The 115,343-nt window shown below is 72.1% G+C and carries 93 protein-coding genes and 3 pseudogenes (1 of these 96 running past the window's edge); 44 read left to right on the forward strand and 52 right to left on the reverse strand.

From position 1 onward, the window contains the following. On the reverse strand, positions 1 to 493 hold a 493-nt coding region (locus tag ACWCPW_RS35530; RefSeq protein WP_449765696.1), incomplete at its 3' end, for an asparaginase. A gap of 156 nt (positions 494 to 649) precedes the next feature. Between ACWCPW_RS35530 and ACWCPW_RS35535 the strand changes: the two genes are divergently transcribed. The 4 genes from ACWCPW_RS35535 to ACWCPW_RS35550 all read left to right on the forward strand — a co-directional run bounded on the left by ACWCPW_RS35535 (position 650) and on the right by ACWCPW_RS35550 (position 6,666). Next, positions 650 to 1,117: a hypothetical protein gene (locus ACWCPW_RS35535; protein ID WP_406298907.1), complete on the forward strand. Its 468-nt coding sequence runs from the start codon at positions 650 to 652 to the stop codon at positions 1,115 to 1,117. Positions 1,118 to 1,543: 426 nt separating this feature from the next. Beyond that, the gene (locus ACWCPW_RS35540) at positions 1,544 to 2,674 is read left to right on the forward strand and encodes an ROK family transcriptional regulator (protein ID WP_449765787.1); all 1,131 of its coding nucleotides are present in this window, start codon (positions 1,544 to 1,546) and stop codon (positions 2,672 to 2,674) included. Positions 2,675 to 2,810: 136 nt separating this feature from the next. Then, the gene (dxs, locus tag ACWCPW_RS35545) at positions 2,811 to 4,745 is read left to right on the forward strand and encodes a 1-deoxy-D-xylulose-5-phosphate synthase (RefSeq protein ID WP_449765788.1); all 1,935 of its coding nucleotides are present in this window, start codon (positions 2,811 to 2,813) and stop codon (positions 4,743 to 4,745) included. A 451-nt stretch (positions 4,746 to 5,196) separates the two neighbouring features. Then, entirely contained in the window at positions 5,197 to 6,666 is a 1,470-nt protein-coding gene (locus ACWCPW_RS35550; RefSeq protein WP_449765697.1) for an amino acid permease, read from the forward strand. 116 nt (positions 6,667 to 6,782) lie between these two features. Here ACWCPW_RS35550 and ACWCPW_RS35555 read toward each other — a convergent pair whose 3' ends face one another. The 3 genes from ACWCPW_RS35555 to ACWCPW_RS35565 form a co-directional block, all read right to left on the reverse strand. Then, the gene (locus tag ACWCPW_RS35555) at positions 6,783 to 7,577 is read right to left on the reverse strand and encodes a hypothetical protein (RefSeq protein WP_395859796.1); all 795 of its coding nucleotides are present in this window, start codon (positions 7,575 to 7,577) and stop codon (positions 6,783 to 6,785) included. Positions 7,578 to 7,654: 77 nt separating this feature from the next. After that, positions 7,655 to 8,773: an LLM class flavin-dependent oxidoreductase gene (locus tag ACWCPW_RS35560; protein WP_406298909.1), complete on the reverse strand. Its 1,119-nt coding sequence runs from the start codon at positions 8,771 to 8,773 to the stop codon at positions 7,655 to 7,657. 167 nt (positions 8,774 to 8,940) lie between these two features. Then, the gene (locus ACWCPW_RS35565) at positions 8,941 to 9,750 is read right to left on the reverse strand and encodes an SDR family NAD(P)-dependent oxidoreductase (protein ID WP_449765698.1); all 810 of its coding nucleotides are present in this window, start codon (positions 9,748 to 9,750) and stop codon (positions 8,941 to 8,943) included. Positions 9,751 to 10,237: 487 nt separating this feature from the next. Between ACWCPW_RS35565 and ACWCPW_RS35570 the strand changes: the two genes are divergently transcribed. Continuing rightward, complete coding sequence (locus ACWCPW_RS35570; RefSeq protein ID WP_449765699.1) at positions 10,238 to 13,228, forward strand: hypothetical protein; 2,991 nt, start codon at positions 10,238 to 10,240, stop codon at positions 13,226 to 13,228. A gap of 4 nt (positions 13,229 to 13,232) precedes the next feature. Here the strand turns inward: ACWCPW_RS35570 and ACWCPW_RS35575 are convergent, their stop codons facing one another. Next, positions 13,233 to 14,285, reverse strand: a complete 1,053-nt coding sequence (locus ACWCPW_RS35575) for an LCP family protein (protein ID WP_449765700.1) — start codon at positions 14,283 to 14,285, stop codon at positions 13,233 to 13,235. A 179-nt stretch (positions 14,286 to 14,464) separates the two neighbouring features. Between ACWCPW_RS35575 and ACWCPW_RS35580 the strand changes: the two genes are divergently transcribed. Continuing rightward, positions 14,465 to 14,971 (forward strand): GNAT family N-acetyltransferase, encoded by a 507-nt coding sequence (locus ACWCPW_RS35580; RefSeq protein WP_449765701.1) that lies wholly within the window; start codon positions 14,465 to 14,467, stop codon positions 14,969 to 14,971. Positions 14,972 to 15,332: 361 nt separating this feature from the next. On the opposite strand, the gene ACWCPW_RS35585 is transcribed toward ACWCPW_RS35580, so the two are convergent. Beyond that, a complete protein-coding gene (locus ACWCPW_RS35585) occupies positions 15,333 to 17,468 on the reverse strand; it encodes a 3-hydroxyacyl-CoA dehydrogenase NAD-binding domain-containing protein (RefSeq protein ID WP_449765702.1) in 2,136 nt (711 codons plus the stop codon). Further along, positions 17,465 to 18,691, reverse strand: a complete 1,227-nt coding sequence (locus ACWCPW_RS35590) for a thiolase family protein (RefSeq protein WP_449765703.1) — start codon at positions 18,689 to 18,691, stop codon at positions 17,465 to 17,467. Before ACWCPW_RS35590 ends, ACWCPW_RS35585 begins: the two co-directional genes overlap by 4 nt. A 464-nt stretch (positions 18,692 to 19,155) precedes the next feature. Between ACWCPW_RS35590 and efeO the strand changes: the two genes are divergently transcribed. Beyond that, positions 19,156 to 20,292, forward strand: a complete 1,137-nt coding sequence (gene efeO, locus ACWCPW_RS35595) for an iron uptake system protein EfeO (RefSeq protein ID WP_449765704.1) — start codon at positions 19,156 to 19,158, stop codon at positions 20,290 to 20,292. Between the two features lie 166 nt (positions 20,293 to 20,458). Next, a complete protein-coding gene (gene efeB / locus ACWCPW_RS35600; protein WP_449765705.1) occupies positions 20,459 to 21,736 on the forward strand; it encodes an iron uptake transporter deferrochelatase/peroxidase subunit in 1,278 nt (425 codons plus the stop codon). Between the two features lie 129 nt (positions 21,737 to 21,865). On the opposite strand, the gene efeU is transcribed toward efeB, so the two are convergent. The 4 genes from efeU to ACWCPW_RS35620 form a co-directional block, all read right to left on the reverse strand. Continuing rightward, the gene (gene efeU, locus ACWCPW_RS35605; RefSeq protein WP_449765706.1) at positions 21,866 to 22,717 is read right to left on the reverse strand and encodes an iron uptake transporter permease EfeU; all 852 of its coding nucleotides are present in this window, start codon (positions 22,715 to 22,717) and stop codon (positions 21,866 to 21,868) included. A 204-nt stretch (positions 22,718 to 22,921) separates the two neighbouring features. Then, positions 22,922 to 24,199, reverse strand: coding sequence for an HRDC domain-containing protein (locus ACWCPW_RS35610; protein WP_449765707.1), 1,278 nt, complete (start codon positions 24,197 to 24,199; stop codon positions 22,922 to 22,924). A gap of 350 nt (positions 24,200 to 24,549) precedes the next feature. Next, positions 24,550 to 25,218, reverse strand: coding sequence for a response regulator transcription factor (locus tag ACWCPW_RS35615; RefSeq protein ID WP_078974877.1), 669 nt, complete (start codon positions 25,216 to 25,218; stop codon positions 24,550 to 24,552). 179 nt (positions 25,219 to 25,397) lie between these two features. Next, the gene (locus ACWCPW_RS35620; RefSeq protein ID WP_395859780.1) at positions 25,398 to 25,994 is read right to left on the reverse strand and encodes a DUF3000 domain-containing protein; all 597 of its coding nucleotides are present in this window, start codon (positions 25,992 to 25,994) and stop codon (positions 25,398 to 25,400) included. 93 nt (positions 25,995 to 26,087) lie between these two features. Here ACWCPW_RS35620 and hemE point away from each other — a divergent pair, with 93 nt between their 5' ends. After that, on the forward strand, positions 26,088 to 27,152 hold the full coding sequence (gene hemE / locus ACWCPW_RS35625; RefSeq protein ID WP_449765708.1) for a uroporphyrinogen decarboxylase: 1,065 nt from the start codon (positions 26,088 to 26,090) through the stop codon (positions 27,150 to 27,152). Between the two features lie 60 nt (positions 27,153 to 27,212). Here hemE and ACWCPW_RS35630 read toward each other — a convergent pair whose 3' ends face one another. Beyond that, complete coding sequence (locus ACWCPW_RS35630; RefSeq protein ID WP_449765709.1) at positions 27,213 to 28,277, reverse strand: DUF4349 domain-containing protein; 1,065 nt, start codon at positions 28,275 to 28,277, stop codon at positions 27,213 to 27,215. Positions 28,278 to 28,301: 24 nt separating this feature from the next. On the opposite strand from ACWCPW_RS35630, the gene hemG reads away from it, so the two are divergent. Both hemG and hemQ read left to right on the forward strand, forming a co-directional pair. Beyond that, a complete protein-coding gene (gene hemG / locus ACWCPW_RS35635) occupies positions 28,302 to 29,816 on the forward strand; it encodes a protoporphyrinogen oxidase (protein WP_449765710.1) in 1,515 nt (504 codons plus the stop codon). A gap of 30 nt (positions 29,817 to 29,846) precedes the next feature. Beyond that, positions 29,847 to 30,644, forward strand: a complete 798-nt coding sequence (gene hemQ, locus ACWCPW_RS35640) for a hydrogen peroxide-dependent heme synthase (protein ID WP_449765711.1) — start codon at positions 29,847 to 29,849, stop codon at positions 30,642 to 30,644. 548 nt (positions 30,645 to 31,192) lie between these two features. Here the strand turns inward: hemQ and ACWCPW_RS35645 are convergent. From ACWCPW_RS35645 to ACWCPW_RS35670, 6 genes and pseudogenes are all read right to left on the reverse strand, one after another. After that, positions 31,193 to 32,397 (reverse strand): annotated as a pseudogene (locus tag ACWCPW_RS35645) (DUF692 domain-containing protein). A 96-nt stretch (positions 32,398 to 32,493) separates the two neighbouring features. After that, positions 32,494 to 33,369 carry a TIGR04222 domain-containing membrane protein gene (locus tag ACWCPW_RS35650; protein ID WP_449765712.1) on the reverse strand — a complete coding sequence of 292 codons (876 nt, stop codon included), beginning with the start codon at positions 33,367 to 33,369 and terminating at the stop codon, positions 32,494 to 32,496. A 157-nt stretch (positions 33,370 to 33,526) separates the two neighbouring features. After that, positions 33,527 to 33,937, reverse strand: a complete 411-nt coding sequence (msrB, locus tag ACWCPW_RS35655; protein WP_449765713.1) for a peptide-methionine (R)-S-oxide reductase MsrB — start codon at positions 33,935 to 33,937, stop codon at positions 33,527 to 33,529. An 87-nt stretch (positions 33,938 to 34,024) separates the two neighbouring features. Continuing rightward, positions 34,025 to 35,449, reverse strand: coding sequence for a UDP-N-acetylmuramate--L-alanine ligase (gene murC / locus ACWCPW_RS35660; RefSeq protein WP_449765714.1), 1,425 nt, complete (start codon positions 35,447 to 35,449; stop codon positions 34,025 to 34,027). Positions 35,450 to 35,510: 61 nt separating this feature from the next. Beyond that, complete coding sequence (locus tag ACWCPW_RS35665) at positions 35,511 to 35,987, reverse strand: indole-3-glycerol phosphate synthase (protein ID WP_449765715.1); 477 nt, start codon at positions 35,985 to 35,987, stop codon at positions 35,511 to 35,513. A 174-nt stretch (positions 35,988 to 36,161) separates the two neighbouring features. Beyond that, positions 36,162 to 36,902, reverse strand: coding sequence for a pyrimidine reductase family protein (locus ACWCPW_RS35670; protein WP_449765716.1), 741 nt, complete (start codon positions 36,900 to 36,902; stop codon positions 36,162 to 36,164). 31 nt (positions 36,903 to 36,933) lie between these two features. Here ACWCPW_RS35670 and zapE point away from each other — a divergent pair, with 31 nt between their 5' ends. Continuing rightward, on the forward strand, positions 36,934 to 37,980 hold the full coding sequence (gene zapE / locus ACWCPW_RS35675; RefSeq protein WP_449765789.1) for a cell division protein ZapE: 1,047 nt from the start codon (positions 36,934 to 36,936) through the stop codon (positions 37,978 to 37,980). A gap of 766 nt (positions 37,981 to 38,746) precedes the next feature. Next, on the forward strand, positions 38,747 to 39,586 hold the full coding sequence (locus ACWCPW_RS35680) for a PPK2 family polyphosphate kinase (RefSeq protein ID WP_449765790.1): 840 nt from the start codon (positions 38,747 to 38,749) through the stop codon (positions 39,584 to 39,586). Between the two features lie 58 nt (positions 39,587 to 39,644). Here ACWCPW_RS35680 and treZ read toward each other — a convergent pair whose 3' ends face one another. From treZ to ACWCPW_RS35700, 4 genes are all read right to left on the reverse strand, one after another. Further along, positions 39,645 to 41,405 carry a malto-oligosyltrehalose trehalohydrolase gene (gene treZ / locus ACWCPW_RS35685; RefSeq protein WP_449765717.1) on the reverse strand — a complete coding sequence of 587 codons (1,761 nt, stop codon included), beginning with the start codon at positions 41,403 to 41,405 and terminating at the stop codon, positions 39,645 to 39,647. Positions 41,406 to 41,493: 88 nt separating this feature from the next. Next, positions 41,494 to 43,785, reverse strand: a complete 2,292-nt coding sequence (treY, locus tag ACWCPW_RS35690; protein ID WP_449765718.1) for a malto-oligosyltrehalose synthase — start codon at positions 43,783 to 43,785, stop codon at positions 41,494 to 41,496. A 163-nt stretch (positions 43,786 to 43,948) separates the two neighbouring features. Next, positions 43,949 to 46,063, reverse strand: a complete 2,115-nt coding sequence (gene glgX / locus ACWCPW_RS35695) for a glycogen debranching protein GlgX (RefSeq protein WP_449765719.1) — start codon at positions 46,061 to 46,063, stop codon at positions 43,949 to 43,951. Positions 46,064 to 46,228: 165 nt separating this feature from the next. Next, positions 46,229 to 46,432 (reverse strand): hypothetical protein, encoded by a 204-nt coding sequence (locus ACWCPW_RS35700; protein ID WP_449765720.1) that lies wholly within the window; start codon positions 46,430 to 46,432, stop codon positions 46,229 to 46,231. A 588-nt stretch (positions 46,433 to 47,020) separates the two neighbouring features. Between ACWCPW_RS35700 and ACWCPW_RS35705 the strand changes: the two genes are divergently transcribed. Continuing rightward, complete coding sequence (locus ACWCPW_RS35705; protein ID WP_449765791.1) at positions 47,021 to 48,145, forward strand: SAV2148 family HEPN domain-containing protein; 1,125 nt, start codon at positions 47,021 to 47,023, stop codon at positions 48,143 to 48,145. Between the two features lie 12 nt (positions 48,146 to 48,157). On the opposite strand, the gene ACWCPW_RS35710 is transcribed toward ACWCPW_RS35705, so the two are convergent. From ACWCPW_RS35710 to ACWCPW_RS35760, 11 genes are all read right to left on the reverse strand, one after another. After that, the gene (locus ACWCPW_RS35710) at positions 48,158 to 49,045 is read right to left on the reverse strand and encodes a phosphotransferase enzyme family protein (RefSeq protein ID WP_449765721.1); all 888 of its coding nucleotides are present in this window, start codon (positions 49,043 to 49,045) and stop codon (positions 48,158 to 48,160) included. A 24-nt stretch (positions 49,046 to 49,069) separates the two neighbouring features. Further along, positions 49,070 to 49,807, reverse strand: coding sequence for a sirohydrochlorin chelatase (locus ACWCPW_RS35715; RefSeq protein WP_449765722.1), 738 nt, complete (start codon positions 49,805 to 49,807; stop codon positions 49,070 to 49,072). Between the two features lie 2 nt (positions 49,808 to 49,809). Beyond that, entirely contained in the window at positions 49,810 to 50,733 is a 924-nt protein-coding gene (locus ACWCPW_RS35720; protein WP_449765723.1) for an ABC transporter permease, read from the reverse strand. Continuing rightward, positions 50,720 to 51,517 (reverse strand): ABC transporter ATP-binding protein, encoded by a 798-nt coding sequence (locus tag ACWCPW_RS35725; RefSeq protein WP_449765724.1) that lies wholly within the window; start codon positions 51,515 to 51,517, stop codon positions 50,720 to 50,722. Before ACWCPW_RS35725 ends, ACWCPW_RS35720 begins: the two co-directional genes overlap by 14 nt. 84 nt (positions 51,518 to 51,601) lie before the next feature. After that, positions 51,602 to 52,741, reverse strand: a complete 1,140-nt coding sequence (locus tag ACWCPW_RS35730; RefSeq protein WP_449765725.1) for an ABC transporter substrate-binding protein — start codon at positions 52,739 to 52,741, stop codon at positions 51,602 to 51,604. Between the two features lie 129 nt (positions 52,742 to 52,870). Beyond that, complete coding sequence (locus ACWCPW_RS35735; protein WP_449765726.1) at positions 52,871 to 54,217, reverse strand: sulfate adenylyltransferase subunit 1; 1,347 nt, start codon at positions 54,215 to 54,217, stop codon at positions 52,871 to 52,873. 2 nt (positions 54,218 to 54,219) lie between these two features. Beyond that, on the reverse strand, positions 54,220 to 55,146 hold the full coding sequence (cysD, locus tag ACWCPW_RS35740; protein ID WP_449765727.1) for a sulfate adenylyltransferase subunit CysD: 927 nt from the start codon (positions 55,144 to 55,146) through the stop codon (positions 54,220 to 54,222). A gap of 55 nt (positions 55,147 to 55,201) precedes the next feature. Beyond that, entirely contained in the window at positions 55,202 to 55,900 is a 699-nt protein-coding gene (locus ACWCPW_RS35745) for a phosphoadenylyl-sulfate reductase (RefSeq protein ID WP_449765728.1), read from the reverse strand. Next, positions 55,897 to 56,118 (reverse strand): hypothetical protein, encoded by a 222-nt coding sequence (locus ACWCPW_RS35750; protein WP_449765729.1) that lies wholly within the window; start codon positions 56,116 to 56,118, stop codon positions 55,897 to 55,899. The genes ACWCPW_RS35745 and ACWCPW_RS35750 overlap by 4 nt, the downstream gene beginning before the upstream one ends. Then, the gene (locus ACWCPW_RS35755) at positions 56,115 to 57,812 is read right to left on the reverse strand and encodes a nitrite/sulfite reductase (protein ID WP_449765730.1); all 1,698 of its coding nucleotides are present in this window, start codon (positions 57,810 to 57,812) and stop codon (positions 56,115 to 56,117) included. The genes ACWCPW_RS35750 and ACWCPW_RS35755 overlap by 4 nt, the downstream gene beginning before the upstream one ends. 133 nt (positions 57,813 to 57,945) lie before the next feature. Beyond that, the gene (locus ACWCPW_RS35760; RefSeq protein ID WP_355541009.1) at positions 57,946 to 58,029 is read right to left on the reverse strand and encodes a putative leader peptide; all 84 of its coding nucleotides are present in this window, start codon (positions 58,027 to 58,029) and stop codon (positions 57,946 to 57,948) included. A 225-nt stretch (positions 58,030 to 58,254) separates the two neighbouring features. Here ACWCPW_RS35760 and ACWCPW_RS35765 point away from each other — a divergent pair, with 225 nt between their 5' ends. The 3 genes from ACWCPW_RS35765 to rsgA all read left to right on the forward strand — a co-directional run bounded on the left by ACWCPW_RS35765 (position 58,255) and on the right by rsgA (position 61,608). Beyond that, positions 58,255 to 58,800 carry a MarR family winged helix-turn-helix transcriptional regulator gene (locus ACWCPW_RS35765; RefSeq protein ID WP_449765731.1) on the forward strand — a complete coding sequence of 182 codons (546 nt, stop codon included), beginning with the start codon at positions 58,255 to 58,257 and terminating at the stop codon, positions 58,798 to 58,800. A 111-nt stretch (positions 58,801 to 58,911) separates the two neighbouring features. Next, on the forward strand, positions 58,912 to 60,282 hold the full coding sequence (locus ACWCPW_RS35770; protein WP_449765732.1) for a YihY/virulence factor BrkB family protein: 1,371 nt from the start codon (positions 58,912 to 58,914) through the stop codon (positions 60,280 to 60,282). A gap of 237 nt (positions 60,283 to 60,519) precedes the next feature. Beyond that, complete coding sequence (rsgA, locus tag ACWCPW_RS35775; RefSeq protein ID WP_449765733.1) at positions 60,520 to 61,608, forward strand: ribosome small subunit-dependent GTPase A; 1,089 nt, start codon at positions 60,520 to 60,522, stop codon at positions 61,606 to 61,608. Between the two features lie 43 nt (positions 61,609 to 61,651). Here rsgA and yidD read toward each other — a convergent pair whose 3' ends face one another. Next, a complete protein-coding gene (gene yidD / locus ACWCPW_RS35780; RefSeq protein WP_449765734.1) occupies positions 61,652 to 62,389 on the reverse strand; it encodes a membrane protein insertion efficiency factor YidD in 738 nt (245 codons plus the stop codon). 101 nt (positions 62,390 to 62,490) lie between these two features. Between yidD and ACWCPW_RS35785 the strand changes: the two genes are divergently transcribed. Both ACWCPW_RS35785 and ACWCPW_RS35790 read left to right on the forward strand, forming a co-directional pair. Beyond that, on the forward strand, positions 62,491 to 63,672 hold the full coding sequence (locus tag ACWCPW_RS35785) for an acyl-CoA dehydrogenase family protein (RefSeq protein ID WP_449765735.1): 1,182 nt from the start codon (positions 62,491 to 62,493) through the stop codon (positions 63,670 to 63,672). Positions 63,673 to 63,871: 199 nt separating this feature from the next. After that, on the forward strand, positions 63,872 to 64,720 hold the full coding sequence (locus ACWCPW_RS35790) for a DUF1206 domain-containing protein (RefSeq protein WP_449765736.1): 849 nt from the start codon (positions 63,872 to 63,874) through the stop codon (positions 64,718 to 64,720). 6 nt (positions 64,721 to 64,726) lie between these two features. Here ACWCPW_RS35790 and ACWCPW_RS35795 read toward each other — a convergent pair whose 3' ends face one another. Further along, positions 64,727 to 65,230 carry an ATP-binding protein gene (locus ACWCPW_RS35795; RefSeq protein ID WP_449765737.1) on the reverse strand — a complete coding sequence of 168 codons (504 nt, stop codon included), beginning with the start codon at positions 65,228 to 65,230 and terminating at the stop codon, positions 64,727 to 64,729. A 250-nt stretch (positions 65,231 to 65,480) separates the two neighbouring features. Continuing rightward, positions 65,481 to 65,903 carry an alternative ribosome rescue aminoacyl-tRNA hydrolase ArfB gene (arfB, locus tag ACWCPW_RS35800; RefSeq protein ID WP_449765738.1) on the reverse strand — a complete coding sequence of 141 codons (423 nt, stop codon included), beginning with the start codon at positions 65,901 to 65,903 and terminating at the stop codon, positions 65,481 to 65,483. Positions 65,904 to 65,998: 95 nt separating this feature from the next. Here arfB and ACWCPW_RS35805 point away from each other — a divergent pair, with 95 nt between their 5' ends. From ACWCPW_RS35805 to ACWCPW_RS35840, 8 genes and pseudogenes are all read left to right on the forward strand, one after another. Next, the gene (locus ACWCPW_RS35805; protein ID WP_449765739.1) at positions 65,999 to 68,005 is read left to right on the forward strand and encodes a prolyl oligopeptidase family serine peptidase; all 2,007 of its coding nucleotides are present in this window, start codon (positions 65,999 to 66,001) and stop codon (positions 68,003 to 68,005) included. 259 nt (positions 68,006 to 68,264) lie between these two features. After that, a complete protein-coding gene (locus ACWCPW_RS35810; protein WP_449765740.1) occupies positions 68,265 to 69,503 on the forward strand; it encodes an acyltransferase family protein in 1,239 nt (412 codons plus the stop codon). Positions 69,504 to 69,585: 82 nt separating this feature from the next. Beyond that, positions 69,586 to 69,888, forward strand: coding sequence for an urease subunit gamma (locus ACWCPW_RS35815; protein ID WP_449765741.1), 303 nt, complete (start codon positions 69,586 to 69,588; stop codon positions 69,886 to 69,888). 23 nt (positions 69,889 to 69,911) lie between these two features. Then, positions 69,912 to 70,220, forward strand: a pseudogene (locus ACWCPW_RS35820) (urease subunit beta); the annotation flags it as partial. An 86-nt stretch (positions 70,221 to 70,306) separates the two neighbouring features. Then, positions 70,307 to 72,028 carry an urease subunit alpha gene (locus ACWCPW_RS35825; RefSeq protein WP_449765742.1) on the forward strand — a complete coding sequence of 574 codons (1,722 nt, stop codon included), beginning with the start codon at positions 70,307 to 70,309 and terminating at the stop codon, positions 72,026 to 72,028. A 126-nt stretch (positions 72,029 to 72,154) separates the two neighbouring features. After that, positions 72,155 to 72,844 carry an urease accessory protein UreF gene (locus ACWCPW_RS35830; protein ID WP_449765743.1) on the forward strand — a complete coding sequence of 230 codons (690 nt, stop codon included), beginning with the start codon at positions 72,155 to 72,157 and terminating at the stop codon, positions 72,842 to 72,844. Beyond that, on the forward strand, positions 72,834 to 73,583 hold the full coding sequence (gene ureG, locus ACWCPW_RS35835) for an urease accessory protein UreG (RefSeq protein WP_449765744.1): 750 nt from the start codon (positions 72,834 to 72,836) through the stop codon (positions 73,581 to 73,583). The genes ACWCPW_RS35830 and ureG overlap by 11 nt, the downstream gene beginning before the upstream one ends. Next, on the forward strand, positions 73,580 to 74,419 hold the full coding sequence (locus ACWCPW_RS35840; RefSeq protein WP_449765745.1) for an urease accessory protein UreD: 840 nt from the start codon (positions 73,580 to 73,582) through the stop codon (positions 74,417 to 74,419). The genes ureG and ACWCPW_RS35840 overlap by 4 nt, the downstream gene beginning before the upstream one ends. On the opposite strand, the gene ACWCPW_RS35845 is transcribed toward ACWCPW_RS35840, so the two are convergent. Continuing rightward, a complete protein-coding gene (locus ACWCPW_RS35845) occupies positions 74,335 to 75,867 on the reverse strand; it encodes an outer membrane protein assembly factor BamB family protein (RefSeq protein ID WP_449765746.1) in 1,533 nt (510 codons plus the stop codon). The genes ACWCPW_RS35840 and ACWCPW_RS35845 overlap by 85 nt on opposite strands. Before the next feature lie 477 nt (positions 75,868 to 76,344). Beyond that, the gene (locus ACWCPW_RS35850; RefSeq protein WP_449765747.1) at positions 76,345 to 77,511 is read right to left on the reverse strand and encodes an aromatic ring-hydroxylating oxygenase subunit alpha; all 1,167 of its coding nucleotides are present in this window, start codon (positions 77,509 to 77,511) and stop codon (positions 76,345 to 76,347) included. A 149-nt stretch (positions 77,512 to 77,660) separates the two neighbouring features. Here ACWCPW_RS35850 and ACWCPW_RS35855 point away from each other — a divergent pair, with 149 nt between their 5' ends. Continuing rightward, positions 77,661 to 78,608 carry an alpha/beta fold hydrolase gene (locus tag ACWCPW_RS35855; RefSeq protein WP_449765748.1) on the forward strand — a complete coding sequence of 316 codons (948 nt, stop codon included), beginning with the start codon at positions 77,661 to 77,663 and terminating at the stop codon, positions 78,606 to 78,608. A gap of 85 nt (positions 78,609 to 78,693) precedes the next feature. Here ACWCPW_RS35855 and ACWCPW_RS35860 read toward each other — a convergent pair whose 3' ends face one another. Next, entirely contained in the window at positions 78,694 to 79,095 is a 402-nt protein-coding gene (locus ACWCPW_RS35860) for an ATP-binding protein (protein WP_395859738.1), read from the reverse strand. A 259-nt stretch (positions 79,096 to 79,354) separates the two neighbouring features. Between ACWCPW_RS35860 and ACWCPW_RS35865 the strand changes: the two genes are divergently transcribed. From ACWCPW_RS35865 to ACWCPW_RS35875, 3 genes are all read left to right on the forward strand, one after another. Beyond that, a complete protein-coding gene (locus ACWCPW_RS35865) occupies positions 79,355 to 80,224 on the forward strand; it encodes a helix-turn-helix domain-containing protein (protein WP_402229602.1) in 870 nt (289 codons plus the stop codon). After that, positions 80,221 to 80,490 (forward strand): DUF397 domain-containing protein, encoded by a 270-nt coding sequence (locus ACWCPW_RS35870; protein WP_449765749.1) that lies wholly within the window; start codon positions 80,221 to 80,223, stop codon positions 80,488 to 80,490. The genes ACWCPW_RS35865 and ACWCPW_RS35870 overlap by 4 nt, the downstream gene beginning before the upstream one ends. Positions 80,491 to 80,711: 221 nt before the next feature. After that, entirely contained in the window at positions 80,712 to 83,960 is a 3,249-nt protein-coding gene (locus ACWCPW_RS35875) for a BTAD domain-containing putative transcriptional regulator (protein ID WP_449765750.1), read from the forward strand. A 142-nt stretch (positions 83,961 to 84,102) separates the two neighbouring features. Here the strand turns inward: ACWCPW_RS35875 and ACWCPW_RS35880 are convergent, their stop codons facing one another. Both ACWCPW_RS35880 and ACWCPW_RS35885 read right to left on the reverse strand, forming a co-directional pair. Continuing rightward, positions 84,103 to 84,948: an ABC transporter permease gene (locus ACWCPW_RS35880; protein WP_449765751.1), complete on the reverse strand. Its 846-nt coding sequence runs from the start codon at positions 84,946 to 84,948 to the stop codon at positions 84,103 to 84,105. A gap of 97 nt (positions 84,949 to 85,045) precedes the next feature. Continuing rightward, positions 85,046 to 86,035, reverse strand: a complete 990-nt coding sequence (locus ACWCPW_RS35885; protein ID WP_449765752.1) for an ATP-binding cassette domain-containing protein — start codon at positions 86,033 to 86,035, stop codon at positions 85,046 to 85,048. Positions 86,036 to 86,474: 439 nt separating this feature from the next. Between ACWCPW_RS35885 and ACWCPW_RS35890 the strand changes: the two genes are divergently transcribed. From ACWCPW_RS35890 to ACWCPW_RS35920, 7 genes are read left to right on the forward strand one after another with little or no spacing between them, the layout of a single operon-like run. After that, a complete protein-coding gene (locus tag ACWCPW_RS35890; RefSeq protein WP_449765753.1) occupies positions 86,475 to 87,785 on the forward strand; it encodes a hypothetical protein in 1,311 nt (436 codons plus the stop codon). Then, entirely contained in the window at positions 87,782 to 88,789 is a 1,008-nt protein-coding gene (locus tag ACWCPW_RS35895; RefSeq protein WP_449765754.1) for a glutamate ABC transporter substrate-binding protein, read from the forward strand. The genes ACWCPW_RS35890 and ACWCPW_RS35895 overlap by 4 nt, the downstream gene beginning before the upstream one ends. Further along, positions 88,786 to 90,060, forward strand: a complete 1,275-nt coding sequence (locus ACWCPW_RS35900; protein WP_449765755.1) for a hypothetical protein — start codon at positions 88,786 to 88,788, stop codon at positions 90,058 to 90,060. Before ACWCPW_RS35895 ends, ACWCPW_RS35900 begins: the two co-directional genes overlap by 4 nt. Continuing rightward, positions 90,057 to 92,342, forward strand: a complete 2,286-nt coding sequence (locus ACWCPW_RS35905) for a tetratricopeptide repeat protein (protein ID WP_449765756.1) — start codon at positions 90,057 to 90,059, stop codon at positions 92,340 to 92,342. The genes ACWCPW_RS35900 and ACWCPW_RS35905 overlap by 4 nt, the downstream gene beginning before the upstream one ends. Further along, positions 92,339 to 93,592 (forward strand): protein phosphatase 2C domain-containing protein, encoded by a 1,254-nt coding sequence (locus ACWCPW_RS35910; RefSeq protein ID WP_449765757.1) that lies wholly within the window; start codon positions 92,339 to 92,341, stop codon positions 93,590 to 93,592. Before ACWCPW_RS35905 ends, ACWCPW_RS35910 begins: the two co-directional genes overlap by 4 nt. Before the next feature lie 24 nt (positions 93,593 to 93,616). Beyond that, complete coding sequence (locus ACWCPW_RS35915) at positions 93,617 to 94,918, forward strand: VWA domain-containing protein (RefSeq protein ID WP_449765758.1); 1,302 nt, start codon at positions 93,617 to 93,619, stop codon at positions 94,916 to 94,918. 55 nt (positions 94,919 to 94,973) lie between these two features. Further along, positions 94,974 to 95,759 carry an FHA domain-containing protein gene (locus tag ACWCPW_RS35920; RefSeq protein WP_449765759.1) on the forward strand — a complete coding sequence of 262 codons (786 nt, stop codon included), beginning with the start codon at positions 94,974 to 94,976 and terminating at the stop codon, positions 95,757 to 95,759. 67 nt (positions 95,760 to 95,826) lie between these two features. On the opposite strand, the gene ACWCPW_RS35925 is transcribed toward ACWCPW_RS35920, so the two are convergent. From ACWCPW_RS35925 to ACWCPW_RS35950, 6 genes and pseudogenes are all read right to left on the reverse strand, one after another. Further along, positions 95,827 to 96,534 carry an ABC transporter ATP-binding protein gene (locus ACWCPW_RS35925; protein ID WP_449765760.1) on the reverse strand — a complete coding sequence of 236 codons (708 nt, stop codon included), beginning with the start codon at positions 96,532 to 96,534 and terminating at the stop codon, positions 95,827 to 95,829. Positions 96,535 to 96,537: 3 nt separating this feature from the next. Continuing rightward, entirely contained in the window at positions 96,538 to 97,245 is a 708-nt protein-coding gene (locus ACWCPW_RS35930; RefSeq protein WP_449765792.1) for an ABC transporter ATP-binding protein, read from the reverse strand. A 138-nt stretch (positions 97,246 to 97,383) separates the two neighbouring features. Next, a pseudogene (locus ACWCPW_RS35935) lies at positions 97,384 to 99,266 on the reverse strand (ABC transporter permease); the annotation flags it as partial. A gap of 30 nt (positions 99,267 to 99,296) precedes the next feature. Beyond that, complete coding sequence (locus ACWCPW_RS35940) at positions 99,297 to 100,511, reverse strand: ABC transporter substrate-binding protein (protein ID WP_449765761.1); 1,215 nt, start codon at positions 100,509 to 100,511, stop codon at positions 99,297 to 99,299. A gap of 80 nt (positions 100,512 to 100,591) precedes the next feature. After that, positions 100,592 to 101,017, reverse strand: coding sequence for a roadblock/LC7 domain-containing protein (locus tag ACWCPW_RS35945; protein WP_360314312.1), 426 nt, complete (start codon positions 101,015 to 101,017; stop codon positions 100,592 to 100,594). After that, positions 101,014 to 103,533 (reverse strand): sensor histidine kinase, encoded by a 2,520-nt coding sequence (locus tag ACWCPW_RS35950; protein ID WP_449765762.1) that lies wholly within the window; start codon positions 103,531 to 103,533, stop codon positions 101,014 to 101,016. Before ACWCPW_RS35950 ends, ACWCPW_RS35945 begins: the two co-directional genes overlap by 4 nt. A gap of 497 nt (positions 103,534 to 104,030) precedes the next feature. Here ACWCPW_RS35950 and ACWCPW_RS35955 point away from each other — a divergent pair, with 497 nt between their 5' ends. Continuing rightward, on the forward strand, positions 104,031 to 105,686 hold the full coding sequence (locus ACWCPW_RS35955) for a family 20 glycosylhydrolase (RefSeq protein WP_449765763.1): 1,656 nt from the start codon (positions 104,031 to 104,033) through the stop codon (positions 105,684 to 105,686). 190 nt (positions 105,687 to 105,876) lie between these two features. Here the strand turns inward: ACWCPW_RS35955 and ACWCPW_RS35960 are convergent, their stop codons facing one another. Both ACWCPW_RS35960 and ACWCPW_RS35965 read right to left on the reverse strand, forming a co-directional pair. Continuing rightward, a complete protein-coding gene (locus tag ACWCPW_RS35960; protein WP_449765764.1) occupies positions 105,877 to 107,100 on the reverse strand; it encodes an MFS transporter in 1,224 nt (407 codons plus the stop codon). Next, positions 107,097 to 107,792, reverse strand: a complete 696-nt coding sequence (locus ACWCPW_RS35965; protein WP_449765765.1) for a DsbA family oxidoreductase — start codon at positions 107,790 to 107,792, stop codon at positions 107,097 to 107,099. Before ACWCPW_RS35965 ends, ACWCPW_RS35960 begins: the two co-directional genes overlap by 4 nt. 285 nt (positions 107,793 to 108,077) lie before the next feature. On the opposite strand from ACWCPW_RS35965, the gene ACWCPW_RS35970 reads away from it, so the two are divergent. The 5 genes from ACWCPW_RS35970 to ACWCPW_RS35990 all read left to right on the forward strand — a co-directional run bounded on the left by ACWCPW_RS35970 (position 108,078) and on the right by ACWCPW_RS35990 (position 112,520). Further along, positions 108,078 to 108,617, forward strand: a complete 540-nt coding sequence (locus ACWCPW_RS35970; protein ID WP_449765766.1) for a TIGR03086 family metal-binding protein — start codon at positions 108,078 to 108,080, stop codon at positions 108,615 to 108,617. 139 nt (positions 108,618 to 108,756) lie between these two features. Beyond that, complete coding sequence (locus ACWCPW_RS35975; RefSeq protein ID WP_406298984.1) at positions 108,757 to 109,692, forward strand: MBL fold metallo-hydrolase; 936 nt, start codon at positions 108,757 to 108,759, stop codon at positions 109,690 to 109,692. Positions 109,693 to 109,991: 299 nt separating this feature from the next. After that, complete coding sequence (locus tag ACWCPW_RS35980) at positions 109,992 to 110,774, forward strand: CoA transferase subunit A (RefSeq protein WP_449765767.1); 783 nt, start codon at positions 109,992 to 109,994, stop codon at positions 110,772 to 110,774. Further along, positions 110,774 to 111,403 carry a 3-oxoacid CoA-transferase subunit B gene (locus ACWCPW_RS35985; protein ID WP_449765768.1) on the forward strand — a complete coding sequence of 210 codons (630 nt, stop codon included), beginning with the start codon at positions 110,774 to 110,776 and terminating at the stop codon, positions 111,401 to 111,403. The genes ACWCPW_RS35980 and ACWCPW_RS35985 overlap by 1 nt, the downstream gene beginning before the upstream one ends. 136 nt (positions 111,404 to 111,539) lie before the next feature. Beyond that, complete coding sequence (locus ACWCPW_RS35990) at positions 111,540 to 112,520, forward strand: fumarylacetoacetate hydrolase family protein (protein WP_449765769.1); 981 nt, start codon at positions 111,540 to 111,542, stop codon at positions 112,518 to 112,520. Positions 112,521 to 112,571: 51 nt separating this feature from the next. Here ACWCPW_RS35990 and ACWCPW_RS35995 read toward each other — a convergent pair whose 3' ends face one another. The 3 genes from ACWCPW_RS35995 to ACWCPW_RS36005 form a co-directional block, all read right to left on the reverse strand. Next, positions 112,572 to 113,216 (reverse strand): response regulator, encoded by a 645-nt coding sequence (locus ACWCPW_RS35995; RefSeq protein ID WP_449765770.1) that lies wholly within the window; start codon positions 113,214 to 113,216, stop codon positions 112,572 to 112,574. Next, a complete protein-coding gene (locus ACWCPW_RS36000; RefSeq protein WP_449765771.1) occupies positions 113,204 to 114,517 on the reverse strand; it encodes a sensor histidine kinase in 1,314 nt (437 codons plus the stop codon). The genes ACWCPW_RS35995 and ACWCPW_RS36000 overlap by 13 nt, the downstream gene beginning before the upstream one ends. A 301-nt stretch (positions 114,518 to 114,818) precedes the next feature. Then, positions 114,819 to 115,343: the 3' end of an MFS transporter gene (locus tag ACWCPW_RS36005; protein WP_449765772.1), read on the reverse strand. Its footprint extends 909 nt past the window's final position; the window shows 525 of its 1,434 coding nt (coding positions 910–1,434); its start codon lies off the right edge, out of view — the gene reads right to left on this strand; the stop codon is at positions 114,819 to 114,821.

Below are 115,343 nucleotides of genomic sequence, written 5' to 3' on the forward strand. Positions count from 1 at the left end.
CCAGGTAGTCCTCGGTCGACCAGCCGTTGCGCACGCAGGTGAGCAGCATCGCGGCGTGCTTGCCCGAGCAGTTCATCGCGATCCGCTCCGGGCCCTTGCCGGCCGCCAGCCACGCGTCGCGCTGCGCCGTACCCAGGGGCAGGTCCGCCACGCACCGCAGCGCGCTCTCCGGCAGGCCCGCCCGGGCCAGGATCCGTCGGGTGCCCTCCAGATGGAACGTCTCGCCGGAGTGGCTCGCGCAGGCGAGCGCGAGCAGCTCGCCGTCCAGGTCGAGCCCGTTGCGCGCCATCGCCAGGCCCTGGAACGGCTTGTTGGTCGAGCGGGGGAACATCGGCGCGTTCACGGCGCCGTGTCCCTCGACCACCGAGCCGTCGGTGCCGGTGAGTACGGCGCTGCCGTGGTGGATCGATTCCAGGAAGCCGTTCCGCCACACGCCGACCAGCGGTATGTGGGCGAATGCGGCCTCGTCGCCGGAGCGGTCGGCCTGGATCACGGGTCCTCCTGGAGGGTCGTACGAGAGTCGAACGGGGGCGGAGCGGGGGTGGAGCGGGGCGGCCACGACGACCCGGAGGTCGAACGCGGGTACGGGATGTCCCCCTCCATGATCCACACGTGCATTCTCGGCCAACCACCGCGCATAATCGAACATATGTACGGCAATGGCGATCGCGACACCCCGGCTTGGGAGCAGCCGGGGCGCTTCAGGCGTGCCGAGGCCGGGAACGGGGCCGAATCCAAGCCCCGCGGGAGGGACGGGATCGCGCCGGCGGGTTGGCCGCGAGGCGTTCGGCCACCCGGTGTACCGGGCTGGGAGCACACGGCGGTCGCCTGGCTGTACGACCTGTGCCCGCCCGGCTATCGAAGCCACGACGTGCTGCGCAAATACCCGTTGATCCTGGCCCGGATGGCCCGCCAGCACGTCGCCGCCGCGCTCGCCGCCGCCCGGCACGGCTACGGCACGGCGCGCGTCGAACTCGCGGGCAGGGTGCCCGTGGCCGCGATGGAGGCGGCGCTGCGCATGTACGAGTACGAGGGCTCGCGGGCGGCGGCCACCGAGCGGGCGGTCCGGCTGGTCGAGGAGGCCCTCGCGGGCGAACGTTGGGAACCTCGGCTGTGACCGCGCCGCGTTCCGCGTCGCGGAGCGGGTGAGCGAGCGAGTGGGCGGGTCCGGCGGCGCCCGACGCCCGACGCCCGTTGCCCGACGCCCGACGCCCGACGTGCACGGGACACCGGACACCGGGCGCCGGCGCGAAAGGGGTGTTTGTAACGTTCCATGCGTTCACCGTGTGCGGAGCTGTGAATAGAGGCCCGATCGTGACGCCTGCGTTCAGGTTTGACTCTTCTACCCGAACGAAGGGCGCAATAGAGTTCAGGACTTGCACACATGAAGTGCGTTCGATGCACCGGGGCGAGGGGATCGCAGATGTCCGACGGCATGACGGGGGCCCGCTTCCAGGAGGCCCAGCCGCCGGGGTCGCACTCGTCCGGGTCCCAGTCCTCGCTGCACCGGGCCAACCTCGATCGGGTCCTGCACGCGGTGCGCATGGCGGGTGCGCTCACCCAGGCCGAGATCGCCAGGAGCACCGGGCTGTCCGCTGCGACGGTGTCGAACATCGTACGGGAGTTGAAGGCCCTCGACATGGTCGAGGTGACCCCCACGTCCTCCGGCGGCCGGCGGGCCCGCAACGTCTCGCTCAGTCGGGCGTCGGGCGTCGTCGTCGGCATCGATTTCGGCCACCGTCACCTGCGCGTGGCGATCGGTGACTTCGCGCACCGCGTGCTCGCCGAGGAGCACGTGCCGATCGATGTCGACTCCTCCGCCGACGAGGGCTTCGCGCTCGCGGACCGCCTGCTCGGCGTGCTGCTGGAGCGCGCAGGCGCGGTCCGGGGCGAGGTCACCGGTGTCGGGCTCGGCGTGCCCGGCCCGATCGACATCGACACCGGCGCGCTCGGCTCGACCACGATCCTGCCGGGCTGGGTGGGCTGCCACCCGCGCGAGGCGATGCAGGCACGCCTGGGCCTGCCGGTCCTGGTCGACAACGACGCCAACCTCGGCGCGCTGGGCGAACTCGTGTGGGGCGCGGGCGTGGGTTGTACCGAGATGGCCTACCTCAAGGTGTCCGGCGGTGTCGGCGCGGGCCTGGTGATCGGCGGCCGGCTGTACCGGGGCCCGGGCGGCACCGCGGGCGAGATCGGTCACATAACGCTGGACGAGTCCGGACCGGTGTGCCGGTGCGGCAACCGGGGCTGCCTGGAGACCTTCACCAACGCCTCCTACCTGCTCGACCTGCTCCGCGGCAGTCACGGCACCGACCTGACCATCCAGCGCATGATCGAGCTCGCCAAGGACGGCGACGCCGGCTGCCGGCGGGTGGTCGCGGACGCCGGCAGGCACGTGGGAGTGGGCGTGGCGAGCCTGACGAACCTGCTCAATCCGCAACGGATCGTCCTCGGCGGGGACCTCGCCGGAGCCGGCGACCTGTTGATCGCGCCGATCGTCGAGTCGGTCGGGCGGTACGCCATTCCCAGCGCCTCACGCCGACTGTCCGTGGTCACCGGGTCGCTCGGCGAGCGCGCCGAGGTGCTCGGCGCGATGGCGATGGTGATGAGCGAGATGTCTCCCTTCGCCGTCGAACGCACACCCGAGGCGCAGATCGCCGGCGTGTCGATGTGAGCCGTTCCGCACGGATGGCCCATCGCGGTACCCCGATGCGAACCATCCGGGTGCACCGCCGCGTCTAGACTCGATGGACGCCTCTCCTGCACGCAGACCCGTGGGGGCGGTGACGGATCTGACGAAGGAGGAACGGGTGGCCCTGCTGGACAGCATTCGAGGACCCCGTGATCTCAAGGCCCTCTCGCCCGAGCAGCTCGCGCAGCTCGCGGACGAGATCCGCACCTTCCTGGTGGAGTCCGTCTCCAAGACCGGTGGTCACCTGGGTCCCAACCTCGGTGTGGTCGAGCTGACGATCGCGATGCACCGGGTGTTCGAGTCGCCGCGCGACAAGATCCTGTTCGACACCGGCCACCAGAGCTACGTGCACAAGATCGTGACCGGCCGCAAGGACGGTTTCGGCGGGCTCCGCCAGGCCGGCGGCCTGTCCGGCTACCCCAGTCGTGCCGAGTCCGAGCACGACGTGATCGAGAACTCGCACGCCTCGACGGTGCTCTCCTGGGCCGACGGCCTCGCCAAGGCGTACCAGGTGCGCGGGCAGACCGATCGGCACGTGGTCGCGGTGATCGGTGACGGCGCGCTGACCGGCGGTATGGCCTGGGAGGCACTGAACAACATCGCGGCGGCCAAGGACCGCCCGGTGATCATCGTGGTCAACGACAACGAGCGCTCGTACGGTCCGACCCAGGGCGGCCTCGCCGACCACCTCGCGACGCTGCGCACCACGCGCGGCTACGAGCGCTTCCTGGAGTGGGGCAAGGGCGTACTCGGCCGCACGCCGGTGGTCGGCGGCCCCGTCTACGACATGCTGCACGGCGCCAAGAAGGGTCTCAAGGACGCGGTCGCGCCGCAGGGGCTGTTCGAGGACCTCGGCCTGAAGTACGTGGGCCCGATCGACGGGCACGACGTCGAGGCCGTGGAGAACGCGCTGCGCCGGGCCCGGGGCTTCGGCGGACCGGTGATCGTGCACGCGATCACCCAGAAGGGCAAGGGCTACGCGCACGCGGTCAACGACGCGGCCGACCAGTTCCACGCGGTCGGGGTGATCAACCCCGAGACCGGCCTGCCGGTGAAGAAGTCGGGCGCGTCGTGGACGTCGGTGTTCGCCGACGAGATGGTCGCCATCGCCGACGAGCGCGAGGACGTCGTCGGCATCACCGCCGCGATGCTGATCCCGGTCGGGCTGCACAAGTTCGCCGCCAAGCACCCGGACCGGGTGTTCGACGTCGGGATCGCCGAGCAGCACGCGGTGACCTCGGCGGCGGGCCTGGCCACCGGCGGCCTGCACCCGGTCGTCGCGGTGTACGCGACCTTCCTCAACCGGGCGTTCGACCAGGTGCTGATGGACGTCGCGCTGCACAAGTGCGGCGTGACCTTCGTGCTCGACCGGGCCGGTGTGACCGGGCCGGACGGGGCCAGCCACAACGGCATGTGGGACATGTCCATCCTCCAGGTCGTGCCGGGCCTGCGGCTCGCCGCACCCCGGGACGCGACGCAGGTGCGCGCCCAACTGCGCGAGGCGATGGAGGTCGACGACGCGCCGACCGTGGTGCGGTTCGGCAAGGGCGCGGTGGGTCCCGACATCGAGGCGATCGGGCGGATCGACGGGATGGACGTGCTGCGCCGTACCGGCCCCGAGCGCAACGGTGGTGGTGAGCGCGGCGACGTGCTGATCGTGACCGTCGGGCAGATGGCCGAGATCGGGGTCGAGGTCGCCGACCGGCTCGCCGACCAGGGCATCGCCGCGACGGTGGTCGACCCGCGCTGGATCAAGCCGGTCCCGGCCGGGCTCGCGCCGCTGGCGGCCCGGCACCGGCTCGTGGTCACGATCGAGGACAACGGCCGTGCCGGTGGCGTCGGTTCGATGATCGCGCAGTCGCTGCGGGACGCGCGGGTGGACGTACCGCTGCGCGACTTCGGCATCCCGCAGGAGTTCCTGGACCACGCGGAGCGTCCGGAGGTGCTGGTCCGGATCGGGCTGAACGCCCAGGACATCTCGCGCCAGGTGGTCGAGGAGATCGCGTCCAAGACGGCGGACGCCGATGCCGAGCAGCACGAGACGACCGCCTGACCCGAGGGCGGCGCGCGCGACGTGACGGCCTCGGGGTCGGGGGTGGGAGCCATGGCTTCCGCTCCCGGCCCCGGGGCCGTTTCGCTTTTCCCGGCTCCCCGCTCCCCGCTCCCCGCTCCCCGCTCCCCGCTCCCCGCTCCCCGCTCCCCGCCTTTCCGCCCTTCCGGCTCCCCGCCTTTCCGCCCTTCCGGCTCCCGGCTCCCGGTCTGCGGGGTGCCCGGCCTTCCCAGGCCGTCCGTCCGGTCCTGCGGTTCGTGGGCCGAACCCGCCCGTCGGTGCCCGGATTCGCGGACTCCCGCGCTTCGAGGAGCGCCGGTCTCGGGCCGGTTTCCGCTTCGATGAGTCGGGATCGAGTTCGAAGATCACCCTGACGCGCCGAAGGACGGTCACCCGAAAACAGGAGTGAAACCCTCGATCATGGCAACGGTCTCCGCCACCAGGAGGTGTTGCCATGGCCAACGCTTTGTTTCGCACCAAGAACATCGAGCAGTCCATCCAGGACACCGATGTCTCCGAAGGGCACGGCCTGCGCCGGGAGTTGTCCGCACTCGACCTGATGGTCTTCGGCGTCGGTGTGGTGGTCGGCACGGGTATCTTCGTGCTGACCGGTACCGCCGCCAAGGACTACGCCGGCCCGGCCGTCGCGTTGTCGTTCGTGCTGGCGGGGTTCGTCTGTGGGCTCGCCGCGCTGTGCTACGCCGAATTCGCGTCCACGGTCCCGGTGGCGGGATCCGCGTACACGTTCTCGTACACCACGCTCGGCGAGTTGCCCGCGTGGATCATCGGCTGGGACCTGATCCTCGAACTCGCGCTCGGCGTCGGGGTGGTCTCGATCGGCTGGTCGGGTTATCTGACCTCGCTGCTCTCGCAGGCGGACATCGAACTGCCGCAGGCGATCACGGCCGCGCCGGGTGACGGCGGGACGGTCAACCTGCCGGCGCTGGTGCTGGTGCTGGGAGTCGCGGCGATCCTGGTGTTCGGCGTCAAGCTCTCGGCGCGGTTCAACCTCGTCATGGTCACCATCAAGATCGCGATCGTGTTGTTGGTGATCTTCGCCGGCCTGTTCTTCATCAAGACCGGCAACTACAACCCCTTCGTGCCCGACTCGCAGCCGTCGGGCTCGGGCAAGGACGGGCTCAAGGCGCCGCTCGTGCAGACTCTGTTCGGGTTCGACCCGCAGATCTACGGGGTGATGGGGATCTTCTCCGGCGCGGCCCTGGTGTTCTTCGCGTACATCGGGTTCGACGTGGTCGCCACCGCCGCCGAGGAGACCCGAAAGCCGCAGCGCGACATGCCGATCGGGATCCTCGGCTCGTTGCTGATCTGCACGATCCTGTACGTCGCGGTGTCGCTGGTGGTGGTCGGGATGCAGCGCTACGACATGCTCTCGTCGTCCGCGCCGTTGGCGGAGGCGTTCCGGTCGGTCGGCAAGGGCTGGATCGCGACCATCATCAGCATCGGCGCGGTGGCCGGTCTGACCACCGTGTGCATGATCCTGATGATGGGTCAGAGCCGGGTCTTCTTCGCGATGAGCCGGGACGGGCTGCTGCCGCCGCTGTTCGCGAAGGTGCACCCCAAGTACGGCACGCCGCACGTGAGCACGATGCTGATCGCGGTGGTGGTCGCGGCGATCGCCGGATTCACCCCGATCCACGAGATCGACGTCATGGTCAACATCGGTACGCTGTTCGCGTTCTTGGTGGTCGCGGCGAGTGTGCTGATCCTGCGCCGGACCAGGCCCGAGTTGCCGCGCGCGTTCCGGGTGCCGTTCGTGCCGTGGCTGCCGATCCTGTCGATGATGGCCACGCTGTGGTTGATGATCAACCTCAGCAGCGAGACGTGGCTGCGGTTCGTGGTGTGGATGGTGGCCGGCTTCGCCGTCTACTTCTTCTACGGGAAGCGGCACAGCCGACTGCGGTGACCGTGGCGGCTTGTGGTCGCGGCCGTTCCTCGACGGTTGTTTCGGTGACGTACGCGGGCCCGGGTCGAATTCGCCCTTCGATCCGGGCCCGCGTACGTCTCATGTGACGGTCGGGATCATCCCCAGAGCTCGTCCGTGTACTTGTCGGTTCCGACCACGGTGGGGATCCACGGGGCGCAGTAGGTGACCCGGCCGATGCCCGAGGCGTCGATCCGCTCGGCCCACTCCTTGAAGGCGTCCCAGCTCTCGCGCGGGTCGCCCTCGAGGAAGTACAGCTGCATGCTGCGGGTCGCCGCGTTCGGGTCGCGCGGTACGAACGCGGGGGCGTCGTCCTTGAGCGGGACGGCGGTCCACGCGGCCACCGACGCGATCGGCGAGCCCTTGAGGAAGTCCGGCAACTGCGCGGTGAACCATGCCTCCAGGTCCTCCTGCGTGGTGCCCTCGGCGCGCTGTACGGCGAGCGAGACCAGGCCCTGGTAGTTGCGGTCCAGGGCGAGTTCCAGCGGGACCGGGTCCTGGTCGCGGTACCAGCGGCTGTCGTGCAGGTACATGCCGGTGTGCGCGTGGATCCGGTGCTGGAAGCCGCGGTCGTTGCCGTAGAGCCAGTTGACCTGGTCGACCGCCCACGCGTTCCACTCGTCGAACTGGCCGTCGTTGATCCAGTAGATCGCGACGTAGGAGCCCGCCTCGATGGCCGGGACGACGTCGGTGTCGGCCGGGAATCGCAACGCCTTGAGGTCGGCGGTGGCCACCCAGCGGCTGCCCGCGAGCATGCCGGGGCCGATCATGCAGCCCGCGTAGTAGTGGTCGCGCTCGTACCAGCGGTTGTAGCTCACCTCGTGGCCGCGCTCGGGGTCCACGGCGGTGAACAGCATGCTGCCCACCCGGATCGGGTATTCCTTGAAGCTCATGGCTGCCTTTCGGGTCGTGCGGTGACACGTGTCGGGCGGGACGGACCCGGCCGGGGACGCCGACCGGGTGGGGATGGTCAGGCCTGCCGGCGGAACCGGGTGGTGCGGTGTTCCGGCTCGGTGTCGAGCTTGGGAATGATGTGCTTCCCGAACAGCTCGATGGTCTTGAGCGTGTTCTCGCGGTTGTCGCAGCCCAGGCCGAGGACGAGTTGGTCCACGCCGACCGCCTCGTAGGCCTTGACCGCGTCCAGTACACCGTCCGGCGCACCGCAGATCAGCGCGCCGGCGTCGGCGGCGAACTCGACCAGTTCGGGAGTCAGGTCGGGCATCAACTCGGGCCAGTACGGGATGCCCTCCGGGTGCGGGAACGTGTCGTGGTAGCGGAAGACGTTGCTGGTCAGGTACATCGGCCGGGCCGCGACCGCGTTGGCGACCGCCTGTTCGCGGGTCTCGGCGACGAAGCCGGTACTGACCGCGAGTACGTTGTCGTTGACGAAGTCGGCGATCGGTTCGGCGTTGCCGATCTCGCGCTTGTAGCCGGCCACGAGCTTCTCGGCGCTCGCCGGGTCGCCGATCGAAAAGCCCAGTACGCCCAGGCCCATTCGGGCGGCCATCGCGTACGAGGGCGGGCTGCCGGCGGCGTACCACATGGCCGGGTGCGACTTGCCGTACGGCTTGGGCAGGATCTTGCGCGGCGGGAGTTGCCAGTAGGCGCCGTCGTAGCCCTCGTAGGTGTCCTGGAGGAACATCTTCGGGAACTCGCGGATCACGTCCTCCCAGATCGCCTTCGTCTCGGACATGTCCTCGATGCCGGGCAGGAAGCCGAGGATCTCGTGGCTGCCGGCGCCGCGGCCGGTGCCGAACTCGAAGCGGCCCTTGGTGAGGTGGTCGAGCATCGTGACCCGTTCGGCGACCTTGGCCGGGTGGTTGACCTGGGGGAGCGGGTTGAAGATGCCGGAGCCGATGTGGATCCGCTCGGTCGCGTGCGCGAGGTAGCCGCACATGACGTCGTTGGCGGACAGGTGCGAGTACTCGTCGAGGAAGTGGTGCTCGCTCAGCCAGACGTACTTGAAGCCGGCCCGGTCGGCGGCGATCGCGAAGTCCATGTCGTTCATCAGGGCTTCGTGTTCGGCGTCGGGGTTTCCCTCCCGCCGGAACGAGGGGTTGTAGCCCTGAAGAAAGATGCCGAATTCCATTGCACTCCCAATTCCGCGGTCGGGTCGGGTCGGGCGGGATGGTCGGTCGGGTCCGGTGGGCGGTCGGTCTGACGGGCGGTGCGTACGCGCGGGCGCTTCGGGGTGGTCGCGAGCGGGGTCGGCGGGTGCGGGTGCGGGCCGGGTCCGGGCCGGCGGGCGCGGGTGGGTCAGGGGGTGAAGGTGCCGTCCGGGCGGCGGACCCAGCCGGAGGCGGCCATGGTGCCGCCGTCGACGTGCAGGGTGGTGCCGGTGACGAAGCGGGCCAGGTCGCCGGCGAGGAAGACGATCGGGGCGGCGCAGTCGTCGGGGGTGCCGAGGCCGAGGGGGACCTTGGCGGCGTAGTCGTAGGCGCCCTCGTCGGTCTCGAAGGTCTCCGCGAGGCCGGCGTCGCCGGGGGTGGGGATCGCGTCGGGGGCGACGCAGTTGACCCGGATGCGGCGGTGCGAGAGTTCGAGGGCGAGCGATTTGGTGAGCTGCTCGACCGCGGCCTTCATCGCGGCGTACACCGCGAAGCCGGGCGCGGCGCGGAACGCCTCGATGCTGGTGACGTTGACGATCGAGCCGCCCTCGCGCATGAGTGGGGTGCCGTGCCGGATCACGTGCGTGACGGAGGTGAAGTTCTCGTCGACGAGTGCGGTCTGGCCCTTGGGGCGGACCTCCAGGAACGGCGACCAGAACCCGCCGCCGGCGTTGTTGACGAGGATGTCCAGCGGGCCGAGCGTGGTGTGCGCCTCGCGGAGGAAGTGCTCGACGCCGTCGCCGTCGCGGACGTCGAGTTCGGCCGCGAACGCGCGGCGCCCGGTGGCCTCGATCGCCTTCGCGGTCTCCTGGAGGCCGACAGGCTCGCGGTCGCAGATGGCGACGTCGGCGCCGAACCTGGCGAGCGCGACGGCCGTCGCCGCGCCGATTCCCCGGGCGGCACCGGTGACCACGGCGACGCGATCGGTGAGCAGGGCGGCGGAAGGGTCGAGCAGCACGAGGGCACCTCACTGTGGATCGCGTACGTTGTCGCCTCGGCGCGGGGCCGCCGTTGCGGGCGTGCTCTGCGCTGGGGTCACCATGCCACCTGACGACCCGTCACCTGAAGGGAGACGGCTGTCTTTTTCCGGCTCGACGCGCCGGTGTCCACGCAGGTCCGCAGGAGATCTGACGCTCTGTCAGTAAAAGTGGCGGACATCACCGATCGGGGACGGGCGTGGAACGGCGTGGCGTGCGGGGCGCGCGGGCGCGGGAGGAGTATCCGGACGCCGGGTGCGAGCGGATTGCCTGTGTGCGTGTGCGTGCGGATGCGGGTGCGGTGTCGGGTTGGGTGGTGCGGGTGCGGGTGCGGGTGCGGGTGCGGGTGCGGGTGACGGTGCGCTCGGTGGCCCCGTTCGGGGGTGGGTGTTCCCGGCGATTTGGGGGTTCGCATGGATTGTCCGAAATCCATGCGAAGGGGCTGCGGCGCTCACTACGCTCTGCGACGTGGCGCTATCTCCCGATTCCTGCGGCATCGTGGCCGACTTCGGCACGTGGCTCGCGCGAGCGGGCCGACCGGCCCGGGACGCGGAGCGGATGATCGACGTCCTGGGCACGCTGCTCGACCTGCGGGTGGCCTGTCTGCGGCTCGACGACCACACCCGCTGGCGCGCCGGCGACCTGAACGCGTTGCTGGAGACCCTGGTGCCCGCGCACGTCGCGCTGCCCCGTGACGACACCGTCGGACTCGTCGTGCCCGCGTTACGGCTGTTTCTGGAGTTCCTGCGCGAGCGCGGGCCCCTGCATCCGGACAGCGACCGGCTCGACCCGATGTTCGCGGTGTTGGATCGGCACGAGGGCGAACTCCCGGCCCGGATGGCCGATTCGACCTGCTGGGGATCGGCGAAGAAGTTGTTCGTGGCGGGCTATGCGACCGGCCCGGGCCGAGGCAGGGCGTTGCCGGCGGTGCGGTTGCCGGACGAGCGCGAGCTGGCTCGGGCCGCGTCGACGGCGCCCTCGTTCGCCGCCGCGCTCACCCTCGCCCGCTGGGTCGGTCGCGGCCGGCCGGTCACCGCGACCGGGGTCCTGCGCCTGGCCCCCGCGGCCGAGGCCGCGCTGCTGCTGGGCATCGACGAACCGGTCGCGGGCGTCCGCAGCGCGCGTGACGTGGAGCCGTTGCACCACGTCTGGTCGATCGCGTGCGCTGCGGGCCTGATCGAGGTCGGCCGTACGGTCGCGACCGCCGGCGCGCTCGCCCGGGCGCTTGCGGTCGGTCGCCCCCGCGACGTACTGGGCGTGTGGTCGAGCCTGTGGGAGGGCGTCGCGGTCGGCGAGGCCACCGGGCGACCGGCGGTGCGCCGCGCCGGGCACGTGCTGCGCGGGGGTGACGTGATCCGCGAGTTGTTGCGGGAGCTGTACGACCACGCGGGCCGATGGGTGCCGATGGGCGGGCTGTTCGAACTGCTCTCGTATACGCCCGACGGCCGGCCGCGGTCGCCATCGGTGGCCGATCCGGCGCTGTTCACCGGTCTGACGCTGGCTCATCAGATGGACGACCTGCGCGCGTTCGGCGTCCTGGAGATCCGTGAGCTCGTCGGCGGTGGGGCGCCGTTCATGGCGGTGCGGCTGACTCCGCTGGGGCTGTACGGGCTGCGCACCCGCTTCCTGGAGCTGGGTGTGCCCGCGCCGCTCACCGGCCCGGGTGGCGGTCCGACCGAGCCCGCGCTGCCGCCGCTGTACGTGCCACCCACCTCCGAGTGCGCGCTGGCCGCGCGGATGTCGCCGCTGCTCGCGCAGGCCGCCGCGCTCGCGGAGTACGTGGCGGAGCACGGGCCGTTGCCGGTCACCCACGAGGAGGTACTCGCGGACGGGGTCGCGCGCCGGGCCATGGCCGAACTCGGCATCCGCGCGCAGCCGCCCCGCCCCGCCGCCGCCCCGCCCCGTACCGCGCGGGGCGAGCACGCCCTGCACCGGCGTTGGACGCTCGCCCTGGGCACCGGCCTGCTGGTCCTGGCCGACGGCGCGGTGCACGTCGCGGACGGCCTGCGGGTGTGGCGCGAGGGCGGCGACCGCGAGCTGATCGCGCTCGCGGCGCGCGCGATGGTGGTGGTGGCCGAGGACAACGCGACGTTCGGCGAGGCCCACGAGCGGCGCTGGGACGTCCCCGAGGGGCTCGCCGCGTCGCTGTTCACCGGCCTGGTCCAGCTCGGCGGTCCGCTGCCGGTGTCGCTGTTCGTCGGTCTGGCGGTGCGCCGCGACCTCGACCACGTGGTGCGCACGTTGCCCGCCGAGCCGCCGGCCGACGACGAGGCGTTCGCGCTCGGCAGGATCCTGGACGCGCCCGACCTGGTCCGGGAACTGGGGCGGCTGTGTGGTGCGGGTGCGGGCGCGGGCGCGACCGACCCGAGTTCGCGGGCACCTGCGGCCGACGGGTATCCGCCGGCGACCGACTCGCGCACGCCTGCGCCTGCGCCCGCGCCCGCGAGCGACTCGTCCTCGCCTGCGACCGACCCGTCTGCGCTTGCGCCCGCGACCGAGTCGTGCGCATCCGCGATCGACGCGCCTGCGACCGACCCGCGCGCGCCCGCGATCGACGCGCCTGCGCCCGCGAGTGACGCGCCTGCGACCGACCCGCCTGCGCCCGCGATCGACGCGCCTGCGACCGACCCGCCTGCGCTTGCGCCCGCGACCGACCCGCGCGCACCCGCGACCGACCCGCACGTGCCCGGGCCCGTGCCCGCGACCCCACCCCCGATCGCGGATCGCACGTCCGCCGAGTTGCTCGGTCGGGTTCGGGCCGGTGTGATCCTGCTCGCCGATCGGCTGGCGGCGCTCGGCATCGTTCGGCGGACCGCCGAGGGCATCACGTTGACCGGCCTCGGTGGCACGCTCGTGCACCGGATGTTCCGCGAGCAGGGGCTGCCGGTCGCCACCGTCGACGACTACACCGCGGCGTCGGGCGGCCGGCTGCTCGGTGCGATGGGGGCGTGGCCGCGGCCGGTGGCCACGCGTACGTTCGCGAGCTGGATCGCGTGCCGGCCGGTCGACGCCGCGCTGTCCGAACTGTGCGCGGTCGCGGGCGCGGCCGGCCCCACCGAGCGGCTCATGCTCTTCGCCCACGTGGGTGACGCAAACCTCCCCGAGGCCGCCGTCGAACGCGCCCTCGCCGAGGCCGCCGCCGACCCCACCCTCGCCCCGCACGTATGGAACTGGCGCCTGACCCACGACCGCGACGTGCCGCCCGCGACGCTGCGCACCCTGGCCTGGCTCACCGCGGACAACGCCGCCGCGGCGCTGCTCGGCCGGCACGAGGCCGCCGTACTGGGCCTGCTCACCGAGGTGACCGGCAGTCAGGGCCCGGGCGCCGACGTGGTGTTCGGCGAACTCGCGACGATGGGCCACCCGTGCGCCGAGGACGTGCTGCGCTTCGCCGAGGCCGCCCACCCCGACCCCGACGTGGCCAAGGCCGCCCGCCGGGCCCTGCACCGACTGCGCTGAGCGCTCACGGCCGCCACAGTTCGCCGGGGGCCGGCTCCGGCCACGGGATGTCGGCGCGGACCGCGGCGAACAGTTCCTTGCAGCGTTTGTCGTCGAGCAGGACCACGCTCTGGCCACCGCCGCGTTCGCCGAATCCGGCGACCGGCGCGGTGCGGAACGCCAGGTCGGACTCGCTGATGCCCTTGAGGTCGGTGGCCAGGTCGAGCAGCGCCTTGAAGTTCAGGTCGTCGTCGACGGTCAGCGACCTGGTCAGCGACTGCAGCAGGTTCTCGGTCCGCAGCGGGCTGGCGAGTACGCCCTCCGCGGTGACCTTCTCCGCGATCGCGCCCAGGAGTTGCTGCTGGCGCGCGACGCGGTCGAGGTCGCCCCGTTCGAGCCCGTACCGCTGCCGCACGAACTTGAGCGCCTCGTTGCCGTCCAGCTTGGCCTCGCCCTTGTCGGCGTCCACCGTCACCCCGCCGAGCGCGTCGACCATGCCCTTGAAGCCGCCGAAGTCCACCGCCGCGTAGTGGTCGATGCGGACCCCCGTCAGGTTCTCGACGGTGGCCACGAGCAGCGCCGGCCCGCCCCACGAGAACGCCGCGTTCAGCTTGGCCTCGCCGCGCCCGGGGATCGACACCCACGAGTCGCGTGGCAGCGAGATCGCCGAGATCGACGCCCGACCGGCGGGCAGGTGCAGGAGCATCATGGTGTCGCTGCGCCGGCCCTCCAGCGCCTCGGGATCGGCACCGGCCGCCGCCGCGTCCATCCCGACGAGCAGGATGTTCAGCGCCCGCCCGGCGGCGGGATCGGCCGCCGGCCGCGGCCCCGCGGCGGGGATGCTCGACCGATCGAAGACCCCGTCGATGCGCTTGATGTTGGAGTTCAGCGAGTAGAGCAGCCAGGCCGTACAGCCACCGATCACGAACAGTGACAGGGTGAGCAGCGTGACCAGTCCCACGACTGCCTTGCGGCGGCGTGACCAAGGCTTGCGCTCGGGTGTCGGGTCCGGTTCGACTTCCTCGTCCGTCCCGCTGACCTCGGCCGACTCGTCCGTCGCACCCAGCGCATCCGTCATGCGCAGAAGCTAGTCGAACGACTGTGGGCAACGGCGGTCGAATCCGAAAATCAGTGCGAAGACGAGATCGACTTCGGTACGTGGTCGAGGGCGGTCCGTCGGTGGGCCTTGGGCTCCGAGCACGGCCGCACCGCCCCGATCGGGTCGGGTGGTGTGGCGGCGTCGGCACAATGGCGGGCATGAACGATGTGATGCGGGCCGTCTCGGCGAGCGAGTTGGAGCGGCTTCGGGAGATCGAGGTGGCGGCCGGGGTGGGCTTCGCGGCGGTGGGGATGCCGGAGATCGCGGCGGACGAACCGCCTTCCGTCGAGGAGTTGCACGCGTATCGGGTCGCCGGCCGGTGTCTGGTGGTCGGCGAACCGGCGCTGGCCTACGTGATCTGGGATCTCGTGGACGGCGCCGCGCACATCGAGCAGGTGTCGGTGCATCCCGACGGGGCGCGGCGCGGGCTGGGGCGGGCACTGATCGATCGGGTGCAGGCGGACACCGGGCTCGCGTCGACCCTGACCACGTTCCGGGACGTGCCGTGGAACGCGCCGTATTACGCGCGGATCGGATTCCGGGTGCTCGACCAGGGCGAGGTGACACCGGGCCTGGCCGCGATCCGGGCACACGAGGCGGCCATGGGGCTGGACCGGTGGCCTCGGGTGTGCATGCGACGGCCCCTCACGGAGTCGCGACCCTAGGACCGCGATCCGCCCCGACCCGGACTCGGCCGCCGGGCCCACAGGCCGCCCGTTCACCAGGCAGCCCATCCGTCCATCGCCCATCCACCGACCACCCGACCACCCGACCACCCGACCACCGGGCATGCGAAAGGGGGCGACTCGCACACCGGAGCCGCCCCCTTCCCACGTCGCGAAGCGTTACCGCTCACTCGGCGCGAAGCACCACCGCTCGCACGCCGCGAACCACTATCGCTCGCTCAACGCGAAGCACGACCGCGAATACGACCGCGACGCACGACCCGACGACCGCGACGCACCACCCGAAGGCGACCGCCACGCACCACCGCGACGCACCACCGCTCCTCCCGCACCACGAGTACTACCGCGGCACCGAAGCCACGCCCGCCGGGAGGAAGCGCTTGCCGAGGGTTTTCTCGCTGACGCCGGCGCGGTCCAGGTACGGCGTGATGCCGCCCAGGTGGAAGGGCCAACCGGCGCCGGTGATCATGCACAGGTCGATGTCCTGCGGGGCGGCGACGACGCCCTCTTCGAGCATGCGGTTGATCTCGTCGGCCAGGGCCGCCAACGCGCGGTCGCGGACCTGCTCCTCCGTGGAGGGGGAGTCGCCCACCTGCAGCAGCGCGGCGACCTCGGGGTCGACCTCCTGGGCGCCCGAGGCCCAGGTCAGGAAGGAGCGCTTCCCGGCCTTGACCACCCGCTCGAGGTTGGGCGAGACGCCGAAGCGGTCCGGGAAGGCCGTGTGCAGGGTCTCGCCGACGTGCGCGGCGATCGCCGGGCCGACGAGTTCGAGCAGGACCATCGGGGACATCGGCAGGCCCAGCGGGGCCAGCGCGTTGTCGGCGATCTCGATCGGGGTGCCCTCGTCCACCGCGGCCAGCACCTCGCCCAGGAAGCGGGTGAGGATGCGGTTGACCACGAACGCCGGGGCGTCCTTGACCAGGACCGAGGTCTTCTTGAGCTGCTTGGAGACGGCGAAGGCGGTGGCGAGCGCACCGTCGTCGGTCTGCTCCGCGCGCACGATCTCCAGGAGCGGCAGGACCGCGACCGGGTTGAAGAAGTGGAAGCCCACGACCCGCTCGGGGTGCGCCAGCTTCGAGGCCATCTCGGTGATCGACAACGACGAGGTGTTGGTGGCCAGGATGCAGGTCGGCGAGACCACGGCCTCGACCTCGGCGAACACCTGCTGCTTGACCGACATCTCCTCGAACACGGCCTCGATCACGAAGTCGGCGTCCGCGAACGCGTCCTTGGTCAGCGAGCCGGTCACCAGCGCCTTGAGCCGGTTCGCGGCGTCCGCCGAGATCCGCTTCTTGAGCAGCAGCTTGTCGACCTCGGCGTGCACGTAGCCGACGCCCTTGTCCACCCGCTCCTGATCGATGTCGGTCAGCACGACCGGCACCCGCAGGCGACGCGCGAACAGCAGCGCGAGCTGCGAGGCCATCAGCCCGGCGCCGACCACGCCGACCTTGGTGACCGGGCGCGCGAGCTGCCGGTCGGGGGCGCCGGCCGGGCGCTTGGCGCGCTTTTGGATCAGGTTGAACGAGTACAGCCCCGCGCGCAGTTCGTCGCCCATGATCAGGTCGGCGAGCGCGTCGTCCTCGGCGTCGAAGCCGGCCTGGAGGGAGGCGACGTCGCCGAACCGGGCCGAACGCGCGGCGTCGATGATCTCCAGCGCGCGATACGGCGCGGGGGAGGCTCCGTGCACCTTCGAGTCGGCGATCTCGCGACCTCGGGCGACCGCCGCGTCCCAACCGGCGCCGCGGTCGATCTCCGGCCGCTCGACCACGATCTCGCCGGAGACGACCTTGCCCGCCCACACCAGCGACTGGGCCAGGAAGTCGGCCGAGTCCACCAGCGCGTCCGCGATCCCGAGCTTGAACGCCTTGGGGCCGTTGAGCTGCCGGTTCTGGTTCAGCGCGTTCTCGATGATCACGGTGACCGCGTTGTCCGGGCCGACCAGGTTCGGCAGCAGTACGCAGCCGCCCCAGCCGGGGACCAGACCCAGGAAGCACTCGGGCAGCGAGAAGGCCGGCACCGCGGTGGAGATGGTGCGGTACGTGCAGGCCAGACCGATCTCGACGCCGCCGCCCATCGCCGCGCCGTTGTAGAACGCGAACGTGGGCACCGACAGCGTGGTCAGCCGCTTGAAGGTGTCGTGGCCGGCCTTGCCGATGGCGTGCGCGTGCTCGCGCAGGCCGACCTTCTCGACGCCCTTGAGGTCGGCGCCGACCGCGAAGATGAACGGCTTGCCGGTCACGCCCGCCGCGACGATCTCGCCCGCCGCCGCCAATGCCTCGACCTTGTCGATCGCACCGTTCAACTCGCCCAGACCGGCCGGGCCGAACGTGTTCGGCTTGGTGTGGTCGAAGCCGTTGTCGATCGTGATCAGCGCGAACCTGCCCGCGCCGCCCGGGAGATCGAGCACGCGTACGGGGAAGTGCGAGACCAGCTCGTCCGGGAAGACCTCGGCGGCCAGTCGGGTCAGGTCGCTCACTTGTCGTTCCCCTCGGAGTTCGCGGTGTTCGCGGTCCAGTTCGGGTTCTCCCAGATGACGGTGCCGCCCATGCCGAGCCCGATGCACATCGAGGTCAGGCCGTAGCGGACCTCGGGGTGCTCCTCGAACTGGCGCGCGAGCTGCGTCATCAGGCGCACGCCGGACGAGGCGAGCGGGTGGCCGAAGGCGATCGCGCCGCCGTACTTGTTCACGCGCGGGTCGTCGTCGGCGATCTTGTAGTGGTCCAGGAAGGACAACACCTGGACCGCGAACGCCTCGTTCAGCTCGAACAGGCCGATGTCCTCGATGGTGAGGCCGGCGCGCTCCAGCGCCTTCTCGGTGGCCGGGACCGGGCCGATGCCCATCACCTCGGGCTCGACGCCGGCGAAGGCGAACTGCACGAGCCGCATCTTGATCGGCAGGCCCAGCTCGCGCGCGGCGTCCTCGGAGGCGAGCAGACACGCGGTCGCGCCGTCGTTGAGGCCGGCCGCGTTGCCCGCGGTGACCCGGCCGTGCGGACGGAACGGGGTCTTCAGCGCGCCGAGGCCCTCGAGCGTGGTGCGCGGGCGCATCGGCTCGTCCACGCTCGACAGGCCCCAGCCCTGCTCGACCGAGCGGGCCGCGACCGGCACCAGGTCCGGCTGGATCTTGTTGTCGGCGTACGCCTTGGCGGCCTTCTCCTGGCTGCCGACGGCGAACTTGTCCGCGCGCTCCTTGGTGAGCTGCGGGAAGCGGTCGTGGATGTTCTCCGCGGTGTTGCCCATGACCAGCGCGGACGGGTCCACGAGCTGCTCGGAGATGATCCGCGGGTTCGGGTCGGCGCCCTCGCCCATGGGGTGGCGGCCCATGTGCTCGACACCGCCCGCGACCACGACGTCGTAGGCGCCGAACGCGATGCCGCCGGCGGCCGTGGTGACCGCGGTCATCGCGCCCGCGCACATGCGGTCGATCGAGTAGCCGGGCACCTCACGCGGCAGACCCGCGAGCAGCGCCGCGGTGCGGCCGATGGTCAGGCCCTGGTCGCCGATCTGCGTGGTGGCCGCGATGGCGACCTCGTCCACGCGGGCCGGCGGCAGCGACGGGTTGCGGCGCATCAGCTCACGGATACACGCGATGACGAGGTCGTCGGCTCGCGTCTCGTGGTAGATGCCCTTGGGGCCGGCCTTGCCGAAGGGGGTACGGACGCCGTCTACGAACACGACGTCCCGGACGTTACGAGGCACGAGCGCACACTCCTCCTGCGATGGGTACGGGCCCCATGCTACTCATGAGTAACCAATGGTCCTAGCCCTCGGCTCCATTCCGGTCACCGACGTGTCACGCCGGCCGTCCCGTCCGGGGCGTCGCGGGCCGTCGCGGGCCGCGCCGCGAGCGGGATCCGGCCGTGTGGCCAGGGGTGGGGGTCGGGCCGAGCGGCAGTCGCGCGGGCGACGTGACGTGATCCACTTTCGCCGGCGCGGGCCTTTACCCCGACTTGACTGTGTGGGTGCATTCGGCTGACAAAATAAGCCAAGCCTAGGCTTGGTTAGCCTTGCCTAATAACTGCCTTCCATCAGTATTTGAACGTCCGTTTTGTGTATGCGTGTTCGGCTCGGTGGTCCCGCCGCGGCCGGTCCGACGCATTCCCACGCAGTCCCTGTGCCGGGCCTCGACCCGTCTTCGCTCTGTCTCGTCCCCGGGAGAGTCCATGTCTGTCGTCCGTCGCCGCCCCGCCGCCCGCGTGCTGGGTACCGGACTGTTGCTCGCGCTCCCGCTCGCACTCACCGCGTGCGGCGGTGACGACTCCTCCTCCGGCGACGCGGTCAAGGTCACCGCGAAGGACAAGTCGTGCGACGTCGCGAAGAAGGACTGGCCGGCGGGCAAGAACAGCATCAAGGTGACCAACAAGGGCAGCCAGGTCACCGAGCTCTACGTCTACGCGCAGGGCGACCGGATCGTCACCGAGCGGGAGAACATCGGCCCCGGCACGTCGGCGACGCTGACCTTCGAGATCAAGGCCGGCAAGTACGAGGTCGCCTGCAAGCCGGGCATGAAGGGCGACGGAATCCGGCAGACGATCACGGTCGCCGGTACCCCCGCCGACAAGCCGGTCGATCCGCGACTCGCCACGGCCGTCGCGCACTACCGCGCGTTCACCACCGAGACGGTGGACCGGATGTTGCCGATCGCCACCGAGTTCGTGAACGCGGTCAAGGCCGGCGACGTGGCCAAGGCCAAGGACCTCTACCCGAAGTCGCGCCTGGGCTGGGAGACCATCGAGCCGGTGGCGGAGAGCTTCGGTGACCTCGACCCGCAGATGGACGCCCGCGAGGCGGACCTGGAGCCGGGGCAGGAGTGGTCCGGCTGGCACCGGATCGAGAAGACGTTGTGGACGACCGGGCAGATCACCGACCAGGACAAGGGCTACGCCGACCGTCTGCTGGCCGACCTCAAGACGCTGCAGTCGAAGGTCGGTACGGCCGAGATCACCCCGACCTCGATCGCCAACGGTGCCAAGGAACTGCTCGACGAGGTGGCGACCGGCAAGGTCACCGGTGAGGAAGAGGCGTTCAGCCACACCGACCTGTGGGACTTCGTGGGCAACGTGGACGGCGCGAAGAAGGCGTTCGACCTGCTCAAGCCGTTCGTGGCGGAGAAGGACGCGGCGCTGGCCGGCACCCTCGACGGCGAGTTCGCCAAGATCCAGGGCCTGCTCTTCAAGTACAAGCAGGGCGAGGGCTACGTCTCCTACGACACCGTCGACGAGGCCAAGCGCAAGGAACTGTCGGACGCGGTCAACGCGCTCGGCGAGCCGCTGTCGAAGCTGGCCGGCGTCGTCGCCTAGCCCGAACCGGCCGGCCGTACGAAGCCGGCCGGCCGTACCCGAAGCGGCCGGCCGCGCCGAAACGGCGGGCGTAGCGAAACGTATGGCCGTACCGAAAACGTCCGCTCGCAACACGTCCGGCCGCGGCACGACGTCCGGTCGCAACAAACGTCCATAGGGAGGGCCCATGACCGAGATCGAGCACGGTACCGAGACGGTCGAGCCGTCGGGTGACGGTTTCAGTCGACGGGCCCTGCTGGGCTGGACCGGCGGCGCGCTCGTGGTCGGTGCCGCGACGGCCGGCGGGGTGGCCACCGCGGTCACCGGGATCGACGACACGTCGGCCGCCGAACCGCTGGGCGCGGTGGACTTCCACGGCGTCAACCAGGCGGGCATCGCCACCCCGGTCCAGGACCGTCTGCACTTCTGCGTGTTCGACGTGATCACCGACGACCGCGCCAAGCTGGTCCGGATGCTCCGGCAGTGGACCGCCGCCGCGGCCGCGATGACCGCCGGGAAGGCGATCGGGACCGGCGCGGACAGCGGCGTCCCCGAGTCGCCGCCGGACGACACCGGCGAGGCGGTCGGGTTGCCGCCGAACAACCTCACGCTCACCGTCGGGTTCGGGCCCTCGCTGTTCACCAAGGACGGCAAGGACCGGTTCGGGATCGCCGCGAGGAAGCCCGAGGCACTCGCCGAACTGCCCGTGTTCCCCGGCGACAAGCTCGACCCGCAGCGCTCCGGCGGCGACATCGCCGTGCAGGCCTGCTCGGACGATCCGCAGGTGGCGGTGCACGCGATCCGCAACCTGGCCAGGATCGGCTTCGGCGTGGTGTCGGTGCGCTGGTCCCAGTTGGGCTTCGGCAAGACCTCCTCGACCACGCCCGAGGCGATGACGCCGCGCAACCTGTTCGGCTTCAAGGACGGCACCCGCAACATCGCCGGCACCGAGACCGACCGACTGCGCGAGCACGTGTGGGTGCCGGCCGGCGAGGGTCCGGACTGGATGAGCGGCGGGTCCTACCTGGTCGCCCGCCGGATCCGGATGCACATCGAGACCTGGGACCGGACCTCGCTCCAGGAGCAGCAGGACATCATCGGCCGGTCCAAGGGCGTCGGCGCGCCGCACGGCGCGACCGGCGAACACGACGTGGTCCCGCTCAAGGCGCTGCCGGAGAACTCGCACGTACGGCTGTCGCACCCCGACTCCAACAACGGCGCGACCATCCTGCGCCGCGGCTACTCGTTCGTGGACGGCTCGGACGGGCTCGGCCGGCTCGAGGCGGGCCTGTTCTTCCTGGCCTACCAGCGCGACCCGCGTAAGGGCTTCATCCCACTCCAGCAGCACCTCGCGGCCAACGACACGATGAACGAGTACATCCAGCACGTGGGTTCGGCCCTGTTCGCGTGTCCCGGCGGGGTGCGCGGCGCGGGCGACCACTGGGGGAAGGCGCTGTTCGGCTGACGCGCGGCGGCCGTGCCACGCCACCGCGCGCGGTACGTGTCCCGGCTTGCCACGCCGTCCTGTGGGCGTTGGCGCGAAGGGCCCGATCCGAGGTGCGGATCGGGCCCTTCGCGGTGGTGCGGCCGATGCTCAGGCGGTGGCCGGGGTCTCCCGGGCGGCCGCCGGTGTCCTGCTCCTGCCGTCGCCCTTGGGGAGGAAGAGGAACAGGGCCATCACGGGGACCAGATACGCGAGCCAGACGGTGATCTGCAGGACGGTGGGGTCGGGCTGGAAGTTGAGGATGCCCTTGAGGAGGGTGCCGTACCAGCTGTCCGGGGGGACGGTGTCGGTGATGTCGAAGGCGCGGTTGTTGAGGCCGGGGACGAAGTCGGCCTCCTGGAGGTCGTGGACGCCGTAGGCGAGGACGCCGGCGGCGACGACGACGAGGCCGGCGCCGGTCCAGAGGAAGAATTTCGCGAGGTTGATCCGGACGGCGCCGGCGTAGAAGAGGTAGCCCAGGACGACGGCGGTGGCCAGACCGAGGGCGACGCCGATCATCGGGTCGGTGTTCTCGCCGGTGGAGCGCGCGGTGCCCCACACGATCACCGCGGTCTCCAGGCCCTCGCGGCCCACGGACAGGAACGCGGTGGTCACCAGTGCGCCGGTGCCCATCGCGAGCGCCTGGTCGAGCCGACCCTGCAACTGCGCCTTGAGCGCGTGCGAGGTGCGCCGCATCCAGAAGATCATCCAGGTGACCAGCAGCACCGCGAGGATCGACAACGACCCGCCGAACAACTCCTGCTGCTTGAACGTCATCTCGGCCGAGGTCAGCTCCAGCGTGGCCTCGAGCCCGACGCTCAGCGCCACGGCGGCGCCGACCCCGAGCCAGACCGCGGGCAGCGCGTCCCGGCGTTCGCTCTTGACGAGATAGGCGATCAGGATGCTGACCACGAGAGCCGCCTCCAGGCCCTCGCGCAGGCCAATCAGATAGTTGGCGAACACAGGCCACTCCACCGGCTCGAACAAATGTTGAAATTTAGGCGAGGCTAACCAAACCACCAGGCGGATCCGGCGTCAATGCGGGCAAAGCAAAGCCCCGGTAAGGGTGTCGAAACACACCCGGGCGGCGGGCCGACGCCGGGCGAGGCTCGACGCCGGGCGCGCACCGGGCGGGGCGCGCCCGGTGCGGCCGTACAGCGGCAGCCGTCAGGCGCTCGTGCCGTTGGCGGCGTGCGCGGCCAGTCGCAGGAACGCGCCGGACAGCGCGTGCGCGGTCAGGCCGATCTGCCAGGACCGGGCACCGAACGCGCGCAGTGCGTCGCCGACCGCGTCGGCGGTGGGGGCCGCGGGCGGGGCCCAGGCGAGCCGGCGCACGTAGTCCGGCGCGAGCAGGTTCTCGGTGGGCAGCGTGTGCTCGTCCGCGATGGCCGCCACGGCCGTCTTGGCGGCGGTCAGGCGCTCCGCGGCGGCCGGGTCCTTGTCCGTCCACGCCCGGGCCGGCGGCGGGCCCTCGTGCGGCAACGTGGACATCGGCAGTTCGATCTCGGGCAGCGCCCGGGCCTGCTCGATCGCGGCCAGCCACACCCCGGCCTGACGCCGGCTGTCGCGACCGGTGAAGCCGGGCAGCGCGAGCAGCGCGGCCACCGAGGCGGGTCCGGCGAGCGCGGCCTCGACGATCGCGCCGTCCGGGATGACCCGACCCGGCGAGACGTCCTTCTGGCGTGCGATGGCGTCCCGCGCCAGCCACAGCGAGCGCACGATCGCGAGCTGTCGGCGCCGCCGCACGCGGTGCAGCCCGGACGTGCGCCGCCACGGGTCCACCCGAGGCGCCGGCGGCGGCGCGGCGGCGATCGCGGCGAACTCCTGCAGGGCCCAGTCCAGCTTGCCCTGCTCGGTCAGGACGGCCTCGAGCTCGTCGCGCAGCTCGATCAGCACCTCGACGTCCAGCGCCGCGTAACGCAGCCACGGCTCGGGCAGCGGGCGGGTGGACCAGTCCACCGCCGAGTGCCCCTTCTCCAGCGAGAAGCCGAGCACGGTCTCGACCATCGCGCCCAGTCCCACCCGGGGGAAGGCGGCCAACCGGCCGGCCAGCTCGGTGTCGAAGATCCGTCGCGGCACCATGCCGACCTCGGCCAGGCACGGCAGATCCTGGGAGGCCGCGTGCAGGACCCATTCGGCGTCGACGATGGCCGCGCCCAACTCGGACAGGTCCGGACACGCCGCGGGGTCGACCAGGGCGCTGCCCGCGCCGGCTCGACGCAGTTGGATCAGATACGCGCGTTGTCCGTAGCGATAGCCCGACGCCCGTTCGGCGTCGACGGCGACCGGTCCCGCTCCGGCGGCGAAGGCGGCGACGGTCTCGGCGAGCGCCCGCGGATCCGCCACGACCGGCGGCACGCCCTCACGAGGTGCCAGTAGAGGGACCGGCGCCGGGGGGACCGGCGCCGGAAGTTCGGATGAGGTTTCGAAGGAGGCGTCGGTCACCCCACCAAAATAACCCGCCCGTCCACCCGATCGGGCAGGTCCCCGCCAAGGTGGGCGCGCCACGGGGGGTGTACGGCGGGTGGAAACCGCACAAAATCAGCCGGCGCGAAATATCCGGGACGTGCCGGGGCGCCGGAATCGGCCCGCCGACCCGGAGGCGGCACCGCACGCCTCGGGAGCGGCGCCACATCTCTCGGGGGCGGGACGGCGGCCTCGGGAGCGGCGCCACATCTCTCGGAGGCGGGACGGCGGCCTCGGGGGCGGCACCACATGCCGAATCCCGGCGGGTGGGTCCACCCGCCGGGATTGGCCTGTACCTGATGAGGTGTCCTGATGCTCGCCGACCTGCGTCAGCTGATGATGCCCGCCCGCAACGCGAGGGCCACCATGCCGGCACGGTCGCCCGTGCCCATCTTGCGGGCGATGCGGGCGAGATGGCTCTTGACCGTCAGCGCCGACAGGCCCATCGCCTGGCCGATCGCCTTGTTGGACCGGCCCTCCGCGACGAGGCGCAGGACCTCGATCTCGCGCGCCGAAAGCTCCCGGACGCCGGAGCCGGGCTCCGTCCCGCGCTGTTCCGACGGACGCATGCGGTTTGCCTGGGGCATCCCGTGGTGCATTCCCGCTTGCCGTGCGTGTCCAGGGTTCAGTCCCGCTCGCGCGCCGGTCACGACGTAGCCCCGAACGCCCGCGGCAAGCGCGGAACGGACGGCACCGATGTCGTCGGCTGCGGAGAGTGCCAAGCCGTTCGGCCAACCGGACGCGCGCATCTCGGTGAGAAGCGTGAGTCCGGAGCCGTCCGGCAGGTGCACGTCGGCGACACACAGGTCGCGCGGCGTGCCGGCACGGGATCGAGCCTCGGCGATGGTCGACGCCCCGACGACGTCGCGTACACCGAGGGCCCACAGGTGGCGGATGACCGCGTCACGAACCCGGGGGTCCGCGACGACAACCATTGCCGTGGGCTTGGAAGGACGGTAGGCAAGCAGGTTTGCAGGGTGATCGAGAAGTACCGACACCGGGCCTCCTGCGCAGTGATCGCGATTCCCGAAGAAGCGGCCCGACCAGCTACTCCTTCGGGGTGGTCACCCTGTCCTTCGGCACATATGGCGCTCGCCTTTAGAGGAAGATCCAAATCCGTTATGCGACGTTGACCCGGGTGTGTGACCGCGAGGTCTCGTGGTGCGGACCCGGCGTGTCAGGAACCGGGCCGCGAGGGCCGGCGCGGTATGGCCACGACCCCCTCGCCGGAAACCACCGGCGGCAAACCCGCGCACGTGCACATGAGTTCGGTCCACGCCAGCAGGTGCGGCAACAGCTCGTCGTCGGCCGGCGTCCAGGACGCCCGTACCTCGATCTCGGTGCGGGCGATCTGCCCGGAGAGCCCGCCGAAGCCCTGCGACGTACTGCGGCTGACGGTGCCGCTGGGGGCCCGATAGGCGGCGCCGACGGCGTGCAGCGACTCGGTCAGCCAGGTCCAGCCGACCTCGGGCAGCAGCGGGTCCATGGCCAGCTCGGGTTCGAGTTCGGCGCGCGTCATGGTGACCACGCGGAACGTTCCCTCCCATGCCTCGTGGCCCGCCGGGTCGTGCAGCAGCACGATCCGCCCGCCCGCCAGTTCGTCCTCGTCCTCGCCCAGGGCCACCTCGGCCGCGAACGCCGCGGAGAAGGGGGCCAGGCCGCGCGGCCGGGACATCTCCTCCAGGACGATCTCCGGGCGCAGGATCGCGGTCCGCCAGCCGGCCAGCGCCTGCCGGAACTCCTCGGGCTCCTCGGTCTCGCCGACTGCTGCCATGCCTGGCAGCCTAGGCCGCGCCGGGGTCGCCAGGCCCGGGCGACGCGCCGGGCGGGGGTGCTCGGTCTGGGCCGTCCGGGTGCGTCTGGGACGATGGCGGATGTGACCGAAACGAGCCTTCCGCACGCCACCGTCCGAGACTCGGCCTTCCTGCGGGCCTGCCGACGTGAACCCGTCCCGCACACCCCGGTGTGGTTCATGCGCCAGGCGGGTCGTTCGCTGCCCGAGTACCGCAAGCTGCGCGAGGGCACCGCGATGCTCGAATCGTGCATGCTGCCGGACATGGTCACCGAGATCACCCTGCAACCGGTGCGCCGGCACGGCGTGGACGCGGCGATCTTCTTCAGCGACATCGTCGTTCCGCTCAAGGCGATCGGCGTCGACCTCGACATCAAGCCCGGCGTCGGCCCCGTGGTCGCGAACCCGATCCGCTCGCGCGCCGACCTCGCGCAGTTGCGCGACCTGACGCCGGAGGACGTCCCCTACATCACCGAGGCGGTCGGCCAACTCGTCGGCGAGCTCGGCGGCACACCGCTGATCGGCTTCGCCGGCGCGCCGTTCACCCTGGCGAGCTACCTCGTCGAGGGCGGTCCGTCGAAGAACCACGAGCGCACCAAGGCGCTGATGTACGGCGACCCGCAGCTTTGGGCCGACCTGGTGGACCGGCTCGCGCAGATCACCTCGGCGTTCCTGAAGGTGCAGATCGAGGCGGGCGCGTCGGCGATCCAACTGTTCGACTCGTGGGCCGGCGCGCTGTCCGCCGCCGACTACCGGGCGTCGGTGCTGCCGGCCAGCACGAAGGTGTTGGCCTCGGTGGAGCACTACGGCGTGCCGCGGATCCACTTCGGCGTCGGCACCGGGGAACTGCTGCGCATGTTCGGCGAGGCCGGGGCCGACGTGGTCGGCGTCGACTGGCGCATTCCGCTGGACGAGGCGGCGGTCCGGGTGGGGCCGGGCAAGGCGCTGCAGGGCAACCTGGACTCGGCGGTGGTGTTCGCGCCGTGGGAGGCGGTGCGCACCAAGACCGACGAGGTGCTCGCCGCCGGCCGCGCGGCCGAGGGGCACATCTTCAACCTCGGGCACGGCGTCCTGCCGAACACCGACCCCGAGGTGCTCACGCGCATCGTGGCGCACGTGCACGAGGTCAGCGCGCGGTAGGGGCGCTCGCGTCGAGCGCCGGCGGGGTCGAGGCGACCTCGGCCGGCGCTCGCGAGGCGGCTACGGTCGCGGCTCGGGCGGCTCCTGCGGGGTGGTGGGGGTCGGCGGCTCGGGGTCGGCGGACGCGATCGGCGCAGTCGATGGATTCGGCGGAGTCGGCGGGGTCGGCGCGGACGGGCCGAGCCAGGCCGGTGCCGGGTTGCGGGTGCGGTGCCGGGGGCGCAGCCGGCGCAGTCGTCGGCCCGTGAAGCGGTCGAGCAGCCACACCGCGACCAGGATCAGCGCGAACGGGAAGACCGCGGCCAGCACGATCGCGATCACCCGGCCGGTGCCGGCGAGGCCGTGCCAGCCCGCCGACCACGCGTCGCCGATCGCGCCGGTGAAGCCGTCGTCGTCCTCGGGTTCGGCCGCCGCCTGTTTCGGGTCGCTGCCGATCGTGATCGTGATCGTCGACAGGTCGGTCTGCGCGGTGAGCGCCTGCTGCCGCTTGAGCAGCGACTCCAGGTCCGCCTCGCGGCGGGTCAGCTCGCTCTCCAGGGTCACGATGTCGGCGATCGTGGCGGCCCTGTCCATCAGTTGTCTGGTGCGCTCCACGCTGCGGCGCTGCGATTCGATCCGACTGTTCACGTCCACGACCTCGTCGGTGACGTCCTTGGCGGTGCGCTGCCGATTGAGCACCTTGCCGATCCGACTCAGCTCGTCCAACGCCCGGTCGAACTCGGCCGGCGGGACCTTGAGGGTGAGCGTGGTGGTCGCGGTGTCCGTCCTGCTCGCGTCCCGATCGCTCGAGCGGGTGGTGCGTTCGTCGGTGACCAGGCCGCCGCGTGCCCGGGCGACGGCCTGTGCCTCGGCGGTGGCGCGATCGAGGTCGGGCACCCGTACCCGCAGGTCGCCGGTCAGCACCACCTTGCGCTGCCCGGCGGCCGGGTCGACGGCCGGGCTCGGGGCGGTCTTGCCGCCGGGCGCCGCGGGTGCCGCCTCCGCTGCGCCCGCCGCCGGCTTGGATCCGGATCCGGAGCGGTCCTTGTCGCCCGAACCGTCGCCGCTGCATCCGCCCACCGCCAGCACCGCGGCCACCGCGGTCGCGAGCACCGGTCCTGTGCGTCTCGCGTGTCGTGCGCTCATCCGGGTCCCCCCTCGAGGTCGGTGATGGGACGGTGTCGACCCGCGACCGGTTCCGTGCCCGGGACAACGCTCGTGAGAAGGTGCGGTGTGGACAGTTCGCCGGTGGAAAACGGTCGTCATGTCGTCGTCGTGGGTGGCGGAATCGCCGGTCTCACGGCCGCCTGGGTTCTGCTCCGGGACGGCGGTCCGGGGCTGACCGTCACGGTGCTCGAGGGCTCCGCCCGGGTCGGCGGCAAGCTGCGCGTCGGTACGATCGCCGGCGTCGCGGTGGACGAGGGCGCCGAGTCGATGCTGGCCCGGCGCACCGAGTCGATCGACCTCGCGCGCGAGGTCGGTCTGGCCGCGGACCTGCGCCCGCCGAGCACCGCGACCGCGTCGCTTTGGACGCGCGGCGCGTTGCGGCCGATGCCGCGCGGGCACGTGATGGGCGTGCCCGGCGACCTGGAACCACTGGCCGCGAGCGGGGTGTTGTCGCCCGCGGGCCTGGCCCGGATCCCGCTGGACCACGCGCTGGCGCCGCACCGCTACGAGGACGACGTCTCGGTGGGCCGCTACGTCGCCGAGCGGGTCGGCCACGAGGTGGTGGACCGGCTGGTCGAGCCGCTGCTGGGCGGGGTGTACGCGGGCAACTCCTACGACATCTCGCTGGCCGCGGCGGTCCCGCAACTGCTCCCGTTCGCGCGCGGCGGCGGGTCGCTGGTCGCGGGTGTGCGCGGGCTGCTGGAGCAGGCCGCGCAGCGACCGGGCGGCCCGGTGTTCATGGGCATCCGAGGTGGCGTCGGGCGCTTGCCGGTCGCGGTCGCGGGCGCGGTGGTGGCGACCGGGCGCGGCGAGATCCGGACCCGGACCACGGTGCGCGAGCTGGAGCGCACGCCGACCGGCTGGCGGCTGGTCACCGGACCGACCGACGCGCCGGTGCCGGTCGAGGCGGACGCCGTGGTGCTCGCGGTGCCGGCCGCGCCCGCCGCCCGGCTGCTGCGCCCGCACTCGACGGTCGCGGCGGTCGAACTGTCCTCCATCGAGTACGCCGGAATGGCCCTGGTCACCCTCGCGTTCCGGCGCGCCGACCTGGCCGCGGTGCCCGAGGGCAGCGGGTTCCTGGTCCCGCCGATCGACGGCCGGCGGATCAAGGCGAGCACCTTCGCGTCCAACAAGTGGGGCTGGATCGCCGACGCGGACCCGGAGACGTTCGTGCTGCGCACCTCGCTCGGGCGGGCCGGCGAGGAGGCCGTGCTGCAACGCGAGGACGCGGACCTGGTCGCCGACTCGCTCGCCGACCTGCGCGACGCGATCGGGCCGATGGCCGAGCCGATCGACGCGTCGGTCACCCGCTGGGGCGGGGGGCTGCCGCAGTATGCGGTGGGCCATCTCGGTCGGATCGCGTGCGTACGCGACGCGGTGGAGCGGCTGCCCCGGCTCGCGGTGTGCGGCGCGGTGTACGAGGGCGTGGGCATTCCGGCGTGTGTGGCGAGCGCGACGTCGGCCGCGGCCGACGTGCTGGCGCAGCTCGGGAAGCCGCTCGCGCGCCCCGTGCGCTGAGCCCGGACACCGGGGAGGGAGAATCGAACCATGACGCAAAGCACCGCGGAGAACACCCCGGAACCGGTCGACGCCGCCGCAGCCGTGATCGAGGCCGCGCTCACCGACGACGTCCTGGAGGCCGAGGGCGCCCCCACGCCGGCGCGCCGCAAGGCCCGCGACCTCAACCAGGTGATCAGGTACACGATGTGGTCGGTCTTCCGGCTCCGTGAGCCGTTGCCCGGCGGCCGGGCCGGCCTGGCCGGCGAGGTCGAGCAACTGTTCGAGCAACTGCTGGACAAGGACGTCGTGGTGCGCGGTACCTACGACGTCTCCGGCCTGCGCGCCGACGCGGACATCATGATCTGGTGGCACGCCGAGGACTCGGACTCGCTCCAGGAGGCGTACAACCGCTTCCGTCGCACCGGGCTGGGGCGGCTGCTGGAGCCGGTGTGGTCGAACATGGCGCTGCACCGCCCGGCCGAGTTCAACAAGAGCCACATCCCGGCCTTCCTGGCCGACGAGACCCCGCGCGACTACGTCGCGGTGTACCCGTTCGTGCGCTCGTACGAGTGGTACCTGCTGGAGGACGACGAGCGTCGTCGGCTGCTCGCGGAGCACGGGAAGATGGCGCGCGGCTTCCCGGACGTGCGGGCCAACACGGTGCCCTCGTTCGCGCTCGGCGACTACGAGTGGATCCTGGCCTTCGAGGCCGACGACCTGCACCGCATCGTCGACCTGATGCGACACCTGCGCGGTTCGGAGACCCGTCGGCACGTGCGCGAGGAGGTGCCGTTCTACACCGGTCGCCGGCACCCGGTCGGCGAGCTGCTCGCCGGTCTGGCCTGAGCCACCCCCGTGCGGCGGTCGGGCGGCACGATCGGCCCGACCGCCCCGGGGAGCCCGTACCTAGGACGAGCTACTCGAACACGAGGACCCGCTCGAACACGAGGACCCGCCGGAGCACGAGGATCCGCTCGAACAGGACGAGCCGCTCGAACACGAGGAGCCCCCGCTCCCGCCGCACGAGGAGTTCCCGCCGCACGAGGCGTGGTGGCCGTGCGTGTGGTGGCCCTGCCAGTCGGGGCCGTGCTGGTGGTGCCCGTGCGGGTGGTGCGGGCCGTATCCGTCGAACGGGGGCGTGCCCGGCAACCACTGGCCGGGAGGCGGGCCGGAACCAGGGCCGGGGCCGAACGGCGAGCCGCCGGGCGGCCACCCGCCGCCGGGCCCGTACGGCCGGCCGAATGTGCGGCGCATCCGCAGCCGGGTCGCTCGCCGGATCAGCACGGCGACCGCGATCCAGAGCGCGACGACGAAGATCACCGGTAGCGCGAAGAGCCAAGCCACGATGCCCACCCCCTGTGCGTGATGCCTGCCCGTATGTGCCCGTCCGTCAGCTATCCGTCGCGCGTCCACGGGCGACGTCCCAGCCGCGCGCGCACCCGGCCCCACCGGGACGGCTCGCGCGCGATGAACACCCCGGCCAGCGCGGCCGGCAGCGCGTCCCGCTCCCACAGGTGGGCCGCGAAGGCGTGCACGTCCGCGCGGGTGCCGCCGTCCGCCGGCTTCGGGTGCACCAAGGCCCACGTGATGAACTCGCCCGGCCAGCGCGGGCCCAGGGCCGTCGCCAATTCGGGCACCGCGCGCAGCGCCGAGTCGCGCCGCTTGGCGGCCAGCGCGCGGGCCTGTGCGCGCACCCGGTCCGGATCGAAGCCGGCCGGCGTGGGCCCGCCCGCGACCAGCGCCGCGAGCAACTCGCTCTGCTGCCGGGCCAGCCGCTCGCGCGCGCTCACGAGCGCACCGCCGCACGCTCGACCACCGCGCGGATCGCGGCCAGTTCGGCGGCCATCTCGCCGGCCGGCGGGAAGTCGGAATCGCGCTCCAGCAACACGCGCGGCGGCGGGCGCAGCGCGCACAACATCTCCAGCACTTCGAGGATCGGCGCGGTCACCGGGTGCGCGTGCGTGTCGTGCCACAGGCCACCGCGCTCGACGCCACCGGCGACGTGCACGTACTCGACCGCCTCCAGCGGCAGTTCGGCCAGCGCGGCGGCCGGGTCCAGGTCGTGATTGACCCGCTCGGTGTGCAGGTTGGCGACGTCGATCAGCAGGCGCACGCCGGTGCGCTCGACCAGTTCGGTCAGGAACCGCGCCTCGCTCATCTCGTTGCCGGGCCAGCACAGCAGCGTCGCCGGGTTCTCCAGGGCGAGTGGGACCGGCAGCGACTCCTGGGCGATCCGCACGTTCTCCACGACCACTTCGAGTGCGTCCCGGGTCATCGGCGCGGGCAGCAGGTGGCCGGCCTCCATGCCGCCCGCGCGCACGAACGCCAGGTGTTCGCTGACCAGCGGCGAACCCAGCGCGTCGGCGACCTCCGCCAGACGGGCCAGTCGCGCCGGGTCGGGCCGGTCCGCGCCCGCGAGTCCGAGGCCGACCCCGTGCGGGATCACCTCCACGCCCCGCGCGCGCAACACCCGCAACGACTCCGGCAGGTGCCCCGCACACACGTTCTCGGCGACCACCTCGACGAAGTCGACGCCGGCCAGGCGCTCGACGGTCAGGTCGATCTCCGGCCGCCATCCGATTCCCACCGCTGTCCGCATACGCCCAGCATGACGGGCCCGTCCCGGTCCGAAACAGGCGGAGTTCCCTCGGTTCGCCCGGTGCCGCGATCCCCGGGCGGGAACCCCGGTCGGGCGCTACCCGCCGCAGCCGTCCGCGGTGCCGCCGCAGGAGCCCGCCCGGGCGCCCTGCGGGGACGCGCAGGACGTGCTGCCGCACCACGCCGAGTCCGGGTCCCGGTTGCCGGGGGCGGGCGCGTTGCGGCGGAAGATCTGCTTGACCACCGGGTCGGGGAAGCGGTCCAGGCCCCACAGCGCGACCGCGCCGATCCCGTCGGCGCCCAGCGCCGCCACCGCCGCCTCGTCCCGGCGCACCCGGATCAGCCGGCGCGCGGTCGGCGCGGTGGGCACCACCCGCTCACCGAACACGCCGAGCAGCAGCAGGCCCGCGACGCAGGCCTGGACACCGATCACCGCGAGCAGCAGGCCCACCCACGGCAGCGCGCTCGCCGTCCCGTCGTCGGCGCCCACGAAGCCCGCCACGGCGGTGGCCACGCCCAGCGGGATGGTCGCGAACAGCGCCCAGCGGGGCAGTCGGCGCGCCCGCGCGTCCGGCGGCGCGACCAGGCCGTCCGCGAACAGCGAGGCGCCGATCGCCTGGATCTCCGCCGACGCGGCCACCCGCGCGCGCAGTTCGCGCAGCGGCAGGCCGCCGTACTCCTCGTCCAGCACCCGCAGCGGCGCGTCCGGCGCCGCGCCCGGCTCGGGTGTGCGGGCGGCGACCACCTGCCCGTCCCGGCTCACGTGCAGGCCCTCGGTGCCGAGCAGGAGCAGGATCGACACGTCGGCCGCGCGGGCCGCGCCGCCGGACAGGAACGCGTACTCGGTCGGACCCAGTTCGGCCAGGCGCCGTTTGTTCGCCCGCCGGCCGCCGCGCCGGGCGGACCCGATGGCGACGCCGAGCACGAGCGCCGTCCAGACCGAGTACGCGAGGGGTGGCAACCACGGATTCATGGTCCCCAGGCTTAGCGGACGAACACGGTCCGTGTGGGGCGATGTGACCTTTGCCGCACCGCCCGAAAGCACGTTTGACGCGCGCCGCGCGCGACCCCCGCCGACGAGGACGAGGACGAGGACGGTGCCGCGGCCGGGAAGGCCGCGGCGGCGCGGGTCAGACCGCCGGGTCGGGTTCCAGGGTCAGCGAGATGGAGTTGATGCAGTAGCGCTGGTCGGTCGGCGTCCCGTAGCCCTCGCCCTCGAAGACGTGTCCCAGATGCGAGCCGCAGCTCTTGCAGCGCACCTCGACACGGGTCATGCCCATCGAGGAGTCCTCGATGTACTCGACCCGGTCCTCGGCCAGCGGCGCGTAGAAGGACGGCCACCCGCAGTGGCTGTCGAACTTGGTGTCGGAGCGGAACAGCTCGGCCCGGCACGCCCGACAGCGGTAGACGCCGGTCGTCTTGGTCTCGGTGTACTCGCCCGTCCAGGCGCGCTCGGTGCCCGCCCGGCGCAGCACCCGGAACTCCTCGGGGGACAGCTCGGCCCGCCACTGGTCGTCGGTCTTCTCGATTTCGTAGGCCATGTTCACATCCAACACGCAACGGTGCCGCGACGTTCCCCTCGGGGACGTCGCGGCACCGCGGGATGCCCGACCCGGGCAGGCCGGGGCTCAGCGCGGGGCGTTGGCGCGGTCGCGGATCGCGTCCAGGATCTCCGGGCCGAGCAGCGTGACGTCGCCCGCGCCCATGGTCAGGATCAGGTCGCCGGGCCGGGCCAGGCCGGCCACCGAACCCGCGACGTCGGACCAACTGTGCTCGGTGCGCACCAAGCCGCCGTTGTCCAGCGCGGCGTGCGCGATGATGTTGCTGGTCACGCCGGGCTGCGGGTCCTCGCGGGCGGCGTAGATGTCCATCACCACCGCGATGTCGGCGGCGGCCAGCGCGCGGCCCATCTCGACGCCGAGCTGCTGTGTGCGGCTGAACAGGTGCGGCTGGTAGACCGCGATCACCCGGCCGGCGCCCACCGCGCCGCGCGCGGTGGCCAGGTCGGCGGCGATCTCGGTGGGGTGGTGCGCGTACGAGTCGATCACCCGGATGCCGCTCTCCTCGCCCTTGAGCTGGAAGCGGCGGCGCACGCCCTGGTAGTTGCCCAGACCCTCGGCCATCCGCTGCGGCTCGACGCCCAGCGCCAGGCCGACCGCGAGCGCCATCACCGCGTTGGAGGCGTTGTGCCGGCCGGGCACCGCGACGGTGAAGCCCAGCTCGCCGCCGGCGGCCTTGCCGCGCACGGTGACCCGGCTGCTCAGACCGAGCGACTCGATCTCCACCAGGCGCAGGTCCGCGTTCTCGCGCTCGCCGACGGTGACCACGTTCAGCGCCGGCAGGGACACCGCGAGCCGCTCGCGCAGGGTGAGCGCGCCGGCGTCGTCGGCGGACAGCACCAGGGTGCCGCCGGGCACGATCCGGGCGGCGAAGATCTCGAACGCCTCCAGGACGTCCTCCAGCGAGCCGTAGTTGGCGTGGTGGTCCAACTCGACGTTGAGGACGACGGCTACCTCGGGCGCGTACTTGTGAAAGCTGCGATCGCTCTCGTCCGCCTCGGCCACGAAGATGTTGCCGGAGCCGTGATGCGCGTTGCTGCCCGCCTCGTTGAGGTCGGCGCCGATCGCGAAGGACGGGTCCAGACCCAGCGAGGTCAGGCCGACCGCGAGCATGCTGGTCGTGGTGGTCTTGCCGTGCGTGCCGGCGACGGCCACCGAGCGGCGCCCGTCCATCAGCCGCGCGAGCGCGTCCGCGCGGTGCACGATCGGGATGCCGCGCTCGCGGGCGACCACCAGTTCGGGGTTGCTCTCGCGGATCGCGGACGACACGACCACACAGGTCACGTCGTCGGCGACGTTGGCCGCGTCGTGCCCCACGTGCACCGCGCAGCCGAGCTGGCGCAGCGCGAGCACCTGCGTGGAGTCCTTGGCGTCGCTGCCGGACACCCGTGCCCCGCGGATCGCGAGGATCTTGGCGAGCCCGGACATGCCGGCGCCACCGATGCCGACGAAGAACGGGCTGCCGAGGTCGACGGGCTCGGCGGGGGGTGCCATGAAGCGGGCTCCTTCGGGTCGTGGGACCCGAGCGGTTCGGCGCGGGCTCCCCGCGATTGTGTCAGCCCAGATCGTGTGCGAAGAGCTTGAGCACCGGGACACCCACGTTCTGCCGGGCGCGCGAGGCCCAATCGCGGTGGAAGACCTCTTCGATGAAGTGCGGGTCGGTGAGCACGATCACCTCGTCGGCGTCGTGCCGCTCGACGATCTGCTTGAGCGTGTCCAGCGGGTCGCGCCCGGGGGTGGTCTCGCCGACCGCGTTCGCGCCGATCGCGCGCAGCGCCGCCACGCTCGCCTCCAGGGTGCGCCGGGCCGCGTTCGCGCCGTCGTCCGGGCCGGGCCGGTCCTCGATGTCCTCGGCGGCCTCGTCCAGCCGGACCAGCGCCACGTCGTCCAGCGCCTGGAGCAGCTTGCGATGGTCGGCCTTGCCGGGCAGGACCACCACGAAGGAGGTCTCGACGCCCTCGTGCAGGCTGGTCACGAACTTGACGTCCGCCTCGTTCAGGACCTTTTCGACGAGCAGCACGATCGTGTACACGCAACACTCCCTTGATCCACGTGAGCCGGCCGCCGGGCCGGTGTCTGAGCCCCGTCTGCCCGGGAGACCACCCTCCCACTCTCCCGATGGGCGACCGCCCCGCGACCGCCCGGTGACCGCTCCGCTACCGCCTGCGACCACTCGGGAGTGCCCGGGGACGCCCGGGACGATCACTCAGGGGCGGACGTAGCGGGCGAACAGCGACCCGTCCTCCTCCAGCAGCGAGATCGGGCGCATCGACAACCCGCCGGTCAGTCCGGGGCCCGCCAGGATGCGATCGGAGGGGCCCGCGGTCAGCAGCGGGCTCACGGTCAGGCACAGCTCGTCCAGCCGACCGCACGCGGCGATCTGGGCCAGTACGTGCGGACCGCCCTCGGTGAGCTGGCGGGTCAGCCCGCGCGCGGCCAGCGCGTCCAGGGCGCTCGCGAAGTCCACTCCGTCCCGTCCGGCCCGGAGCACGTCGCCGTACTCGGCCGCCGCCGCCAGGCCCTCCGGCCGGGCGTTCTCGCAGGTGATCACGATGGTCGGGGTGATCGCCTCGGTGAACAGCGGGCTGGTGAAGTCGATGGCCAGGCTGCGCGAGACGACCGCGATCACCGGTGCCGGGAGCTGCCCGGCGGCGGCCCGCGCGGCGGCGTAGGCGGGCTTGGGCCGCGGCGGCCGATAGCCCTCGTTGCGCACCGTGGACGCGCCCACCACGATCACGTCGGCCAGTCCGCGCAGCACGCCGAACACGCGCTTGTCCGCCGGTGAGGACAGGCCCGCCGACAGGCCGTCGGGGGCCTGTGCGGCGCCGTCCAGGCTGGCCACCATGTTCGCCCGCAGCCAGGTCCGACCGGGCGGATAGGCGTACGCCTCGACGAGGTCGACGTCGGGCTCGGCGGGGGCGCTGGGCACAGGAAGGAGACGGCGCATGCGACCGAGTTTTGCACGCGTCGTAGGCTTGATGATCGTGTCCGTGCCCCACGTCGTGTCGCTCACCCGGCGTCAGCCCAGCGTCCCCGCCGACCGTCTCGTCGCCGAGATGGTTCCGCCGCCGCGCTTCGGCGACGTGCGCTTCGATACCTACATCCCCGATCCGAACCAGCCCGGGCAGGCCGCGGCCGTGGTGCGCCTGGAGCGGTTCGCCGCCGAGCTCAACGGCGACGGCGGGAACGGGAAGCGACGCTGGTTCCGCCGCGAGCGGGTGACCGGCCCGAGCGGGATCTACCTCGACGGCGGTTACGGCGTCGGCAAGACGCACCTGCTCGCGTCCCTGTGGCACGCCGCCCCCGGGCCCAAGTCGCTGTGCACGTTCGTCGAGCTGACCAACCTGGTCGGTGCGCTGGGCTTCCGCCACACCGTCGAGGCGCTGTCCGGGCACCGGTTGTTGTGCATCGACGAGTTCGAGCTGGACGACCCGGGCGACACCGTCCTGGTCTCCACGCTGCTCGGCAAGCTGGCCGACGCGGGCGTCAAGCTGGCCGCGACCTCGAACACGCTGCCGGACAAGCTCGGCGAGGGGCGATTCGCCGCGCAGGACTTCATGCGCGAGATACAGGGACTGTCCGCGCGCTTCGAGGCGCTGCGCATCGACGGCGAGGACTACCGGCACCGCGGCCTGCCCGCCGCGCCCACGCCGGTCGAGGACGACATGGTCGGCGCTGCTGCCGAGGTTGCGCCCGACGGCGCCGCGCTCGACGACTTCCCCGATCTGCTCGCCCACCTGGCCGGCGTGCACCCCAGCCGCTACGGCGCGATGCTCGACGGCGTCACCGGGATCTTCTGGCGTGGTGTGCGCCCGGTCGGGGACCAGGCGACCGCGCTGCGCCTGGTGGTGCTCGCGGACCGGATGTACGACCGGGAACTGCCGATCGTCGCCTCGGGTGTGCCGTTCGACGAGTTGTTCACCGAGGAGATGCTGGCCGGCGGCTATCGCAAGAAGTACCTGCGCGCGGTATCGCGCCTGGTGGCGATGGCGCGCGACGGCGCGGGGCGCGTCCCGACGCACTGACCGAAGCCGCCGCGTGAGGCCCGGGATCGGCCGTGCGCCGCGCGGGTGTTGTCCGTGGGCGACCGGTATGCGGGTGAGGCATCATCGGAGCCGGGTCCCGACGACGCGGAGGCAACGCATGGCGAAGAAGGCCGAACGCAAGAGTGCCGGCAGGGCCGACCGGGACTCGAAGGGGCAAGCCCCGGTGGGCTTGGGCGAGACACCGGAGGGCAGGACCGCCGCGAAGGCGGCCAAGGCTGCCGCCAAGGGCGCCAAGGGTGCCAAGGTGCCGAAGGCCGAGAAGACGCAGAAGGCCGGTAAGCCTGCCGAAGCCACAAAGGCCCCGAAGGCCCCGAAGGCCACGAAGGCCGAGAAGGCGCTGAAGGCCGAGCGTGAGCGCCTTGCCGAGCAGGCCAAGGCGGCCCGCAAGGCGGACAAGAAGGCCGCCAAGGCCCGGGAGGCCGCGGCCGAGCGCGAAGCGGCCGAGGCGGCCGAGGCCGCGAAGGCGGCCGGGAAGCGCGCGAAGAAGGCCGCCAAGCAGGCGGCCGAGCGGGCCGAGGCCGAGCGCGCCGCCGCCGAGGCACTCGGCTTCCCCACGGGTGGGCTCGAATCCGGTGGGCTCGAAGCGGGCGGCCCGGCGGCGGTCGGGCTCGAAGCGGTCGAACTCGAGACGCTCGTCGAGGAGCGGGCCGAGGCCCCGAACGCCGTCGAGCCCGCGGCCGGGCCGCCCCGGCTTCGGGTCGTCGCCGAGCGGCCCGTCCACGTCCCCGATCGTCCCCGGACCGACATACCGTCCGTCCGGGCCGCGCTGCGCCCGACCGGCGGCCCCGTCGACCTGAGCACGATCGACCCGCGCGCGACCCCGGCCTTCACCGGCGACAAGGCGGACGCGCTGGCCGACATCGCCGCGATGGGCCCGCGACTGGCCGAACTCCAGGAGAAGTTGTACGCGCAGGCAGTGGCCGGCGGTGCGCGGCGCCGGGTGTTGCTGGTGGTCCAGGGCATGGACACCTCCGGCAAGGGCGGCACGGTCAAGCACGTGATCGGCCAGTTCAACCCGTCCGGCTGCCACATCCACGCGTTCAAGGCGCCGACCGAGGAAGAGCTCGGGCACCCGTTCCTGTGGCGGATCCGCAACCACCTGCCGGGACCCGGTCTGATCGGTGTGTTCGACCGCTCGCACTACGAGGACGTGCTGATCGCGCGCGTGCGCAACCTGGTCCCGCGGCAGGTGTGGGCGCGCCGCTACGGCGCGATCAACCGGTTCGAGCAGGGGCTGGCCAAGGACGAGGTGACCGTGGTCAAGGTCTTTCTGCACATCTCGCCCGAGGAGCAGAAGGTGCGCCTGCTCGCGCGGCTGGACAACCCGGACAAGCACTGGAAGTTCAACCCGGCGGACATCGACGAGCGCGCGGTGTGGCCGCAGTACCGAGCGGCCTACGAAGCGGCGTTGGAGAAGTGCGACCTCGACGCGGCTCCCTGGTACGTGGTCCCCTCGGATCGCAAGTGGTACCGCAACTGGGCGATCAGCCGGCTGCTGCTGGAGCACCTCACCGAGGTGGACCCGCGGTACCCGCCGGGCACCTTCGACGTCGAGGCGGAGCGCAAGCGGCTGCTCGACACGTGAGCACGATCGCGCGCGGGTCGGATCGGATCCGGGACGACCCGCGCGCACGCCGACGGTTCTAGCGTGACCCCACGCGTACCACCGCGACCGAGGTCGCGGGCAGGCGCAGCGTGGTGCCGACCAGGCCCCGGCGGATCTCCGCGCGGTCGTCCCAGGCCGCGACGATCTCGGCCGCTCCGGTGCCCATCGGCAGCGTCGCGGGCTGCTCGGCGAGGTTGACCGCCGTACGGAACGCGCCCCGGTGCACCATCAGCCAGCCGGCGGTCTCCTCGAAGCTGACCTGCACCCGGGTCAGGTCCGGATCGGTCAGGTTCTCCCACTCCCGGCGCAGCGCGATCAGCCGCTTGTACCAGGCCAGCAGTGCCGCGTGCGGGGCGCGCTCGCGCTCGTCCCAGTCCAGGCACGAGTCGCGCACGGTCTGTGGCGACTGCGGGTCCGGGATCTGCGCGGCGTCCCAGCCGTGCGAGGCGAACTCGGCGCGGCGCCCGCCCCGCACCGCCTCCGCCAGCGCGGGATCGGTGTGGTCGGTGAAGTACTGCCACGGCGTGGACGCGCCCCACTCCTCGCCCATGAACAACATCGGGGTGAACGGCGAGGTCAGCACCAGCGCCGCGCCCGCGGCCAGCAGCGCCGGCGGCAGCGTGGCCGAGATCCGGTCGCCGGTGGCCCGGTTGCCGACCTGGTCGTGGGTTTGCAGGTAGCCCAGGAAGCGGTACGCGGGCATCCGCGAGGTCGGCACCGGGCGGCCGTGCGTGCGCTCGCGGAACGAGGACCACGTGCCGTCGTGCAGCCAGACCCGGGTGAGCGTCTTGGCGAGCGTGCCCATGGACCCGAAGTCGCCGTAGTAGCCCTGCCGTTCGCCGGTGAGCAGGGAGTGCAGCGCGTGGTGGAAGTCGTCGCTCCACTGGGCCTGGACGCCCATCCCGCCGCTCTCGCGCGGGGTGACCACGCGCGGGTCGTTCAGGTCCGACTCGGCGATCAGGAACAGCGGCCGGCCGGTCGAGGCGGCGAGCTTGTCCACCGCCTCGGACAACTCCTCGAGGAAGGGCACCGCGCGGTTGTCCGCGAGCGCGTGCACCGCGTCCAGCCGCAGCCCGTCCACGTGATAGTCGCGCAGCCACATCAGCGCGCTGGCGACCAGGTAGGCGCGCACCTCGTCGGAGCCGGGGCCGTCCAGGTTGACCGCCCAGCCCCACGGCGTCTTGTAGCGGTCGGTGAAGTAGGGCCCGAAGCGCGGCAGGTGGTTCCCGGACGGCCCCAGGTGGTTGTGCACCACGTCCAGGATCACGCCCAGGCCGTGGTTGTGGCAGGCGTCCACGAAGCGCTTGAGGCCCTCCGGGCCGCCGTAGGGCTCGTGCACCGCCCAGGGGCACACGCCGTCGTAGCCCCACCCGTGTTTGCCCGGGAAGGCGGACACGGGCATCACCTCGACGTGCGTGACGCCCAGGTCGACCAGGTGCCCGAGCCGCTCGATCGCCGCCGCGAAGGTGCCCTCGACGGTGAAGGTGCCGATGTGCAGCTCGTAGACCACCGCGCCGGGCAGCGGCCGGCCGGTCCAGGCCTGGTCGGCCCACGCGTACGCGGCGTGGTCCACCACCCGGCTCGGGCCGTCCGGACCCTGGGGTTGCCACGGCGAGCGCGGATCGGGCAGCGGTGTGCTGCCGTCGATCACGAACGCGTAGTCGCTCCCGTGCACCGCGGCCGGCACGTCCGCCTGCCACCACCCGGGCCGGTTCGCGTCCCGCATCGGCTTGCGCCGGCCGTCGACGACGACGTCGAGGGACGACGCTTTCGGAGCCCAGACCTCGAACCTGACCACGATGGTTGTGTCCTTTCCGGGAACGTGCGGGCGAACGTGGCGACGGGTGGCGGCGGATGCGAGGCGCCGCGAGCGCGGTGCGGCCGGTTCAGCCGCGGGTGAGCAGGGCCACCGGCAGGTTCTCCAGGATGTGCCGCAGCCGGGCCTGGCCGGTGTAGGTGTCGCCGGTGAGCGCGTCGACCCAGCGGCCCGGCGGCAGCGGGAGCAGTGCGCCGCCCCAGCCGCCCTTGGCCGCGAGACCGGCCGGCAGTCGGGTCGCCACGGTGATCGCCTCGCCGCCGCGCACGAACGCGATCGCGTAGTCGGCCTCCTTGCCGCGCGCGAGCAGCGGCTCGTAGGCGCCGGCGAACCAGGTCGGGTGCTCGCGCCGCAGCCGCAGCGCGGCCGAGGTGACCTTGAACTTGAGCGCGTCCAGCGGGCCGTGCTCGCGGCCGAAGTCGACCGGGGCCCGGTTGTCCGGGTCGACCAGGGTGTACAGCGCCAGTTCGCCGCCCTGGTAGACGTCCGGCACGCCCGGCATGGTGAGCTGGACCAGCTTGGCACCGAGCGAGACGGCGCGTGCGGGGCGGTCCAGGTCGGTGACGAATTCGGCGATGTCGGCGGTGAGTTCCTCGTCCGCCAGGACGGCGCGCACGAACGCCTCGCTCGCCTGTTCGTAGTCGGGGTTCGGGTCGGTCCAGGTGGTGGCCCGGGCCGCCTCGCGCATCGCCTTGCGCAGGTAGGCGACCGCCCGGTCGGGGCTCAGCGGCCACGCGCCGACCAGGGTCTGCCACAGCAGGTAGGTGTCGTAGCCGTCCGGCCCGAAGCGGAACTCGGAGCGGTGCGGCCGGGACCAGTCGTTCCACGTGTGCACCCGCTCGGCCCAGTCCTCGGGGACCTCGGCCAGCACCGCGAGCCGGGCCCGCACGTCCTCGCTGCGCTTGGTGTCGTGGGTGCTCAGCGTGGTCATCGTGGTCGGCGACATCCGCGCGCACGCGGCGTGGAAGCCGGCGATGTCCAGGCCGATCGCGTCCGGCGCGCCGCCGACCTCGTTCAGCGAAGTCAGGCCGTACCAACGGTAGAACGCGCGGTCCTCGACTCCCTTGGCCGCGAGCGCCGCCGCCACCTGGCCGAAGCGGGTGCCGAACTCGCCGTCGGCCAGCGCGAGTTCGGCGATCTCCCGGGCCGCTTCGGAGACCTGGCCGGGGACGCCGGTGAGGGCGCGGGCCATCGCCGCGATCGATGCGGGGCCGCCGCCGGGGTAGGGGCGGTAGGTGGGGAACGCGGCCAGCAGCGGCGGCAGCGCGCGGCCGATGTCGCCGGCGCCGGCGATCGGTTCGAGTCGGTCCAGGGCTCGTCGCAGCCGGGCGAACTCGGTGGCCAGCCCACCGTCGAGCACCTCGGCCCTGGCCTCCTGCGCGAGATAGTCGAAGCCCTCCCGGACGCCGGTCTGCTCGCGGTGCAGCGCGCGCAGCGGCTCGGCGCCCTCGGGGTCGGTGAACAAGGAGTCCACCCGGCGCAGCGCGTCGTATCCGGTGGTGCCGTCGCAGGCCCAGTCGTCGGCGAGCCGCTCGTCGTCGGCGAGGATCTTCTCCACCACGATCCACGCGTTCGGCGCGGCGGCGCGCAGCCGGTCCAGGTACGCGCGCGGGTCGGCGAGCCCGTCCGGGTGGTCGATCCGCAGCCCGTGCACCAGGCCCTCGTTGAGCAGCCGCAGGATGGTCTCGTGGGTGGCCGAGAAGACCTCGTCGTCCTCCTGGCGCAGCCCGATCAGGCCCGCGATGGTGAAGAACCGGCGGTAGTTGAGCTCGGTGTCCGCGCGTCGCCAATGCGCGAGTTCGAAGTGTTGCGCGGCGAGCAGTTCCCCGAGCGCGAGCTTGTCGGTGCCGGCCCGGAGCGGGAACTCGTGGTCGTGGTAGCGCAGCACGTCGCCGTCCACGACCAGCTCGTCGGCGACCTCCTCGACGGGTCCGCCGAGCACGGGCAGCAGTACCCGGCCGTCGTGCCGCGTCCAGTCGATGTCGAACCAGCGGGCGTAGGGCGAGTCCGGCCCGTCCCGCAGGGTCTCCCACAGCGGCCTGTTGAGCGACTCGGGGGTGGGCACCGCCATGTGGTTGGGCACGATGTCCACCACGATGCCCAGGCCGTGCGCGGCGGCCGAGGCGGCGAGCTCGCGCAGGCCGTCCTCGCCGCCCAGGTCGGCGGACACGCGCGAGTGGTCGATCACGTCGTAGCCGTGGGTGGACCCGGGTACCGCCTGCAGGATGGGCGACAGGTGCAGGTGGCTCACCCCGAGCGAGGCGATGTAGGGCACGGCGGCGGCGGCGTCGGCGAACCCGAAGGCGGGTTGCAGTTGCAGCCGGTAGGTGCCGCTGGGGACACGCGAAGGCGACGAGGTCATGCGGACAAGCTTCCCCGGAGGACCACGCGCTACCACCCGCCGGGGTGGTGAAACCTGATCGGACGCGCGTCGGCGGGTTCGACGGGCGAGGGCGAGGGGCCGGCTCGACGGGCCGCGCCCCCGGTCGAGCGCCGGGGGCACCGACGCGTACGCGCGGGCCCGGTCAGGGCCGTTGCAGCACCACCAGCGAGCGGGCCTGGACCGGTTGGCACGAGCCGCCTTCGACGGTCGCGCGGGTCTTGGGCTCGTGCATCGTGGTCTTGTCGTCGGCGGTGTCGACCACGACCGTCCAGGTCTTGCCCAGACCGTCGGGGATGGTGAACTCCTCGGCCTCGTGCGAGGCGTTGAACAGGAGCAGGAACGAGTCGTCGGTGATCTTCTGGCCGCGCGGGTCGGGCTCGGAGATGGCGTTGCCGTTGAGGAAGACCGCGACCGACTTGGCCGCCGCCGCCCACCAGTCGCTGTCGGACATCTCCTCGCCGGTGGGCGTGAACCAGGCGATGTCGGTGAGTTCGTCGTGGGTGCCCTGGACCGACCTGCCGTGGAAGAAGCGCCGGCGCCGGAACACCGGGTGCTCGGCCCGCAGCCGGGTCATCATCCGCATGAACTCCAGTTGGTCGGGCTCCTCGCCTTCCGGCCACTTCACCCACGCGAGTTCGTTGTCCTGGCAGTAGACGTTGTTGTTGCCCCGCTGGGTGCGGCCGAACTCGTCGCCGTGCGCGATCATCGGCACGCCCTGGGACAGCAGCACGGTGGCGATGAAGTTGCGCTGCTGGCGGGCCCGCAGCGCGAGTACGTCCGGATCGTCCGTCTCGCCCTCGACGCCGTGGTTCCAGGACCGGTTGTGGCTCTCGCCGTCCCGGTTGTCCTCGTGGTTGGCCGCGTTGTGCTTGTCGTTGTAGGACACCAGGTCGTGCAGCGTGAAGCCGTCGTGGCAGGTGACGAAGTTGATCGAGGCGATCGGCCGCCGGCCGTCGTCCTGGTACAGGTCGGAGGAGCCGGTCAGCCGCGAGCCGAACTCGGCCAGCGTGCGTTCCTCGCCGCGCCAGAAGTCGCGCACGGTGTCACGGTACTTGCCGTTCCACTCGGTCCACAGCGGTGGGAAGTTGCCCACCTGGTAGCCGCCCTCGCCCACGTCCCACGGTTCGGCGATCAGCTTGACCTGGGACACCACCGGGTCCTGCTGGACCAGGTCGAAGAACGAGGACAGCCGGTCCACCTCGTGGAACTGCCGGGCCAGGGTGGCCGCGAGATCGAAGCGGAAGCCGTCCACGTGCATGTCGGTGACCCAGTAGCGCAGCGAGTCCATGATCAACTGGAGCACGTGCGGGCTGCGCATCAACAGGCTGTTGCCGGTTCCGGTGGTGTCCAGGTAGTAGCGCTTGTCGTCGGCGAGCCGGTAGTAGGAGGCGTTGTCCAGGCCGCGGAAGGACAGCGTGGGACCGAGGTGGTTGCCCTCGGCAGTGTGGTTGTAGACCACGTCCAGGATCACCTCGATGCCCGCCGCGTGCAGCGCCTTGACCATCGAGCGGAATTCCTGGACCTGCTGACCGCGTTCGCCCGTGGACGAGTAGGCCGCGTGCGGCGCGAAGAAGCCGATCGTGTTGTAGCCCCAGTAGTTGCGCATGCCCAGGTCGGACAGTCGGTGGTCTTGGACGAACTGGTGCACCGGCATCAGTTCGATCGCGGTCACGCCCAGGCTCACCAGGTGCTCGATCACCGCCGGGTGCGCCATGCCCGCGTAGGTGCCGCGGATCTCCTCGGGCAGCCCGGGATGGGTGCGGGTCAGCCCGCGCACGTGCGCCTCGTAGATCACCGTGTCGTGGTACTCGGTGCGCGGCGGCCGGTCGTCGCCCCAGTCGAAGTACGGGTTGATCACCACCGAGGCCATCGTGTGCGGCCCGGAGTCGGTGGTGCTCATCAGATCCGGGTGCTCGAACGAGTAGCCGTACATCGACTCGTGCCAGTGCACCTCGCCGCACATCGCCTTCGCGTACGGGTCGAGCAGCAGCTTGTTCGGGTTGCACCGGGCGCCCGAGGCCGGGTCGAACGGGCCCTGGACGCGGTAGCCGTACCGCTGCCCGGGCTGGATCCCGGGCAGGTAGGCGTGCCGGACGAACGCGTCGGCCTCGCGCAGCTCGACACGTCGCTCGGCGCCGTCCTCGTCGAGGAGGCACAACCAGACGCGTTCGGCGGCCTCCGAGAAGACCGCGAAGTTGGTGCCGGCGCCGTCGTACGTGGCGCCGAGCGGATACGGATGACCGGGCCAGACCTGCATGAGCAACCTGCTTTGTCGCGGATCGTGCTTCGGCAGCTTGCAGTCTCCCGTACCGAACCGCATCCATGTGCGAGATCCGCTTCGGCGTCCCCCGGTCGGGTGGAATTCCGGCCCGGGGCGGTGGTCGTGCGCGCCGTCGACCCCGATCGGTTTCGATCGGAACGATCAGATCCAGTCGAGCAGTTCGGCCGCGAGCATCTCGTCCCGGCACGGCCACGGGCCGCCGCACGAGCATCCGGCCTCGTCCGTGTCCGCGACGGTGGTCCGTCGGTGGTGGGCGAAGATGTCCGCGACCACGTCGCGGTACTTGGCGAAATCGTCCTCGGCGCCGTTTCGTCCCGCCGGGATCCTGCTGTTCGTGGCCAACATGACGACCTCCTGGGTGCCACGGTTCCTGCCGCATGAGACGGATCGTCGATCCTTCCCGGTTGCGTCGCGGAACAGGTGGAGGGAAGACCCTCTCCCATCCGGCAATTGTTCCGGGACGCCGTCGTGCCGCTGGGCAGAAGTTGCCAGAGCACGTCGAGTCCCCCCAATCGCCTTACGCCATCCGGGTAATCCGGGCGGCTTCATCACTCGAACGGGGTATCCGACCCGGCCCGCGCGGGCCCCCCGAGGCTCCCGGGTTTCGCTATACGCTCGTTCGGTTCCGGCTCGACGACGAACGGATGGGACGCGATGGCCGATCGGGAGTCCAGCTCGCCACCCTCGACGACCGAGGATCCTGCGGAGGGGACGAGTACGACCGGCTTCGGTGACCTGGGCGGCCCGATGCCGGGCGGCGGCGGTGACACCTTCCCGGATCCGTACGCCCCCTACCCCGACGGCGAGTCCTCGGCCGGGACGGCCGGGCTCACCGACACCGGCTCGTTCGCGATCGACCCGGGAGCGCTGCCCGGTCCCCGGCACGCGGCCGTCGACACCGCCGTCCTGGACGGCTCCGGCCCGCCCGACCCGATGCCCGGGATAGACCCCGCGACGCTCACCTGGACCGAGGAGGACTGGGCCGGCGCGCTGCTGCGGGCCCGCCGGGCGGGCCGGGCGTACGTGTACCTGAACCTGATCGAACAGCGGCTTCGCGCGGTGATCGGCGCGGTGCTGATCCCGGTCTACGGCCCCGGCGAACACCCGCACGACGACGGCGCCTGGGTGCTGGCCGCGGCCGGCAACACGCAGAACGAATGGGTGGAGCGCGCCGAGGCCGTACGGGAGATGAGCCGCCGGCGCGGATACATCGTGGACCCGGCCGACGACGAACTGATCGCGTTCCTGACCCTGCCGCAACTGCGCGAGCTGATGGTGCGCAACTGGTGGTGCTTCGAACCGTTCCTGCCGGACCGGCGCAAGCTGGAACGCGCCCTGGAAGAGGTCGAGATCGGCCGGCACATCGTGGCCCGCAACCGGGTGTTGTCGCCGGACGTGCTGGCCCAGGTCGAACGCGCGTGCCTGCGGGTGCTGGCGATGCTGGACGGTCCGCTCGCCGATCGGGGCGACCGCAGGCTGGCACTGGACGCGGTGGAGGAGCTGTTCGCCGGGCGCTACGCGGACGTGGTCGGGGTCTTCCAGGACCGCTCGGCGCTGCAACGCCGGTTGCCGTTCGCCGACCTGGTGGACGGCGCGCGCGGGATCGACGCGATGGGCGTGTCGCTGAACCTGCTGTGCCAGAACTACTCCGGGCGCGATCTCGCCCGGCTGGGCGCGAGCGGCTGCGAGATGCGGCTGTTGTTCCTGAACCCGGCCGGCGACGCGATGAAGCAGCGCGAGCGGGACGAGGGCATCAAGAAGGGGCTGTTGTCCCGGATGACCACGCTCAACATCCTGCACATGCGCCGGATCCGCTCGAAGCTGCGCGAGCCCAGGCGGATCGAGATCCGGCTGTACGACGAGGCGCCTCGATTCGGCGCCTACCTGGTGGACGGCGACGTCGGCCTGGTCCAGCCGTATCTGCGGCACGCGCGCGGGATCGAGTCGCCCGCCTTCGTGCTGCGCGCCGACGCGGCGGGCGACGCGGTGCGCGGGCTCTACCCGTTGTTCCAGGAGGAGTTCGAGCAGCAGTGGGCGGACAGCAAGCGCACCTCGTGAGCGCCGCGGCGCTCAGAACGCGTGCCAGCGGGCGTCCAGGTCGCCGGTGCGCAGCGTGCGGACCCGGTGGTGGAACTCCTCCTCCGCCGCCGGGTTCCCGGGCACGTGCTGGGCGACCCAGGCGGTGGCGGCCAGTTCGCGGGTGTCGCGCAGCACCGGGTAGCCGGGCCAGTCGGTGATGTCGAAGCCGTACTTCTTCGCGAACCGCCGCTCGGCGCCGTCGGGCAGGCCGTAGCGCACCGCGGACAACGGGGTGGGCACCAGGTCGAACTCGCGCAGGTCGTGGGCGACCGTCTCCCAGTCCAACAGCAGTGCCCGGCCGCCGTGCACGCCGACGTTGCGCAGCAGCGCGTCGCCGTGGATCAGGCCGCGCGGCAGCATCGGGGTCAGCTCGTCGCAGGCCGCCCGCAGCGCGTCGCGACGGGCCAGCAGATAGCGGCGATCCTCCAACCCCACCGCGGCGTCCGCCGAGTCCAGCCAGGTCTCCACGAGCGCGAGCGGCTCCCGGGCGGGCAGCGCGAACGGCGGCGCGGGCAGCGCGTGCAGCTTCTTGAGCAGTTTGGCCAGGTCGCCGACGTCCGGCTCGCGCTCGGCCGGCGAGAGCAACTCCCAGAAGGTGACCGGACGGCCGTCGATCGTCACCGGCTGCGGGTCGACGCCGGCCGCCGGTCGCACCGCGGGGAAGTCCTGTTCGGCGAGCCAGCACGCGACCGCGATCTCGCGGCGGGCCCGCTCGGCCATGTGCGCCCCGCGCGCGACCCGGACCACCAGGCCCGGGCCGGGCAGCGCGAACACCGCGTTCTCGCCGAAGGCGAGCAACGTGGCGTCGGCGGACGGCACCCCGACCTTCGCGCACGCGCGTACGAGTACCGAACGTTCGCCGGCCACCGAGTCGATCACGCCGGTGATGGTACCGGTCTGGGGTCAGGCGGAGAGCCGGGATCGCGCGGGCCGCGCCGCGTCGTAGCGGTCGAGCACCAAACGGGCGATCTCGTCGGTGTCCGCGACCGGCTCGGTGATCAGGTCGGCGCCCGCCGCCGAGGCCTGCTCGCGAATGCGGTCCGGCAGGATGCCCGGTGCCAGCATGCAGGAGGCGACGACGATCCGCTCGGCGCCCAGCGCGCGCAGGTCGGCGACCGCGGCGCCGACCGTCGAGCCCTGGTGGACGGAGGCGAACGCGGGGACCACGGCGCACCAACCGGTGCGCCGCCACTCCCGCGCGACGATGGTGGTCACCGCGTTCGCCTCCGGGTCGGTGGAACCTGCGGTGGCCAGGACGACGCCGTAGCGGCCGTCGCCCGGCCGTACCCCGGCCTCGCGCATGCGCAGGTCCAGGGCGGCCAGCAGGAGCGGAGAGGGGGCCAGCGTGGCCGCCTGACGCACGGTCGGGCGCGAGCGTCGCAGCACGTCGGGCACGTCCTGCTTGGCGTGGAACGCCGGGGTGAACAGCAGCGGCACCGCGACCACCGCGTCCGCGCCGGCGTCGGCCAGCTCGTCCAGGCGCTCGGGTACGCGCGGGCCGCAGTGGTCCAGGTAGCCGATCTCCACCCGCAACCCCGGCCGCAGCGCGCGAACGCGCCCGGCCAGGGCGGCCATCGCCGCGGCGTGCCGAGGGTCGCGGCTGCCGTGCGCGACGGCCAGGAGCGGGGGAGAGGGGTGCATGGCTACTTCCCCGGGACCAGGCCGCGCTGGCGCAGCACGAGGCGTTCGATGGGCGTGAAGACCAGCATCTCGATGCCGATGCCCACGATCAGGATCATGAACACCGCCGTCAACATCATCGGCATGTCGCCCAGGTCCCGTCCCTGGTCCATCAATTGGCCCAGTCCCGAGCCCAGTTCCGGCCCCGCGGCGATCAGCTCCGCGGCCATCAGCGAGCGCCAGGAGAAGGCCCAGCCCTGCTTGAGGCCGGCCACGTAGCCGGGCAGCGACGCGGGCAGCATGACGTGCCACACGCTGTTGAGGCCGCGCGCGCCGAGCACCCGGCCCGCGCGCAGGTACAGCGGCGGGATCTGATCGATCCCGGCCACCAGGCCGTTCGCGATCGAGGGCACCGCGCCGAGCAGCACGACCGCGTAGATGGCGCTGTTGTTCAGTCCGAACCAGATCACCGCCGGCGGCACCCACGCCACCGAGGGCAGTGACTGGAGACCGGAGAGGATCGGGCCGATCGCGGCCCGGATCCAGCTCACCCGGGCCACGATCAGGCCCAGCGGGGTGCCGATGGCGACCGCGATCAGGAAGCCCAGGATGCCCCGGGACAGGCTCGTCCACAGGATCTCGAAGACGGTGCCCTTCCTCCACTGCACCATGAACGCGTCCCACACGTCCTGCGGACTGGGCAGCGCGTAGCGGGGCTTGATCTCCATCGAGTAGGCGATCTGCCAGGCGGCCAGCACCAGCAGGATCGCCAGGATCGGCGGGAGCACCTTCTCCAGCAGGACCCGGGAGAAGGGCTTGCGTTCCTTCTCGTAGGTCTCCAGCGCGTCCAGGCCGGCTTCGAGCCCGGCCAGGTCCTCCTCCGCGTGCGCCTGTTCGGCGTCGGCCCCGATCGCGGGGGCGGTCCTGGTCGATTCAGGCGCGGCCATGGCGGCGGATCTCCCCTCGCAGCTCGTCGGTGATCTCCACGGACAGTTCGGACACGCCGGTGGACTCGATCCGGCGCGGCTGTGGAATGTCGATCTTCCACTCCCGGGCGATCCGACCCGGGCGCGAGGACATCAGCACGACCCGCTGGGCGAGTCGCACCGCCTCGCGGACGTTGTGCGTCACGAACACCACCGAGCGGCCGGTCTCCGCCCAGATCCGGGTCAGCTCGTCGTGCAGCACGTCGCGGGTGATCGCGTCCAGCGCGGCGAACGGCTCGTCCATCAGCAGCAGGTCACCGGCCTGCGCGAGCGCGCGGGCCAGCGCCACCCGCTGGCGCATGCCGCCGGACAACTCGTGCACGCGCTTGTTGTGCGCGCCGCCGAGCCGGACCAGCTCCAGCAGCGCGTCCGCTTCGGCGCGCCGCCGGTCGCGGGGCACCCCGCGCAGCTTCAGGGCCAGTTCGATGTTCTTGCCCGCGGTCAGCCACGGGAACAGCGCGTGGTCCTGGAACATCAGCGCGGGGCGGTCGCCGGACACCTCGATGGTGCCCGAGGTGGGCCGGTCCAGGTCCGCGATCAGGTTGAGCAGAGTGGACTTCCCGCAGCCCGACGCGCCCAGGAGGCAGACGAACTCGCCCGGGGCGACGGTCAGGTCGATGCCGTCCAGGACGGGCGTGCCGCCGCCTCGGCCGAAGATCTTGGTGACCTGGTCAAGGCGGACCGCGAAGCCGGTCTCGACAGGGGTCGTGGCCTTGGTCGTGGCCTCGCTGATGGTCTGGGTCATGTCCGGATCACCTCTCTCGGTGGGCGCGTCGGGTGGGGAAGGGCTCGGTCGGGCATGGTCGCCCGGGCCGAAGCGGCGCGAACGCTACTTCTTCGGGCCCAGGCCTCCGTCGGAGACCGCGGGCTTGCCGCCGGCGGCCAGGACCTTGTTCAACAGGGTGAGGTCGTAGATGCCGTGGATGTCGAGCTTCTTGGTCACGCCGACCGCGACGCCGTCGTCGGAGAGCTTTTGCAGCGAGGCCGCCAACGGGTCGTTGGTGATCGCGATGTTCGGCCACGCGGTGTCGAGCACATTCTGCGCGAGCGGCTTGCCGGCGTACTCGGCGATCTTCGCGTTGACCGCGGCCTTGGCCTTGTCCTGGTTGCTCGCGGCCCAGTCGTTCGCCGCGACCTGACCCTTGAGCAGCGCCTCGACGGTGTCCGGGTGGTCCTTGAGGAACTTGGTGGACACGATCAGGTCGGTGGTGACGAACTTGCCGTCGGGCCACAGCGTGCGCTCGTCCACCAGGACCTTGGCGTTGGCCTCCAGGACCAGCCGGGTGGCCCACGGCTCGGGCAACCAGGCGCCGTCCAGGTCGCCCTTCTGGAAGGCGGCCAGGGTCTGCGCGTTGTCGGTCGGCACGACGCTGACATCGCCCTTGCCGGAGGTGTCCACGCTGTAGCCGGCCTTGGTCAGCCACGCCCGCAGCGCGACGTCCTGGGTGCCGCCGAGCTGCGGCGAGGCGATCTTCTTGCCCTTGAGGTCGGCCGGTCCGTTGATGCCGGGCTTGACCACCAGCGACGCGCCGCCGGAGGTGGCGCCGGCCACGATCCGCAACAACTCGCCGTTGGTGCTGGTGAAGCCGGAGATGGAGGGGTTCGGGCCGATGTACGTCGCATCGATCGAGCCGCCCTTGAGCGCCTCGATCGCGGCCGGTCCGGCGTTGAACACCTGCGGCTTGATCTCGGTGGTCCCCAGCTCCTTCGCGAAGAAGCCCTCGTTCAGACCGATCAGCGGCGTCGCGTGGGTGACGTTGGCGAAGAAGCCGAGTCGGATCTGCGAGGCCGAGGTGCCCGCCTTGGCGCCACCGGATGCCGGCGCCGCGCCCGCGGCCGGCGTGTTCTTCTTGCCGTCCTGCTTGTCCTCGCCGTAGCCGCACGCGGACATCGCGAGCAGCGGCAGGAGGAGGGCGGCGGTGAAGCCGGTACGGAGGGATCTACGACGGTTTGTCCTGAAAACGGACATGCGGGGACCTTCCCTCGGGCCCGCGCCGTTGTGCGCGGGCCGGGACGACGTGTGTGCTGGACGGCGGCGGACGATGTCTCGGTACAACTGACGGAGCGTCAAAAGCGGGTGGTCACACCCGCGATCGAGTCAGCCGTGACATCGACCCGGCGCGGAGAACGCGGCGCCGGCCATGCCGGCGGTGAGCGTCGAGCCGTCGGCCTCGTCGATCAACAGGAAGGAGCCGGTACGGCGACCGACGGCGTAGTCGTCGAGCGCGAGCGGCTGCGCGGTGCGCAGGACGACGCGCGCGATGTCGTTGGCCCGCAGTTCGGTCAGGTGGCGTTCGTGCCCCAGCACGCCGTCGATCGGGGCGTTCAGGTCCAGGCGGTAGGCGATGTCCTTGACGATCGCCTTGACCGTGCGCGTGGTGTGCTTGAGCAGGACCCGGTCGCCGGCGCGCAGCGGGCGGTCGGCGACGTGGCACACGGTGGCCTCGACGTCCTGGGTGGGCAGTGGTGCCGAGTCCACCGGCGCGATCAGGTCGCCGCGCGAGACGTCCACGTCGTCGGCCAGCCGCAGGGTGATCGACTCGCCCTGCCGGGCCTGGCGCACCGAGACGCCGAGCCGGTCGATACCCGCGACCGAGGTGCGCTGCCCGGACGGCAGCACCACGACCTCGTCGCCCTCGCGGAACACCCCGGAGGCGACCTGGCCGGCGTAGCCCCGGTAGTCGCGGTACTCGTCGTCCGACTGCGGCCGCAGCACGAACTGCACCGGAAAGCGCGCCGGTTCCAGCGTCGGGTCGCTCTCCACCGGCACCGTCTCCAGGTACTCCAGCAGGGTCGGCCCGGAGAACCAGTCCATGTGCGAACTGGGGTCCACCACGTTGTCGCCGCGCAGCGCGGAGACCGGGATCGAGCGCACGTCGGGCACACCGAGGGCCTCGGCGTACTCGGTGAACGCGTTCGCGACCTCGGCGAAGCGCTCCTCGCTGTAGTCGACCAGGTCCATCTTGTTCACCGCGAGCACCACGTGCGGCACCCGCAGCAGCGCCGCGACGGCCGCGTGCCGGCGGGTCTGCTCGACCACGCCGTTGCGCGCGTCCACCAGCACCACGGCGAGCTCCGCGGTGGAGGCGCCGGTGACCATGTTGCGCGTGTACTGCACGTGACCCGGCGTGTCGGCGAGGATGAACCGGCGCCTGGCGGTGGCGAAGTAGCGGTAGGCGACGTCGATGGTGATGCCCTGCTCGCGCTCGGCCCGCAGGCCGTCGGTGAGCAGCGCGAGGTCGGCCTCCTCCTGGCCGCGTTCGTTGCTGACCCGGGTGACCGCCTCCAACTGGTCGGTGAGCACCGACTTGGAGTCGTGCAGGAGCCGGCCCACCAGGGTGGACTTGCCGTCGTCGACGGAGCCGGCGGTGGCCAGCCGGAGCAGACCCACGCGCTCGTCCGCGGACGGCGCGGCGTCCGGCGAAATCTCGGATGTCCCACTCATGGCTAGAAGTACCCCTCGCGCTTGCGGTCTTCCATCGCGGCCTCGGACATCTTGTCGTCCGCGCGCGTGGCCCCCCGTTCGGTCAGCCTGCTCACCGCGATCTCGGCGATCACGTCCGCCACCGTCGTGGCGGGGGAGTCGACGGCGCCGGTGCAGCTCATGTCGCCGACCGTGCGGTAGCGCACCACGCGCCGCACCGTCTCCTCGTCGGCCTTCGGCCCGCCCCACTCGCCGGGCGAGAGCCACATCCCGTTGCGCTCGAAGACGTCCCGCTCGTGCGAGAAGTAGATCCGCGGCAGCGCGATCTTCTCCCGCTCGATGTACTGCCACACGTCCAGCTCGGTCCAGTTCGAGATCGGGAACACCCGCACGTGCTCGCCCACGCGGTGCCGGCCGTTGTAGAGCTGCCACAGCTCTGGCCGCTGCCGGCGCGGGTCCCACGCGCCGAACTCGTCGCGCAGCGAGAACACCCGCTCCTTGGCCCGGGCCTTCTCCTCGTCCCGCCGACCGCCGCCGAACACCGCGTCGAAGCGGTTGGACTCGATCGCCTCCAGGAGCGGCACGGTCTGCAACGGGTTGCGGGTGCCGTCCGGGCGCTCGCGCAACCGGCCGTTGTCGATGAACTCCTGCACGTTCGCCACGTGCAGCCGCAGGTTGTGCTCGGCCACCACGCGGTCGCGATACTCGATGACCTCGGGGAAGTTGTGCCCGGTATCGACATGAAGGAGCGCGAAGGGGACCGGCGCGGGCCAGAACGCCTTGCGCGCCAGGTGCAGCATCACGATCGAGTCCTTGCCGCCGGAGAACAGGATCACCGGCTTCTCGAACTCGCCCGCGACCTCGCGGAAGATGTGCACGGACTCGGCTTCCAACGCGTCCAGGTGGGTCAGGGCTCCGGGTGCGGTGCCCTTGTCGATCGTCGTGGTCACGCCAACCCCTCCTTCGTCTTCGTCGAGCACGGTGCCGTGGTGCGTATCGGGCCGGTCATGTGTGGATCCCGCACTCGGTCTTGCCGTTGCCGGCCCATCGTCCGGCGCGGGCGTCCTCGCCGGGCGCCACCCGGCGGGTGCACGGCGCGCAGCCGATCGAGGCGTACCCGTCCATCAGGAGCGGGTTGGTCAGGACTTGGTGCTCGGCCACGTAGGCGTCCACGTCCTCCTGCGTCCAGCGGGCGATCGGGGCGACCTTGACCTTGCGCCTGCGCGCGTCCCAGGACACGACCGGGGTGTTCGCCCGACTCGGCGAGTCGTCCCGGCGCAGTCCGGTGGCCCACGCGCGGTAGTTCGTCAGCGACCGCTCCAGCGGCGCCACCTTGCGCATCGCGCAACACGCGTCGGGATCACGATCGTGCAGCGCGGCACCGTACTTCGCGTCCTGCTGGACGACGGTCAGCTCCGGGTGCACGGTGATCACGTTGACGTCGTAGATCGCGGCGACCGCGTCACGGGTGCCGATGGTCTCGGGGAAGTGGTAGCCGGTGTCCAGGAAGACCACGTCCACGCCCGGCGCCACTTTCGAGGCGAGGTGCGCGACCACGGCGTCCTCCATCGAGGACGTCACACACCAGGTCGGGCCGAACAGCTCGTGCGTCCAGGCCAGGATCTCCGACGCGCCGGCGTCCTCGAGTTCGAGGCCGGCGCGAGTCGCGAGTGCCTCGAGATCGGTGGTCTCGGTGACGGTCATCGCTCCTCCTCCTGTGTGATCGACCGGTCGTGCTTGTCGGGGCCGTGCTTCTGCGGGAAGACCAGACCCAGGAACTTCAGCGAGAACGCCCGCCGGCACGCCGAGCACAGCCAGGTGCCGTGTCCCTCCTCGTGCGGACGAAGGTCCTCGTCGCCGCAGAAGGGGCAGTAGAACGGGACGGCCCGTTGGCCCGGCTCGGCGCCGCCGGCGGCGCTCACGACAGGTCCGCGTCGGCCGCGCGCACGGCCCACTGGGCGAAGCGCTCGCCCTCGGCGCGCTGCTCCTGGAAGCGGCGCAGCACGCGTTCGATGTAGTCGGCCAGGCCCGCCGAGGTCACCTTGAGGCCGCGGATCTTGCGCCCGAACCCGGGGTCCAGGCCGAGCCCGCCGCCCAGGTGCACCTGGTAGCCCTCGACCTGCTCGCCGTCGTCGTCGAGCACCAACTGGCCCTTGAGGCCGATGTCGGCGACCTGGATCCGGGCGCACGCGTTCGGGCAACCGTTGATGTTGATCGTGATCGGCTGGTCGAACTCCGGCAGCCGCTGCTCGAGTTCGTCGATCAGCCGGATCCCGCGACCCTTGGTCTCCACGATCGCCAGCTTGCAGAACTCGATGCCGGTGCAGGCCATCGTGCCGCGCCGGAACGGGCTCGGGTCCACCCGCAGGCCGAGCGCCTCCAGGCCCTCCTTGAGCGAGGCGACCTTGTCCTCGGCGATGTCCAGGATGAGCATCTTCTGCTCGACCGTGGTGCGCACCCGGTCCGAGCCGTGCCGCTCGGCGAGGTCGGCGATCTTGCCGAGCGTGGCGCCGTCGACCCGGCCCACGCGCGGGGCGAAGCCCACGTAGAAGCCGCCGCCCTTTTGCGGACGCACGCCCACATGGTCGCGCCACACCTGCGCGGGCGCCTCGGGGGCGGGGCCGTCGACCAGCTTGCGGCCCAGGTATTCGTTCTCCAGCACCTCGCGGAAGCGCTCCGGCCCCCAGTCGGCGACCAGGAACTTCAGCCGCGCGCGGTTGCGCAGCCGGCGGTAGCCGTAGTCACGGAAGATCGAGATGACGCCTTCCCAGACCTGCGGAACCTCCGCCAGCGGCACCCAGGTGCCCAGGCGGACCGCGAGCTTGGGGTTGGTGGACAGCCCGCCGCCGACCCACACGTCGAAGCCGGGGCCGAACTCGGGGTGCACGACGCCGACGAAGGAGATGTCGTTGATCTCGTGCGCGACGTCCAGCAGCGGCGATCCGGAGATCGCGGTCTTGAACTTGCGCGGCAGGTTCGAGTACTCGGGCTTGCCGATGTACAGCCGGTTGATCTCGTCGATGGCCCAGGTGCCGTCGATGATCTCTTCCTCGGCGACGCCGGCCACCGGCGAGCCGAGCACCACGCGCGGGGTGTCGCCGCAGGCCTCGGTCGTGGACAGGCCGACGCCCTCCAGGATCCGCCAGATCTCCGGGACGTCCTCGATCCGGATCCAGTGGAACTGCACGTTCTGCCGGTCGGTGACGTCCGCGGTGCCACGCGCGAACCGCTCGGAGACCTCGGCGATGGCGCGCAACTGGGCCAGGTTCAGCCGGCCGCCGTCCACCCGCACGCGCAGCATGAAGTACTCGTCGTCGAGCTCGTGCGGCTCGAGCACGCCGGTCTTGCCGCCGTCGATTCCGGGCTTGCGCTGGGTGTACAGGCCCCACCAACGCATCCGGCCGCGCAGGTCGTTGGGGTCGATCGAGGAGAAGCCGCGATGGGCGTAGACATTCTCGATGCGGGCGCGCACATGGAGACCGTCGTCGTCCTTCTTGAACTGCTCGTTCGCGTTGAGCGGCTCGTGATGGCCGAGAGCCCACTGACCCTCGCCGCGATGGCGAGCGGTCTTGCGGGCGCGGGGACCGCTGCCGGCGGTGTCGGTAGTGGCGGCCATGGGGAGCGTCCTCCGGGCGGATCGGTGGGGGACGCGCAGGGGAGCATCCGGCCGCACCCTCGCCGGACCGGCCGTGAGAGTCGTGGTGCCGGTGCGACCGCGCGCCCGGCAGACAGGTGCTACGGGCGGGTCGTCAGACCGGCGAACAGACGGCGCTGGACATGCGTCCGAGGTCGACGTGGAGTCGACCTACGAGAGCAATACCGGCGCGTGACATGTCGCAAAGATTGACATGGAGCCAGAAAGCCGTCCATCACTGTCCGGGATACGAACGCCCATCTCATATGTCGAACAGGCGTGCCCACATTGTGAGATGAGATGATCTTCCCCGTCGATCGCGGCATGGATCGTCGCCGCGGTTGGTTACGGTACGGGTGGTCGGATGTCGTTTCCCCGAACGGTACGCGGCCCACGCACCACAGTGGACGAGGAGCTGATGGGTATGCCAGGCGAGGTTCTGGGCGCGCCCCGGCGCAGAACGCGCTCCGTATGCGTTCCCGCATCTACCGCATCTACCGCGGGATCCGCCTCCGAGCGGCCGGAGCCGCGCCGCGAGGAAGCGGTCGAGACACTGCGGTACGCCCTCAACGGCTTCCTCTCCGCGATCCGTGCCGATCGTGCCGGGCAGGTCGGTCCGGTCGACGCCGACGCCGACGGTACCCGGTATCGGCTGCTCGCCGCGCTCGCCGACGAACTCGACCTGGACAACGAGCGACTGGCCCGGGTGCTCGGCCTGTCGGTGCCCGCCGTGCGCGACCTGTTGGACGTGCACGGACGCGAGGGCCTGGTCGAGGCGGTGCGCGCCGGGCGCGGCCGAGGCGGCTCGGTGGCCCGGCTCACCCCGGCCGGACGGCGCGAGTTGTACCGGCTCGACACGTTGTTCCGGGAGAGCTGGGAGAGCGCCTTCGCGGACCTGCCGCCCGAGGAGCTGCGCACCGCGGCGCGGGTGCTGAGCAGGCTTTCCGGGGTGCTGGTGCCCACGCGCTGACCAGCGCGGACCACCCGGCGAACGGGGTGCGGCCGGCGGCCGAACGGGGGGTGGGCGCACCCGGTCGGCGACTTGGCGAATGGCGGGCCCCCGGCCGGATACCTTAAAGGGGTGGCAGCGGACTACCAACAACGACCTCGCCTGCGAGGGGCCGGTCGCATCCGGTTGCGGAGCGCACTGTGGCGGATACTCCGCGAGACGGTGATCTCCTGCTTCAACCACCGGGTCACCGGCCTGGCCGCCGAGGCCGGGTTCTTCATGCTGCTCTCGCTGCCCCCGCTGCTGCTCGGGCTCGCCGGCACCGTCGGCTACCTGCACGGCATGATCGGCGGCAGTACGGTCAACGACCTCAAGGCGGACATCGTCAAGGCCGCCGGATCGGTGCTCTCCAGCAAGAGCACCGAGCAGGTGGTGGTCCCGCTGGTCAACGACGTCTTCGACTCCGGGCGCGCCGACATCATCTCTGCGGGCTTCCTGATCGCCCTGTGGTCCGGCTCGCGCGCGCTCAACGTCTACGTCGACACCATCACGATCATGTACGGCCTGTCCGGCAAACGCGGCATCGTGCGCACCCGACTGCTGTCCTTCACGCTGTACGTGGTCGGCCTGCTGCTCGGGATGTTCCTCATCCCGCTCCTGGTGGCCGGCCCCGAGTTGGTGGTCAAGGCCTTCCCGCACTTCGCCGGGACCGTGCACATCCTGTACTGGCCGGTCCTGGTGGTGCTCTCGGTCTGCTTCCTGACCTCGCTCTACCACGTGTCGGTGCCGGTACGGACGCCGTGGCGCGAGGACATACCCGGTGCGCTGGTCGCCCTGCTCCTGTGCATCCTGGGCAGCTTTCTGCTGCGCGTGTACCTCGCCACCACCATCGACGGCCCCACCGTCTACGGCTCGCTCGCCGCCCCGGTCGCGGTCATGGTGTGGATGTACTTCGCGGCCATGGCCGTGCTGATCGGCGCGGCCGTCAACGCCGCGATCGACCAGGTCTGGCCCAGCCAGGAGACCGCGCAGGCGCGCGCCGAGCGGGACAAGGAGAAGGCCGCCGAGGAGATCGCCGCGGCCATGGAGCACCTGCGCTCGGGCCGGCACCGCGGCAACCCCGGCGACTGGACGCCCTCCTCGGACGAGCACGACGAGATGGAGGACACCGTCATCCACGGCGAACTCCCCGACATCGCCGAGCCGCCGTCCGAGTTCCCCGAGCGCTGGGCCATCCACGCGCGCGACGCCAAGCGCGGCGACGCGGGCACCGTCAACGGTCGGGCCAACGGCAGCCGCCGGGCCGGCGAGGTGCCCACCCGGATGCCGTCCCGACCTCCGCGACCGCCCGGTCCGCCGCCCACCAACGGCCAGCCGCCGAGCCTGCACATGCCCGCCGGACAGGAGTTGCCGGGCCTGCCGCTGGACGACACCGCGTGGCCGCCGCGGCCGACCCGACCCGCGGTCGGCGAGCAGGAACACGCTCGACGCGACCGGCCGTGATGGCCTAGGCTTTCCCGGGTGGTCCGCTGGGGCCACGTGGTATCCGAGAGCGCGCGACCCGAGGTCGCACACAACAGGTGGGAGGTGGATGTCGTGACCACGACCTTGATGACGGTCGCCCGGATGGGCTGGACCTCATTCCCCCTCTCCATCTCTCGGGTTCGCACCGCGTAGCCGCACCGGGTCGTTCCGGGTGGCGCGCAGGTCGGCGGATCCGCCCCTCGAAGGGCCACCGGCTTGTCTTCCCAGCAGCACCGCATTTCCCGCAACACCTCTTCCGTCGCGAACTCCGACGTGCTCGCCGCCTACGGCTGGGACGCGGACCGCGACACCGAATTCGCTCCCTACCTGACCCACGGCCTGGTCCCCGGGCGGATCGCCCGTGTGGACCGCTCGCTGTGCGAGGTGGTCACCGCGGACGGCACCGTGCGGGCCGCGCACGGCGGCGGTGAACTGCCGTGCACCGGTGACTGGGCCGCACTGGAGTTTCCCGACGACGGCCGCGAGGCGTTCGTCGCCGCGCTGCTGGAGCGCCGGACCGCGCTGGTGCGTTCGCAGGCCTCCGGGCGTTCGGCGGGTCAGGTCCTGGCGGTCAACGTCGACCTGATCGGCGCCGTCGTCCCGCTGGACGTGCCGCCGGACCTCGGCCGCCTGGAGCGGCTGCTCACGCTCGCGTGGGAGAGCGGCGCCCGGCCGCTGGTCATCCTCACCAAGGCCGACCTCGCGGCCGACGCCGACGACCTGCGCACCGACGTCGAGGCGGTGGCGATGGGCGTGGACGTCGTGGTCGCCAGTGCGCTCACCGGCGAAGGCCTGGACGTGCTCGAGGCGTACACCGCCGGGCAGAGCGTCGCGCTGATCGGCACCTCCGGCGCGGGCAAGTCCACGCTCACCAACGCGCTCGCGGGCGCCGAGGTGACCTCGGTCCAGCAGGTGCGCGGCGACGGCAAGGGCCGGCACACCACCACCTGGCGCGAGTTGGTCCCGCTGCCGAACGGCGGCGTGCTGGTGGACACCCCGGGCATGCGCGGCGTCGGCATGTACGACGTCGGCGAGGGTCTGGACCGCACCTTCGCGGACATCGACGCCCTGGTCCGGGACTGTCGCTTCGCCGACTGCACGCACGACAGCGAACCCGGCTGCGCGGTGCTCGCCGCGATCGAGGCGGGCGAACTGCCGCAGCGACGCCTGGACAGCTACCGCAAGCTGCTCCGGGAGGCACGCTGGATCGCCTCGCGCGAGGACCATCGCATCCGCGCCGAGCGGGCCCGCGAGTGGAAGCTGATCCACAAGGAGATGCGCCGCTCGCCGTCGCCGAAGAAGTGACGGTCGGTCGGGGGGCGGGCTCGGCCCGTCCCCCGACCGCCGGTCAGTGTCCCTTCGCCCGCCGCGCGCCCGGCACCGGGTCGAAGCCACCGTTGCCGGGGCGGCAGCGGATCAGCCGACGCGCCGTCAGATACGTGCCCCGGACCGCGCCGTGCCGATGCAGGGCCTGCTTGCCGTAGGTCGAACAGGTCGGCGTGAAGGTGCAGCACGGCGGGGTGCGCGGGCTGATCTCGGTGCGGTAGCGCTCCACGGCGGCACCCAGCCGGCGGGCGGGCGAGCCGCCGCGCGGGCGGAGCAGGCTGGTCAGCGCGATCCACATCAGGCGCAGCGAGAACAGGCTGATCAGGCACGCGTCGCAGCCACAGTCACCGTTTCCGCCGCCGCCTCCGCGACCGCCGCCCCCGCCGCCACCCCCGCCGCCTCCGCCTCCGCCGCTGTCCCGATCGCCGCCGTCCCGGTTGCCGCCGCGACCGCAGCAGCCCCGGCCGTCGCCGCCGCCTCCACCGCCTCCGCGACCGCCGCCGCCTCCGCCGCCGGACCCCCCGGATCCGCCGCCGGACCAGCCGTCGCCACCACGTCCGCCGCCACCACCACCGCCACCGCCGGAGGGCGGGCCGCCACCGAGTTCCCCGGCGGCCTCCGCGAGATCCTCACGTCGTTCCTGGCGGCGGCGACGCTCCTCTTCCTCCTCGAGCCTGCGCCGCCGCTGCTCGGGCGTCTCGCCGGGCGGGCCCGCGCCGTCCCCGAACAGGGGGTGCGGTTCGTGCGGCGGTTGGGTCATGGTGGTGCTCCCCGTGTTCCGGATCTATGTTCGGGGCAATCTACCGGGACCCGTTCGGCGCCGTTCGGGTCTCCCGGTCCGCACACAGGAGGCACCCGCAGATGGCCAAGGCACCCGCGTTCGACCCGATGGACCCGCTCGGCATCGACGATCTGCTCGACCCCGAGGACAAGGCGATCCGGGACACCGTGCGCCGGTTCTGCGCCGACCGGGTCACGCCGTACGTGGCCGAGTGGTTCGAGCGCGGCGAGCTGCCCGACGTGCGGGAACTCGCGCGCGGGCTGGGCGGGATCGGCGTGCTCGGGATGACCCTGGACGGCTACGGCTGCGCCGGGACAAGCGCGGTGCAGTACGGCCTGGCGTGTCTGGAACTGGAGGCGTGCGACTCGGGGTTGCGCTCGCTCGTGTCGGTGCAGGGCTCGCTGGCGATGTTCGCGATCCACCGCTTCGGCACCGAGGAGCACCGGCGCACCTGGCTGCCTCGGCTGGCCGCGGGCGAGGCGCTCGGGTGCTACGGGTTGACCGAGCCCGATCACGGTTCGGATCCGGCGTCGATGCGCACGCACGCCAAGCGGGACGGCGACGACTGGGTGCTCAACGGCCGCAAGATGTGGATCACCAACGGCTCGGTGGCCGACGTCGCGGTGATCTGGGCGCAGACCGAGGAGGGTGTGCGCGGCTTCGTGGTGCCCACCGACACCGCCGGCTTCGCGGCCGTCGACATCAAGCACAAGATGTCCCTGCGCGCGTCGATCACCAGCGAGCTGACGCTGGACGACGTACGGTTGCCGGCCGACGCGGTACTGCCCGACGTGGTGGGCATGCGCGGGCCGCTGACGTGTCTGGGCGAGGCCCGGTACGGCATCGTGTGGGGCGCGGTGGGCGCGGCGCGCTCGTGCTTCGAGTCCGCGCTGGACTACGCCCGCACGCGGGAACAGTTCGGCCGGCCGATCGGCGGGTTCCAACTCACCCAGGCCAAGCTGGCGGACATGGCGGTGGAGATCGGCAAGGCGCACCTGCTCGCGCTGCACCTGGGCCGGCGCAAGGACGCGGGCGCGGTACGGCCCGAGCAGATCAGCTTCGGCAAGCTCAACAACGTCCGCGAGGCGATCGCGATCGCCCGCCAGGCGCGCACGATCCTGGGCGCGAACGGGATCTCGCTGGAGTACCCGGTGATCCGGCACACGAACAACCTGGAGTCGGTGCTCACCTACGAGGGCACCTCGGAGATGCACACCCTGGTCATCGGCAAGGCGCTCACCGGCCTGGACGCCTTCCACTGATCCGACCCGCGCGGCGGGGCGCCTCCGCCGCGACCCGACGACTCGACGATCCCTCGATCCCCGACGTCGCGGTGACTTTGCGTGCCGTTTGCCCGGGGCCGGTCCGGGCAGACGTCTGCCCAGCCGGATGCCGTACGGCACGGCCGCGAAAGCGCTCCGGGACAACATTTGGGGATACGACATGCCATCGTCAGCCTCCATGGCCGAATCCGGTCGTGAAGCCAAGGCCGCCGGGCGGCAGGCCGCCGACAGCAAGGTGATGGTGGGCCTTGCCCGGGCGGGCCTGGCCGCACGCGGCCTCCTCTATGTCCTCGTCGGCGCGATCGCGGTGCAGATCGCCTTCGGCGACAAGAACCAGGAGGCCGACCGGGGCGGTGCGGTCGAGGAGATCGGCAGGAAGCCGTTCGGCGAGGCCATGTTGTGGGTGCTGGTCGTCGCGCTGATCGGGATGTGTCTGTGGCGGCTGGTGGAGGCCGCGTTCGGGCAGGCCGTACCGGAGGGGCACAAGGCGCAGAAGCGGCTGATGTCGCTGGGCCGGGCGATCTTCTACGCGTTCGTGGTCGTCTCGCTGATCCGCACCCTCACCGCGGGCGGCGGCGAGCAGGGCAAGGAACAGGGCGGCGGCAGCAACGAGACCTCGAAGGACCTCACCGCCAAGGCGCTGGACTGGCCCGGCGGTAGGTATCTGGTGGGGTTGGCCGGACTGGTGCTGCTCGGTGTCGGCATCGGGATGGCGGTCCGGTACGCGCTGCGCAAGTTCCGGGAGAAGCTGAACACCGGCGAGATGGGCCCCACGCAGCGCAAGGCGGTGGATCTGCTCGGGACGATCGGCGGGATCAATCGGGGTGTGGTGTTCGGCGCGGCCGGTGTGTTCATCGTGGTGGCGGCGGTGAAGTTCGACCCGAACCGGGCCAAGGGGGTGGACGAGACGCTGCGCTCGTTCGCGGGCACGCCGGCGGGTCCCGCCCTGCTCGTGGTGGTCGCGCTGGGCCTGGTGGTGTTCGGGCTGTACTCGTTCTGTGAGGCACGGTGGCGCCGGGTGCGCTGAGGCCGGCTACCCCGGGGCGTCCCCGCGCGTCGTGACCCGGATGCTCTTGCCGGCGCCGACGGACAGGACGTCGATCCGGCCGCCGAGTTCGGCCACCATCAGTTTCACGATCATCAACCCCCGGCCGTCCTCGGCCTCCGGGCCGGTTTCCAGGAGTGCGTGCGGGCGGAACGGGTGGTCGTCGGCGACCTCGAGGCGGATCTCGGCGCCGGTGTGCGACGCGGTGATCCGGATGCGCTCGGTGCGGATCGCGGCGTGCCGGACCGCGTTGGAGGTCAGTTCGGTGGCGACCAGGAGCAGGGTGTCCTCGATCTCCTCGGCCACCCCCCACGCGCGTAACAGGTCGCGCAGGCGATGCCGCACCTCGGGCACGCCCGCGACCGTGGGCGCGATGGTCCAGCGCACGAACACGGGCCCGGGCCGATTCTCGGGATCGGGGTCGTGCCGGCCGTCGTCCGAGGCGCGCCGCTCGTGTCGAGCGCGGGCGCGGGCCCGCCCGACGGCGGTCACGGATGACTCGACGAGCGGGACGCGACCGGGACGATCGTCGGATGGGACGGATGGGGCACACGTGCGGGGGATGGCATCCCGGAGTCCTTCGCCTCGTTCACTGCGGAGCGCGGGTCTTGCGCCGGCGTTGGCAGTGTGCGATGGCCCGTCGTGTTCGTGGCGTGGTTTTCCGGGTGTGATCCGTAATGCTTCGGTAAGCGACATTTCATCTCGACTTTGCGCCCGGTTCGGATCCGGTTCGGATCCGGGATCAATCGCCCGTCGAGCGTCGCAGTCGTTTGATCTCACCGCGATGGTGCTTGTTGCGCAGCCTGCGTTCGCGCATCCCGCGCGAGGGTTTGGTCGGCCGCCGGGGCGGCGCCGGCGGGGCGGTGGCCTCGACCAGGATCTCGACCAGTCGGCGGACCGCGGTCTGTCGATTCATCAGCTGCGAACGCTGTTCGGACGAGGCGACCGTGAGTACGCCGTCCACCAGGCGCCCGGCCAACCGGTGCAGCGCCCGCTCCTTGAGCACGTCGGGCAACACCGTGCTGGCGCCCAGGTCGAAGGACACCTCGGCGCGGCTGTCCGTGGTGTTCACCGACTGTCCGCCCGGTCCGGAGGAGCGCGAGAACCGCCACGACAGCTCGGCGGCGGGTATCACCACGCCGCGAATGTCGAGATCTGTCGTCATACGCACATGATCCCGTGTCGCACCGGCCCGGGTCGACCGGGTTTTCGAGCGCGCCGGCGGATGCTTTCCGGGCCCGGGACGGAGAGGATCGGGGGATGAGTGCCGACATGAACGCGGACGAGAAGACATACGGCTCCTGGCCCTCGCCGATCACGGCCGAGCGGCTCGTGGAAGGGGCCGCGACTCCCGGCGACATCCGGGCCGACGGCGAGGACGTGTGGTGGTCGGAGGGTAGGCCGTCCGAAGGCGGCCGGATCCAGCTGGTGCGGCTGCGACCGGGCGGGTCGCCCGAGGACATGCTGCCCGAGGGGTTCTCGGCGCGAACCCGCGTGCACGAGTACGGCGGCGCCGCCTGGACGATTCGCGCGGGCGTGCTGGTCTTCGCGAACTGGACCGACCAGCGGTTGTACCGCCTCGCGCCCGGCGACGCGGCGCCGGTGCCGGTCACCGCCGAGCCGGAGGTCGAGGCGGGCCTGCGCTACGCCGACTTCACCATCGTGCCGGCGGGGCAGTGGGGGCCGGGCGAGTGGCTGGTCGCGGTGCGCGAGAGCCACGAGCCGGCGGCGGTGAAGACGCACGGCGAGGCGGTCAACGAGATCGTCGCGCTGCCGCTGGACGGCCCCGGCGGCGAGCGGGTCCTGGTCACCGGACCGGACTTCGTGTCCTCGCCGCGCCCGGCGGCGGACGGCTCGGCGCTCGCCTGGACCCAGTGGTCGCACCCGGACATGCCGTGGGACGCGGCCGAGCTGATGGTCGCGGCGATCGAGGCGGGGCCGCGGCCGACCGGCGCGCAGGCGCTCGCGGGCGGCGGGCGCGAGTCGGTGGTCCAGCCCGAGTGGGGGCCGGACGGCGCGTTGTGGTTCGCGTCGGACCGCACCGGGTGGTGGAACCTGTACCGGGTCGGCGCGGGCGGTCAGGTCGAGGCGGTGGCGCCGGTCGAGGCGGAGATCGGCGGCCCGCAGTGGATCTTCGGCGAGCGCTTCCACACCTTCCTCGACGACGGCCGGATCGCCTGCGCGGTCGTCTCCGGCGGCTTCGCCTACCTGGGCCTGGTCGACCCGACCCGCCCGGAGCAGCCGCCCGCCCGGGTGGAGACCGGGCTGAACTGGCTGTCCGACCTGGTCGCGGTGCCCGGCGGGGTGTTGTTGATCGGCGGCGGCCCGGACGACGAGGACGCGCCGCGCCGGGTCCGGCTCGCGCCCGGCTCCGCCACCGCGTTGCAGATCGAACGGCTGCGCCCGGCCCGGGACTTCGGGTTGGACGCGCGGTGGTTCAGCGCGCCGCGGGCGATCGAGTTCGCCTCCGCGGCCGGCCGTACCGCGCACGCGCTGCTGTACCTGCCCAAGAACCCGGACGTGCGGGCGCCGGAGGGCGAACTGCCACCGCTGATCGTGTCCATCCACGGCGGGCCGACCGCGCAGGCGTCGGCGGTGCTCAACCTGCGGATCCAGTACTGGACCAGCCGGGGCTTCGCGGTGGCGGACGTCAACTACGGCGGCAGCACCGGCTACGGCCGGGAGTACCGCAACCTGCTGTACGACTCGTGGGGCATCGTCGACGTCGAGGACTGCACCGCGGTGGCCCGGCACCTCGCCGACACCGGCGTCGTGGACGGCGCCAAGCTGGCCATCCGGGGCGGCTCGGCGGGCGGCTACACCACGTTGGCCGCGCTGGTGGCGGGCGACGACTTCACCGCCGGCGCGAGCCACTTCGGCGTCGCCGACATCGCGGCGCTGGCCCGGCACACGCACAAGTTCGAATCGCGCTACCTGGATCGCCTGGTCGGCCCGTACCCGGAGGCCGAGGCGGTCTATCGGGCGCGCTCGCCGATCAACCACACCGAGCACCTGTCCGCTCCGCTCGCGGTGTTCCAGGGGCTGGAGGACCAGGTGGTTCCGCCGGCCCAGGCGGAGATGATCGTCGCGGCCCTGAAGGAGAAGGGGCTGCCCTACGTCTACCTGGCCTTCGAGGGCGAACAGCACGGCTTCCGGCGGGCGGAGAACATCATCCGCGCGTTGGAGGCCGAACTGTGGTTCTACGGAAAGGCCTTCGGGTTCCGGCCGGCCGACGCGATCGACCCCCCGCCGGGCGGGGGATTCTGACCGGAAGCGACGCGAACCGAGCGCGGCGTCCCCTCCGGCGGGGCGCCGCGCGGGTGGCCGACGCGGATCGGCGGCCCGCCCGCCCGGATCGGGCGGGCGGGCCGTTACCCTCGGGTCCTGTGATTCCCGAGGCAGTGCGGATATGCCGACGCACTCGGTCATCGGTTCGTATGTTTTCGCCCGACTCGGGTGGGACGGTGTCGACCGCACTCCGGTCCTCCGTCCGAGCCGAGGCGGCCCATCGTCGAGGAAGCCGACCATGCCCGAAGCGCCCGTCGAAGAGCGACCTTCCGCCGCACCGGATCGCGGGCCTCGGCCCGATCCGCCGGTCCGGGCCCCCGCCGCCCGCCGCACGGGTCCCACCCGCCTGTACGCGCTCGACGTGCTTCGACTGTTCGCCGCGCTCGCCGTGTTGTCCTTCCACTGGACCGCGGACGCCGGCGTGCCGGAGATCTGGGGCGGTCGCACCCCGCAGGACTTCATGCCGACCGTCGCCGGGATCACCCAATACGGCTGGCTCGGCGTCGAGTTGTTCTTCATCATCAGCGGCTTCGTGATCTGCATGAGTTCGTGGGGGCGGCAGGCCGGCGACTTCGTGGTGTCCCGCGTCGTGCGCCTGTATCCGGCCTTCTGGGCGGCCATCCTGCTCACCGCCACGGTCCTGCACTTCGCGCCGGACCTGGGTCGGCCGGGGGCCCGGTCCGGCATCGACGCCCGGACCGTGCTGGTGAACTTCACCATGTTCGAGGGCCGGCTCGGGTACAAGGACGTCGACGGCGTCTATTGGACGTTGTGGCTGGAACTGCAGTTCTATCTGCTGTTCGCGATCGTCGTGGCGATGGGATTGACCTATCGCCGCGTGGTCGCCTTCTGCGGTATCTGGCTGGTCGTGGCGATGATCGCGAACGGCAGCGAGGTGCCGATCCTGGAAGAGCTCGCGATGTTGCGGCAGGCGCCGTACTTCGTCGCGGGCGTGACCATCTACCTGATGTATCGCTTCGGGCCGAATCTGCTCCTGTGGGCCATGGTCGGCTTCACCTGGCTGCTGGCGATGGCGGACGTGCCGGGCCTGAAGAAGGTCTACGACGACGCCGTCGGCGATCCGATGTCGGCGGTGGGCGTGTCGGTGGCGATCACCCTGGCCTACGCGGTGATCATCGCGGTGGCGCTGGGCTGGTTCGACTGGGTGCGGTGGAAGGGGCTGGCCGTGTTCGGCGCGCTGACCTATCCCCTGTACCTGATCCACCAGGAGGCGGGGTGGACGCTGATCCACTGGCTGCGCGAGCGCGGGCTCGGCGACCGGGCGGCGATCGGGGTGGCGCTGGTCGCGGCGCTGACCGTGGCGTGGCTGCTGCACCGCCTGGTCGAGCGCCCGCTGAGTCGGCTCATGAAGCGCGGCTTCGACAAGTCGCTGAGGAGCATGCGCGAGGCGTCCGATCCCGCTCCCGAGCGCGGGTTGCGGCGTTCGGGTGGTGAGGGTTTGGATACGCCGCGTTAACATGCCCCGTTTCGACGGGTAACACGCGGCGGCGATTCTTCGAGGGCAACGAGCCGGTACGACTCTCGAGGAGGGGCACGACGTGTTGCTGACCCCGCATGAGCAGGAGCGGTTGATGGTCTCCTACGCCGCCGATCTGGCGCAGCGCAGGAGAGCCAGAGGACTGCGGCTCAACCATCCGGAGTCGGTGGCCGTCCTGTCGTCGTTCCTGCTGGAGGGCGCGCGGGACGGGCGCTCGGTGGCCGACCTCCAGGAGGCGGGTCGACACGTGCTCGACCGGGACGACGTGATGGAGGGCGTTCCGGAGCTGTTGGCGGACGTGCAGGTGGAGGCCACCTTCCCGGACGGGACCAAGCTGGTGACCGTGCATCGGCCGATTCCGTGAGGCCGCGCCGGTCGTTGGCGGCCGTGGTACCGGGCGAGATCCTGTTGGGCGAGGAGCCCATCCCGCTGAACCCGGGGCGGGCGGTGCTGGTGTTGCCGGTGGTCAACGCCGGGGACCGGCCCGTGCAGGTGGGATCGCATCTGCACTTCCCGGCGGCCAACGACGCGTTGGAGTTCGATCGCCGGGCGGCCTGGGGGCATCGCCTGCACGTGCCGGCCGGGACCGCCGTGCGGTTCGAGCCGGGCGTGGCCCGCGAGGTGGAACTGGTGCCGCTGGCCGGTGCCCGGATCGTGCCCGGGCTCCGGGCCGGCCGCGGCGGGGTGTTGGACGCGGGGGGCGGCGGGGACGTGGCGGACGCGGCGGACGCGGCGGATCCGGGGGACGCGGCACTGGGCGCCTCGGACCGGGAGGACGCGCGATGACGTCGATCGATCGGCACCGATACGCGCTGCTCTACGGCCCCACCACCGGGGACCGGATCCGGCTCGCCGACACCGAACTGCTGGTCGAGGTGACCGAGGACCTGACCCGCCCGCGCGGCGCGGCCGGGGACGAGGCGATCTTCGGCGGCGGCAAGGTGATCCGCGAGTCGATGGGGCAGTCCGTGGCCACCCGCGCCGAGGGCACGCCGGACACGGTGATCACCGGCGCGGTGATCCTGGACCACTGGGGCGTCGTCAAGGCCGACGTCGGCATCCGGGACGGCCGGATCCGCGCGATCGGCAAGGCGGGCAACCCCGACACGATGGACGGCGTGCACCCGGACCTGGTGATCGGCCCGTCGACCGAGATCATCGCGGGCAACGGCCGGATCCTGACCGCCGGCGCGGTCGACTGCCACGTGCACCTGATCTCGCCGACCCAATTCCCCGAGGCGTTGTCGGCCGGGGTGACCACGATGGTCGCCGGCGGTACGGGGCCCGCCGAGGGCAGCAAGGCGACCACCGTCACGCCGGGCGCGTGGCACCTGGCCCGGATGCTGGAGTCGCTGGACGGGGTGCCGATCAACTTCGTCCTCCTGGGCAAGGGCAACACCGTGTCCGAGGAGGCCATGTGGGAGCAGATCCGGGCCGGCGCGGGCGGGCTCAAGCTGCACGAGGACTGGGGCTCGACGCCCGCGGTGATCGACGCCGCGCTGCGCGTGGCGGACGCGGCCGGCATCCAGGTCGCGCTGCACAGCGACACGCTCAACGAGACCGGTTTCGTCGAGGGCACGCTGGCCGCGATCGGCGGGCGGAGCATCCACGCCTATCACACCGAGGGTGCCGGCGGCGGGCACGCGCCGGACATCATCACCGTGGCCGGACTGCCCAACATCCTGCCCTCGTCCACCAATCCGACCCGGCCGCACACCGTCAACACGGTCGAGGAACATCTCGACATGCTGATGGTCTGCCACCATCTGAATCCGGCCGTCGCCGAGGACCTGGCGTTCGCCGAGTCGCGGATCCGGCCCTCGACCATCGCCGCCGAGGACGTGCTGCACGACCTCGGGGCGATCTCCATGATCGGCTCGGACAGCCAGGCGATGGGCCGGGTCGGCGAGACCGTGCTGCGCACGTGGCAGACCGCGCACGTGAACAAGGTGCGGCGCGGCGCGCTGCCCGGCGACGGGGCCGCGGACAACCTGCGGGCCCGGCGCTATGTGGCCAAGTACACGATCTGCCCGGCCGTCGCGCACGGACTGGACGAGGAGGTCGGCTCGGTCGCCGTCGGCAAGCTCGCCGACCTGGTGTTGTGGGACCCGAGGTTCTTCGGCGTGCGACCGCATCTGGTCGTCAAGGGCGGGGCGATCGCGTGGGCCGCGATGGGCGACGCGAACGCGTCCATTCCCACGCCGCAACCGGTGTTGCCCAGGCCCATGTTCGGCGCGGCGGCGCGCACCGCGGCGGCGACGTCGGTGCACTTCGTGGCGCCGGCGGCGCTGGAGGACGGGCTCGCGGAGCGGCTGAACATCGACCGCCGGCTGGTGCCGACCGGGGACGTGCGAGGACGGGGCAAGTCGGCCATGCCGCTCAATGACGCCATGCCGCACATCGAGGTGGATCCCGAGACGTTCTCGGTGCGCGTGGACGGCGAGAAAGTGGTCGCGGCGCCGGCCGGAACCTTGCCGATGGCGCAACGTTATTTCCTGTTCTGATTGCGCCCGATTGCTTCTTGACGGAGGGTCAGTGAAAGCTGACTCACCGTCAGGATGTAGAACTGTGACTGCGGTGACCGGCCAGGACCGACATCGACACGTTACGACCAGTAAGAGGTGGTACTCATGGGTGCTGGACTTCTCCTGCTCGGGGATTCCAGGCTGCCGGCAGGCGGCTACGCGCATTCGGGCGGCTTGGAGAACGCCGTCCTGCGGGGCGAGGTGCACGACCTCGACACACTCACCGAATTCCTGCTCGGCAAGCTCTACGGCACCGGCGCGGTGCAGGCGGCCTTCGCCGCCGTCGCCGCGCTGACCGCGGGGCCGTACGCGCTGCCCGAGATCGCGCCGTGGGCCGAACTCGACGCCGAACTCGACGCGCGGACCGCCTCCGCGCCGGCCCGGGCCGCCTCGCGCGCCCAGGGCCGATCACTGCGCCGGGTGGTCAAGGCGGCCTGGCCCACCGAACCGTGGCCGGCCCTGGGGGTGTCCCCGCACCACGCGATCGTGCTCGGCGCCGCGGCCACCCGGGCCCGGCTCGACGAGCGCGAGGCGGCCGTGCTGGCCGCGACCAACGTGGTCAACGGGCCCGCCTCGGCGGCGGTCAAGCTGCTCTCCCTCGATCCGATCTCGGTCACCGTGGTGCTCGCCGAGATGGCCGGGCACTGCGACCAGGTCGCCGAGGAGGCCGCCGACGCGGCCCGCACCGTGTTCGCCGACGGCGACTGGGACCGGCTGCCGTGCTGGTCCTCGGTCGGCCTCGACGTCTGCGCCGAACTGCACGCCCACGAGGAGGTCGTCCACTTTGCATCTTGACCACGCCCCCGGCAACGGCGGTACCCACGCGCACACTTCGCCCCCGCCCGCCGTGCCCGGCTCGCGCGCTCTGCGGATCGGCATCGGCGGACCGGTGGGATCCGGCAAGACGGCGCTGGTCGCCGCGCTGTGCCGGGTCCTCGCCGAACGCTTCTCGCTCGCGGTGGTCACCAACGACATCTACACCACCGAGGACGCCGACTTCCTGCGTGCCGCCGGCGTGTTGGCGGCGGACCGGATCGCCGCCGTGCAGACCGGCTGTTGTCCGCACACCGCCGTGCGCGACGACATCAGCGGCAACCTGGACGCGGTCGAGGACCTGGAGGCGGCGCATCCGGACCTGGACCTGGTGATCATCGAGTCCGGCGGCGACAACCTGACGATGACCTTCAGCCGGGGCCTGGCCGATGTGCAGATGTTCGTCATCGACGTGTCCGGCGGCGACAAGGTGCCGCGCAAGGGCGGTCCCGGGGTGACCCGTTCCGACCTGCTGGTGATCAACAAGACCGACATCGCCCCGCAGATCGGCGCCGACCTGGCCGTGATGGACCGCGACGCGGCCCGCATGCGGCCGGGCACCCCGGTGGCCTTCCTGTCGTTGCGCGAGAGTCCGGGGGCGGACGTGGTCACCGCGTGGGTGCTCGACCAGATCGCCGCGTGGCGGGCCGGCACGGCGGTACCGGTGCGGCCGGCGAGCCCCGTCGAGGCCGCGCCGGTCGCGGCCCCGGTCGTCGGGTGAAGGCAACCGCCGTGGTCCGCGCGGAACTTCGGCACGGCCGCACGGTGCTTACCGAACTGCGCGGGCAGGTGCCGCTGCTGCCGCGCGAGGTGTCCGTGCCGGGCGCCGTCGCCGAGGTGGTCTTCGTGGGCGGCGCGGCCGGACCGATCGGCGGCGACGACCTGGCGCTGCGCGTCGAGGTGGGGGCCGGCGCGCGGCTGCGGGTACGCACCGCCGCCGCCGCGGTGATCCTGATCGGCGACGGCACGCCGGCCCGGCAGCGGGTGGATCTGGTGATCGGCGCCGGCGGCCTGCTGGAGTGGCTGCCGGAACCGGTCGTGGTGGCCGCGCGGGCCGCCTTCCACAGCGTCGTGCGGGCCGAACCGGCGCCGGACGCACGCCTGTTCGTGCAGGAGACGCTGGTCCTGGGGCGCGCCGACGAGCCCTGCGGGGACGCGCTCTCGCGCTGGGACGTGGTCGTCGACGGGCGGCCGGTGCTGCGCCAGCAGAGCGGCTACGGCCCGGCCGCGCATCCGGGTTGGCGCGGGCCGGCGGGCACGGCCGGCGGGAGGGTGGTGGCCACCCGGTTCACCCTGCCGGCCCCGCCCGATCGACCGATCAGCGCGCCGGGCCGGGCGGTGTGCGATTTGGCGGGCGGCGGGCGACTGGTGACCGTGACGGCGCGGGACACGATGACGGCACACCGCGCGCTCGCGGGGATGTCGGCCTCGGCGCCGGTCCCCGCGGCGCCCCCGGCCCCGGTCGCGGCGGATCAGTTTTCCAGGGCGACCAGTTCGGAGCCGGCCGTACCCAACAACAAGACCTCGCCGGTGCCCGCGGGAGCGGCGGTCAGGTAGGTCGGCAGCGGATGCGTCCAGCGCCGCCGGCCCGTCGCCCGATCGAAGGCGTGCAACTCGTCGGTGCCGCCGGCGTAGGCGAACCCGTTCACCACGGCCACCGGGCTGGGCACACTGGCCCCGGTGGTCCGCCGCCAGCGCTCCGCGCCGGTGCGCGCGTCCAGCGCGTACAGCGTGCCGACGTCGGTGGTGTAGATGATGTCGTCCGCGACCACCGGCGCGGTCAGGTCCGGAGTGCCGCGGAAGCGCCAGACGATGTCGCCGGTGGCGATGTTCAGCGCGACCAGGGTGAACCCGGTGACCACGTAGACCAGGTCACGGATGACGTGCGGAGGCCGGGTGATCGGCGCGGCGAGGTGGATCGACCATCGCGGCTCCCCGTGCTCGGGGACGATCGCGCTCACCGTGCCGTCGGTAAAGGTCAGGTACACCAGGTCGCCGCCGTTCTCGCCGATCACGGCCGGCATCACCCCGCCGCGCTGCGCCGAGTCGCTCCACTCCCAGCGGTGCGCGCCCTGGGCGATGTCGAACGCGAGCACCCGGTTGTCCCGGGTGCCCACCACCAGGGACGAGCCCAGCATCACCGGCGCGCCGAGGATCTGGTCGCCCGCGTACTGCTGCCACACCCGTTCACCACTGCCCGGGTCGAGCGCGGAGAGCTGCCCCGCCACACACGCCAGGAACACGGCGGTCCCGGAGACCACCGGCTCGGACCACACCATCGACTCGGTGCGCGCGGTCCACAGCGCGACGCCGGTCTCGGTGCCCAGGGCCATCACCACGTTCTCCGTGGTCGTGCAGTAGGCGACGTTGTCGAAGACCTGGAGGGTGGTCACCCGACCCTCCACCGCGCGCCGCCATCGCGTCTTCGGCTGCGTCCGGCCCTCGCCCAGCCGCGCGAACGCGACGCCGGCCGAGGTCACCGTCGCCGCGGTGACCGCGAAGCCGCCCGCGATCAGGAGCCGGCGCCGGGTCAGTCCGCGCCCGGTCGGCGGGTCCTGTGCCCGGGCCGCCTGCGGCATGTCGGCGCGCTCCGGCGCGGGGGCGGCGGGCAGGACCAGTGACGCGGGCCGCGGGGTCAGCACCCGGTCCACGTCCACCGCCGTCGGACGTTGTCCGGGATCGGGGTCCAGGCAGCGCCGGAGCAGCGGGCTCAACTCGGCGGAGGGCGTGCCGCCCCCGGCGAGCGTGATCAGCGTGCCGAACGCGTACACGTCCTCCGAGGGATCGCCGCCGTCGTCCGCGTCGGTGCGGCCCGCGAAGCCGGTCACGCGCGGACCGTACGGGGTGATCAGCACCTGGTCCGGACCCAGCCGGCCGTGCACGAGGCCGATCGCGTGCACGCGGGCCAGAGCGTCGGCGATGCCCGCCGCGACCTCGCGCAACGGGCCGTCCGCAAGCGGACCGTCGTGGTCGAGCACCTCACCGAGCGTCCGCACTCCGGGCATCGCCCACGCCCTTCCGGGACCTGTCGACGTGCTTGCTGGAGAGCAGAGTAGGACCTGGGGGGCGGCACGGATAGAGCCCGGAAAAACGATCCGGAAACGGTTCGCCGGCCCGGAGCGGGAGGGGAACACGAGGCGCCCGGGGGCGACCTCGGCGGTGCTTTCGGACCGGTTCGCGCGTGTTCCGGGACCGCGCCGGAACCGGTTCGGACCGGGAGCGGGCCGGCTTCGGATCGGGTCCGGACCGCGCCCGGACCGGCGTCGGGTCGCGTTCGGACCGGGGCCGGACAAGCGCGGGACAGGCGCGGGACAAGGGCCGGACAAGGGCCGGACCGGCTTCGGGCAAAAGAAAAGGAGGCGCCCGGCCAAAGGCGCCTCCTTCGCGAACCGCACAGCGTTTCGCGAGCAGGACGATCATAACCCGCCCGTGCCCGCCGGCCCGCCGGCCTGTCGACGCCGGCCCGGGGGTCGTCGCGGTGCTCAGTCCCGGGCCGACTCGAGCGCGCCGTCCCACACCCGGTGCCAGTGGGCGACCGCCGACTCGCCCGTCCCCACCACCATCGCCGGCAGACCCGCGTCGAAGCCGCGCTGGCAGGACTCGGCGCCGGGGAAGTCCTCGGTCACCAGCACCCGCTTGTTGGTCTCGTGATTGGCCCGGGCCGTGGCGATGCTGCCCTGGGCCAGTGGCTCCCAGGTGCCCTCGGTCATGTGCACGACCGAGCGGTTCGGCCGGTCGCCCGGGTAGATCCGCAACATCGTGGTGCTCAGCGGGCTCTCGATCAGCACGGTGGACGGCAACACCGTCTGCACGTTGACCATCGGCAGCCGCGCGGGCCAGGACTCCTCGGGGACCTCGGCGAGTTGCTCGAAACCCACTATCGGGACCGCGAACCGGGTGTGCGGTCCCCACGTGTCGACGATGCCGTGGTTGAGCACGATCCCGTTGATGGTCGCGGTGTGCAGGAACGGTACGTGGTAAGCCTCGACGTTGACGTCTACGGTGAGTTTCCAGTTGCAGGCCAACTCGAACCGCTCGCTGACCACCGCGCGGGTGCGGTCGTACGGGAAACCCGCGTAGGCGTCCTCGAGTTCGCCCAGCGCGCCGGCCACTTCGACGTCCGGACGCAGGCCGACCACCACCAGGCCGGCGGACAGCGCGACCGGCAGCGGGCGCAGGCCGAACTTCTCCGGGTCGATCCCCGGGAACTGCGGACGCCCGGGCAGCCCGGTCAAGGCGCCCCGGTCGTCGAAGGTCCAGCCGTGATAGCCGCAGCGAAAGCGCTGCGCGCTGCCGCAGCCGGTGCCGGTCAGGCCCTCGGTCTCCGGGACGTCCCGACTGACCCGCATGCCCCGGTGCGTGCACGCGTCCAGGAACGCGTGCAATCCGCCGTCCCGGTCCCGGGTCACCAGGACCGGTACGCCGTCCACGTCGCGCGCGATGAAGTCGCCCGGCTCGGCCACCTCGCCGGCCCAGCCGATCACCTGCGGCGTGCGACGGAAGAGCACCTCCCGCTCGCGGGCGTGCCGGACCGGGTCGGTGAAGCACGAGCCGTCCAGGACGGCGGGCGCCGCGCCCAGGTCGAGCGTGCGGTGGGTGATGTGCTCGATGATGCGCCGCCCGGTGGCGACCACGTCCTGGTGCTTCACGGTGTGACTCCGATGTCCGGGCCGGCCGGCACAACCCCGACCGGATCTCTGTTACACCGTTACATTGTTGGACCGAGCCGATACCCCGTCAATGACCCGCGACCGGATGTGGTGTCATCAGTGGGCAATCGCACGTGGAGGTCAGCACCATGCCCGGCCGGGTCGAGAACGTTGCCTATGACATCGCGGGCCTGACCCTGTCGGGTCTGCTCGCCCGACCCGGACCCGGCGTCCGCGCCCGCGGACTGCTGCTCGCGTTGCACGGCGGCGGGTCGCGCGCGGCCTACTGGCATCGCGAGGCCGCCGCCGAGGGTTCGCTCCTGTTGCTGGGCGCGGCGCTCGGCTGGACGGTCCTGGCGATCGACCGGCCCGGTTACGGTGCCTCCGCGGGCCTGGCCCGGGAGCGACAGGGGCTGGACGCGCAGGCGGACCTGGTGTTCGCGCTGCTCGACGAGGTGGCCGAGAGCCTGGTCGACGCGCCGGACGAGGCGGTCGGGATCCCGGTCGACGCGCGGTCGAACGGGCCGGGGCGGCTGCCGGTGTTCGTCGTCGCGCACTCGATGGGCGCGATCCTGGCGCTGCGGATGGGCGCGGACAAGCGCGGCCGGGAACTGCTCGGGCTCGCGGTCGGCGGCGCGCCGTTGCGGTACACGCCACAGCGCTTGGCCGAGTTCGCCTCGGTCCCCACCGAGGGCGACTTCGTGCCGTCGACCGGCGGTGGCACTCCGGACACCTTCTTCGGGCCGCCCGGCTCCTACGACCCGGCGCTGCTCACCCGGGCCGGGCGGGTGGCGGCGGCGGTGCCGATGGCCGAGTTCCTCGACGTACGGGAGACCCCGCACACGCTGCCCGCGGTGCTGGCCAGGGTGGTGCCGCCGGTGCACTGGACCGTGGCCGAGTTCGAGCGCTCCCAGCCGGCCGGTCCGGAAGTACCGGCCGAGGCGCGCGAGTTGCTCACCGCCGCGGGCCGGGTGGAGACGCACACGCAGCGCGGTGTCGGGCACAACATCAGCCTGCACCACGCCGCGCGCGCGTATCACCTGCGCGTGCTGGCCTTCGCCGAGGAATGCCTGCTCGCGGGCCCCGCCGACGGCTGACGGGCCGACGGCGGGGGAGCGGGCGGCGGAACCGACGCAGCCGGATCGACCGGCCCCGGACCGACTCGCGCCCGGGCGTCGCCGGTCACGGCCGGTCCGGCAGGGTGAACCACACCACCTTGCCCGGCGGGAGCCGATCGGCGCCCCACGCGTGCGCCAGGCCGTCGATCATCCGCAACCCCCGACCCGACTCCTCGTCCCAGTCGCCGACCCGGGCGATCGGCATGCGCGGCGACGAGTCGCGCACCTCCACCCGCAGCACGTCGCCGTCGTGCAGCAGGGTCAGCGCGTGCCAGGCCCCGGGCCCGACGTGGACGAGCACGTTGGTCAGTAGTTCGGTCAGCAGCACCTCCGCCACGTCGACCAACCCGGCCAGACCCCAGTCGTGCAGAACCTTGCCGGTGGTCCGGCGGGCCCGGCCCACCCCCAGGGCCGAGGCGGCGAGTTGAACGCAATAGTGACGGACGTCCTCCGCCATCACCGGCATGTCGACCTCCGGACGTGCGGCAGGGGGTCGCACGATCCGAGGCATGCACCCAGAGCGACCCGTGGACAACATTAAGTCATGACCGACATGGAGCGTGCCCGGCCGTGAATGAGTGTGCAACTCCCAATCTTGGATCGACGGGAAGTTTCCGGTAGTAACCACACTTCCACGCGCAGTAGGGCACACTGTCCCCCGATCGGACGCGCCGACGTTCCGGTTCGGTGCGTGAACAGCGTGTAAGTGGAGGTGCGGCGTGGCCATGGCGCCCAATCCGACCGTTCGGCAGCGCAGGCTCGGGACCGAGCTGCGCCGGTTGCGCGAAGCGCGCGGCCTGAGCCTCGAAGATGTCGCCGTGCGCCTGGAGTGCTCGGATTCCAAGGTCAGTCGGATCGAATTGGGCCGCAGCGGCGTACGACCGGTGGACCTGCGCATCCTGCTGGACCTGTACCGGGTCGCGGACGAGCAGGAGCGCGATTCGCTGCTGACCCTGGCGCGCGAGGCCAAGAAGCGCGGCTGGTGGCACAGCTACTCGTCGATCCTGCCCAGCTCCTACGCCGAACTGCTCAGCCTGGAGGCCGAGTCCTCGGGGATGCGGGGATTCGAACTCTCGCTCATTCCGGGCCTGTTGCAGACCCCGGACTATGTCCGGGCGGTGATCGCCGCGGTGCGCGAGGACATGTCCGCCGAGCAGGTGGACATGCTCGTGCGGGTGCGCCAGGAGCGGCAGGCGGTGCTGGACCGCGTCGGGCCGCACGGCGAGGCGACGTTCCGGCTGACCGTGGTGATCTCGGAGTCCGTGCTGCGCACCGTGGTGGGCGGCCGGGAGACGATGCGGGCCCAGTTGGAGCACCTGATGGCCGCCGCCGCGCGGCCGCACGTGCGCCTGCAGATCCTCCCGTTCTCGGCGGGCGCACACCCCGCGATCGAGGGTTCATTCGCGATCATCGGATTCCCCGCGCTTTCCGATCTGGATGTGGTCGTACTCGACACGCATACGAGTAGCCTCTATCTGGAGGAGCCCGAACACGTCAGCGTCTATGAGCGTTTGTTTGAGGACATCCGCGCTTCGGCGCTGTCGTACGGTGAATCCTTGTCCATGATCGAGCTCGCAGCAAAGGAATTGTCTTGAGCAACACAAACCCGGGTTCGCTTTTCCGGTTCGATTCCCCGAGTATCACTGCGGTTTCCTACATCGATGGGAAAGACGCAGGTCAAGGCACTGTCGCCGGTCACGCGTGGCGGCGGAGCACATACAGCGGCGCCACCAGCAATTGCGTCGAGACGGCCCCCGTCGAGAGCGCCGTCCTGGTGCGCGACTCGAAAGTTGCCGCCGGTCCGGTGCTCGAACTGGAAGCCGGTGCGTGGCAGATCTTTATCGGTGGGATCGGCGCCTGAGCCGAGTCCGTTCCGATACCGAACGGTTGATTGTTCGCACTCCTCACTCCCAAGAGTGGGAATTAATCCCACGAAAGAGTGAATTCTCCCGATGATCGTCCCGGGTTCCCGTGCCCCGGGACGCTCCCAATGCGCAACTCTCCGTCGCCGACCCCTTACTCCACTCCGTGCGCTGCACTCCGGCACGCTCCGGCAGCGCATCGGGGTGGAAGAGTGGTGGGGTGCAGATCTCGGTGCTTGGCCCGCTCCAGGTGTGGGACGACGACGGTCGATCCGTGACGATCGGCGGCGCGCGATTGCGTGCGCTGCTGATCCGGCTTGCCCTGGACCCCGGCAAGCCGGTTTCCGCCGACCGGCTGATCGCGGCCGTGTGGGGCGACGAGCCGCCCGCCGGGGCCGGCAACGCGCTCCAGTCGCTGATCTCCCGGCTGCGTCGACACCTGCCCGCCGAACTCGACTCGGGGCCGGCCGGCTACGTGCTGGGGATCCGCCCCGAGGACGTGGACGCGCACGTGTTCGGCACGCTCGCGGTCCGCGGTCGCGGGATGCTGGGCGAACGCGACCCGGCGGGCGCCGCCGAGACCCTGGGCCGGGCGCTCGCGCTGTGGCGGGGTCCGGCACTGGTCGACGCCGCCGACGCGCCGTTCGCGATAGGCCCCGCCGCACGGCTGGCCGAGCAGCGCCTGGGCGCGATCGAGGACCGGGTGCAGGCCCAGTTGACGCTCGGCCGCAGCCAGGGACTGGCCGCCGAGCTGGAACAGTTGACCCGCGAACACCCGCTGCGCGAGCGACTGTACGGACTGCTGATCCGCACGCTGCACGAAGAGGGCCGCCGGGCGGACGCGCTGACGCTGTATCAGGACCTGCGCGAGCGGCTCGCGGACGAGTTGGGCATCGACCCCTCGCCGGACCTGGAGGCGGCCTACCTCGCGGTGCTGCGCGGCGGCGACCCGCGCCCGACGGCTCGGGCGGCCCCGTCCGCACCGGCCGAGTCCCGCCCGGCGGCCGCGCCTCGCCCGGCGCCGGGCAATCTGCCCGCGCGGCTGACCACGTTCGTCGGCCGCGAGGACGAGGTGGTCCGGGTCGACCGGCTGCTCGACGAGTCGCGCCTGGTCACCGTGGTGGGCCCGGGAGGCGCGGGCAAGACCCGGCTGAGCACCGAGGCCGGCGCCCGGCTCGCGGCCCGCGGCCAGGGCGTGGACGGCGGCATCTGGTTCGTCGAACTCGCCCCCGTACTGGACCCGTTGGATGTCCCGCAGGCGGTGCTGACCGCACTGGGACGACGTGAGGTGGGTCTGCTGGACACCCACCTGCCCGGCGCCGGCCGCGATGTCGTGGATCGGATCGTCGAACTGCTCGCGGGCCGACCCAGCCTGCTGATCCTGGACAACTGCGAACACCTGGTCGCCGCCGCGGCGGCCTTCGCCGGCCGACTGCTCGCCCAGACACCCCACCTGCGGATCCTGGCCACCAGCCGGGAACCGCTCGGCATCGACGGCGAGATGTTGTGCCCGCTGGGACCGCTCGCACTGCCACCGGCCGGCGTCGGCGTGGACGAGGGCATGACCTACGCGTCGGTGCGGCTGTTCGCCGACCGGGCCCGCGCGGTCCGGCCGGGCCTGGTGATCGACACCGCCACCATCGGCGCGGTCGCCGAGATCTGCCGGCGGCTGGACGGACAACCGCTCGCCCTCGAACTCGCCGCCGCCCGTACCCGCTCGCTCACCCCCGCGCAGATCGCACACCGGCTCGACGACCGGTTCCGGCTGCTGACCGGCGGGAGCCGGACCGCGCTGCCCCGGCACCAGACGTTGCGCGCGGTGGTCGAGTGGAGCTGGGACCTGCTGGAGGAGCGCGAACGGGTCGCACTGCGTCGTCTGTCGGTGTTCGCCGGCGGCACCTCGCTGGAAGCCGCCGAGGCGGTGCTGCCGGGCGAGGACTTCGCCGGGGCCGACGTGCTCGACCTGCTCGCCGGGTTGGTGGACAAGTCGCTCGTGGACGTGATCGGCAGCACCGAGACCCGCTACCGGTTGCTGGAGACGATCCAGGCCTACGCGAGCGAGCGGCTCGCCGACGCGGGCGAGAGCGACGCGACCGCGGACCGGCACGCGCGCTGGTTCATCCGCTACGCCGAGGCGGAGGACGCGCGGCTGCGCGGGCCGGGACAGATCGAGGCGATCAACCGGATCGCCGCCGAGCACGACAACCTCGCGGTCGTGCTGCGCCACGCGGTCGAGCACACGGACGCGGACACCGCCACCCGGCTGGTCGAGGCGCTGTCCTGGTTCTGGGCGATACGCGGCAACCACGGCGAGGCGCACGCGTGGGGTCACGAGGGGCTCGCGGTGCCCGGATCCGCGCCGCAGGACAAGCGCGCCACCGCGCTCGCGTTCCACGCGCTGCACGCCTTCTCGGCCGGCGAGCGGTGGGACGCGATCCGCGCGTACGCCGGGGCCCGGATCATCGTGCGTCGACTCGGCCCGAAGGCACCGCAGTCGCTGCCGGTGTTCCTCGACATGCTGGGCTACGTGGTGCGCGGGGACAACGAGGCCATGAGCGCGGCGCTGGTGGCGGCCGACACGCTCGACGACCCGTGGACCCAGGCGATGGCCCGGCTGATGCGGGGGCACTTCGCGGTCAATCTCGGCCAACCCGAGACCGCGGTCTACTTCCTCAACGACGCCCGCGACCGGTTCGCCGCCATGGGCGACCGGTGGGGACGCGCGTCCGCGATCTCGGGGCTGGCCGAACTGCTGATGTACACGGCCGACTTCGACGGTGCGCTACTCGCCGTGGACGAGGCGCTCGTGCTGCTGTACGAGTTGCAGGCGGAGGACGAGATCCCGCAACTGCTGGTCCGCCGGGGGATGATCCACGCGCGGTCCGGCGACATCGAGGCCGCGCGGCGGGTGATGGACGATCTCGTCCAGCGCGCCGACGCGCACTCGACCCCGCTGTCGCACTTGCTCGCCGAACTCGGACTGGGCGAACTCGCGCGCTACACGGGCGATTTCGAGGAGGCCGAGCGGCGCTATCAGCGCGCCTTCGCGGAGCTGCCGAACACCTCCCTGCTGCCCCCGCAACTGACCGGCAGCCTGCACGTCGGCCGGGCCCACGTCGCGTGCGGCCTCGGCGACGTGGCGGCGGCCCGGTACCACCTCGACGCCGCCGTCCCGTACGCGCTGGAGAGCCAGGACATGCCCGTGTTCGCCTCGTGTGTCGAGGGGTTCGCCGTGCTGGCCCTGACCAACGGTGACCTCGAGGGCGCGGCGCGGCTGCTCGGCGCGGCGCAGGTGGTGCGCGGTCACCCCGGTTTCGGCGACATCGACGCGGACCGGGTCGCCCGACGGTTGGAAGCGAGCATGGGGACCGAGGAATTCACCCGGGTCAAGGCGACCGGCGCGGCGCTGGGGGTGGACGAGGTGGTCACGCTGGTCCGGCCGGAACCGCTCGCGGCCCCGGAACCCTGAGGGTGCCGGGGCGGTTCGGAGCGGGCCGGCGTCGGCTCCGGCGGTCGGGCGGTCGGGCGGTGCCGCCGGAGTGCGGACCGGCGACTGGGCGGCCGGGGCGGCGGACCGGTGGCACCGGCAAGGCGTCGGCACCGGCCAGGCGTCAGACCCGGCGGTTGTACTGGCGAAGCGTCAACGGGATGAACACCGCCATCAGGGCGAACGCCCAGATCACCGCCACCGTCGCGTGATGGGCCACCGGCCCGCCGGTGAGCAGACCACGCGAGGCGTTGGTCACCTCGGTGACCGGGTTGATCTTGACCCACGCCTGCAGCCAGCCCGGCATCGTCGAGGTCTTGGCGAACAGGTTCGAGCCGAAGGTCAGCGGAAACATCATCAGGAACGAGACGCCCTGCACGGTGCGCGGCTGCTTCAAGGTCACCCCGAGCAGCGCCACGACCCAGCAGACGGCGAATGCGAACAGCAGTACCAGGCCGACCGCGGCGATCACCGCGAACACGTTGGTGTGGAACCGGAAGCCGATGATCGTGCCGAACACGAACACCGACGCGACGGCCACCAGGAAGCGGAGCACGTCGCCGAGCACGGTGCCCGCCAGCGGCGCGATCCGCGAGATCGGCAGGCTGCGGAACCGGTCGAACACGCCCGTGGACATGTCGGTGCACAGCCCGACCCCGGTGCCCACCGACGCGAACACCACGGTCTGCACCAGGATCCCGGGCAGGACGAACTGGAGATAGTCGTGGGTGCTGCCCTCGATCGCGCCTCCGAAGAGGTACACGAACATCACGATGAACAGGATCGGCTGCAGGGTCAGGTCGATCAGTTGTTCGCTCTGCTTCTTCAACTTCACCAGGCTGCGCCAGGTGAGCGTGAGCGTGTGCCGCAGCGCGGCGCTCGGGGCGTTGCGGTGCGGTACGTGCGCTGCCGGCTTCGCGGGCGGACGCGCGGCGGTGTCGTCGGCGGGACGGACGGTGGTCGTGGTCATCGGGAGGCTCCTAGGACACGGGCCAGATGGGAGATGGTCAGCAGCAGGACGGCGAGCAGCGGCAGAACCCGGGTGCCGTATACGTCGGGACGGTGTTTCACGCGGCCTTGCCCCGGTCGGTCGCCCCGTCGTCGCGCTCGGTCGCGTCCTGGCTGCGGTGCCCGGTGAGGGTCATGAACACCTCGTCCAGGCTGGGCAGTCGCAGGGCGAACTCGGTGGCCCGGATACCGGCCCGGTCGAGCCGGGAGACCACCACCGGGAGCAGGTTCTCGTCGGAGACCGCGACGGTGACCTGACCGCGCTCGCGCTCCACGATCGGATCCCGGCCGGTGAGTTCGCGCAACAACTCGACCACGTCGGGCAGTCGGGTCGGGTCGGCCGGCCGGACCTCCAGGCTCTGACCGCCGACCTGGCTCTTGAGCTGGTCGGCCGTGCCGTTGGCGATCACCCGACCGTGGTCGATCACCACGATGTCGCTCGCCAACTGATCGGCCTCGTCCAGGTACTGCGTGGTCAGCAGCACCGTGACCCCCTTGTCGCGGACCAGTTCGCGCAACATCTGCCACACGTCGCCGCGACTGCGCGGGTCGAGCCCGGTGGTCGGCTCGTCCAGGTACAGGAAGGCGGGGCGACCCACGAGCGAGGCGGCCAGGTCGAGCCGGCGGCGCATACCACCCGAATAGGTGCCCGGGGTGCGACCGCCGGCTTCGGTCAGGTCGAACCGGGCGAGCAGTTCGCGGGCACGCGCCTTCGCCTCGTTGCGGGGCATGTCGAGCAGGCGGCCGAGCAGGAGCAGGTTCTCGAAGCCGGTCATCTCCTCGTCCACCGAGGCGTACTGGCCGGTGAGTCCGATCAGCCCGCGCACGTCGTGCGCCTGCCGGACGGTGTCGAACCCGCCGACCCGGGCGATGCCCGCGTCCGGCTTGATCAGCGTGGCCAGTACCCGCACCATCGTGGTCTTGCCCGCGCCGTTGGGGCCCAACAGGCCCAGTACGGTGCCGGCCTCGGCCCGCAGGTCGACCCCGGCCAACGCGGTGGTGGTGCCGTACCGCTTGACCAGTCCCTCGGTCTCGATCGCGTATGTCATTGGGGTCGCTCCCCGCTCGGTGTTCGTCGTCCGTGTCCGACGTCTTCGTCGTGTGTCGCCATCAGCTTCACCGGGCCCGCTGAGATCGCGCGCACACGCCGCCGGCACCGCCGGCACCGGCCTGACACGGTGCCGCCACCGACCCGGCACCCGCAGCGGTAATGTCCTGGCACTGAGGGTCCGCGTGGGGAGAACGAGGGAAGACCATCGGGAGTCGCCACATGCTCGCGATAGCTTCGAGGTGACAGCGTTCGCCGAGCACGCGGGCGGTCGGGGGCCGGCGGACGTGGGGTCGGGTCGACCGACAAGGGGCACACGCGACAGTGGGGGAGGCAGGGCGTTGGCGGCAGCCGTTCCGATTTCGCAGGCACCGGGGCCGGGAGTGCCCGCACGGGGTACGGGCGGCCCGGCCGGGATGATGCGATCACGAGGCATATCCGTGCGCCGACTGGTGCGAGCCGGCGCCACCACTCCCGGCCTGATGCTCGTCACCGGCGTGGTGCTGGTGCTGATCAGCCTGCTGGCCGGACTGTTCGCCGTCCTCGCGGTGGGGGACCGCGCGGACGCGGCCAAGGCGGTGGCCACCGGCAGTGAACCGCTCGGCGTCAAGACCCAGGAGATCTACCGGGCACTCGCCGACGCCGACGCGACCGCGGCGGCCGGGCTGCTCGAAGGCGGCGTCGAATCGGCCGATGTGCGCGAGCGCTACCAGCGGGCCATCCAGACCGCGTCGAGCACGCTGATCTCCGCGACCGCCGCCGGCGCCACCGGCAAGGTCGCCGAACAGCTCGCCGTGATCGGCGTGCAACTGCCCGAGTACGCCCGCCTGGTCGAGCGCGCCCGCGCCGAGACCCGGCAGGGCAACACGGTCGGCGCCGCCTATCTGCGCTCCGCCTCCAAGAACGTGATGCGCGGCAAGATCCTGCCCGCCGCCACCACGCTGCACGACATGGTGGAAAAGCGCCTCGCCGGCGACCACCGCGACGCCACCTCGACCCCGTGGGTGCCGGTGGCCCTGCTGCTGGTCAGCCTGGCCGCGTTCGCCGCCGCCCTGTGGTTCTTCGCGCTGCGTACGCACCGGCGGATCAACATCGGCCTGTTGATCGCGGGACTGGCCACGCTCGTGTCCATCGGGTGGTTGTGGACCGGGAGCGACACCTCGCGCGGCGACCTCGACCGCAGCCGCAGCGACGGGTGGGGGCCGGTCGAGACGCTCGCCCAGGCCCGTTTCCTGACCCTGCAGGCGCACGGTGACGAGAGCCTGACCCTGGTCATGCGGGGCAGCGACAACGGACAGTACGAGAGCGACTTCAAAGAGGTGTGGGTCAAGCTCGTCGGCGTGCCGGCCGAGGGGGGCCGGCCCGCGGTGACCGGCATGCTGACCCGCGCCGAGCAGGTCACCGGCTCGGACAAGAGCACGCTGGCGAAGGTCAAGGCCGCGCAGGCCGCCGCCGCCGACTGGAAGAAGGCCCACGACGAGGTCTCCTCACTGTACGAGAACGGCGAGTTCGAGAAGGCCGTCGCCCGGGTGACCAAGGCCGACGGCGCCTCGCGGGTGGCCTTCACCAAGATCGACGAGGCGTTGGCGGCCGCGGTCGACAAGGACCAGAAGGACTTCGAACGTTCGGTGGCCGCCGGTCGGGACGCGCTCGCCGGTCTCGACGTCGGCCTGGGCGTACTGGCGCTGATCGCCGCCGCCGCGACCGTGGACGGCGTCCGTCGCGAGGTCGGGAGGTACAACCGGCCATGAACACCCGCATCGCGCTGCCCGCGGTGGTCTGCGCCCTCGTGCTGACCGTCGCCGGTTGCGGCGCCGGGGTCGACCAGCGCGGCACCGGGCAGCCCGGGCAGCCCGCGCTGCCCGCCGCCGCGCCGCGCGCGACCCCGGGACCCGACGCCTCGTGTCCCAACGTCACCGCGAGCCTGCGCCCGACCGGCGCGCTGCCCGCGCCGACCGCGCTGCCCGCCGGCAGCACGATGGAGGTGCTGCGCCGCCGCGGCTTCCTGATCGCCGGCATCGACCAGAGCAGCTTCCCGTTCGGCTTCGTGGACCCGAGGTCGAACACCCTGCGCGGGTTCGACATCGACCTGCTGCGCGAGGTGGCGAAGGCGATCTTCGGCGACGACGGCCCGCAGCGCATCCAGTTCCGGGTGGTGCGCAACGAGGACCGCGCGATCGCGGTCGCGCGCGGCGACGTGGACATCATCGCCGAGACCATGACGATCAACTGTCAGCGCAAGCAGAGCGTCGAGTTCTCCTCGGTCTACTTCAAGGCCGGTCAGCGGCTGCTGGTGCAACGCGACGGCACCGCCGATCGCGCCGACTACGGCGCCGGGTTGGCCGGACTGCCGCGCGACATGCGGGTGTGCTCGGTGCCCGGATCCACCTCGATCGCCCTGCTGCGCGAGCAGGCGCCGCAGGTGAAGGCGGTCGAGGGCGACACCTGGGCGGGCTGCCTGGTGATGCTGCAACAGGGCGAGGCGGACGCGATCACCACCGACGACACGATCCTGGCCGGTCTCCAGGCGCAGGATCGCGTCTTCACCGTCGTGGTCGGCCGCAACCTCACGCTGGAGCCGTACGGCATGGCGATCGCCAAGGATCGCCCCGACTTCGTCCGGTTCGTCAACGCCGTGCTCGAACGAATTCGCCAGAACGGCCGGTGGAAGGAGTTGTACCGGGAGTACCTGGGCAACTCCCTGGCGTCCGAGGTGCCCGACCCGCCCGCGGCCGAATACCGGGACAGCGCGTGAACCGAGCCCCCCGCGTGCTGGGCCGCGACGAGATCGACGAACTGATGGCTCGTCACGAAGCGGAGTACGACGGCATCACCGCCGGTCTGATGGAGTTGGAGAGCCACCCGGGACGGCAACTCCTGGAAGGCGGCCCGCTGACCGGACGCACCGCCGAGCAGTGGGAGACCGGCCGCCGGGCGATCTCCCTGCTGTGGGGGCACCGCGAGGCGTACGGCGCGGTCCTGGATCGGCTGCGCGCGCTGCGCGGTCGGCGCGGCAAGCCGCTGCGGCCGGAGTTGGAGGAGTTGTCCTTCCTGCTGCTGGGGCAGTCCGCCGAACTGGCCGCGCGCGACATCCCGATCGGCCGGCGCGGACTGACCGACCCGGCGACCCAGGCGCGCCGGATGAGCCTGGCCGAACTGGTCGCGGACATGGCACCGGCGTGGACCGAGGTGACCGCCGTGGTCGAGGCGGCGGACGCGGTGTGGACGCGCCTGGTGCCCACCCTGGACCGGGTGGACGCGGGAATCGTGGCCGCCCGGGCCCGGATCGTCGAGCTCGGCGGCCCGGACGCGGTGCCCGAGCAGACCGCGGCGCTGGACGGGATCCGCCGCCGCCTCGAGGCGGCCCGTACCCTGGTGGCCGGCGATCCGCTCGCGCTGACCGGTGCGAACGAGCGCCGCATCGGCACCGTGGACGTCTCCGCCATCGAGGCCGATCTGCGCCAAGTCGCGGACGCGGTGCGACACTTGCTCATCGTCCGGGGGCGCTTCGACGAACGGATCCGCCGACTGGCGGGCATGCTCGACGAGTTGGGGTACCAGGAGGGCGACACGATTCGGCGACGCGCGCACGTGCTCGGCCGGATCAGCGACAAGCGGGTGCCCGAGGTGCCGCTGCGCGCGGCCACGTTGCGGGATCGGCTGGCTTCGGTCACCATGCTCGGCGGCGAGGGCGACTGGGCACGCGTCTCGCGGGAGCTGAGCGTGTTGGAGAACGACGTACAAGGTGCCCGGGACCGGCTGGCGGCCACCCGCGGGCACATCGACGCGCCACTGGCCCGGCGCGACGAACTGCGCGGCCTGGTGCAGTCCTACCGGGCGATGGCCGCACGCGGCGGACACGGCGAGGACGCCGTGCTGGAGTCGCTGTACAGCCACGCCAAGGAGTTGTTGTGGCGAGCACCGTGTGAACTCGAAGTGGCGGTACGGGTGGTGACCCGCTATCAGGAGGCGGTGATCGCCGCGCACCGCGAGGATCGTCCGGACGACAAGGGGGAACAGAGATGACCAAGTGCAATCGCCCGCCTTGCCCGGGCGAGATCGACGACGGGTTCTGCACCGAATGCGGCCGCGAACCGCTGGCCGCCGGCCCGGCACCGGTGGACCCCGGACACGACCCGAACCGGTCCGCGAGGTCCGGCGTCTCCGGCACCGCGGGCACCGCGGGCTCCTCGTCCGCGCGCAGCACCTCCGGGCGCAGCTCCCGGCGTTCCGGCAGCACCGGCACCAGCCGTCGGCTCGGCGGCGGTCTGGTCGAGATGCCCAACGTGCCGCGCCGCAACCCGGAGACCGCGCTCGCGCGCAACCCGGTGATCCCCGAGGAGAAGCGCTTCTGCCGCAAGTGCGAGCAGCCGGTCGGGCGCGGCCGCGGTGGTCGGCCCGGTGTCGCGAACGGGTTCTGCCCGCGCGACCGCACGCCGTTCTCGTTCGCGCCCAAGCTCCAGCGCGACGACATGGTCGGCCAGTACCGGATCATCGGCTGCCTCGCCCGCGGCGGCTTCGGCTGGGTCTATCTCGCCCAGGACACCGCCGCGCACAACATGTGGGTCGTGCTCAAGGGCCTGCTCGGCAGCGACGACGCCGACTCGCGCGCCGCGGCCCTGGCCGAGCAGCGCATCCTCACCCAGATCCAGCACGCCAACATCGTGCACATCCAGACCGTCGTGCAGCACCCGGACCCGCTCACCGGCCAGGACGAGACCTACCTGGTGATGGAGTACGTCGGCGGCCTGTCGCTGATGGACCGGCTCAAGTCGATGCGCGAGAGCGACCCCAAGGCCGTGCTGCCGGTCGAGCAGGTGCTGGCCTACGCGATCGACATCCTGCCCGCGTTCGGCTACCTGCACCAACAGAACCTGGTCTACTGCGACTTCAAGCCGGACAACGTGATCCAGACCGAGGACCAGCTCAAGCTGATCGACCTCGGCGCGGTGACCGACCTGGCCCGACCGGGCAAGTTCACCTACGGCACGGTCGGCTACCAGGCACCCGAGATCGAGACCGTCCGTGCCGAACCGTCGGTCGAATCGGACCTGTTCACCATCGGCCGCACGATGGCGGTGCTCAGCTTCTACTTCGCCGGTTACACCCGCAAGTACAAGGCGGCGCTGCCACCCGCGTCCGATGTGCCGCTGTTCACCGAATTCGAGTCCTACCACCGGCTGTTGCTGCGGGCCACGCACCCCGATCCGGAGCAGCGCTTCGCCTCCGCGGCGGACATGGCCGAGCAGTGCGTCGCGGTGCTGCGCGAGGTGGTCGCGATCCGCTCCGGCGAGCCGCGCCCGGGGGTGTCCGGCCTGTTCGGGCCGGAGACCCGGGTCGTGCACGCCGAGGTGGCCGCGCGCAACACCGAGCCCGGCCTGCTCGCGCCCGCCCCCGACCCGGCGGTGATCGCCGGCGCGCTGCCGGTGCCCCGGGTGGACGCCGCCGATCCGGCCGCGAACCTGCTGGCCACGGTGGCCACCACCAATCCCGACGAGCTGCTCTCCGCGCTCACCGCCGCGGGCATCTCCTCGCCGGAGGGCACCCTGCGGCTGGTCCGGATGTGCATCGAGCAGGGCGATGTGGTGCGCGCCCGGGCCTTCCTCGCGGACATCGACACCGACGACTGGCGACTGCCCTGGTTCGAGGGCCTGGCCGCGCTGTCCGACCAGGATCTCCCGCGCGCCCACGAGTGCTTCGACGGGGTGCGCGGCGCGCTGCCGGGCGAGCCCGCGCCGCGGATCGCGCTCGGCGCGGTCCGTGAACTGATGGGCCGCCACGACGAGGCCGCCGCCGAGTATCGCGGGGTGTGGGCCACCGACCGGGCCTACGTCGCGGCGGCCTTCGGGCTGGCCCGATGCCAACTGGCCACCGGCGACCGGGCGGGTGCGGTGCGCACTCTGGAGAGCGTGCCGGACACCTCGGCCAACCACGTCGCGGCGCAGACCGCGGCGTTGCGCACCCGGATCAGCGGACGCGGCGCGGGCGAGGCGTTGGGCCCCGACCTGACCGCGGCGTCCGACCGGCTGGGCGCGCTGCGCCTGGAGGGCGAGGCGCGCGATCGGCTCGCCGTCGAGTTGTTGGAGACCGCGTTGGAATGGGTCAAGGCGGGCGCGAAGGGTGGGAATTCGGGCACCGGAGACGCGGGTGGAACCGCGAAGGTGCTCGGCAGCGAGTTGAAGGAAAAGCCTCTGCGGTTCGCCTTGGAAAAGTGTTACCGCGATCTGGCCCGGCACGTGACGACGCATGCGGAGCGCATCGCGCTCGTCGACCGGGCGAACGAGGTGCGACCGTGGACGTGGGTGTGATCAGAGTGGCTGGATATGGACGACTGGACGCGGCCGGGCCCGGGGGCGCCCCGGACGGGGACGAGGCCGCCCCGCCCGAGCCGCCGACGGCCGGCGGCGGGGCGTGTCCCTCGTGCGGGCTCGCCGGCGACGCGGACGACCGGTACTGCGAGTCCTGCGGCTACGACCTGGACATCCCGGTGCCGCCGGTGGCCGAACGGCCGCCGCCCAGGCGGGTGGTGACGCCCAGCGGGCACGGCCCGGTGTGCTCCGCGTGCGGTACCGCGACGATCGGCTCGGACGGCTGGTGCGACGCGTGCGGGCGGCCGTTCAACCCGCGCGATCACGTCGAGAGCGACCTGGGGCTGGTCGCGATGGTCAGCAACCGGGGTCTGCGGCACCGGCGCAACGAGGACTCCGCCGCGCTGCGGGTGTTGCGGATGCCGGACGGCAGCGATCACGTGGTCGCGGTGGTGTGCGACGGGGTGTCCTCCTCGCCGCGCCCCGACGAGGCGTCGGCGACCGCCGCCGAGACCGCGTGCGCGACGATGGCGGCCACGCTGGTCGAGGGGTGCGGACCGGCCAAGGCCACCAGCGCGGGGGTGGCCGCCGCGGCGAGCGCGGTGGCCCGGATGCCCGGGGCCGAGGACGCGGGCAACGCCCCCGCGTGCACCCTGGTGTCGGCGATCATGACGCCCGGTGAGATCACCGTGGGCTGGGTCGGCGACAGCCGCGCCTACTGGCTGGCCGATCCGGACAGCGGCGCGGACGACGCCGCGGACGGCGACGACACGCTGCCCGGTGCGAGCACGCTGCCTCGTGGGGCGGTCGGCGAGCCGTACGCGGCCGAGGCGGGGCCGGACGAGGTCCGGCGCACCCCCTCCGCGCTGCTGACCGAGGACGACTCCTGGGCGACCCGGATGATCGCGCTCGGCGCGATGACCGAGGCCGAGGCGTACGCGGACCGCCGCGCGCACGCGATCGTGTCCTGGCTGGGCGCGGACGCGGGCGAGGTGCGGCCCCGGGTGACCAGCCTGCGCCCGTCCGGCCCCGGAGTCCTGCTGCTGTGCAGCGACGGGTTGTGGAACTACCTCTCGGTCGCGCCGACGCTGGCCGCGATGGTGCTGCCCGGCGCGCTGGAACAGCCGCTGGCCGCCGCGCGGATGCTCACCGGCTTCGCGCTCGACCGCGGCGGTGCCGACAACATCACCGTCGCACTGATCCCGTTCAACCCGCCCGGGGATCCGGTGCGCGGCCCCGACCACGTCTGAGCCGGAAACGAAGGAGTCGGATTCATGTCAGGCGCCCCCGAATTCACCATCGAGGTCAACCAGAACCCCTACCTCCCGATGGGAGGTCACGAGGTCCACGCCGTCGCGCACATCCGGGCCTCGGGGCCGCCGACCGGAGTGCGGGCCGGCGCTCGCGGCGCCGAGGTGATCATGGTGGACAGCTCGGGTTCGATGGACTTCCCGTCCACCAAGCTCAAGGCCGCCAAGCAGGCCACCAAGGCCGCGATCGACACGCTGCGCGACGGCACGCTGTTCGCGGTGGTCTCGGGGACCGGCATGGCGTCGATGGTGTACCCGTTCGAGGAGGGCCTGGTCGCGGCCGACGAGCGCACCCGCAAGGAGGCCAAGCGCGAGGTGGACAAGCTCCGCGCGCGCGGCGGCACCTCGATGGGGCAGTGGCTGCTGATGGCCCGCCGCCTGCTGGAACCGCACAAGGACGCGATCCGGCACGCGATCCTGCTCACCGACGGCAAGAACGAGAGCGAGCGCGAGCAGGACCTGGCCGAGGCGATCGCCTACTGCGAGGGCGTGTTCGTCTGCGACTGCCGGGGCATCGGCCTGGACTGGCGGGTGGAGGAGGTGCGCAAGATCTCCACCGCGCTGCTGGGCGACATCGGCCTGGTGAGCGAACCTGCGGATCTGGTCGCGGACTTCACCAAGATGATGCAGAACGCGATGGGCAAGTCGGTGGCCGACGTGACGCTGCGCGTGCGCACCATCAACAACGCCCGGGTGAAGTACGTCAAGCAGACCTACCCGGTGATCGACGACCTGACCGCGCGGCGCACCGAGGTGGGGCCCAACGTCGGCGACTACCCGACCGGTTCGTGGGGCGGCGAGAGCAAGCACTACCACGTGTGCCTGGAGGTCGAGCCGGACGAGGTCAACCCGGGCGGCAAGCGCCGCCCGTGTCAGATCTCGGTGGTGCTGCCGGACGGCGCGGGCGGTCTGGAGCTGGCCAAGGCCGGCGTGTTCGCGCAGTGGACCGACGACGAGGAACTCTCCACCCGGATCAACCAGGAGGTGGCCAAGGTCACCGGCCGGGAGAAGCTGGCCAACGCGGTCCAGGAGGGCCTGCAGGCCCGTCGGGACGGGGACGAGACCACCGCGACCGCGCGGCTGGTGCAGGCCCTGGAACTGGCCAACGAGGCGGGTGACGAGCACACCGCGCGGCTGCTCGGCCGGGTCGTGGAGATCGAGGCGGACGGCACCAGCAGGCTCCGCAACGACGACGACGAGGGAATGATGATCATCGACGTCGAGTCGCACAAGACCGCCCGGGTGGGACCGCCGAACGAGGGCTGAGCCTGGTTGCCGGCACGCGTCGAGCTGGGTACGGGAACAGGAAGGAGGTCCGCTCATGCACATCTGTCCGGTCGGTCATGAGTCCACCGCCGCGGACTACTGCGACGAGTGCGGGCGCACGATGCCCACCGCCGGGGATCCGTCCGACGGCCCGATCACCCCGGGCCCCGGCTCCGGGGGGCCGGGGCCGGGCGGGGACGTGCTGACCTGTCGCTTCTGCGCGACCGAGTACACGCCGGACGACCAGTTCTGCGAGGGCTGCGGGCACGAGTTGACGCACGGATCGAACGAGATCCACGGCGGGGCGGGGGAGCGCACGAATGCCGGGGGCGGCGAGCAGGGCGGCCACGGCGAGCAGGGCGGCCGGGGCGGCCGGGGCGGCCAGGGCGGCCGGGGTGAGCAGGGCGGGTCGGGGCCGACCCAGGACCCGCCGCCTTCCCGCACGGTGTGGACGGCCCGCGTGGTGCCCGACCACGACTACTTCCTGCGGGTGCTCGAATGGGACGGCCCGGACGCGCACAGCATGCGTTTCCCGCACGAACAGGAGCCGTGGACGCTGGAGTTGACCGGCGAGTCGATGCGCATCGGCCGGCGCAACTCCAGTACGAGCTCGGCCCCGCCGGAGATCCCGATCGGTGACCCGGGAGTCTCCCGCCGCCACGCGATGTTGCTGCGCTGCGGGGACGGCACGTGGGAGGTGATGGACCTGGGATCGGCCAACGGGACCACCATCAACGCCGGTTTCGACCGGGTCCGCCGCGACCCGGTGCACCTCAAGGACGGCGACCGCGTGCACGTGGGTGCCTGGACCACGCTGGAGATCCGGCGCGTGGAGCTGTGAGGCCGCCGGCGCGGCGACGCCGGTCGGACCCGGGGGCACGCCCCACGGCCGACCGGCGCCGGTGCGGTCAGCCGGTCGCGGCCACGCCCGGGGCCAACGCGGCCAGGATCGGGCCCGGGTCGGCGGCGGCCTCGGCCGAGGTCAGCCGCGCGGTGACGCGTCCCGTGGACAACACCGTCAGATGATCCGCGATGCCCTGGACGAAGCCCAGTTGCGGGGCGGCGACCAGGATGGTCAGCCCCTCGTCGGCGAGCGTGGTGATCAGCGCCCGGATCTGCTCGGCGATCACCGGGGACAGGCCCTCGGTCGGCTCGTCCAGCAGGATCAGCCGCGGCCCGCCGAGCAGCGCCCGGGCGATCGCGAGCATCTGCTGCTCGCCGCCGGAGAGTTGCGAACCCCGGTTGCCCGCGCGCTCGCCCAGGCGCGGCAGTAGCTCCAGCACCCGCGCGGGGGTCCACGCGGCGTGCTTGCGGTGCGCCAGCTTGAGATGCTCGGCCACGGTCAGGCTCGCGAACACCCGCCGACCCTGCGGCACCAGGCCGATGCCCGCGAGCGAGACGCGGTGCGCGGGACGCCCGGTGAGGTCGCCGCCGTCCAGCGCCACGCGTCCGCCGGAGGGCTTGAGCAGCCCCGCGACGGTGTGGATGAGGGTGGACTTGCCCGCTCCGTTGGCGCCCAGGAGCGCGTGCACCGTGCCCTCGGGGATGCTCAGGTCCACCCCGTGCAGCACCGAGCCGCCCTGGTAGCCCGCCGTCAGTTCGCCGATCTCCAGCACGATTCAGCCCACTTCCTGGTGCTCGGGCTCGGACGCGCCCAGATACGTGTCGCGTACCGCCTGGTCCGCCGCGATCTCGTCCGGCGTACCGGTGGCCAGCAGTTGTCCGGACGCCAGCACCGTCACGGTGTCGGTGACCTCGCGCACCAGCGCGAAGTTGTGCTCGACCAGCACCATGGTCACCTCGGCCGGCAGCGCCTTGAGCACCGCGGCCAGCCGCTCGATGTCGGTGTCGGTCAGGCCCGCGGCCGGCTCGTCCAGCAGCAGGAGCTTCGGATGGCCCGCGAGGGCCATCGCGATGTCGAGCAACCGCCGGGAGCCGTGCGAGAGTTCGCCGGCGATCTCGTCCGCGCGGTCGGTCAGGCCGACGGTCTCCAGATGGGTCGCCGCCTCACCCGCCAACGCGCGGTAGCGAGTGGGTCGCCACGCCGTGCCGGTGACCCGGGAGTGCCGCCACGCGGCCAGCGTCACGTTGTCCAGGACGGAGAGCGAGGGCACCACCGCGGGCTGCTGGAACGCGCGCGCGATGCCGAGCCGGGACCGGCGCGCCGGGGGCAGCCGGGTGATGTCGCGACCGGCGAACACGATGCTGCCCGAGGTCACCGGGATCGCGCCCGCGACCATGCCGAGCACGGTCGACTTGCCCGCGCCGTTGGGGCCGAGGAGCGCGTGCCGGGCGCCGCGGCGCACGGTCAGATCCAGGCCGTCCACCGCCGCCAGCGCGCCGTAGCGGCGGGTCAGGCCGGTGATGGTGAGCAGCGCCTCCGGGTCGGCGCCGGCTTCCGGCTTCGTGACCGGATCCGGTGCCTCCTCCTCGGGTGTCCCCGCTTTCGCTTCCTTGTCCGCCGCGGCGCCGGCCCGGGCCAGGGCCCGCCACGCGGCGCGTGGGCCGCCCGCCGTCAACCCGACCAGGCCGCCCGGCAGCGTGTACACCGCGATCAGGAACAGCGCGCCCAGCAGCAGCGGCCCGTGTCCCGGCCAGGGACCGGAGAGCCAGTCCCGGGTGAACACGATCAGCGCCGCGCCGATCATCGCGCCGACCAGCGACGCGCCGCCGCCGATGACCACCGCGAGCAGCACCAGCGAGGAGGTGTCGAAGCCGATGTGCGCGGGCGAGATGTAGCGCTGCACCGAGATCAGCAACGCCCCGGCGACACCCGCGAGCGCGCCGACCCCGATGTAGGTGATCGAGAGGTAGCGGGTCACCGGGTGGCCGGTCGCGCGCATCCGGGTCTCGTTCTCGCGCGCGCCGTCCAGCAGCAGACCGGCGGGCGAGCGCAGCACCAGCGCGGTGATCCCGATCACCACGAGCGTGGTGATCAGCACGTACCAGTAGGTGTCCACGTCGTCGACGAGGTCGCCCATGCCCCAGAAGGGCTCGATCGGCGGCACGCCGGACTTGCCGTCGGTGCCGCCGGTGACCGACTTCCACTTCTCCGCGGCGGTGCGCACCAGTTCGCCGACGGCCAGGGTGATCATCAGCACGGTGACGCCGCGCGTGCGCACCACGATCGGCGCGGTGACCGCGTTGAACAGGGCGCCCGCGGCGGCCGCGACCAGGGTGTGCACGACGCCGATCCGCATGCCGTGCTCGGCCAGGATCGCCGCCGTGTAGCCGCCGACCGCGTACGGCGCGACCTGGCCCAGCGAGGGCAGTCCGGCGCCGCCGCCGAGCACCGCGACACTGGCCGCGAGCACGCCCAGGGACAGCGCCTGGGACAGCAGGATCAGGGTGAACAGGCCGACCAGGTACGGCGCCGCGAACAACCACACGATCGCGGCGACGGCCAGGATTCGGCCCACCAGGACCGCGCGCGGCGAGCGCAGCGCGGTGCGCGCGCGCAGGGCGAGGGTGGTCATACTCGGCTCCCCGTCGGGCCGAAGCGCGCGGTGCGCGCGATCAGCATCACGGCCATCGTGGCGAACAGCAGATAGGGCGCGAGGTCGGGCATCAGCGTGACGCCGAGCGTCTGCACCTCGCCGACCAGGATCGCCGCCAACAGCGCACCGCCGACCGAACCCAGCCCGCCGATCACCACGACCAGCAGGGATTGCAGCAGCACGGTGTTGGCCACCGACGTGGACGGGCCGATGATCGGCGCGCCCAGACCGCCCGCGAGGCCGGCCAGCGCGCCCGCGGCGATCAGCACGCCGGTGCGCACCCGGGCCGGCGAGATGCCGCCGGCCGCGAGCATCTGGGGGTCGTCCACCGACGCGCGCACGGCCGCGCCGACGCGGGTACGCGAGAGCACGTACCAGCCGCCGACCCCGAGCACGACCGCGACCACGATGAACGCGAGTCGGTAGCCCGGGTAGTTGTGGCCCAGGATCGACACCGGCTTCTCCAGTGCGCCGGGCACCGAGACCTGGGGGTCGTCCTTGCCGAACGTGGTGGTCAGCAGATCGCTGCCGACCAGCGCGACGCCGAAGGTCAGCATGGCCTGTGCCATGTGGCCTCTGCCGGCGATCGGCGCGGTCAGCGCCGCGAGCACCCCGCCACCGGCCGCGCCCGCCCCGATGCCCGCGAGCACCGCCAGCGCCAGACCCACCCACGAGCCGTCGGCGACGGCGGTCGCGGTGTAGGCGGCGAACGCGTAGAGCGTGCCGTGCGCCAGGTTGAGGACTCCGCCCGAGCCGAAGGCCAGAGTCAGGCCCGCGGCCACGACGAACAGCAGCAGCCCGTAGGCCACTCCGTCCAGGGCCGGGATGAAATTGTCGTCGAACCAGCCCACGGCACGCTCCCTTTCGCTCCGAATCCGCCGCTAGCCGAGCGTGCCGAGTTCGCGGACCATGACGTTGCTGAGCGCGGTGCCGTCCTGCTTGACCTCACGCAGGTACCACTTCTGCACCGGCGCGTGCGTGTTCGGGTTGAACTCCCAGGAACCGCGCGGGCTGTCGACCTTGCCGGTCTTGGCGATCGCGGCGTTGACCGTCTCCGGGGTGACCTTGTCACCCGCGGCGGCGATCGCCTTGTCCAGCACGGCGGCCGCGTCGTACATGGTCGCCGACATCATCGTCGGCAGCGCGTTGTACTTGCCCTGGTAGGCCGCGACGAACGAGCGATTGGCCGGAATGTCCAGGGTGGGCGTGTAGTTGAGCGAGGTGAACACGCCCTTGGCGGCGTCGCCCTCGGCCCCGAGCACGGCACCCTCGGTCAGGAAGCCCGCGGCGTACAGCGGGATGTCCTTGACGTCGGACTGCTTGTACTGCTTGACGAAGTTCACCGCGGCGGTGCCCGCGTAGAACGTGTAGACCGCCTTGGCACCCGAGTTCTTGATCTCGGTGAAGTACGGCTGGAAGTTGGTCGTGGCCGGGAACGGGGTCCACTTGGTCTTGCCGTCGGGGTTCGCCAGCTTGCCGCCGGCCTGCTCGAAGGTCTTGGTGAAGCCGCCCAGCTGGTCCCAACCACCCTGGTAGTCCGGGCCGATCGCGTAGACCGAGCCGGCCACGTTCTCCTTGATGTACGGCGCCGCCGCCACACCCGGCTCCTCGGAGAGGTAGCTGGTGTGCCAGACGTAGTCCGGCTTGTCGATCTTGCCGGGGCGACCGACGGCGCCGATCATCGGCACCTTGTTGTCGTTGACGATCTGCACGTTGGCGGCCACCGTGGCCGCGTTGGACAGACCGACCACCGCGGTGACCTTGTCCTGCTTGATCAGCTTGGTGACCGAGGGCACCGAGGTCTGCGGGCCGTCGCCCTCGTCGGTGATCACGAGCTCGATCTTGTGCCCGCCCAGCTTGCCGTCGTGCTGGTCGAGGTAGGTCTGGAAGCCGTTCTGCAGGTCCGGGCCGAGCGACGCGTAGACACCGGTCAGCGGGATCGTCAGGCCGATCTTGAGCGTGCCCGAGGACGATCCGCCCTTCTTGTCGTCCGCCGCGCTGCCGCTGCACGCGGTGGTGAAGGCGAGGGCGCCGGCGATCAGGCCGGCGGCGGTGACGCGGAACGTGCGTCGGGTTATGGGACTTGCCGGGGTCATGACGTGCTCCAGGGTTTGGACGTGGGAGAGCGATCGAGCGAAGGGAGGGCCGCGTCGGGAGGGACGCGAGGGTGCTTCGTTCAGCCCAGCGCGCCGCGCTGTACGTGCAGGAAGCGCTCGCGGGCGGCCGGGGTCAGGGCCGGGCCGACCTGGTTGATCAGCTCGGCCATCTCGAACGAGACCTGACCGATGTCACACTCCCGCGAGGCCAGCACCAGCAGCGAGGCGCCGTCGCTGACCTGCATGGAGAACATGAACGCGCCGTTCATCTCGGTCAGGTTGCTGGCCACCGGGTCGGTGCCGAACAGTCGTGCGGCACCGGCCAGCAGGCTGACCAGGCCGGACGCGACCGCGCCGAGCTGGTCGGCGCGGTCCTGCGGCAGTGAACTGGTGTTGGCCACCACGAGACCGTCCGCGGAGACCGCGACGGCGTGCAGCACCTCGGGCACCCGGGTGGCGAAATCGTTGAGCAGCCAACTCAGATCGGCTGCGGTGGGGTGGGTCACGATCTCTCCTTGTGATCCGGTTCGCCGCCGCCGGGGCGGGGCGAGGGGGCGCGGCGGGCCCGGCTGTGCCCGATGCCCTGCGCGAAGGCGGACATGGCCGCGGACACCTGGCGGGCGTCCCGACGGTCCGGCGTGTTGTTCGCCCGGGCGGGCGTTCCGGCCGAGCCGACCAGCGGCGCGGCGGGTGCGGCGGGGCTGCCCGGGTGCACGGTGGGAGTGTCCCGGCGAACCCGCAGCGGCAGGCCCGTGTTCGTGGTGCGGCCGGACTCCGTCGGTTCCGGAGCCGACGGCAGCGACCGCTCCGGACGCCGCTCGGGTTCGACCCGCGCCGGCGGGGCCGGCGGGGCGAGGGCGGGCGGGGCAGGGGCTGCGGGCGCGGGCGGCCGAGCACCGGTGAAGCGCAGTCCCGAGGGCGCGGGCTCACGCGGTCCGGGAGCGCTCGCGTCGCTGACCGGTTGCGGCCGGGTGGGCGTGAACACGCTCGGCACCGGCTCGAACGGACCCGGGTCGGGATGGCCGCCGGCGCGTACGCCGACGTCCGGCGCCCGACCGGAGGGGGGCAGTTGCGCGACCTCGGCCTTGGGCACGCCGCGGTGCCGGCCGGGGCGATCGCGGAAGACCACGATGTCCTCGGGCAGGCCGACCTCGGCGACCGTGCCGCCCTGCGGGCCCGGGGCCAGGGTGATCGTGATGCCGTAGCGCGTGGCCAGGTGGCCGGCCACGGTCAGACCCATCGCGCGCACCGCGTGCACGTCCAACTGGGCCGGCGACGCGAGGCGTTCGTTGAACCCGGCCAGTCGTTCCGGGGTGATGCCCACGCCGGAGTCGGTCACGGTCAGCACCGCGCCGTCGCCGCGCCGGTTCGCCTGGAGAACCACCCAGGTCTCCGGACGGCTGAACTTGGTCGCGTTGTCCAGCAGTTCGGCGAGCAGGTGCGCGACGTCGTCGCGGGCCCGCCCGGCGATCAGGATGCGCGGGTCCACCGCGCCGGGGTCGACCCGGGTGAACCGTTCGATCCGGCCGATCGCCGCGCGTGCGACGTCCAGGAGCAGCGCGTCCTCGCGTACGCGCGCGGTGCCCTCGCCGCCGAGCACCAGCAGACTGGTGTTGTTGCGGCCCATGCGCTGGACCAGGTGGTCGAGCGAGTACAGCCGCTTGAGCCGGTCCGGGTCGTGCTCGTGTGCCTCGGCCTCGTCGAGGACCTTGACCAGGCCGTCGGTGAGCCGCTGGTTGCGGCGGGCGAGCGCGACCAGCACGGTGGCGATACCGGCCCGCAGGACCGCCTGTTCGGCGGCGATGCGGACGGCGGCGGTGAAGACGGTGTTGAACGCCGAGCCCACCTCGGCGATCTCGTCCTTGCCGCGCACCTCGATGGGGGAGCCCGCGCGTTCGGCGATCTCGTCGGCGGTCGCGCCGTCGAGGGAACGCCCCTGCTGGAGCTTGGCGACCGCGTCCGGCAGACCGGTGTAGGCCACCTCGTGCGCGGTATCGCGCAGGCGCAGCAGTTCGCGCGTCATCGGCCGGCCCAGGCGCAGCACCAGGAGCACGGCGGCGGCCAGCGCGAGCAGCACCGCCGCGGCCTGTCCGACCGCCCACCAGCGTCGGCTGTCGCGTTCGTCGCTGACCGAGGCCAGCACCGACGCGTCCACGCGGCGTTCGACGTCGCTGATCCGGGCGATCCGGTCGGCGGTCGCCTTGGTCCACACGTCCTGAGGGATCAGGATGGGTGTGTCCACCTTGGCCCGGGAGACGGCGTCCTCGAGCTGGTGCACGGCCAGGATCTCCGGGCCGGTCTGGGCGAGTTCCAGCCAGCCCAGCCATTCCTCGTCGGCGAGCGACTCGAAGGACGTCTCGCTCTCGTCGTAGCCGGTCCGGGTGGCCAGGATGTCCTGCTGTTGGGACGGCGAGATCCGGCTGGACGCCAACGCGCGCAGGACCGCCGTCTGTTGTTGCCCCAGCCACTCCGTGGCGTGCGAGAGCGCGGCGGCGGCACGCAGGCGGTCCGAGTTGTCGGGGCCGGCGCCGCCGGCCTGGGCCACGCTGTCGCGGTAGTCGAGCGCGTCCGCGATCAGGATGCGGTAGCGGAAGACGACGGCGGTCAGCGAGGTGCCCTTGGGGGCCTGGACCTGTTCGCGCAGCGCGGTCAGGTCGGTCAGACCCGCGTCCAGCCTGCGCAACCGTTCCTTGGTGTTGCCGGGGATCGAGCCGAGGTCCTTGCGCAACTTGCGGTAGCGCGTGGCGCTCTCGTCCGTCGCGGCGGTGCGCTGGTGGTACGTGACCAGCGCGCCGCTGCCGGCCTCCGGCCACAGCACCGCGGCGGCGGCCGCGCGTTCGCTCTGCAGGCGGTGCGCGAGCTCGCCCGCCTCCGCGGAGACCTTGGTCAGCGAGCGCAGGCGGTTCGCGTCGAGGGCCTCGCCGGTCGTGGTGGACACGGCGAGTCCCGCGGACCCCACCATCACGGTGAGGGGCACGGCGACGAGCAGGACGAGTTTCCGAGTGATGTTCAGGTCGTCCACCACCAGGTCGGTACCGGGGTGGAGCGAGGCAGGGATACGGAGTCGAGTATTCCGCTTGTCAAGTACGTCATTTTCCCGATGATTCGCACTTTCCGGTCTTGCGCTTTCGGTGACGCGGATCGCGTCCTATTCCGTGCACGACGGGCAGAGCCTAGCGGCATTCGCACGTGTGCTCGCAGTGGCCGGTGGGTAATGCATCGCGCGCGCCGCATACGGCGGCGAATGTTGACATCCGTAAGTTAACCCTGCGAAGGAATACGGGTGGTCGGTCATGGCAATACACAGACGCATATCACATGATTTGGCCCCGACTTCTGCTGTCGGACACCTTTATCCGTATTTCGCCCCCCATCTCCCGACGCCCGTTTGCCAACCATTCGTTGGGATATACCGGATCGTTGTCCTCCGTTTTCGGAGTATCGACCGACCGGATGGTCGATCCCGGCTGCCTAGACTGGGCCGAGACCGATCCCGGCGGACCGAATTGGGAGAGTCACATGCAGCGTCGACGCGCCCTGGCTTTTTTCCTGGCCGTGCCGATCGCCGCCGCCGCGGGGACGGCCGTGTGGGTCACCGACTCGTCCTCCTCCGACGGCGCCCCCGGGACCGACCCGGGCGCGGCCCCGGGCTCGGGCGGGCCGGACCCCGGTGGTGCCGAGGCCGATGAACCGCCGCCCGGACCCCTCGCCGCCGACGCCCGAGGACTGGTCCCGATCCCGGTCGAGGCGCACGGCGCCCAGGGCGCGGGCTGGGCCCTGTCCCGGGACACCCGGGTGCGGGCCGCGACCGAGGCCGCGCGGGCGGTCGCCGAGGTGGTCGCCGCCGAACTGCGCACCGCCACCGGCCTGCCCCTGCCCGTGGTGGTCGAAGCCCGCGCCCGCGCCGGAACCGACCTGTCCCTGGTGTTGGACCCGCCCGGGGCGACGCCGGCGGACCGGCCGGCCGGCGACGAGGCGTACACGCTGACCGTGACCGAGCACGGCGCCACGATCCGCGCGAGCGCTCCGGCCGGCCTGTATCGAGGCGCCCAGACGCTGCGCCAACTGGTGCCGGCCCGGGCGCCGTTCGAACTGCGTCCCGCCGTGGTCCGGGACGCGCCGCGGTATCCGTACCGGGGCATCATGATCGACCTGGCCCGGCACTTCTACCCGCCCGCCGAGATGCGCCGGCTGATCGACCACATCGCCGCCTACAAGTTCAACCACCTGCACCTGCACCTGACCGACGACCAGGGCTGGCGGATCGCGATCGAGGGCCGACCCCGGCTCACCGGGATCGGCGCCTCGACCCAGGTCGGCGGCGGGCCGGGCGGCTTCTGGACGGCGGCCGACTACCAGGGGGTGATCCGCTACGCGGCCGAGCGCTTCATCACCGTGGTGCCCGAGATCGACATGCCCGGACACACCAACGCGGCGATCGTGGCCTACCCGGAACTGGCCTGCGACGGACGCAAGTACGCCCCCTACACCGGTACCCAGGTCGGCTTCTCCGCGCTGTGCGTGGACGGCGAGGCGACCTACACCTTCCTCGACGAGGTGCTCGGCCGGCTCGCCGAACTCACCCCGGGCCCCTACCTGCACATCGGCGGCGACGAGACGCACACCCTCAAGCCCGCGCAGTACCGGGCGTTCATGTCCCGCGCGCAGCCGCTGGTGGCCAGGCACGGCAAACAACTCATCGCGTGGCACCAACTGGCGGCGGGCGACCCGGTGCCCGGCGCGATCATCGAGTACTGGGGCGCGTCCAAGCAGGACGCGGCCGCGGTCGCCGCCGCCGCGCGGGCCGGGCACAAGGTGGTGATGGCCCCGGCCGACCACGCCTACCTGGACATGAAGTACGCGGGAGGCGAGCGGCTCGGGGTGACCTGGGCGGGCACCGTCGATGTGCGCGCGTCGTACGACTGGGAACCCTCGACGCACCTGCCGGGGCTGCCCGCGGACGCGGTGCTCGGGGTCGAGGGCGCGCTGTGGGGCGAGACGATCAAGAGCGTCGCGGACGCCGAGTATCTGCTCTTCCCGCGGATCGCGGCGGTCGCCGAGGCGGCCTGGTCCCGGCCGGAGCGGCGCGACTGGGCGGACTTCAGGACCCGGGTCGGCACGCACGAGGCGCGGTGGGAGGCGCGGGGGATCAACTACGCGCGGAAGTTGACCTGACGCGGGCGCCCGGCGCGGGCGGGTTCGGTCGTCGGGGCCTGTCTTCGGAGCCTGCGCTCGGGGCCTGTGCGTCGATTTCGGCTCGTACCTCGTGCCCACACCCCGTGCTCGGGTCCGTGCTCGGGCCGTCCCTCGGGTACCGGCCCACCGATCGGATCGATCGGCGGGCCGGTACCCGGGAACGGACCGCTCAGCGGCGGACCGCGCCCGCGGTGAGGGCGATGATCGCGACCAGCGCCGCCGGAATGGCCAACGCCGTGGTCAGGCTGGTGTGGTGGGCGATGAAGCCGATCACCGGCGGGCCCGCGAGCAGCCCGATATAGGCGATGCCGGTCACCCGCGAGATGGCCCACGCGGCGGGCACTCCCGGGGTGTTGCCGGCCGCGCTGAACGTCACCGGCGCGACCGGGGCCACTCCGACGCCGAACAGCGTGAAGCCGAGCACCGAGACCGCCGGCCACGGCGTGGCCAGCGCGAGCGTCATGCCGAGCGCGCCGATCAGCGCGCCCACCCGCAACACCGCGACCGGGCCGAACCGTTCCACCACCCGGTCACCGGCGAACCGGCCCGCGGCCATCGCCACCGACATGCCCGCGAACCCCAACCCGACGACCCCCGGCGAACCGTCCAGCGTCTCGCGCAGATGTACGCCGCTCCAGTCCGCCACCGCGCCCTCGCCGACGAACGAGCACAGGCCGATCAGCGCGAGCAACACCACGGCGCGATAGCCCGCGAGCAACCGGAGCAGACCACCGCCCGCGGCCGGCGCGGCCGGTCGCGCCGGGTCGGCCGACTCGACCGGGGCGTGCACGTGCGGGTCGTCCGCGACGTCCAGCAACGCGCGCGAACCCGCCCACACGGCCAGTGCGAGCACCACCGCCATCACCGACAGGTGCACCCGGGGGGTGATCCCCAGGGCAGCCGCGCCGGAGCCGACGAGCGCGCCGAACAGCCCGCCGAGGCTGTAACCGCCGTGCAGGCTGTTCATGATCGGGCGACGCAGGTGCTGCTCGATCGCGACGCCCTGCGCGTTCACCGCGACATCGGTGAAGCCCATCAGCATGCCCAGGACCAGCAGGCCCACCGCCAACGAGGGCAGGTTCCACACGAACGCCGGCAGGAACAGCGCCAGACAGCCGCCGATCACCGACACCCGCGCGACCCGTTTGCTGCCCCATCGCCCGGCGGCGGTACCCGCGAGTTGCACCGCCACCAGCGCGCCGACCGGCGAGCCGAGCAGGGCCAGCCCCAACTGGGCGTCGTCGAGATCCAGATCCTCCTTGAACTGCGGGATCCGGGCCAGGAAGTCCGCGACCGCGGCGCTGAACGCGAAGAACACGAACAGCGCGGCCAGTCGCGCGCCGCGCAACCGCTCGGTGGACGGTTCCCGGGTCGTTCCCCCCGAGACGCTCACACCGCGCAGGAGCCGTCGGCGCACGCGTCGCCGTCGCCCGCGGGCGCGGTGGACTCGGCGCTTTGATCCCGCACCTGCTCCAGGACCTGGAGGAACGTGGACGCCTCCTGCGCGCCCTGGACCGCCCACTTGCCCTCGAACACGAACGTCGGCACCGCGGTGACGCCCATTTCCCGCGCCTCGGCGATCTCGCGCCGGACCTCGTCGGAGCCCTCGTCGGACGCGAGGAAGGCGACCACGCGGTCCCGGTCCAGGCCGGCCTCGACCGCGAACTCGGTCAACCGGTCGTGGTCGGCGACGTTCTCGCCCTCGCTGAAGTACGCCGCGAGCAGTCGGTCCTTGAGCGCGGCCTGGGCCGTCGGACCGAACTCGGTGAGCGCGAGCCACAACACCCGGTGCGCGGTCAGCGTGTTCACCGCCAAGGCCCGGGTGAAGTCGAAGGTGATGCCCTCGCCGGCGCCCACGTCGGCGAGCCGCGCGTTCATCCCGTCGAGGTTCGCCGCGCCGAACTTCGCGGCCAGCCGCTCGCGCAGCGGCGCCGGCTGGGCCGGAGTGGTGGGATCCAGCTCGTAGGGACGGTACGTGACCTGGATGTCCTCGGCGCCCGGGAACGCCGCGAGCGCGCGCTCGAAGCGCCGCTTCCCGACGTAGCACCACGGGCACGCGATATCGCTGTAGATCTCGACCTTCACTTGCTCTCCAGCTTCCTTGCTCGGTGGTCGGGGGCACGCGACGCTCGGCGGCGGCGCCCCGGGACACACGGGATCGAAGACACGCCCTGGGGCGATCCAAAGGACGGACGTACCGACGGTCACGGCGGCGGACGCACCGGACGTGAAACATACGTGCAGGTGCCAAACATTCCCCAACCGGCCGTATCGCCGCCGGAGACCCGGGCGTAATCTGACCGCTGCTCGTCGTCCGTCACCCGGAACGCACGCCGTGCCCGTGCGGCGTCACCTGCCCGAGGAGTCCTCGTGGACCAGATAACCCAGTACAAGCGCGCCGTCGACGCCTTCCGACCGCTGCTCGCCGAGGTCGGCGACGAACAGCTCGGGCTCGAGTGTCCGTGTGACCAGTGGGACGTACGAGGTCTGCTCACCCATGCCACCGGCGCGCAGCGCGGTCTGGCGGCGGCCCTGGCCGGGCCCACCGAGCCGGTCTCCGAGGACCCCCGGGAGGACTTCGAGGCGGTGGTCGAGACGATGCTGGCGACCTTCACCCCGGAGCGGATCGCCTCTGCGATCAAGACCCCGTTCGGCGAGCAGACCGGCGGTTTCCTGCTCGGCCTGGCCACCGGCGACATCTTCGTGCACGCGTGGGACCTGGCCCGGGCCCTGGGCAAGCCGACCGACCTGGACCCCGAGCTCGCCGAGGCGCTCCTGGAGCGCATGCGCAAGACCCTGCCGGACGCCGCACGCGGGGAGGGTCGCGCGTTCGGCCCCGAGCAGCCGGTGGCCGCGGACGCGCCGGCCGCCGACCGGCTCGCCGCGTTCACCGGCCGCGCGGTGAACTGAGCCCGAATCACCCCGCCGGGCCCGGGACATCCCGGACAAGCCCTACCGGACGTGGCACCTGACGGCTCGTCAGGCTGCGCGCGGGGTGGTCGGCGGTGTATGCACGTCAACGCACACCCCCAGTCGATCGGGAGTATCGATGAGCACGTCGCAGCACGATCACGGCCGGATGGATCCGCCTCGCGTCCAGGAGGTGGCCGACGGAGCGTACGCGTACATCCAGCCGGACGGCACCTGGTGGATCAACAACACCGGGTTCCTGGTCGGTCCGGAGGGCGTCGTCGCGATCGACGGCTGTGCCACCGAGGCCCGGACCCGTACCTTCCTGGAGACGATCGCGAAGCACACCGACGCCCCGGTGCGCACGCTGATCAACACCCACCACCACGGCGACCACACGAACGGGAACTACCTGTTCGAGTCGGCCACCATCGTGGCGCACGAGAACACCCGGACCGAGATCCTGAAGCTGGGGATCATGGAGGTCGAATCGATCTGGCCGGGCGTCGGCTGGGGCGGCGTGCGCGCGGTCCCGCCGTTCCTGACCTTCACCGACAGCGTCACCGTGTACGCGGGCGATCTGCGCGCGCAGGTACGGCACTTCGGCGCCGCGCACACCTCGAACGACTCGGTGGTGTGGCTCGAGGAGCAGGGCGTCCTGTACACCGGCGACCTGATCTTCAACGGCGGCACCCCGTTCCTGCTGATGGGCTCGCCCGCCGGCTACCTCGAAGTGCTGGAGCGGGTGAAGCAGTTGGGCGCCACCACGCTGGTCCCCGGACACGGCGAGGTGTGTGGTCCGGAGCAGATCGACTACGCGATCGGGTACACGAACTTCGTGCTGGAGACCGCGCGCAAGGGCCTTGACGCGGGGCTGGACCCGTTGAGCGTGGCGCGCGAGACGGACCTCGGCGAGTACGCGGCGCTGTCCGACCCGGAGCGGATCGTGGGCAACCTGCATCGTGCGTATGCGGAGTTGAACGGGGTCGAGCGGGCGGGGGCGATCGACATATACGGCGCGCTCGGGGACATGGTGACGTTCAACGACGGCAAGCCGCTCTCTTGCTTCGCGTGACGGGGTTGGCCGACCCGCGGTCTGGCGGCCTCAGGCGCCGGCCGGGCTGATTGGCCTCAAGCGCCGGCCCGGCTGATTGGCCTCAAGCGCCGGCCGGGCTGGTTTGGTCGTCGGTTGGGCTGGGTGTGGGCTGCGGGTTGGTGTGGGAGCGGTTGGTTGGTCGTGGGGGCGCCGGTTGGGCTGTGGGATGGCCTGGCCGGCGCTTTTGGTTGGTTTCCGGTGGGTGGAAGGTTGGGGGGTGGGGCGGGGGGTGGGCGCATAGCTTCGGGGGGTCGGGGTGGTGGGTGATCGGAGATGGCGTGGACAAGGTGGTCGGTACGGCCGAGGCGGCGGTGGCGGATATCGGGGACGGGGCCTCGATCGCGGTCGGCGGGTTCGGGCTGTGTGGGATTCCCTCGGTGCTGATCGGGGCCCTGTACGCGCAGGGCGCCGGCGATCTGCGGGTCGTCTCCAACAACTGCGGCGTGGATCGATGGGGGCTCGGCATCCTGCTGCACGCCGGGCGCATATCGCGCGCCACCGGCAGCTATGTCGGCGAGAACAAGGAGTTCGCCCGGCAGTACCTGTCCGGTGAGATCGAGCTCGAACTCACCCCGCAGGGCACCCTCGCCGAACGGCTGCGCGCCGGTGGTTGCGGCATCCCGGCCTTCTTCACCCCGGCCGGCGTCGGCACCCAGGTCGCCGAGGGCGGTCTGCCGTGGCGCTACGACGCGGCCGGCGCGGTCGTGGTGGCCTCGCCGAGGAAGGAGGTCCGGGTCTTCGACGGGGTCGAATACGTCCTGGAGGAGTCGATCACCACCGACTACGCGCTGGTCCGGGCGGCCCGGGGCGATCGGCACGGCAATCTGGTGTTCGACAAGTCGGCGCGCAACTTCAACCCGCTCGCCGCGATGGCCGGGCGGATCACCGTCGCCGAGGTCGAGGAACTGGTCGAACCGGGCGAACTCGACCCGGACGAGGTGCACTTGCCCGGCGTGTTCGTGCAACGGGTGGTGGTCCTGAGCGCGGCCCAGGCCGCCGACAAGCAGATCGAGAAGACCACGATCACCGCGCCGACGGCGCGGGGGACGGTGCGCGACTGATGGCCTGGACCAGGGACGAGATGGCCGCGCGGGCGGCGGCCGAGCTGGCCGACGGGTCGTACGTGAACCTCGGCATCGGGCTGCCCACGCTGGTGCCCAACCACATCCCGGCCGGCGTGCACGTGGTGCTGCACTCGGAGAACGGGTTGCTCGGCGTGGGACCGTATCCGCGTGAGGACGAGGTCGACCCGGACCTGATCAACGCCGGCAAGGAGACCGTCACGGTCCTGCCGGGCGCCTCGTTCTTCGATTCGGCGCTGTCCTTCGGGATGATCCGAGGCGGTCACATCGACGCCGCGATCCTGGGCGCGATGCAGGTCAGCGCGGTGGGCGACCTGGCGAACTGGACCATCCCCGGCAAGATGATCAAGGGCATGGGCGGCGCGATGGACCTCGTGCACGGCGCCCGTCGGGTGATCGTGCTGATGGAGCACGTGTCCCGCAAGGGCGAGCACAAGATCGTCGAGACGTGTTCGCTGCCGCTCACCGGCAAGCGCTGCGTCCAGCGCGTGGTCACCGACCTCGCGGTGATCGACGTGACCGACCGCGGCCTGGTCCTGGTCGAGACGGCCCCCGACGTCACCGAGGACGAGGTGCGCGCGAAGACCGGCGCGAAGTTGTCGTCCTGACCCGGTGGGCCGACTCCCGTGGCTCTGTGATCATGTGGCGATGATCATGGGGCAGTGATCATCTACCTGTGATCATTCAGCGATACCGACGCCGCGTCGCCGGTGCTCGGCACGTATCGGAACAGGGAGCAATCGCATGAAGTTCGCCACCTTCGACCTGGCCGGCTCGACCCGTTGCGGAGTCGTGGCCGGCGCGGGCGACGCCGTCGTGCACCCGCTGCCGGTGGGCGTCACCCTGCTCGGGCTGATCGAGCGCGGCGCCGAGGAGTTGCGCGCGGCGGGTGAGCGGGCCCTGTCGGAGCCGGCCCTCGCGCTCGCCGACGTGCGGCTGCTGCCGCCGCTACAGCCGCCCACCGTCCGCGACTTCGTGGCGTTCGAGGAGCACGTCGAGGGCGTCGCCATCACCGTGCAGGGCCCGGACGCGACCGTGGTGCCCGAGTGGTACGAGCTGCCCACCTTCTACTTCACCAACCCCTACGCGATCATCGGCCCGAGCGACGCGGTGCCGATGCCGCCCGGGTCGAACGTGCTCGACTTCGAGTTGGAGGTCGGCATCGTGATCGGCCGCGCGGGCCGGGACCTGACGGTCGAGCAGGCGGCGGAGCACATCATCGGCTACACCATCTTCAACGACTGGTCGGCGCGCGACCTCCAGGCCCGGGAGATGCGGGTGGGCCTGGGCCCGTGCAAGGGCAAGGACACCGCGACCACGCTCGGCCCCTGGCTGGTGACCGCCGACGAGTTCGAGGCCCACCGGGACGCGGACGGCTTCCTGGACCTGGCCATGCGCGCGTCGGTCAACGGCGTCGAGGTCGGCCGGGACTCGCTGGTCAACATGGGCTGGCCGCCCGCCGAACTGGTCGCCTACGCGTCGCGCGGCACCTGGGTCCGACCCGGCGACGTACTGGGCACCGGCACCTGTGGCAACGGTGGTTGCCTGGGCGAACTGTGGGGCCTGGGGCGCGAGTTGCCGCCGCTGCGACCGGGCGACACGGTCGCGCTCACGGTCGAGGGGATCGGGACGCTGACCAACACCGTGGTCGAGGGCGCCGCACCGCGAGCGATCCCGGCCGCGCGCAAGCGCCCGCGCACCCGCAAGGAGTCCTTCGACGCGTGAGGCCGCGGCCCCCTCGGCCTCCCGGCACTCCGCCGGCGGGTGCCCGTCCGCTCAGCCGTTCAAGTAGGCGAGTACGGCGAGCACCCGTCGGTGCCCCGCCTCGTCGGGGGCCAGCCCGAGCTTCGCGAAGATGTTGCGGATGTGCTTGTTCACCGCGCCCTCGCTGATCACCAGCAGCCGGCCGATGTCCGTATTCGACCTGCCCTCCGCCATCAGTGCGAGCACCTCGCGCTCGCGGGGGGTCAGTTCGCGCAGCGGGTCGTCGGAGCGGCGCCGGACCAGGAGTTGGGCCACCACCTCGGGGTCCATCACCGTGCCGCCCGCCGCCACCCGACGCAGCGCGTCGGCGAACTCGTCGACGTCGCCCACCCGTTGCTTGAGCAGATAGCCGGTCGCCCCCTTGCCGTCGGCGAGCAGCTCGGCGGCGTACCGGTCCTCGACATAGGCGGACAACACCAGCACGGGCAGTCCGGGCCGGCGCCGCCGGGCCTCGATCGCGGCCCGCAGCCCCTCGTCGCGAAAGTCCGGCGGCAGTCGCACGTCGACGACCGTGACGTCCGGGGCGTGCGCCGCGACGGCGGCCAGGAATTCGGTGCCGTTGTCCACCGCCGCCGCGACCTCGAAGCCCTCACCGGTCAGCAGCAGGACCAGTCCCTCGCGCAACAGCGCGTCGTCCTCGGCGATCACCACCCGCACGGCAACTCCGCGCGCAGTCGGGTCGGTCCGCCGGCCGGGCTGTGCACGCTCAACCGGCCGTCCAGCGCGCCCGCGCGCCGCCGGATGCCGACCAGGCCACTGCCCACGTGCTCGTCCGCGCCACCGCGCCCGTCGTCCTCGACCTCGATCACCAGCGTGTCCTCCTCGCGGGTCAGCCGGACCTCGACGTGTGCGGCGCGGCTGTGCTTGGCCACATTGTTCAACGCCTCGGCGACGACGAAGTACGCGGCGGTCTCCACCGCGGCCGGTGTGCGACTGAGCCCGGCGGTGTGCACGACGCACGGCACCGGACAGCGGGCGGCCAGGGCCGAGACGGCACCGTCCAGGCCGCGTTCGGCCAGGATCGGCGGGTGGATGCCGCGCACCACGTCGCGCAACTCGTCCAGCGCGTCGCCGGCCGCCCGCCGAGCACGTCGGACCAGCGGCAGCGCCTGCTCCGGATCGCGTTCCAGGGCCCGTTCGATCAGCCCGAGATGCAGCACCACCGCGAGCAGTCGGTTCTGCGTACCGTCGTGCAAGTCCCGTTCGATTCGCCGCAGTTCGGCGCCGTGCGCGTCCAACGCGGCGGCTCGGCTCGCGGTGACCTCGGCCAGCCGCTCGACCACCGATCCGTCCGCCGGCAGGGTGAGCAGCGGGCGGGTCAGCCGGGCCTGGCCGCGCAGCAGCGGTGCGGCCAGGGCGACCGCGAGCACCGCGACGGCCGCGCCGATCGGGAGCATCGCCGCGGCCTTCCACCACGAGTCGACCGCGAAGCCGACGCCGGACGGCGCCCGACCCGGCACGGCCCACCACCACAGCGGCATGGTGAGGTTGTTGACGGCGCTGACGGTCAGGCCGAGGCCGAGCCCGGCGGTGAGGGTTCCGGTCAGGCCGTGTACCGGAAGCCACAGCAGGTCCCGTCGGCCGGCGCGATCGGTCAGCGCGATGTGCGCGCGGGTGAGCAGGGGGCCGTCGAGGGGGCGATAGTGCTCGGGCACCGGCGGGCCGCCGAGCACGACGCCCACCCGACGGCGTTCGGCCCCGGCCAGTCGCCGCACCCCGCGCAGCAGCGGGGTCAGCAGGGGGAGGCCGAGGCCCACGACGTACAGGCACGTGCACATCAGGACCACGGGCAGCGCGAGCAGGGCGAGCAGGCCGGTGCCGCCGGCCTGCGCGAGCAGACGCAGCCGGGTGGGCAGGCCCCGCAGCGCGGCGCGCGCTGCGGGCAGGCCGGGGAGTGCGGCCTGCCCCGCGGGGAGCGCGGTGCGCGCGTCGGGCGGGTGGTCGGGTTTCGGGTGCACCGCCAAACCCCTTTCCTGGGCTTGTTCGATGGTGTCCGCCCCCGCGCGAGAGAGGTAGCCGAGCAGTGGGTGTCCCGATGGTGGTGCGCGCACCACCATCGGGACGGGCGTGTGCGGGCTGCCGGGCACCGCCACGAGATCCTACGTTTGTGCAGGTCGGCGGCTCACCCGGAGCGGTCGGCGGCAACGACGAAGGAGTCGACCGTGAGCGACCGATCCTCCCGACCGCGCCCCGCGCCGCGTCCGCTGTGGTCCTGGCTGCTGCTGTTGCTCGTCGTCGGCGTGGTCGTGAACGTACTGATCACGGTGTGACGGGCGCCGCCGCGGACCTGCCCCGCACTCGGCGTCCGCGCCACGGTTCCAGCACCCATATCGACAGCGCCAGGGCCCCGAAAGCCGCGCCCAGTCCGCACACCGCGAGCCATCCGGCCGCCGCGTACAGCGTGGTCGAGGCGATCGCGCCGACCGCGCTGCCGATCGAGTAGAAGATCATGTAGCCGCCGATCAGCCTGCTTCCGGCGTCGGGGCGCAGCGGGTGGATCAACGTCTGGCTGGTGACGTGCACCGCCTGTACGGCGAGGTCGAGCACGATGGTGCCCAGGACCAGCGCCCACAACGACTGGCGGGTGAAGGCGAGCGGCAGCCAGGACAAGGTGAGCAGCACCAGCGCGATCCCGGTGACCCGGTTCGCGTGTCCTCGGTCGCTCAGCCGCCCGGCCGGGATCGCGCCGAGTGCCCCGGCCGCGCCGGCCAGGCCGAAGGCGCCGATCGCGGTGTGCGACAGCGACAGCGGCGGCTCGCTCAACGGGAGCGCGACGCTGCTCCA

The sequence above is a fragment of the Embleya sp. NPDC001921 genome, from assembly GCF_053594475.1.

What these genes read in the sequence shown, in the direction of transcription:
- ACWCPW_RS35560 (WP_406298909.1), bottom strand. Translation starts at nt 8,773, where the DNA reads ATGGAATTCGGCATCTTTCTTCAGGGCTACAACCCCTCGTTCCGGCGG.
- hemQ (WP_449765711.1), top strand. Translation starts at nt 29,847, where the DNA reads ATGACGCAAAGCACCGCGGAGAACACCCCGGAACCGGTCGACGCCGCC.
- ACWCPW_RS35790 (WP_449765736.1), top strand. Translation starts at nt 63,872, where the DNA reads ATGGCCGAATCCGGTCGTGAAGCCAAGGCCGCCGGGCGGCAGGCCGCC.
- ACWCPW_RS35735 (WP_449765726.1), bottom strand. Translation starts at nt 54,217, where the DNA reads ATGAGTGGGACATCCGAGATTTCGCCGGACGCCGCGCCGTCCGCGGAC.
- ACWCPW_RS35830 (WP_449765743.1), top strand. Translation starts at nt 72,155, where the DNA reads ATGGGTGCTGGACTTCTCCTGCTCGGGGATTCCAGGCTGCCGGCAGGC.
- murC (WP_449765714.1), bottom strand. Translation starts at nt 35,449, where the DNA reads ATGGCACCCCCCGCCGAGCCCGTCGACCTCGGCAGCCCGTTCTTCGTC.
- ACWCPW_RS35905 (WP_449765756.1), top strand. Translation starts at nt 90,057, where the DNA reads ATGACCAAGTGCAATCGCCCGCCTTGCCCGGGCGAGATCGACGACGGG.
- ACWCPW_RS35720 (WP_449765723.1), bottom strand. Translation starts at nt 50,733, where the DNA reads ATGGCCGCGCCTGAATCGACCAGGACCGCCCCCGCGATCGGGGCCGAC.
- zapE (WP_449765789.1), top strand. Translation starts at nt 36,934, where the DNA reads ATGATCGTGTCCGTGCCCCACGTCGTGTCGCTCACCCGGCGTCAGCCC.
- ACWCPW_RS35670 (WP_449765716.1), bottom strand. Translation starts at nt 36,902, where the DNA reads ATGCGCCGTCTCCTTCCTGTGCCCAGCGCCCCCGCCGAGCCCGACGTC.
- ACWCPW_RS35990 (WP_449765769.1), top strand. Translation starts at nt 111,540, where the DNA reads ATGAAGTTCGCCACCTTCGACCTGGCCGGCTCGACCCGTTGCGGAGTC.
- ACWCPW_RS35705 (WP_449765791.1), top strand. Translation starts at nt 47,021, where the DNA reads ATGCCCGGGATAGACCCCGCGACGCTCACCTGGACCGAGGAGGACTGG.
- ACWCPW_RS35580 (WP_449765701.1), top strand. Translation starts at nt 14,465, where the DNA reads ATGAACGATGTGATGCGGGCCGTCTCGGCGAGCGAGTTGGAGCGGCTT.
- ACWCPW_RS35555 (WP_395859796.1), bottom strand. Translation starts at nt 7,577, where the DNA reads ATGAGCTTCAAGGAATACCCGATCCGGGTGGGCAGCATGCTGTTCACC.
- ACWCPW_RS35955 (WP_449765763.1), top strand. Translation starts at nt 104,031, where the DNA reads ATGCAGCGTCGACGCGCCCTGGCTTTTTTCCTGGCCGTGCCGATCGCC.
- ACWCPW_RS35785 (WP_449765735.1), top strand. Translation starts at nt 62,491, where the DNA reads ATGGCCAAGGCACCCGCGTTCGACCCGATGGACCCGCTCGGCATCGAC.
- ACWCPW_RS35730 (WP_449765725.1), bottom strand. Translation starts at nt 52,741, where the DNA reads ATGTCCGTTTTCAGGACAAACCGTCGTAGATCCCTCCGTACCGGCTTC.
- ACWCPW_RS35825 (WP_449765742.1), top strand. Translation starts at nt 70,307, where the DNA reads ATGACGTCGATCGATCGGCACCGATACGCGCTGCTCTACGGCCCCACC.
- ACWCPW_RS35920 (WP_449765759.1), top strand. Translation starts at nt 94,974, where the DNA reads ATGCACATCTGTCCGGTCGGTCATGAGTCCACCGCCGCGGACTACTGC.
- ACWCPW_RS35540 (WP_449765787.1), top strand. Translation starts at nt 1,544, where the DNA reads ATGGCGGGTGCGCTCACCCAGGCCGAGATCGCCAGGAGCACCGGGCTG.
- ACWCPW_RS35535 (WP_406298907.1), top strand. Translation starts at nt 650, where the DNA reads ATGTACGGCAATGGCGATCGCGACACCCCGGCTTGGGAGCAGCCGGGG.
- ACWCPW_RS35715 (WP_449765722.1), bottom strand. Translation starts at nt 49,807, where the DNA reads ATGCACCCCTCTCCCCCGCTCCTGGCCGTCGCGCACGGCAGCCGCGAC.
- ACWCPW_RS35985 (WP_449765768.1), top strand. Translation starts at nt 110,774, where the DNA reads ATGGCCTGGACCAGGGACGAGATGGCCGCGCGGGCGGCGGCCGAGCTG.
- ACWCPW_RS35895 (WP_449765754.1), top strand. Translation starts at nt 87,782, where the DNA reads ATGAACACCCGCATCGCGCTGCCCGCGGTGGTCTGCGCCCTCGTGCTG.
- arfB (WP_449765738.1), bottom strand. Translation starts at nt 65,903, where the DNA reads ATGACGACAGATCTCGACATTCGCGGCGTGGTGATACCCGCCGCCGAG.
- ACWCPW_RS35755 (WP_449765730.1), bottom strand. Translation starts at nt 57,812, where the DNA reads ATGGCCGCCACTACCGACACCGCCGGCAGCGGTCCCCGCGCCCGCAAG.
- ACWCPW_RS35865 (WP_402229602.1), top strand. Translation starts at nt 79,355, where the DNA reads ATGGCGCCCAATCCGACCGTTCGGCAGCGCAGGCTCGGGACCGAGCTG.
- ACWCPW_RS35620 (WP_395859780.1), bottom strand. Translation starts at nt 25,994, where the DNA reads ATGGCAGCAGTCGGCGAGACCGAGGAGCCCGAGGAGTTCCGGCAGGCG.
- ACWCPW_RS35575 (WP_449765700.1), bottom strand. Translation starts at nt 14,285, where the DNA reads ATGACGGATGCGCTGGGTGCGACGGACGAGTCGGCCGAGGTCAGCGGG.
- efeO (WP_449765704.1), top strand. Translation starts at nt 19,156, where the DNA reads ATGTCTGTCGTCCGTCGCCGCCCCGCCGCCCGCGTGCTGGGTACCGGA.
- yidD (WP_449765734.1), bottom strand. Translation starts at nt 62,389, where the DNA reads ATGACCCAACCGCCGCACGAACCGCACCCCCTGTTCGGGGACGGCGCG.
- ACWCPW_RS35880 (WP_449765751.1), bottom strand. Translation starts at nt 84,948, where the DNA reads ATGACCACGACCACCGTCCGTCCCGCCGACGACACCGCCGCGCGTCCG.
- ACWCPW_RS35940 (WP_449765761.1), bottom strand. Translation starts at nt 100,511, where the DNA reads ATGACCCCGGCAAGTCCCATAACCCGACGCACGTTCCGCGTCACCGCC.
- ACWCPW_RS35550 (WP_449765697.1), top strand. Translation starts at nt 5,197, where the DNA reads ATGGCCAACGCTTTGTTTCGCACCAAGAACATCGAGCAGTCCATCCAG.
- ACWCPW_RS35630 (WP_449765709.1), bottom strand. Translation starts at nt 28,277, where the DNA reads ATGAGCGCACGACACGCGAGACGCACAGGACCGGTGCTCGCGACCGCG.
- ACWCPW_RS35700 (WP_449765720.1), bottom strand. Translation starts at nt 46,432, where the DNA reads ATGTTGGCCACGAACAGCAGGATCCCGGCGGGACGAAACGGCGCCGAG.
- ACWCPW_RS35810 (WP_449765740.1), top strand. Translation starts at nt 68,265, where the DNA reads ATGCCCGAAGCGCCCGTCGAAGAGCGACCTTCCGCCGCACCGGATCGC.
- ACWCPW_RS35805 (WP_449765739.1), top strand. Translation starts at nt 65,999, where the DNA reads ATGAGTGCCGACATGAACGCGGACGAGAAGACATACGGCTCCTGGCCC.
- treY (WP_449765718.1), bottom strand. Translation starts at nt 43,785, where the DNA reads ATGACCTCGTCGCCTTCGCGTGTCCCCAGCGGCACCTACCGGCTGCAA.
- ACWCPW_RS35915 (WP_449765758.1), top strand. Translation starts at nt 93,617, where the DNA reads ATGTCAGGCGCCCCCGAATTCACCATCGAGGTCAACCAGAACCCCTAC.
- ACWCPW_RS35845 (WP_449765746.1), bottom strand. Translation starts at nt 75,867, where the DNA reads ATGCCCGGAGTGCGGACGCTCGGTGAGGTGCTCGACCACGACGGTCCG.
- ACWCPW_RS35745 (WP_449765728.1), bottom strand. Translation starts at nt 55,900, where the DNA reads ATGACCGTCACCGAGACCACCGATCTCGAGGCACTCGCGACTCGCGCC.
- ACWCPW_RS35885 (WP_449765752.1), bottom strand. Translation starts at nt 86,035, where the DNA reads ATGACATACGCGATCGAGACCGAGGGACTGGTCAAGCGGTACGGCACC.
- efeB (WP_449765705.1), top strand. Translation starts at nt 20,459, where the DNA reads ATGACCGAGATCGAGCACGGTACCGAGACGGTCGAGCCGTCGGGTGAC.
- ACWCPW_RS35860 (WP_395859738.1), bottom strand. Translation starts at nt 79,095, where the DNA reads ATGCCGGTGATGGCGGAGGACGTCCGTCACTATTGCGTTCAACTCGCC.
- ACWCPW_RS35725 (WP_449765724.1), bottom strand. Translation starts at nt 51,517, where the DNA reads ATGACCCAGACCATCAGCGAGGCCACGACCAAGGCCACGACCCCTGTC.
- hemE (WP_449765708.1), top strand. Translation starts at nt 26,088, where the DNA reads ATGGCGGATGTGACCGAAACGAGCCTTCCGCACGCCACCGTCCGAGAC.
- ACWCPW_RS35975 (WP_406298984.1), top strand. Translation starts at nt 108,757, where the DNA reads ATGAGCACGTCGCAGCACGATCACGGCCGGATGGATCCGCCTCGCGTC.
- msrB (WP_449765713.1), bottom strand. Translation starts at nt 33,937, where the DNA reads ATGGCCTACGAAATCGAGAAGACCGACGACCAGTGGCGGGCCGAGCTG.
- ACWCPW_RS35855 (WP_449765748.1), top strand. Translation starts at nt 77,661, where the DNA reads ATGCCCGGCCGGGTCGAGAACGTTGCCTATGACATCGCGGGCCTGACC.
- ACWCPW_RS35765 (WP_449765731.1), top strand. Translation starts at nt 58,255, where the DNA reads ATGCCAGGCGAGGTTCTGGGCGCGCCCCGGCGCAGAACGCGCTCCGTA.
- ACWCPW_RS35760 (WP_355541009.1), bottom strand. Translation starts at nt 58,029, where the DNA reads ATGTCACGCGCCGGTATTGCTCTCGTAGGTCGACTCCACGTCGACCTC.
- ACWCPW_RS35650 (WP_449765712.1), bottom strand. Translation starts at nt 33,369, where the DNA reads ATGAATCCGTGGTTGCCACCCCTCGCGTACTCGGTCTGGACGGCGCTC.
- glgX (WP_449765719.1), bottom strand. Translation starts at nt 46,063, where the DNA reads ATGCAGGTCTGGCCCGGTCATCCGTATCCGCTCGGCGCCACGTACGAC.
- hemG (WP_449765710.1), top strand. Translation starts at nt 28,302, where the DNA reads ATGGGACGGTGTCGACCCGCGACCGGTTCCGTGCCCGGGACAACGCTC.